Genomic DNA, 115,343 nt, shown 5'->3' with positions numbered 1-115,343 from the left:
GCGCGTGGCCGGCATTGCCGGCGCGCTGCGCGAAGTGGCCGAACTGCCCGATCCGGTCGGCGTGACGACCCGCCGCGAGACGCGGCCGAATGGCCTGTCGATCGAACGCGTGCGCATCCCGCTCGGCGTGATCGCGATGATCTACGAGGCGCGCCCCAACGTCACTGCCGACGCCGCGGCGCTGTGCCTGATGGCCGGCAACGCGGTGATCCTGCGCGGCGGTTCCGAGGCGATCCATTCCAACCTCGCCATCGCCGCCGCGCTGCACGCCGCGTTGCGCGCGCATGGCGTGCCCGAGGCCGCCGTCACCGTACTCGACGACCTGAGCCGCGAGGCGATGGTCGAACTGCTGCAGCTCGGCGACCTCATCGATCTGGCCATCCCGCGCGGCGGCGAAGGCTTGATCCGCTTCGTCGCCGAACACGCGCGCGTGCCGGTGATCAAGCACTACAAGGGCGTGTGCCACCTGTACGTGGATCGCGCCGCCGATCTCGAGCTGGCGCTGGGTCTGCTGATCGACGGCAAGACCTCGCGCCCTGGCGTGTGCAACGCGCTGGAGACGCTGCTGGTGCATCGCGACGTCGCTGCCGCCTTCCTTCCGCGCGCCGCACAGTCACTGTGCGAACGCGGCGTCGAACTGCGCGGCGATGAAGCCAGCCGCGCGCTGGTGCCCGACATGCATGCAGTCACCGACGACGACTACGCCACCGAATTCCTCGACCTGATCCTCGCCGTGCGCGTGGTCGACGATCTCGATGAAGCCATCGCCCACATCCGCCGCCACGGCTCCGACCACACCGAAGTCATCGCCACCGCCGACGAAGCCGCCGCGCAACGCTTCGTGCAGGCGATCCGCTCCGCCGTGGTAATGATCAACGCGTCTTCGCGCTTCAGCGACGGCGGCGAACTCGGCCTCGGCGCCGAAATCGGCATCTCCACCACCCGCCTGCACGCCTACGGCCCGATGGGCGCCGAGTCGCTCACCATCGAGCGTTTCGTGGTGCGGGGGGAGGGGCAGTTGAGGCATCCGCGGAGCTGATCAGGGCGTCGCTCGAAGGCGCCGTTGCCGGCCTGTCTTTGGCCTGTGGCGTCATTCACCCGGGCATGACGGTCCATGTCATCCAATGCACGGGGGTTCCGTTCGCAACCGTGCCGCATGCCGTCCGCTTCACGCTCTGTGCCACGCGTCGCCAAAACCCGATGGCGACCGTGTATGGGCTGCTGCGGCATGTTCAGACCGCCATCACCGCTGTCCCTCCCTCCAAGGAGTATCGAATGACTCCGCCTGTCGTGCCGATTGCCTCCCTCATGGATCTCGTATCGGCCCTTTCCGGGCCGGGTCCGCGCACGCTCGAACTGCAGACCTCGGTGGCGTGTCCCTTTTCCATCAGCCTGCCACCGGGGTTCGTGCTGACGGGCAGGGACAGGGACAGCTGCCTGCTGGTCTTCGGCAACGGCGACGGCATCGGGCTCACCGCCGACAACCGCGTGGCGCAGCTCACCGTGGTTGCCACGCCGGCCGCCCGCGCGATCTACACCCAGACGGGCCTCGCCGACATGGGGCGCATCGCTCTGGAAGACCTGACCGTCACCGGACAGGTTTCCATCATCACCCGTGCCGGCACCGACAAGCTGGACCTGGGGGTGGACAAGCTGCACATCGCCGCCTGCGATTGCCGCCGGTACAGCGAGCAGCCGCAGAAGTACGGTGTCAACGTGTACCAGGGTGCCTTGACCGTATACAACTTCAGCGGCGACACGAAATCGACCATCCGTGCCTCGCTCACCGACATCTCCGTGGGCGCCAAGAATGCGCCGGTGCTCGGCTCGGGCATCTTCGTGAGCGGCTTCGGCGACCAGGGCGGCTGGGTGCAAGTCGACAAGCTCACCACCGGCGCGGTGTATTCGTGCGGCATGCTGCCCTATGGCACCGCGGACATCATCACCGCCGGCGTGTTCATCGTGTATGGCGCGAACGCGAAACTCGTGGAGCATTTCGGCGAAGTCGTCACCTACGGCGTGAACGACATGGTGCTGGACACCTGGGGCACGGTCGAGCAGTGGATCGCGCATGCACCGGTGGTCTCCTACGGTCCCAGCGGCATCGGCTTCGTCAACTTCGGCACGGTGGGCCACTTCGTCGCCGAGCGCGAGATCGTCACGCATGGCCTGGGTGCGCGCGGATTCAACCAGTACGACGGCACGGTGAAGCACATCCGCTTCAAGTCGATCGAGACCTTCGGCGACGGCTCCATCGGCATCCAGGTGAGCAAGCCGGTCGGCACCATCGTGGTCGACGAGGGCATCACCACGCATGGCTCGGTCGGCAACACCCTGGTCAAGGGCGTCAACATGCAGCTGCCGGCCGAGGCCTTCAGCGTCAAGCCCGGCGGCAGTGTCGAGAAGCTGGAGGTGCACGGCGACCTCGTCACCCACGGCGCCAACGTCACCACCTACGCTGTCGAAGGCGGCAAGGTCGGCGCGGTCGACATCAAGGGCAGCGTGCTTGCCCACGGCAAGGATTCCGACGCCGTGCTGGTCGCCGGCAAGGGCTCCACGCCGCTGACCAACGTGCGCGCCAGCGCGGCGGCCGGCAAGACGCTGGTGGTGGAAGACGGCGAAGTTACCGACCGGACCGGCTGGTCGGGCTAGCGCCGCCCATGCCCGCGCCGTCTCCGCGAACGCCAGTCGACGTGGCGGTGGTGCGCGGGATGGACGGGCGGATCACGACGGGTTTGCGCCACTCACCCATGATGCTGTGGTCCATCAGGCGGTCGAACAGGACGCGGCGGCGCTCGCGGCCAGCATTCCACGGATGAGCTGAAGAAGCCTTTCGCGCAGTTGCACCATGCCGGCGTGGCGGAGGATCCGCAGCGACATGCGCAGCGACGCCAGCGCCGGAATCGGCGTGCTGGAGAGTCGCCGGCCGCTGGTGGCTGCGCGAGATTTCTTGCGCAGCGTCCATGCCTTCCGCGTTCATGGTCGCGGGCTACAATCCGGCCTTGATACTCCTGAAGGCAGCAGTCATCGATGACAGGCGCAGACCAGGAACCCGCCGTGCGCTGCCGCGGCCTGACCAAGCACTATGGTTCGGGCAACGAGCGCGTGGATGCGTTGCGCGGCGTCGATCTCGATGTGCGCAGCGGGGAATTGCTGATGCTGGTGGGGCCGTCGGGTTGCGGCAAGACCACCCTGATCTCGATCATCACCACGATCCTCGACCAGGATGACGGCAGCTGCGAGGTGCTGGGCCGCGACGTTGGCCGCATGACGGAGGCGGAGCGGACGCGTTTTCGCGGCGAGTCCGTCGGTTTCGTCTTCCAGGCCTTCAACCTGCTGCCTGCGCTCACGGCGCTGGAGAACGTGTCGGTGCCGCTGCTGGTGTCCGGCGTGGCGCGGGAGGTGGCTGAGCAGCGTGCCAGGTCCGTGCTTGAGGAAGTCGGGCTGGGGGCGCGCGCCGATGTGCTGCCGCGCAAGCTCAGCGGCGGACAGCAGCAGCGCGTCGCCATCGGGCGTGCCCTGGTGCACGATCCGAAACTGGTGGTATGCGACGAACCGACCAGCAACCTCGATGCGAAGACGGGACACGAGATGATGGACATCCTGCGCGGCGTGGCCCGTGCGTCCGACCGGGCGCTCATCGTGGTCACGCACGACAACCGGACCTTCGATTACGCCGACCGCATGGCGCGCATGGAGGACGGGCGGATCGTCGAGGTCAGCGAGGGCGGGCGGCAGGGGGCGCAGTCGTGATGGCGCCATTCGAGAAGCGGATCTACCTGCTGTCTGGCCTGGCGCTGGCCGGCGCAATCATCGCAGTGGCAGTGGTCTTCCGCTCCGGCGATTCGGCCGTGGCGACGACCTCGGCCGCGCCGGTCGAACAGGTGCCGTTCGCCGACTATGTGGTCGGCACCGGCATCACCGAAACCGGCCTGGGCAACGTGTCGGTTGGCACCGCCGTGCCCGGGGTGGTCAGCGCGATCGCCGTGCGGCCGGGCGAGGAGGTCGAAGCCGGCGCTCCGCTCTTCAGGATCGACGACCGCGACCTGCAGGCGCGCCTGGGTGTGGCCAAGGCCGATGTCCGGCTGGCCCGGGCGGCCCTGGCGAAGCCCGTGCACCGGCTGGATTACCTCACGCACCTGCAGCGCCTCGACAAGGCTGCCCTCAGCGTCGAGGCGCTGACCAATGCCAAGGACGATATGGAGGCGGCCGCCTCCGCGGTGGAGACGGCTGCGGCGACCGAGCAGCAGATCGAAGTCGATATCGCCCGCGCGGAGGTCCATGCCCCCATCGCCGGACGCATCCTGCAGGTCAACGTGCGGGTGGGCGAGTTCGCGCCGGCAGGCGAGGTGGCCAAGCCGCTGGTGCTGATCGGCGACGACCAGCGCATGTACCTGCGCGTGGACATCGACGAGAACGACGCGTGGCGCGTCCGCCCGCACACGCAGGCGCGCGCGTTCGTGCGCGGCAATCCCCGCCTGTCCATCCCGCTGCGCTTCGAGTACATCGAGCCGTACGTCACCCCCAAGACGTCGCTGACCGGGCTGAGCACGGAGCGCACCGACGTCCGCGTGCTGCAGGTGATCTACAGCTTCGAGCGCGGCACGCTGCCGGTCTACCTCGGGCAGCAGATGGATGCCTTCATCGAGGTGCCGGCCGCGCCGGGCAAGCCGGCGGGCGGAAAGCGCTGATGTTCCGCATCGCGCTGAAGATGCTGGCGGCGGATCGCGCGAAGTTCGTGGGGCTGCTGTTCGGGATCGCGTTCACTTCCTTCCTGGTCACCTTCGCCGCCTCGTATTTCTGCGGCTTCATGACCAACGGCTTCGCGCTGATCTCCGAGAATGGCGCCACCGACGTGTGGGTGATGGACCCGGCGGTCCAGTCCGTGGAGCAGACCATCAACATGTCGGCATCCGCGCTGGACCGGGTGCGCAGCGTCGAGGGCGTCAGCCGCGCGGTGCCGCTGGCGCTGGGCAACGCGGACGTGCGTTTCGCGAACGGACAGTTCCAGACCTTCCAGGTGATCGGCGTGGACGATGCCTCGCTGGCCGGTGCGCCGGTGGTGCCCGGACGGAACCCGGACGAGCTACGCGCGCGCGATGCGGTGATCGTCGACGCGGGCGGCACCAGCGGCAAGCTGGAGACGCCGGCGCTGGCGCGGGACCAGTGGCCGCACGACGGCGCGCACCTGGATGCGCCGACGCGCGAGCTGCGCGGCGGCGACGAGCTGCTGGTCAACGAGCACCTCGTGCGCGTGCTGGGCCAGTCCTCGACCGTGCCGCGCTACCCGCCACGGCCGCTGCTCTACACCACGCTGTCCAACGCACTGCGCATCCTGCCGGTGGAGCCGCATACACTGACCTTCGTGATGGCGCGGACCGTGGCGGGCGCCTCGCCGCGCGAGGTGGCCAGGCGCATCGAGCAGCGCACGGGCCTGCGCGCGCGCAGCACGGCGGATTTCAAGTCCGACACGGTGCGCTGGTTCCTGGTCAACTCCGAGGACGTCGGCGACATCGCGGCGATGCTCACGCTGGCGATGACCATGGGTTTCGGCGTCACCGGCGTCATGCTCTACATGTTCACCTACGAGCACCAGAGCCAGTACGCCGTGCTCAAGGCACTGGGCACGCCGTCGGGAACGCTGACCGCGATGGTGCTGGCGCAGGCCGCGATGTGTGCCTTGCTGGGCACCGGCATGGGACTAGGCTTGTGCGGCATCGCCGGCGAGGTCGTCGTCCGGCTGGGATTCCCGTTCCGCATGATGTGGTTCACCCCGCTGGCGGGGCTGCTGGGCGTCGTCCTGGTGAGCGTGGCGGCCGCCTTGATCAGCGTGCGCCCGGTGGTGAAGCTGCAGCCGGCAGTGGTGTTTGCCGGTCGGTGAGCTGGCGGCGGCAGGCGCCGCGCCGCCGACTTGCGCGGCGTGCCGCTGTCCATCTTCGTGCGCGAGGCGGTACTGCGCGAGGCCGAGAACGTGATGGCTGCCGAGCTCTCGGTCACGCTGTCGGCGGAGGAGTCGCGTCGCTTCCTCGTTGCGCTGGGCAAGTCGTTTGCACCCAACGGGCGGCTGAAGAAGGCGATGGAACGCGGCCTGGCGCGGCGCTGAGCGGTGCTCGTCGTTCAACGGCTGGATGGCCGCATCCACGATCGCGCAGGCTTCGATTGCGGCGAGCTCTCGCTCAACCGCTACCTGCATGAGCTGGCCACCCAGCATCATCGTGCCGGCGCCGCCACCACGCATGTGATGGTCGATGGCACGTCACCATCGAAGATCTTCGGCTACTACTCGCTCGCCGCGGCGCAGCTGTCCCTGGGTGAGCTGGCGCTGGCGGACAGGCGCAACGCCGGACAAAGGACACCATGAACGCCGCCGAGGTCGGCGAAGCCGTCACGGTATCGGCGACCAAATACTCCGACGCGGCAAGCTTGCGGGATGGTTCGATTGAAGTTCGCCGCGCGCGTGGTGGACAGCTTCGACGACGCCATCGCCCACATCCGCCGCTACGGCTAGGCCTCCTCCCGCTTCAGCGACGGCTGGGAATTGGGCTTGAGTGCCGAGATCGACATCTCCACCACCCGCCTGCACGCCTGCGGGCCGATGGGTGCGGAGGCGCTCACGGTGGAGCGCTTCATGGTCTGCGGGGCAGGGTAACTCACAGCCCGAGTACACAAAATTCTACCTTTCAACCTGAGGGATGCGGAGGTTGCAGATCCGAAATCACCGTTTTGGCGATTCTGATCTGTCGGAATACTTTTCATTTTTGGCATGAAATCTGAAATGAAAAAATCCAATAACTAACAAAATCAATCGACTGGAAACATGGCATGCAATATGCCTTCAGTTAGGTCTCAGAGCGAGGCCTAGCGAGCCCTGATTCCATGGACGGCTGATGGATTCAGATTCCAGGGAAAGCCCTCACGGTTTTTTCAAGGGGTTGAACATGCATAAATCCTTGCTCACATCGCTAGCAGTGGGCTGCGGTGCATTGCTGGATCTGGTGTCCTTCGGCGCCAGCGCCTTACCCATCCACGTAGGACTTCAGGATGCTGCCGGCAGCCATAGCTGGACGTCTCCGGTCATCGGTGACCCGCACGGTACCGTGACCCTCACCGCCTGGGAATACGACAATCACGTCTGGAGCAACGCCGTCACGTCGTATAAATCTGGATCTGCCGCCGAAACGGGCATGGGCGTCACCTGCAACCAGCAACCATCCGGTAGCGAGTGCGGCGAGCTCGAGATTGGCGCCACGCCCTGGCAGATGCTGGACCTGAACATCAGCCAGCTCACCGGCTGGAAAAGCCTGACGCTGTATCTCGGCTCGGTCAACGCAGCAAGTTTGGGCGGTGATGAAACCGGCTATCTGCTCGGAGCCACTTGCACGGTGGGCGGTAGCTGCACGCCGATCGTCTTGGATAGCTGCACCGGCTTCGGCAACTGGCCCGGTCACGCGGCGCAGTGCATGCTCAACTTTACCGCCGCGGACCTTCTCGGCCAGAGCATCACCGATATCTGGGTTGCATCCAGCACCACGGACCAGAGCGGTACCGACAACGGCAACATTCTGTTGGGCAGCGATTTCGTCCTGAACACGGTGCCGGAGCCGAAGGCGTTGGGTATCTTCGGACTGGGTCTCCTGCTGATCGGCGTGTTCGTGGGTTTGCGCCGGCGCCGGGCTGGCTGACGGCCACAGCTTGAGGTTCGTTGACTTTGAGCAGCCCCCGTAGCAGGGGCTGCATTTTTGGCGCGTCCGGCATGTACGCCAGCGGTCGCTCAATGTCCGCTGGCGCTGACCGCCGCGGGCAACCGCTGGCTCGGCAATGGCAACCCCGCCTGCTTGCACAAGGCAGCAAAACGCGGATCGTGCTGGTAGGCAAGCGGGAAGGGGTCGAAGAGCAGGCTGAAAAAGGCCGGATCGTGTTGATTCCAGGCACGCTGAAGCCAGTCGAACATTTCGTCGGGTTGCTTGCGCAGTGCGTACAGGTCGGCGACGAAGTAAGGCTGATCCTTGCCGTTTTTGGCGATGTAATCGTGCAAGGCCGCGTCGGCCTGTTTGTGATGCGGACCGATCTGTTCCGCCAGTGAATGCACCAGCGATCCAAGTACCGGGTCGGTTTCCTGCTTCGCGTTGCGCAGCGCGGCGGCGGTATCGCCACGCAGGATGTCGATCTCGGCCAGGGTCGCATACATCCCCGGGAAATCCGGCTGCAAGGCCAGTACCTTGCGCGTCGCCTGTTCGGCAGCATCGAACTGGCCTTGCGCCAACAGTACGGCAGCCAGATTGGCATACCTGTCGGCTTTCAACGGATCCGTGGCGATGGCTTTGCGCATCAGCTCCGCCGCCGGCTGCAGTTGCCCGACGGTCGCCAGTCCGTAGGCCATGAAATTCATCGTTCTGCCATCGTTCGGTTCCAGCGCCAACGCCTTCCTGTATTCATCCAGCGCACCCACCGGATCGTTATCGACGTTCGACAACAAGTAACCGCGAGCACTGTAGGTAGCGGCCGCGTCCGGCATCAGCGCCTGCTGCCTGTCTGCCGCCTTGCGGGCTTGCTCGTACGCCTGTTGGCGCGCATCGCCGGTCATGGATATCTGCCCCTGATTGACCAAGGCAGTGGACAGTGCGCCCCAGGCATAGGCGTAGTTGGGTTCGAGCTTGATTGCCTGTTCGAGCAGCGCGATGCCTTGGCGCATGTCTGATTCGGTGAAGTGCACGGCAAACGCGCGCCCTTGCAGCATCAGCTGGTAAGCCTCGACATTGCCACCGGGCGGTTTGTCGCTTGAGATGATGGCCTTCCCCAGCAACTGGACTTTGAGCGCAGCGGCGACGGCCTGGCCGATCTTCGACTGGATCGCGAACACGTCTTTGAGCTGCTCATCGTAACTGTGCGACCAGACATTGCTGCCGTCCTTGGCGCGGATCATGCCCACCGTGACCCGAATGCGATCGCCTTGCTGGAACACCGACCCCTGGATCAGGTTGGCCACCCCGAGCGCCGCGCCGATCTGCGCCGGACTGTCCTCGGAATCGCGGAACTTGAAGCTGGAGTACTTGCCGATCACTTTCAGCCCGTTGATCTGGGTGAGGTCGGAGATCAGCTCCTCGGATAGGCCGTCGGAGAAGTACTGCCGCTTCGGATCGCCGCTTTCGTTGGCCAGCGGCAGCACGGCGACGGACTTGTCCGAGATCTTCGCCAGTTTGGCGGCAAGTGTCGCGGCATCGATCGTTGCTGTCGTGCGGGTTATGGCGACGGCATCGTGGGCAACCGGCGCCACACGCCACATCAGTGCGCTGCTGAGGATGACCAGACCTGCGACCGCCAGCATTTCGGAGCGCGGCATTTTCTGTGCGCTGCGCTCACCGTGATACCACGCCACTACCAGTACTACGAAGAACCCCATGATCAGCGCGAGTGTTATGCCTCGCCGCAAACCTTCCGGCCAGCCGAACTGCACGGCAATTACATCCAAGACGGGGATCAGTGCTATCGCCACGGCGGCGTAACCGATCGCCCATTGCACCAGCTTGTGCTGTCTCAGGCGGGCAAGGAACTCTTCCACGGCGTCACCTTCTCTGACTGTGGCGAGTATAGAGGCGGTTTGCCGTAATGCTGCAAGGTTGGTCGGCAGACGATGTCTGCCCAAAAGCTGGCTGGCGCGGGCGCAGTCAGCGTCGCCGGAAGCTGAGAGTCACGACTGTCGGCAAGGGGCGGCGGGCACAGGCAATCGACGTGTCGGGTGTGTCAGCCCCGACTCCACGCCCGAACCGCCTCCGCAAACGCCAGACAATCCGCAAACCGGTTGTACAGCGGCGCTGGCGAGATGCGGATCACGTCGGGTTCGCGCCAGTCGCCGATGATGCCGTGGTCCATCAGGTAGTCGAACAGGGCACGGCCGTGCTCGCGGCCGCCGATCACGCGAATGGAGAGCTGGGCGCCGCGGCGTTGCGGTTCGGCGGGGGTCACCACCTGCAGCACGTTGGCGAGTTGCGTCTGCACCAGCCATTCCAGGTAGCCGGTGAGTTGCAGCGACTTCTCGCGCAGTGCGCTCATGCCGGCACGGCGGAAGACCTGCAGCGACACGCGCAACGGCGCCAGGGCGAGGATCGGCGGGTTGGACAGCTGCCAGCCGTCGGCACCTGCCGTTGGCGCGAATTCGGGGCCCATCTGGAAGCGGGTGGCCTTGTCGTGGCCCCACCAGCCGGCGAAGCGCGGCAGCACGGCTTGCGCATGGCGTTCGTGCACGAACGCGCCGCCGATCGCGCCGGGGCCGCTGTTGAGGTACTTGTAGCTGCACCAGATCGCGAAGTCGGCGCCGCTGTCGTGCAGTTGCAGCGGCAGGTTGCCGACGGCATGGGCAAGGTCGAAGCCGACGGTGCAGCCGTGCTTGTGGCCGAGTGCGGTGATCGCCTCGAGGTCGAAGGCCTGGCCGGTGCGGTACTGCACGCCGGGCAGCAGCAGCAGCGCGATGCGCGAGCCATGTTTGGCCAGCGCGCGTTCGATCGCGGCGAGTGAGGTGGTGCCGTTGGGTTCGTCGGGCTGCAGTTCGATCAGCGCGCTGGCTGGATCGAAGCCGTGGAAGCGGATCTGCGATTCCACCGCGTAACGGTCGGTGGGAAATGCGCCGCCTTCGATCAGGATCGCCGGCCGCTCGGCGGTGGGGCGGTAAAAGCTCACCATCATCAGGTGCAGGTTCACGCCCAGGGTGTTCATCGCCACTACTTCGACGGGCTTCGCGCCGACCACGGCGGCGAGGTCGTCGCGCACGAACTCGTGGTAATCCATCCACGGCAGGCGGCCCTTGAAGTGGCCTTCCACGCCCAGCTCGCCCCAGTAGTCCAGTTCCGCGTTGACGGCTTCGCGCACCGCGCGCGGCTGCAGGCCCAGCGAATTGCCGCAGAAGTACGTACTGTCACGGCCTTCGTGCGGCGGGATCAGGAACTCGTCGCGGAACGCGCGCAGCGGGTCGGCGGCGTCCTGGGCATTGGCCCAGTCGGGGGTGGCTTCGAAACTTGCGGGCATCGAACGATCTCTTCGGTGTATTGGCTACTCCCCCCGTGTGCAGGGGGAGGTTGGCGACTGAAAGGAGTCCTTCAGGTGAGGGGTTGTCCGAGCTGGCGGGAAGATCAAGAGCAACCCCACCCCAACCCTCCCCTGCGGGGCAGAGGAGGGAGTCGATGGCAGGTTATTTCAGTTGCGCGGCGATCGCGTCGCAGCCCTTGTCAAAGGCGGCCTTCCAGTCGGCACCGGCCTGGGTCTGGCTGGGGCGCATGCAGCGCAGCTGGATCGCATGGCCGTTCTTGAACCAGTAGTGCTCGGTATAGCTGAAGGTGGCGGCGTTTTCCTGCGCGGTGTAGACGTTGCTGTTCGGACCCGGCGGCACCGCGGCGGCCTTGTAGCCGGGCAACGCCATGGCTTTCGCGGTGGCGTCGCTGCGGTACTGGTTGAAACCGTTGAGGTCGGCCACCTGCTTCACCGTGACGGTGACGCGGGCGAGGCTGTTCCTGCCGGTGGGCGACGGGTCGGGCACCTGGAATACGCGGGCTTCGGGGTCGCCCTGGGTTTCCATGATGCCGAGCCAGTTGTCCGGCGTGCTGAAGTGGACGCTGCCGTCGGCCATGCTGACGTCGGCGGCGCGTGCACCGCCGGCCAGCAGGGCGCTGGCGAAGGCGATCGCGAGGGTGGTGCTGCGCAGGAGGCTCATGCGGGTTCCTTCGGGATGGGATCGGGAGCGAAGCGGCGGCGGGGCAGACCCAGCCATTCCAGCGCGGTGCCGTGGAACAGGCGCGCACGGTCGGCTTCGTCCAGGCCCAGCGCCTCGATGCCGCTGCCGGGTTCCTGTTCCCCCAGCGGAAAAGGATAGTCGGTGCCGAGCATCACCTGGCGGGCGCCCGTCACATCCAGCAGATAGCGCAGCGCCTGGTCGTCGTGCACGCAGGAGTCGAAATAGAAGCGCTTGAGGTACTCGCGCGGATTGCGCGGGTTGTCGGTGGCGACCAGGTCGGGGCGCATCCGGAAGCCGTGCTCGATGCGGCCGATCGTCGAGGGGAAGCTGCCGCCGCCGTGGGCCAGCATCACGCGCAGCTTCGGCAGCCGCTCCAGCACGCCGCCGAAGACCAGGCAGCAGGCGGCACGCGACTGCTCGGCTGGCATGCCGACCAGCCACGGCATCCAGTATTTCGGCATGCTGGCCATGCCCATCATGTCCCAGGGGTGCACCAGCACCGCGGCGCCGAGATCGGCAGCAGCCTCGAAGAACGGGAACAGCTCAGGCGCATCCAGGTTCCAGTCGCCGCAGTGCGAACCGATCTGCACGCCCTGCAGGCCCAGCTCGTCGATGCAGCGTTCCAGCTCGCGCACGGCCAGTTGCGGCGCCTGCAGTGGCACGGTGCCGATGCCGGCGTAGTGGCGCGGGAAGTCGCGGCAGATGCCGGCCATGTGCTCGTTGAGGTGGCGGTGCAGTTCCAGCGCCTGGTGGCCGGGCGCCCAGTACGAGAACAGCACCGGCACGGTGGAGATCACCTGCACGTCGACGCCGAAGCGGGCGTAGTCGTCGATGCGCGTCTGCGGGTCGAACGCCGAATCCCACACTTCGCGGAAGAAGCGGCTGTCCTTGTAGATGCGGTGGCGCCCGTCGGTATGCGTCATCACCGGGAAGCGGTCATCGCCGTACTTGGCTGCGAGGTTCGGCCAGTCGCGGGGCAGGATGTGCGCGTGCGTGTCGATCTTCAGCATCCGCGCAGTGTAAAACCTCCGCGCCATGGCGTCGCGTTGCGCCCGCACATGCGCAAGGCTACGCCGAGGCGGGTACGTCCGGCCGGGTGCGGTTCGTCACGTGGGCCAGCGTGTTGATGTTGTCGACCAAGCGGTCGCTGATCCGCGTCAGCAACTCGGCGGCAGCGGGGTCGCCGCCTGCCTGCATCGTGGCGACCAGGTGGCGCTGCATTGCGCGCAGATCGGGCAGCGGGGCAGCCGGACGCCGTTCGCGCAAGGCGGCGGCAACCGTCCGCACGGCGCCGGCCGCCTGCTCTACGAAGCGGGAGATGCCTGCCGGTTCGGCCAGCGTGGCGAGATCGTCGAGGGTGGCTTCCAGCGTCATCGCGGTACGGGCGAGGCGGTTGCCGTTGGCGAACAGCGCGCGCGCCAGCGCCAGCAGTTCCGGCGGCGTGGCCGGTTCGGTGCGCATGCGGTCGATCGAGGCCTGCGCATTGGTGCGCGCGGTGCGCGCCGCAGTACGCGTGTCGTTGTGAATGGCGGTCTGCCCGGGCTGCGCCAGCGCCTGCAGGTAGCTGGCGTACGCATCCAGCATCACCGCCAGCGCGGCGCGCGCGCGGCCGCGCTCCCAGGTCGGCCACGCCACATAGGCGAGCAGGGCCATGCCGCAGCCGAGCGCGGTGTTGAGCACACGGTCGGATACGGCCAGGCCGGGGTTGACCCCTTCGAACGAGAGCAGGATCACCACGGTGCCGGTCAGTGCCGCCACTGCCATGCCGTAGTGCGCGCCGGCCAGGTAGCGGAACGCCATGCACAGCACCGCCATCAGCGCCAGGTGTGCCCACGGTTCGTCCGGCGTGATGTGCAGCAGCACGGTGGTGAGCACCAGCCCGAGCACGGTGCCAAGCACGCGCAGCAGGCCGAAATTGAAGGTGGCGGCGAAGTCCGGGCGCAGCACGATCGCCGCGGTCATCGGCAGCCAGTAGCCGTGCGGCAGTTGCAGCAGGCGAGAGATCCACAGGGCGGCGCTGAGGCAGACCGCCATGCGCACGGCGTGGCGGAACGCCACCGAACGCGGGGTGAGGCTGGCGCGCAGGGTGGCCCAGGGAGAACTGCTGCGCAGCGACGTGGGCAGCCGGGTTTCCGCGGCACTGGCGCGCAGTTCGCCGCTGCTGCCGGCCCAGTCGGCGTTGCGCACCGCGGCGGCCAGCTGGCCGGCCAGTGCATGGATATGCGCGGCCAGGCCGTCGGCGTCGCCGCCGCTGTCGAGCAGGGCGTGCTCGCTGGCGCGCAGGGTCTGCAGCGCATGGTCGGCCTGTTCGGGCGAGTCGCCGCGTTCCAGCGCTTCGGCGATCGTCGCCAGCACGCGGGCGGCATCGCCGCGGAACAGCGCATGGATGGCGGGGGCGGCGTGCAATGCGCTCATCGCGGTGAGTTCCAGCCGGATCCGCTCGGCCAGTTCCAGCAGCACGCCGAACGCTTCCATCGCGCGGCCATGCGCGCGGTCGCGGCCGAGCAGGGTGTGCTGCAGCGTGGTCATCGCCTCGGTCAATGCGGGCACGTCGGCCTCGTCATGCGACGGCTGCCTGGCCAGTTCCGCCAGCCCCGTGTACACGTTGGCCAGTGCCATGCGCTCCGGCCAGTAACGCTGCAGCGGCCACGCCGCCAGCGAGAACACCATCAGCAGCAAGCCGCCGGCGAAAATCAGTGCCGCGCCACCCAGTGCGTGAGCGAGCGAGGTCGGGGTCGACGCAGTGATCACCAGCAGGATCATGCTGGTCATGCCGACCCGCGCGGTATCCGTGCCGAACACCACCAGCAGGCCGCCGAAGAAGCCGCAGGCGGCGGTGGCGAGCAGGATCGGCAGCAACTGGCCGCCGATCAGGAAACCCACCAGGGCGGCGAGGCCGGCGGCCAGGGACGCCAGCAGCAGTTGCCGCAGGCGCTGGCGGTAGGGCCCGGGCTGGTCGGAGAACATCGTGTCCAGTGCGCCGGCGGCCACGCCCAGTCCGACCTGCGGATGGCCGGTTGCCATGCCTGCGGCCAGCGGCAGCACCACCGCCGCGGTATTGCGCAGCACCACCCGCCACGGCACGTCCGGCCGCTTGATCGCGGTCAGGCTCTCAATCGCATGCGCGCGTAGCGAATAGGCGCTGGAGGACATGGGGCGGGAAGCGGGTGAAGAGGGGCGGGAGTCGAGTATGACAAAACCACCCGTTCCTCACTCCCTTCCACTTGTTCCTGCTCTCAGGCTCTGCCGGCGAACTCGCCGGTCAGCGTATTCACCCACACCTTTTCGTCGTTGGTGATGTACTCGGGCACCTGGATCTCGATGCCGGTGTCGAGCTTGGCCGGCTTGGTGCGCTTGGTGGCACTGGAGCCCTTCATTTCGGGCGCGGTATCGACCACGGTCAGCACCACGCTGGTAGGGACCTGCAGGCCGACCGGCGCGTCGTCGATCAGCTGCACGTAGTAGCCTTCGACGCTCTCGACGATGTAGCCGGCGTTGTCGCCCACCAGTTCCGGCGACAGCAGGTACTGGGTGTAATCCTCGGCGTCCATGAAGACGAACGCGCCGTCGTCCATGTAGGAGAAGTTCGCGGCGCGGCGCACCAGATCCATTTCTTTCAGCTCGTCGTCGGCGCGCAAGCTGAGATCGAACTTGCGGCCGCCCGGGATCGAATACAGGGTGAAGCGGAAGGTGACATTGCCGCCACGCGCACTCGGCGAGCTGCGCTCGATGTCGCGCACCTGGTAGACGGTGCCGTCGTGTTCGACCACGTTGCCTTTCTTGACGTCGGAAGCTTTCATAGGGGCAGGAATGAGTTGAGAGAAGTGAGAAAAGAGAGAGAAGCGGCAGGTTCGGAGGGAGGCGAGCTTTTTACTCGTTCCTCACTCCTCTCCACTCACTTCTCGCTTACTTGGGTTGCAGCCGCACCGCGCCATCCAGGCGGATCGTCTCGCCGTTGATGTAGCGGTTGCCGAGGATGAAGGCGACGGTCTGCGCGAATTCCTCGGGTTTGCCCAGCCGCGAGGGGAACGGGATCGAGGCGGACAGCGACTGCTGCACGGACTCGGGCATGCCGTCCACCATCGGGGTCCAGAAGATGCCCGGCGCGATGGTCGCCACGCGGATGCCGAAGCGCGCCAGCTCGCGAGCCATCGGCAGGGTCATGCCGACCACGCCGCCCTTGGAGGCGGAGTAGGCGGCCTGGCCGATCTGGCCTTCGTAGGCGGCGACGCTGGCGGTGTTGACGATCACGCCGCGCTCGCCGTCCTCGCCCGCCGGGTTGCCCTGCATCAGCGCCGCGCCGGCCTTGGCCACGTTGAAGCTGCCGACCAGGTTCACCATCACGGTAGTGGCGAAGGTGGAAAGCGGCATCGCGCCTTCCTTGCCCAGCACGCGGCCGGCGCCGAGGATGCCGGCGCAGTTCATTACCACGTTGAGGCCGCCCATTGCATGGTGCGCGGCGGCCACGTTGGTGGCGACGCCGTCCTCGGAGGTGACGTCGGTGCGGAAGAAGCGCGCGGCCTTGCCCAGTTCCCGCGCAGCGCCCTGGCCCTTGTCCTCGTTGACATCGAACAGCGCGACCTGGCCGCCGTTCGCCACCAGGTGCTGCGCCACCGCGTGGCCGAGACCGGAGGCGCCGCCGGTGATGATTGCCTTGACCTGATCCAGCTGCATGGGGAATCCTTGGGTAACCGGTGCCGAAAGGCCGCCATGGTAGCCGACCGGCGCAGGTTGCTGCAGGCTGAACGCAAAACCTGCCATGGCAGTGGATTCACGCCGCGTTGGGGCAGCGGCGGCCATCTTGCACTCGAACCACCAGGCTGGTCCGGACTCGTCCGGGCGGTCTTTTTCCATCGAGGATGGGGAGCAACGTATGAAGAAGCTACTGGGTCTGTCTGCTGTTTTGGGGGCAATGCTGATGCTGGGCAGTGGCTCCGTGCTGGCACAAGGTCACGGACACGGCCGGGGGCACGGCGGGGACCGCAACGAACAGGATGACGGCAACCGTGATCGCGGCTACGACGATGATGGTGGCCGCTATGTGAGCAACGACGATGGCGACGACCAGGGACCGGGTCACGGCCATGGCCGCGGCCATGCCTACGGCCACTACAAGAACTGGCACGATCGCGGTCGCCACGAGGGCTGGTACAAGCGTGGCGGCTACCTGCCGGAGGAATACCGCAGCACCCGCTACGTGGTGTACGACTGGCGTGACGCCGACCTGCGCGAACCGCCGCGCGGCTATCGCTGGGTGCGCAGCGACAACGGCGATTACCTGCTGGTGGCGATCGCCACCGGCGTGATCGTCGACCTGCTGCTCGGCCACTGAGCCGGCTTGCAGGCATGACGGCGCGTCCGCATCGCGGGCGCGCCGTTTTTCATGCAACTCCTTGCGCAGGGCGGACACGGGCCACTGGCTCGGCTCCTCGGCGTCGTGGGGGACAGCCGTAGGGCGGGCACGGCCGCCGGCTCTGGCTCTTCGGCGTCGTGAGGAAGAGCGGCGAGCCGTGCCCGCCCTACGTGCGTTGGGAGTTCAGCGCCGGCTTTCCAGCAGCGCTTGCAGCTGCACAGGCGGCAGCCGGGGAAACGGGGTGACGGCCGCGGGTGGATTCGCGGCGACCTGCAGCTCCTTCTGCCAGACGCCCACGTCCCACCACTGCCCCAGCTTGTAACCGCACTGGCGCCACACCCCCGCCGGGGTGAAACCCATCGCCTCGTGCATCTCCACGCTGGCCGTGCCGGGCAGCGTGATCACGCCGACCGCCTGGGTGATGCCCTGCAGTTGCATCACGTCCAGCAGCCCACCGTACAACCGGCGCGCGATGCCGCGACGGTGCGCGTCGGCGCGCACGTAGATCGAGGTCTCGGCGATCCAGTCGTAGGCGGCGCGTTCGCGGAAGCGTCCGGCGTACGCGTACGCCAGCACCTCGCCGGCTTCTTCCCACACCAGCCACGGGTAATGCTGCAGGCGGGCGCGCAGGCGCTCGCGCATGGCCTCCACGCCGGGCAATCCGGTTTCGAAGGTGGCCACGCCATCGAGGACCGAGGGCGCGTAGATCGCGTGGATGGCAGCGGCGTCTTCGTCGCGGGCGGTGCGGATGGCGGCCATGGCAGTCACAGTTCGCGGATGAAGAAGCGGTCGCAGCTGAAGTGTCCGGTGCCGCCCATCGGTGCGCACAACGGCGTGAAACCGCTGCGCTTGTACAACGCCTGGGCTGCGTCCATGCCGGTCAGCGTTTCCAGGTAGCAGCGCTGGAAGCCATGCGTGCGCGCCGCGTCCAGGCAGCGCTGCATCACCGCCGCACCTGCGCCGATGCCGCGCGCGGCAGGCAGGAAATACATCTTGCGCAGTTCGCAGACGTCCGTTTCGGCATTCTGCAGCGGCGCCACGCCGCCGCCGCCGATCACCACCCCGTCGCGCTCGACCACGAAATAGCTGCTGCGTGGCTGCGTGTAGGCCTCGCACATCGTGTCCACCTCGGCGTCGTGGATCGCAAAGCCGGGGCCGTCGGCGCCGAACTCGGGCATCACGGCGCGGATGATCGCGGCCATTGCCGCGTTGTCGGAAGGCTCGATCGGGCGGATCAGATAGTCGTGGGTCATGGAAACAAGGTGCGGGGAAAGGAGGAGGGTGTAGTGTGCCCGAGCTGGTGCCGTCCGGGAGTCGTGCCGTGCTGATCTACGATGCCATAAGCTCCGCGCCGCGTTGCCTGCGCATGTTCGTGCTGGAAAAACGCCTGCAGCTGGCGCGACGGTGGACGTGATGGCCGGCGGGAACCGCGAGCCCGCCTGGCTTGCGATCAACCCGGCCGGGCAGAACCGGCGCTGCGGCTGGACGACGGCCCGACGCTGGCCGAGCGCGGCGGCCAGTCGCCAGCCGCTGGCGTCGGCATGAGCTCCGCACCGGGCCTGCCTGTGCGATGCCGCATGGTGTCCGTGCTGGTGCTGCGCGGTACGGGCAGCGGCACCCGGATGCTGCTGGTGCGCCGCGCCGGCGCATACCTGGACGGCGTGTGGAGCTACGTCGCCGGCCATGTCGAGGCCGGCGAAACCGGCTGGCAGGCCGCGTTGCGCGAGTTGCGCGAGGAGACCCGCCTGCTGCCCGCGACGCTGCATGCGACCAGTTTCTGCGAGCAGTTCTATTCAGTGCGGAGCGACGGCATCGAGCTGGTGCCCGCCTTCGTGGCGCGCGTGGCCGACGACGTCGCGGTGCGTTTGAACGGCGAGCACTCCGCGTTCCGCTGGGCGACGTTCGACGAGGCGTGCGGGCTGCTGCCGTTCGGCAGCCAGCGCGACCTGCTCGCGCATGTGCGGCGCGAGTTCGTGGAGCGCGAGCCGTCCCCGTTCCTGCGCATCGCGCTCGACTGATCGACGCGCGCGCCTGCGGCTAGGGGCGGCGGTAGATGCTGCCGTCCTTCATCACGAACACCGGGTGCTGCAGGGCGTCGATGTGTGTGGCAGGGTCGCCCGCGAAGGCGGCAAGGTCGGCGGCCAGGCCCGGTGCGATGCGGCCGAGGCGCTGCGGCTGGCGCAGGATCTTCGCCGCCACGTCGGTGGCGGCGTGCAGCGCCTGCGCCGGCGTCATGCCGTCGACGACCATCGCGGCCGGCTCGCGCCAGTTCTCGCCGTGTGCGAACACGCCCACGTCGCTGCCATTGCCGATGGTGACGCCCAGCTTCAGCGCGGTGCGGAACGCGCGGGCGGCTTCCTGCATGGCTGGCGTGGGCGCCGACTGCCCAGGCACGTAGTGCTGGAAATACTCGGAAGTGGCTTCCACCGCGGTGAGCGTGGGCTCGTAGGCGATACCCTTCTGCTTCAGCAGGCGGAAGGTGGCCTCGCTGGCACCGTAGCCGTGCTCGATGGTGTCCACGCCCGCTTCCGCCGCGTTGCGCACGCCGGCCTCGCTGGCCGCATGCGCGGCGACCGGACGGCCGATCTGGTGGGCTGCCTCCACAATGGCTCTGATCTCGGCCGGGGACAGCGTGGGCATGGTCTGGCCGTGGTCGCCCACGCGGTAGTCGGCGTACAGCTTGATCCAGTCCGCGCCGCGCGCGGCCTGCTCGCGCACGGCCGCCACGGCGGCATCCACGCCGGTCACCGGCTGCGCGCCCTGCGGCAGGTCCAGGTCGGGACGGAAGCCGCGCGGCCCCGGCCCATAGCTGGCGGTGGCGACGATGGCGCGGGTGGCGACGAACATGCGCGGGCCGGGAATCAGCCCTTCCTCGATCGCGCGCTTGATCGACACGTCGGCGTAGCCGGCGCCCTCGGTGCCGAGGTCGCGCAGGGTGGTGAAGCCGGCGAGCAGGGTGTCGCGCGCGTGTCTGGCGGCTTCCAGCGTGCGGTAGTCCTGCGGCTCGGTGAGCACCTGGTCGTTCCACAGCGTCTCGTTGTACGGGTGCAGGAACAGGTGCGAGTGCAGGTCGATCAGGCCGGGCGTGAGCGTGGCGCCGGGCAGTTCGATGCGCTGGGCGTCGGCAGGGGCCTGGATGCTTTCGCGCGGGCCCACCGCGGCGATCGTGCCGTCGCGCACCAGCACGGCCCAGCCGGTGTGCGCGGCGTCGCCGTCGGCGGTCCACACCCGTTCGGGCAGCAGCAGCCAGTCGCCCTTGGGCGTGGTGCCAGCCGCCGTCGCGGGCGCGAGCACGGTGCACAGCAGGAGCAGCAGGAGTACCGTCGTTCGCCGGATCATCGGGCTTGCGCGCATCGTTTCCATCCCCTCGTCGATCGAGGTTTCGATCATAACGAGTCGCGCGAGTATCGCGGGCGAGTCAGCCGACGGCGGTGCGCGCCCGGGTGACCCGGCTGGCGGTTTCCTTGTGCAGTTGCGCGGCGAGCCAGGCGCCGGTGGCGACGAGCAGGTCGAGGTCGACGCCGGTTTCCATGCCCATCCCGTGCAGCATGTAGACCACGTCCTCGCTGGCCACGTTGCCGGTGGCGCCCTTCGCGTAGGGGCAGCCGCCGGTGCCGGAGACGGCGCTGTCGACCACGCGCACGCCTTCCTCCAGGCAGGCCAGGATGTTCGCCAGCGCCTGGCCGTAGGTGTCGTGGAAATGCACGGCGAGCGCGTCGATCGGCACCTCCTGCGCCACCGCATGCAGCATCGCGCGCGCCCTGGCCGGAGTGCCCACGCCGATGGTGTCGCCCAGCGAGATTTCGTCGCAGCCCAGCTCGTACATGCGTCGCGCCACGCGCACCACGTCGGCCACCGGCACCTCGCCCTGGTACGGGCAGCCGAGCACGGTGGAGACGTAGCCGCGCACCGTCACCTCGTCGGCCTGGGCCTGTTCCATCACCGGGACGAAGCGTTCGATCGATTCGTCGATCGAGGCGTTGATGTTCCTGCGGTTGAACGCTTCCGAGGCGGCGGTGAACACCGCGATGTCCGTGGCACCGGCTTCGCGCGCGCGCTCATAGCCCTGCAGGTTGGGCACCAGCACCGGGTAGCTCACGCCCGGCACCTTGCGGATGCCGCGAAACACCTCGGCCGCGTCGGCCAGCTGCGGTACCCACTTCGGGCTGACGAAGCTGGTCGCCTCGATCGTCTGCAGGCCGGTGGCGGAGAGCCGGTCGATCAGCGCGATCTTCACCTCGGCCGGCAGCAGGGTCTTCTCGTTCTGCAGGCCGTCGCGGGCGCCGACCTCGACAATGCGGACATGGTTGGACGGGTTCATGGGCGACTCCGGTAGAGGCGTGTAGGAGCCCGCTTGCGGGCGATGCTGTTGAATTGATCTTTGCTGCTGCTTCAGGGCAAGAGCATGGCCCGTGAGCGGGCTCCTAAGTGCGCGATTCAGTCGGCGAAGCGGACCAGCACCGCGTCCGCCTCGACAAACTCGCCCTGCGTGGCATTAATGCTTTCGATGGTGCCGGCGCGTGGTGCCTTCAAGGCCAGCTCCATCTTCATTGCTTCCATCACCAGCAATTCCTGGCCCTGTTCGACGGTATCACCGGCCTTGGCTTTCACCAGCACGACGCGACCCGGCATTGGCGTGATGATCTGGTTGCCGCCGGCGGCGTCTCTTGCTTCCCACGCGAAGGCGGCGGCACGGCTGAAGCTATAGCGCTGGCCATCGACGTCGTGCAGCAGCACGTGGGCAGCGTCGGCGCGCAGCGGCACGCGGCGCGATTCGCTGTCGAAGCGGGCGCTGAGGCAGTCGTCCAGCAGGCGTGCGCCGCGCACTTTGCCCGTGGCTTCACCGTGGCGCAGTTGATAGTTGCCGGCGTGGCCGTGGGCTTCGACATCGTAGCGTTGTTCGCGCGCGGTCAGTGCCACGATGCGCTTGCCGGCGTGGCCGATGCGCCAGGCGTCGGCGCGGGCCCAGGGCGAATGCGGGTCGACCGCGTCGCCGCTGATGCTGACCTCGTCGTGGAGCAGGGCGGCGGTGGCGGCGGCGAACAAAACGGTATCGCTTGGCACCACGTCGCCGAGCAGGAACTCTTCGAGGTGGCGATCCAGATAGCCGGTGTCGATGCGGCCTTCGATCACGACTGGATGGCGCACCAGCCGTTCGAGGAAACCGATGTTGGATTTCGGGCCGATGATCTCGCTGACGGCGAGCGCCTTGCGCATTCGCTGCAGCGCCTTCGGGCGATCCTCGTCCCACACGATCAGCTTGGCGATCATCGGGTCGTAGAAAATCGTCACGGTGTCGCCTTCGATCACGCCGCCGTCGAGGCGCACGTGCTCGGAAGGCGTTGGCAGGCGCAGGGTCTGCAGCTTGCCGGAACCGGGCAGGAAGTTCTGGTCGGGGTCCTCGGCATACAGCCGCACTTCGATCGCGTGGCCATGCGAAGCCACGTCTTCCTGGGCCAGCGGCAACGGCTCGCCATCGGCGATGCGCAACTGCCATTCAACCAGGTCCACACCGTGGGTCAGCTCGGTGACCGGATGCTCGACCTGCAGGCGGGTGTTCATTTCCATGAAGTGGAAATCGCCCGCGGGGCCGACGATGAACTCCACCGTGCCGGCGCCCACGTAGTTCACCGCGCGGGCGGCGGCTACGGCGGCAGCGCCCATGTCGGCGCGTTTTTCCGGGGTGAGGAAGGGCGAGGGGGTTTCCTCCAGCACCTTCTGGTAGCGGCGCTGCGCGGAACATTCGCGTTCGCCCAGATGGATGATGTTGCCGTGGCGGTCGCCGAAGATCTGGAATTCGATGTGGCGCGGATGCTCCACGTAACGTTCCAGCAGCATCGAGGCGTCGCCGAAAGCGGCCTGCGCCACGCGTTGCGCGGTGGCCAGCGCCTCGGGGAATTCGGCGTCCGAGCGCACGATCTGCATGCCCTTGCCGCCGCCGCCGGCCGAGGGCTTGATGATCAGCGGATAGCCGACCTTGTGCGCCTGTTCGGCGAGGAAGGCGTTGTCCTGGTTGTCGCCGCTGTAGCCGGGTACCAGCGGCACGTCGTGTCCGGCCATCAGTTGCTTGGCAGCGGCTTTGGAACCCATCGCCTCGATGCTCTCGGGGTCGGGGCCGATGAACACGATGCCGGCGTCCTTGCAGGCGCGCGAAAAGGCGGTGTTCTCGGACAGGAAGCCGTAGCCGGGATGGATCGCCTGCGCGCCGCTCTTTTTCGCGGCGTCGAGGATGGCGTCGATGCGCAGGTAGGAATCGGCCGGCAGCGGTCCGCCGATCGGCCACGCCTCGTCGGCCAGCCGCACGTGCTGCGCGTCCTTGTCCGCCTCCGAATACACCGCGATGCTGCGGATGCCCAGCTGTCGGCAGGTGCGGATCACGCGACAGGCGATCTCGCCGCGATTGGCGATCAGTACGCGTTCGAACATGTGGACTCCTTGGCAGGGGCAAAGCCCCGGAAACTTAGCAGATGCGGGGCGCAGCAAGGGCGCTATTCGCCTTCCCAATAGTCGTGTGCGTCGCCGGGCATGCCGATGTGGCGGAAAGTCCGTGGCTCGCCGTCGACGAAGGCACCGAACTTGCCCGAGTCGGGGTACTCGCATATTTCCACCGGCTCCATCGTGCTCACCGCCAGGTAGCGCAGTTCGGCGGTGCCGGTGTTGATGATCTGGTGCGCGGTTTCCGGTCCGCCCGGCGGGCAGGCCACCACGTCGCCCGCGCGCAGCGGGTAGCGCGCATCGCCGTGGCGCAGCTCGCCGGTGCCCTCGAGGATGAAGAACATCTCCTCTTCGTTGTGGTGGCTGTGGAACGGGCAGGCGCGCTTGCCAGGCGCCACCACGGTGAGGCGGTAGCCCAGTTTCCGGGCGCCGATGCGACTGGCGATCTCGCCCTTGCGCAGGTCATAGCGCGCCGCGGTGTCACCTTGCAGTGCGCCGGTCTGGACGACGACTTCATCGATGTTGAGCACGGGTCCGGTCATGTGGATTACTCGCGTCGCGTCGGGCGGGTCAACCGGTGATCCATGCCGGCGCGCGCTTGTCGAGGAAGGCCCCCAGCCCATGCTGGCCCTCCGGCGACACGCGCAGGCGGGCGATCAGCGCGGCGTTTTCGGTATCGATGCGTTCGGCTTCGGTCATCTCGGCGCCGCCGATGCGCAGCGCCAGCCGCTTCGCCTCGCGCTGGGCCAGCGGCCCGGCCTTGGCCAGCAGGTACAGCTGGCGCTCGATCGCCTCGTCCAGTTCGGTGCCGGCCACCACCGCATGCAGCAGGCCGATGCGCTGCGCCTCGGCGGCGTCGAACACCTCGCCGGTGACGAACAGCCGGCGCGCCTCGCGCAGGCCGATCGCGGCGACTACGTAGGGCGAAATCACCGCCGGCACCAGGCCCAGCTTCACTTCCGACAGCGCGAACTTGGCGCTGTCCACGCCGATCGCGATGTCACAGCAGGCAACCAGGCCCACGCCGCCGCCGTAGGCGGCGCCGTTGACGCGCGCGACGGTGGGCTTGGACAGGAACTGTAGGGTGCGCATCAGCCGCGCCAGGCGCAACGAATCCTCGCGGTTCTCCCGCTCGCTCGCGGCGGCCATGCCGCGCATCCAGTTGAGGTCGGCGCCGGCGGAGAAGCAGCTGCCGTTGCCGGAGAGCACCACCGTGCGCACGGCTGGATCGGCATCGGCGGCGGCCAGCGCCTCGGTGAGCGCGGCAATCAGCGCATCGTCGAACGCGTTGTGGATCTGCGGGCGGTTCAGGGTGAGCCAGGCAGCCGAGCCGCGGCGTTCGCTGAGGATGGAGTCGGTCATCGCGGATCCCGGGTTGCAAATAACGCGATGATAAACGCACCGGGGGTGCGGCAATCGGCGTGGTGCAGCGGGACGGGCCAGGGTCTACAATGCGAATTGTTCTTATTTGAGAATCCGGCCCGTGCGTTTGTCCGATTTGCCCAAGGGTGCCCCGGCCGTGGTCGACCGCGTGGACGACGCGCATGCGGCGGATCCGATCGCGCAACGCCTGCGCGACCTGGGTTTCGTCGACGGCGAGCCGGTGCGCGTGGTGGCGGTGGGGCCGATGGGCGGCGATCCGCTGCTGATCCAGATCGGCTTCACCCGCTTCGCCCTGCGCCGCGCCGAGGCGGCCCGGGTCAGCGTGCGCACCGGTGTGGCGGCATGAGCGCGTCGACCCTGCGCATCGCCCTGGTCGGCAACCCGAACTGCGGCAAGACCGCGCTGTTCAACCTGCTCACCGGTGGCCGCCAGAAGGTGGCGAACTACGCCGGCGTCACGGTGGAGCGCAAGGAGGGCCGCTTCACCGCCCCGTCCGGTCGCGTGCTGCAGATCCTCGACCTGCCTGGCGCCTACAGCTTCGACGCCAACAGCCCGGACGAGCAGATCACCCGCGACGTCTGCGCCGGCAACTACCCGGGCGAGACGCCGCCGGACCTGATCGTGTGCGTGGCCGACGCGACCAACCTGCGCCTGCACCTGCGCTTCGTGCTGGAGGTGAGGCGGCTGGGCCGCCCGGTGGTGCTGGCGTTGAACATGATGGACACCGCGCGCTCGCGCGGCATCGCGATCGACGTGCCGGAACTGCAGCGGCGGCTGGGCCTGCCGGTGGTGGAGACGGTGGCGGTGCGGCGCGGCGGCGCGCAGGCGCTGATCGAACGGGTCGACGGCGAGGTGCCCCCGGCGGCGGTACAGCCGGACGACGCGGCTAGCAGCGCCGACCTGCATGCTCAGGTGCGCAAGCTGCTGGCGGCGACGGTGCGCATGCCGCGGGTCACCGCCGAGCTCGACGACGCACTGGATCGCTGGGCGCTGCACCCGGTGTTCGGCCTGATGATCCTGGCGGTGGTGATGTTCCTGGTGTTCCAGGCGGTCTATGCGGCCGGCAAGCCGATGAGCGACCTGGTCGGCGACGGCTTCGGCTGGATGGGCGAGCACGTCGCCGCGCTGATGCCGGCCGGACCGCTGCGAAGCCTGGTGGTCGACGGGCTGTTCGGCGGCCTCGGCACCGTGCTGGGTTTCCTGCCGGTGATCCTGGTGCTGTTCTTCTTCATCCTCACGCTGGAGGAATCCGGCTACCTGCCGCGCGCGGCGTTCCTGCTCGACCGCCTGATGCTGTCGGTGGGGCTGACCGGGCGCTCGTTCATCCCGCTGTTGTCCAGCTTCGCCTGCGCGATCCCCGGCATCATGGGCACGCGCAGCATCCAGGACCCGCGCGACCGCATCACCACCATCCTGATCGCGCCGCTGATGACCTGCTCGGCGCGGCTGCCGGTGTACGCACTCCTGATCGGCGCGTTCATTCCGGTCCGCTACGTGTTCGGCGTGTTCAACCTGCAGGGCGTGGTGCTGTTCGCGCTGTACCTGGCCGGCATCCTCGGCGCGATGCTGGTGGGCTGGGTGATGAAACATCTGCGCCGCGACAAGAGCGAACACGCGCTGCTGATGGAGCTGCCCTCGTACCGCCTGCCGAAAGCGCGCGACGTGGCGATCGGGCTGTACGAGCGCGGCATGATCTTCCTGAAGCGGCTGACCGGGGTGATCCTCGGCCTGACCGTGCTGATGTGGTTCCTCTCCACCTTCCCGGGCGCGCCGGAGGGGGCAACCCTGCCGGCGATCGACTACAGCTTCGCCGGCTACATCGGTCGCGGCCTGCAGTACGTGTTCGCGCCGATCGGTTTCAACTGGCAGATCAGCCTGGCGTTGATCCCGGCGTTTGCCGCACGCGAGACCGCGGTGGCGGCGCTGGCCACCGTCTACCTGGTGGGCGGCGAGGGCGGGGGGCTGGGGCAGGCGCTGGCGGGGCAGATCCCGCTGGCCAGCGCGCTGTCGCTGCTGGTGTGGTTCGCCTATGCGCCGCAGTGCATGTCCACCCTGGCGATCATCAAGCGCGAGACCGATTCCTGGCGCAACGTGGCGATTTCGTTCGGCTACATGTTCGTGATGGCCTACGCCGCGTCGTTCGTGGTGTACCAGGTGACGAGGGCGCTGACATGAGCACCGGCCTGCTTGTGCAGTACGTGGTGGTCGGGCTGATCGTGCTGGCCAGCGTGTGGATCGTGATGCGCAAGCTGGCGCGGAAAACGACCAACCGCTGGCTGGCCGCCGCGTCCATCCACTTCAGTCGGCCCGGCCGCGGCGCGCTGGCGCGGGCTTTCGGCCGGCGCCTGCAACCGAGTGAAGCCACCGGCGATTGCAGCGACGGCTGCAGCACCTGCGGCGCCTGCGGCCCCAAGCCGCCGGCCACCGCGCGGCCCGGCGAGCCGATGCCGCTAGAGTTCCGCCCGCGCCGTTGATGCCGTGTGGGCGGGTACGCACCGGCCCGTTCCTGCCCGTGACGTAGGGCGGGCGGTGCCCGCCGGCTCTTGCCGCCCCTACGTAAAAGCGGCGGGCGGTGCCCGCCCTACGAAAGCTGCAGGTAGGGGGGCAAAACCAAGGCATGAAAAAGCCGGCTTGCGCCGGCTTTTCCGTTTGACGCGGGTCGCGCTCCGGCTTACGCCAGTTCGCGGATCTTCGCGTTGAGGCGGCTCTTGTGGCGTGCGGCCTTGTTCTTGTGGATCAGGCCGCGGGCGGCGTAACGATCCATCACCGGCTGGGCGGCGGTGAACGCGGCGACGGCGCCGGCCTTGTCCTTGGCCTCGATGGCCTTGACGACCTTCTTCAGGGCGGTGCGGACCATGGAGCGCGCGCTGATGTTGCGCAGACGGCGCTGTTCGGACTGGCGCGCGCGCTTCTTCGCGGACTTGATGTTGGCCAAGGTAGAACTCCGGGATGCAGTGTTGGGTTGGGTGGAAAAAGACGGCAATTATGCGGCCGATTCGCCTGTGCGTCAATCATTTAGACGGGCAGGCATGGGCCACGGACGGGTGTCGACCAGCCGGACGGCCCGCGCTGCCGGTATTTTGCCACAGCACGGGCTGTCATCCTGCCGGTCGCGGCTGTCACACTACGCGCCCCGTGCGCCCGGTCCGTAAAGGTCGAAAACAGCCCCATGAAGTCCCCCAGCATGCTCCGCGGACTGCTCTCGTTCAGCAGCATGACGATGGTCTCGCGGGTGCTCGGCCTGGTGCGCGACATGTCGATCAACGCCGCGTTCGGCGCCAACGGCGCCACCGACGCGTTCTGGGTGGCGTTCCGCATTCCCAACTTCATGCGCCGGCTGTTCGCCGAGGGCTCGTTTTCCACCGCCTTCGTGCCGGTTTTCACGGAAGTGAAGGAAAAGGGCACGCATGCGCAGCTGAAGGAGCTGATGGCGCGGGTATCGGGCACCTTGGGTGGCGTGCTGCTGCTGATCACCGCGCTGGGGATCATCTTCGCGCCGCAGGTGACCGTGCTGTTCTCGCCCGGCGCGATCGACGAGCCGCGCAAGTTCGAGCTGACCGTCGAGCTGCTGCGGCTGACCTTCCCGTTCCTGCTGTTCGTCTCGCTGACCGCATTGTCCGGCGGCGCGCTGAACAGTTTCCATCGCTTCGGGCTGCCGGCGCTGACCCCGGTGATCCTCAACCTGTGCATGATCGCCGGCGCGCTGTGGCTGTCGAAGCGGCTGCACACGCCGATCATGGCGATGGGCTGGGCGATCCTGGCGGCCGGCATCCTGCAGTTGCTGTTCCAGTTGCCGGCGCTGCGCGGCCTGGACCTGCTGACCCTGCCGCGCTGGGGCTGGAGCCACCCGGAGGTGCGCCGGATCATGCGGCTGATGGTGCCGACCCTGTTCGGCTCTTCCGTGGCGCAGATCAACCTGCTGTTCGACACGGTGATCGCCTCGCTGCTGGTGGTCGGCTCGCAGAGCTGGCTGTCGCAGGCGGACCGGTTCCTGGAACTGCCGCTGGGCGTGTTCGGCGTGGCGCTGGGCACGGTGATCCTGCCGTCGCTGTCGCGCCATCATGTCAGCACCGACACGGCCGGCTTCTCGCGCGCGCTGGACTGGGGCCTGCGCGTCACCCTGCTGATCGCGGTGCCGGCGATGTTCGCGCTGATGCTGCTGGCCGGGCCGCTGGTCGCCACGCTGTTCCAGCATGGCCACTGGAGCGCGCACGACACGCACATGGCGACGCTGTCGATCACCGCGCTGAGTTTCGGGTTGCCCGCGTTCGCGCTGGTGAAGGTGCTGCTGCCGGCGTTCTACGCGCGCCAGGACACGCGTACCCCGGTGCGTGCGGCGGTGGCCTCGCTGCTCAGCAACATGCTGTTGAACGTGGTGTTCCTGGCGCTGCTGTTCGAGCTGTGGGCATCGCCCGAGCTGAAGCGGTTGACGTGGCTCGACGGCCTGGCCCGGCTGCCGGGCCTGCACATGGCGCTGGGCCTGGCCAGCGCGGTGGCCGCCTATGTGAACCTGTGGCTGTTGTGGCACTGGCTGAGGAAGGCCGGCGTGTATCAGCGCCAGCCGGGCTGGTCGCGGCACCTGCTGCGGCTGGCGGCGGCCTGCGTGGTGATGGTGGCGGTGCTGTTGCTCGGCCGCTGGGTGTGGCCGGACTGGGTCCACGGCGTGCCGGTGCTGACCCGGCTGTGGCATCTGGCCGTGCTGGTACTGGCTGGCGGGGCCAGTTACGTGGCCATGCTGTTTGCCGGGGGCTTCCGCCTGCGCGACCTGCGCGGTGCGTGAACCCTTCCGCCCCACCGTTATACTCACGCGATGATGAGACTTTCCCGGGATCTCGCAGGCTCCTGCCTGGCGCCGCGCGGCAGCGTGGTCGCGGTCGGCGCGTTCGACGGCCTGCACCGCGGCCACCAGGCGTTGCTGGCGCAGGTGCGCGAGCGCGCGCAGGCGCTCGGCTGCAGCCCGGTGGTGGTGAGTTTCGAGCCACTGCCGCGGGCTTTCTTCTCGCCGGAGCCGGTGCCGCGGCTGTCCAGCGTGCGCGAGAAACTGCGCGGCTTCGCCGCGGCCGGCATGGAGCACACCCTGCTGCTGCGCTTCAACCGCACGCTGACCCTGATGCCGGCCGAGGATTTCGTGCGGCGGGTGCTGGTCCAGCGGCTCGCGGCGCGCGAGGTCTGGGTGGGCGGCGATTTCCGCTTTGGCCACAAGCGCGTGGGCGACGTGGCGCTGCTGGAGCGGATGGGCGCCGAACTCGGCTTCCAGGCCTGCACCATGCCGGCGGTGCAGCTCGACGGCGCCCGCGTCTCGGCGAGCCGGGTGCGCGCCTTGCTGGCGGCCGGCGAGTTCGCCGGGGCCGAGCCGTTGCTGGGCCGGCCGTTCGTGATCGACGGCAGGGTGGAGTACGGCAACCAGCTCGGCCGCACGCTGGGCTATCCCACCGCGAACATCCACCTGCAGCAACGGGTCAGCCCGATCCAGGGCATCTTTGCGGTGCGCGTGGGGCTGGGCGAGGGCGAGTGCAGCTGGCCGGGCGTGGCCAGCCTCGGCGTGCGCCCCACCGTGAACGAGGTCGCCGAGCCGTTGCTGGAGGTGCACTTGTTCGACTTCGACGGCGATCTGTACGGCCAGCGCATGGCGGTGCAGTTCGTCGCCAAGCTGCGCGACGAGCAGAAGTTCGACGGGCTGGAACCGCTGAAGGCGCAGATGGCGCTGGACTCGCGCCAGGCGCGCGAGCTGCTGGGCATGAACCCGCGCCTGGTCGAGGCGTGAAGACGCGGGCATTACGGCACGGGTCGAAATCGATTAACTTTCCCTTCTTTGCCTGCCGGTTGGCGGGCGGCAACACCTCAGTGACGGCATCCAGGCAATGACCCACGATTACAAGAGCACGATCAACCTGCCGCAGACGGATTTCCCGATGCGCGGCGATTTGCCGAAGCGCGAGCCGGGCTGGCTGGCGGAGTGGGAGCAGGCCGGCCGCTATGCGCAGATCCAGCAGAAAACCGCGCACCGCGACAGCGTGTTCGTGCTGCACGACGGCCCGCCGTACGCGAACGGATCGATCCACATCGGCCACGCGGTCAACAAGATCCTCAAGGACATGGTGGTCAAGTCCAAGCTGCTGGCCGGCCAGCGCGCGCCCTACGTGCCGGGCTGGGACTGCCACGGCCTGCCGATCGAGATCGCGGTGGAGAAGAAGTACGGCAAACCGGGCGACAAGCTCGACGCCGCCCAGTTCCGCCAGAAGTGCCGCGAGTACGCCCAGCAGCAGATCGACGACCAGCGCGCCGGCTTCAGGCGGCTCGGCGTGCTCGGCGACTGGGAGCATCCGTACCGTACGATGGATTTCAAATACGAGGCCGACATGCTGCGCGCGCTGGCGCGCATCGTCTCCAACGGCCACGTGGTGCGCGGCGCCAAGCCGGTGTACTGGTGCTTCGACTGCGCCTCGGCGCTGGCCGAGGCGGAGATCGAATACGGCGACAAGGTCTCGCCCGCGGTCGACGTGGCGTATGACGCGGTCGAGCCGAAAGCGCTGGCGGCGAAGTTCGGCGTGGATGCCGGCGACGCCATCGTCGCCATCCCGATCTGGACCACCACGCCGTGGACCTTGCCGGAAAGCCAGGCGGTATCGCTCGGCGCGGATCTGGAATACGCGTTGATCGAAGGCCCGTCGCGCGCTGGTAAGCGCGTGTTGCTCGTCGTCGCCAGCGCGCTGGTCGACAAGGCGGCACAGCGTTACGGGCTGGAGCAGGCGGTGGTACTGGGTCATGCCGAGGGCAAGGCGCTGGAAGGTTTGAAACTGCACCATCCGTTCTACCCGCGCGAAGTGCCGGTGATCCTCGGCGAGCACGTCAGCGCCGAGGACGGTACCGGTGCGGTGCACACCTCGCCCGACCACGGCGTCGAGGATTTCGTGGTGGCGCGCGAATACGGCATCGGCCTGCTCAACTACATCGGATCGCATGGCACCTACCGCGCCGATACGCCAGCGGCCGACGGTCTCGAACTGGCCGGCCTGCATATCTGGAAGGCGAACGACGCCATCGTCGAGCTGCTGCGTCGACGCGGCGTGCTGCTGGCGTTCGCGAAAATCGAGCACAGCTACCCGAACTGCTGGCGGCACAAGACGCCGGTGATCTACCGCACCACGCCGCAGTGGTTCATCTCGATGGAGCAGGCGCAGCTGCGCGAGACGGCACTCACCTCGATCAAGGCCGTGCGCTGGGTGCCGGGCTGGGGTGAGGAGCGCATCGCCGGCATGGTTGCCGGGCGTCCGGACTGGTGCATCTCGCGCCAGCGCACCTGGGGCGTGCCGATCGCGCTGTTCGTGCACAAGGCCACGCAGGAACCGCACCCGGATTCGGTCGCGCTGCTGGAGCAGGTCGCGAAGAAAGTGGAGCAGGGCGGTATCGACGCGTGGTTCGCGCTGGACGCGGCCGAACTGATCGGCGACCAGGTGAGCGACTACGAGAAAGTCACCGACGTGCTGGACGTCTGGTTCGATTCCGGCGTCACCCATTTCGCGGTGATCGGGCAGCGCCCGGAACTGCAGCAGGGCAGGGCGTCGCACTACAAGGTGATGTACCTGGAAGGCTCCGACCAGCATCGCGGCTGGTTCCAGTCGTCGCTGCTGACTTCGGCGGCGATCCACGGCCGCGCGCCCTACAACGAAGTGCTCACCCATGGCTTCGCGGTGGACGCGAACGGCCGCAAGATGTCCAAGTCGCTGGGCAACGTGGTGGCGCCGCAGAAGGTGATGGATACGCTGGGCGCCGACGTGCTGCGCCTGTGGGTGGCCTCGGCCGATTACCGCAACGAGATGACCGTTTCCGACGAGATCCTCAAGCGCGTCTCCGATGCTTACCGCCGCATCCGCAATACCGCACGTTTCCTGCTCGGCAACCTCGACGGCTTCGACCCCGCGAAACACCTGCTGCCGGTGGAAGGCAGCGTGCTGCTCGACCAGTGGGCGGTACAGCAGGCGTATGACGTGCAGCAGGCGGTGACCGCCGCGTACGAGCGTTACGACTATCCAGAAGTAGTGTCGCGCATCCAGAATTTCTGCACCAATGAACTGGGCGCGCTGTACCTCGACATCACCAAGGACCGGCTCTACACCATGCCGACCGACAGCCGCGGCCGGCGCAGCGCGCAGAGCGCGATGTACCGCATCGGCGAGGCGCTGGTGCGCTGGCTGGCGCCGATCCTAAGCTTCACCGCGGAGGAGATCTGGCAGGCGTTGCCGGGCGAGCGCGGCGACAGCGTGCTGTTCGAGACCTGGTACGACGGCCTCACCGCCACCCAGGCCACGCCGGAGCAGCGGCGCTGGTGGGCCGACCTGCTGGCGATCCGTGACACCGCCGCGCGCGTGCTCGAAGGCATGCGCAAGGCCGAACGGATCGGCGCGGCGCTGGAAGCGAAGCTGGTGCTCAACACCGACGCTGCGAGCCGGTCGCGCTATGCCGAGGTCGCCGATGAGCTGCGCTTCTTTTTCATCACCTCCGATTTCACCCTGGCACCATCGACGCCGCGTGCGGACGATGCGGCGAAGGTGGAACTGGATGGCGCCGAAGCCTGGATTTCCGCCGATGTCAGTGGTGCCGCCAAGTGCGTGCGGTGCTGGCACCGCCGCGACGACGTTGGCAGCCACGCTGAACACCCCGAGCTGTGCGGCCGATGCATCGGCAACATCGAGGGGCCGGGCGAAGACCGCCGCTGGTTCTGACCGGTGACGTCGGCGGTGCAGGGAGCGTAGGGCGGGCACTGCCCGCCGACTGCATGGCTCGTCGCATCACGGATCCCGCCGGAGCGGCGGGCAGTGCCCGCCCTACGCGGGGCGCGCACGAAAGCATCTCCAAATTTCCTGACCGAGCCTCCCGCCATGACCCCGAAACCCAACGCACTCCCCTGGCTCTGGCTCTCCGCCACCGTCATCGTGCTCGATCAGCTCAGCAAGTGGTGGGCGTTGTCGGCACTGCAGCCGGCCGGCGCTCCGCATCCGGTGATCCCGGGTTTCCTGAACTGGACGCTGGCCTTCAATACCGGCGCTGCGTTCAGCTTCCTGGCTGACGGCGCCGGCTGGCAGCGCTGGTTCTTCGTGCTGCTGGCGGCGGCGATCAGCATCGTGCTGGTCGGCTGGTTGCGGCGCACGCCGCGCCGCGACTGGCGCACCGCGTTGCCGCTGGCGTTGATTGTCGGCGGCGCGATCGGCAACCTGATCGACCGCCTGCATGCGGCCAAGGTCACCGACTTCATCCACGTTTATTTCCGCCAGTGGAACTACCCGGTGTTCAACATCGCCGACTGCGGCATCACGGTGGGCGCCGTGATGCTGATCGCGTTCGGCCTGTTCGCCGGCAAGCCCGGGAACGGCGTGCGATAATTGCCGCTCTTGCTGTAAGGGCCCGCTGGCGGGCGACGCTTTTCAATTCAGGAGCATCGCCCGCCAGCGGGCTCCTACAGGGCTCCGAATCGAGGTCAGCTTGGACATCCTGCTCGCCAACCCCCGCGGTTTCTGCGCCGGCGTCGACCGCGCCATCGCCATCGTCGAGCGCGCGCTGGAATCCTACGGATCGCCGATCTACGTGCGGCACGAGGTGGTGCACAACCGTTACGTGGTCGACAAGCTGCGTGCCGACGGCGCGGTGTTCGTGGAGGAGTTGCGCGAGGTGCCTGATGGCGCCACCGTGATCTTCAGCGCCCACGGCGTATCGCAGGCGGTGCGCGAGGAAGCCGAGCAGCGGCACCTGAAGGTGTTCGACGCGACCTGCCCGCTGGTCACCAAGGTGCACATGGAAGTGGCGCGGCTGGGCCGGGTGGGCCGCAGCGTGGTGCTGATCGGCCATGCCGGACATCCCGAGGTCGAGGGCACCATGGGCCAGTGGAACCGGGCCAATACCGGCGAGATCCTGCTGGTGGAGTCGGTGGAGAACGTCGCCACCCTGACGCCGAAATTCCCGCGCGAGCTGTCCTACGTCACGCAGACCACGCTGTCTGTGGATGACACCAAGGCGATCATCGCGGCGCTGCGCGCGAAATTTCCCGAGATCGAGGGGCCGCGCAAGGACGACATCTGCTACGCCACTCAGAACCGCCAGGATGCCGTGCGCCGACTGGCCGAGGCGGTCGACCTGATGCTGGTGGTCGGCTCGGTCAACAGTTCCAACTCCAACCGTCTGCGCGAGCTGGCCGAGAAGCAGGGTGTGCGCTCGTTCCTGATCGACAGCGCGGAGCACATCGAGCGCAGCTGGCTCGACGGCGTCGAGCGGATCGGGCTCACCGCCGGCGCTTCGGCCCCGGAGAAGCTGGTGCGCGACGTGATCGTCCGCCTGCAGTCATGGGGCGTCGGCGAGGTGCGCGAGCTGGACGGTGAGCCGGAGGACATCACCTTCGCCCTGCCGAAAGAGCTGCGCCTGGTCGGCGGCAACAGCTCCGCCAGCCTGTAATTCCGCCATCGCGAGCCTCCGGCGGCGCAACCATGGCGCTGCCGGAGTTCGTTGCGCGGCATACTTGCCCATTGCCGTGCCGAGGGAGCATCCTTCGGCCGTAGGGCTGCGAAAGACGTCGGGAACCGGGGGGCGGACGCCTGCAATGCCGCGTGCCATCAGATGCGACCAAGGCCCCGGGAAGCGTGGCTTCCCGGGGCCTTGGTCGTGCCTGGACTGGTGCCGGAAATAGGAATCGAACCTACGACCTACGCATTACGAATGCGCCGCTCTACCAACTGAGCTATTCCGGCAAAGAGCCGAGAATATTACGGGCCGCGCCGCGATGGTGCAAGCGACGATTGCGTCAGCAGCGGCGTCCGGCGGCCATGGATTGGTGGCGCCAACCGGTCGTCCGGCTGCCGTCGGGCAGCGGCCACGACGAACGGATCATGCGCACTCAGGTTTTCCGGAGCGCGGCCGATAACGAGTCGACGGCCCGTGCTGTCCGGACAGGGAGAGTCTGAATCGACTTCCTTGGGGGCGTATTGTCCGGACTATTTCGAACTTTGTCGGGTTTGTTGTTGCTGCTGACGGCGACGTGCTGCGTGCATGCGGGAGCGGCAACGCAGGCACAGGTACGCGATACGGCGGCGTTCGACCAGCTCATGCGGCGATTGGACAACGGTGAGGTAATCCTCAACACCCGGGCCGCGGTCGACCAGACGCTCGGGCGGCTGCGCACCCTGTTGCCGCCCGACGACGCCTACCGGCAGCGCCGGTACGGGTACATCTACTGCTTCCTGGCGTTCGACAACGACGCGAACGGCGGTTACGCCTACGCGGGTCGCGGCATCGAGCAGGCCCACCAGGCGGCCGACCTGGAGGCGGAGGCCAACTTCCAGATATGCCGAGGCCTGTACCAGGGCCGGGTCACCACGGAGCGCGACGCGCTGCCGGCCTACGAGGCCGGCATCCGGATTGCCCGGCGTCTGGAAAACAGCCGCCTGGTCGCCGACGGGCTGACCTGGCGCGGCGGCGCCTTGTCGCTGCTCGGCGAGCAGGCCAGGGCGCTGTTCGATTTCCTGGAGGCGCAGCACCTCTACGAAGCCGTGGGCAATACGACAGCCGCCCAGTCCAACCTCATCAGCATCGCCACCATCTATCGCCGACTGGGCGAGTACGACAAGGCCGCCGACTACCTGCAGCAGTCGATGGCCTTTGCGCGACGCAAGCAGGACCGGCAGGAGGAGTTGGCGGTAGACATGGAACTGGGGTTCCTGGCGACCGAGCGGGGCGATGCCGCGGCCGCCGTGGCGCCGCTGCAGCAGGCACTGGCGATCGCGCGCGAGACCGGCTCGCGGCAAAGCGTGGGATCCGCGCTGCTGGCATTGGCGGAGAGCAGCAATGCACGGCACCAGTACACCGAGGCGCTGCAGCAACTGGCGCTCGCCGGCAACGAGTTCCGGGTCGCTTCGGACAAGTCCAGCAGCGGCATGCTGTCCCTGCAGTCGGCCAAGGCCCATGCGGGCCTTGGCCAGCATGAACTGGCCGAGCGCGAGTTCGACGTCGCCGAGGCTGACGTGAGGCAGGGCGACAACATGCGTTACCTGGCCGAGTTGTACGAGGCGCGATCGCGGAACCAGGAGGCGCTGGGCAATCCCGCCGCCGCGCTGGCCGACCTGAAGCTCAAGATGAAGGCTGATGCCGCGCTGGCGCGCATGGCCAAGACCCAGGTCACCACACTGATGAGCTACCAGTTCGATACCGAGCGGCGTGAACTGGAGAACCGCAAGCTTGCTGCCGACAAGGCGCTCAAGGAGCAGCAGCTGGCCGCACTGGAGCGCATCCGCGGCTGGCAGAGTCTGGCGATCGTGCTCGCCGGCGCGCTGCTGCTGCTGATGTTCTTGCTCGCGGGGCGGCAGTTGCGCCAGAGCCGCAGCCTGCACCGGCTGGCACTCACCGATGAGCTGACCGGCATCTCCAACCGCCGCCACATCGAGCACACGCTGCACATGGCCGTCGACGAGGCCCGCCGCAAGCATCACGAACTGACCGTGATCATGTTCGATATCGACCACTTCAAGCAGGTCAACGACAGCCATGGCCACCAGATCGGCGATCAGGTGCTGGAGCAGATCGTCCATGCCTGCCAGGGCGCACTGCGCCAGTTCGACCGGCTCGGTCGCCTGGGTGGCGAGGAGTTCCTGGTCGTGCTGCCCGATACCGACCTCGAGAGTGGCCTGAATGTGGCCGAACGCCTGCGCGCCGCCGTGGCCGCCGCGAGGCCGACGGTTGCCGGCGTCGGACTGCAGCTCTCGATCAGCCTCGGCGTTGCCCAGCTGCGGTCGGCCGAGTCGGGAGTGACTTCCCTGGTACGGCGCGCCGACGCGGCGCTGTATCACGCCAAGGACAACGGCAGGAACCGGGTCGAGGCAGCGCCGTAGCGACCTGAGGATGGCCCCGGCCCGCCGCTTCGCCGGATCTCCGGCGGGCCGCCTGTGACTCTGATCACCTTCGCGGCACCCCTGCCGGCCGCTTGTCGGGCAATTGCTACCACTCGTCGGCTGCGGGCTGGCCGGAACCGGCGCGTCGATACAGAGTGGGCGCAGGGGTATCAGGGAGAACGCCATGCGGGTCTTGTCGCGTCAGCGGAGCGCTTCGCTGGTCGGAGCGCGGAGGTCGGGTATTGCCGGCGACGGTCCGCCATGGCGTGCCATGGCGCGGCGGGGCGAGCGCGGCTTCACCCTGGTCGAGCTGATGATCACCCTCGCCGTCGCAATCGTGCTGCTGGTGATCGCCGTGCCGAGCTTCAGGTCGCTGACCCTTTCCAACAAGCTCACCACCGCCGCCAACGACATGGTCAACGCAATCAACGTGGCGCGGATGGAAGCCATCAAGCGCAATGCGAATACGCAGTTGTGCAGCAACTCGGCCAGCGTCAACAGCGCCGACGCCCTCGGTACGGCGTGCAGCACCCAGACCGGCGCGGTCTACGCGATGGCCGGCGCCGGCGCCAACCCGGTGCTGGCCGGCACGGTCGGCATCGGCACGAGCGTGCAGCTCTCGGGCGATGTGGTGGCGATCCGTTTCGGCGGGCAGGGGCTGGGGCAGGCCGTCGGCGCCACCAGCCCCTACACCGGCACGGTCGCGGACATCTGCACAGGCCAGATGGGCAGCGACAACCACCGCGTGATCACGATGACGACCGGATCGATTCTCGTGGTAGCCACCAGTTCGGGAGCCTGCCCATGACTAATCGCCCCACTCCGGCCATGCGCCCCGTGCGCCTGCCCGGGCAGCAGGCCGCGCGCCGGCGCGCCGGCCAGTCCGGTGTCGGCCTGATCGAGGTGCTGGTGGCCGTGCTGGTGCTTTCCATCGCCTTCCTCGGCATCGCGGCGTTGCAGGCCATGTCGCTGTCCACCAACAACGGTGCGATGGCGCGCAGCATGGCCACGGTCGCCAGCTACTCGATCCTGGACGCGATGCGCGCGGACATCGGCGGCGCCCGCAACGGCGACTACAACACGACCACGCCGATCGCGGCCAACGCCTGCCCCGCGCCGGGCAGCACCCTGGCCAGCGTCCAGCTCAGCCAGTGGTGCAGCGTGGGGCTCGGCAACCGGAGCCTCGGTGCGACCGCCAGCACCACCGGCGCCATCGCCTGCACCGCGGTCGGCACCGCCAGCGCCGACTGCACCATTACCATCACGTTCGACGACAGCCGGACCGGCGCGGGCAGTTCCAGCGCACAGCAAGTCGCCACCCGGGCCATGCTGTGAGCGGCCATCCGATGCCCTGCCGCCGCGTGCCCGGGCCGACCAGGCCGCCGGCCGGTTTCACCCTGATCGAGCTGATGGTCGCGATGCTGCTCGGCCTCATCGTCATCGCCGGGGTGGCCAGTGTGTTCCTGGCCAACCAGCGCACCTACCGCACCAACCAGGCGCTTGGCGACGTGCAGGACGGCTCGCGCATCGCGTTCGAGCTGCTGGCGCGCGATATCCGCAATGCCGGGCTCAATCCGTGCAACAACGGCGACCGCATGGGCAACGTGCTCAACAACAGCGGCACGGACTGGTGGGCCAACTGGAGCAACGCCGTGCACGGCTACAGCGGCAGCCAGGGCGACCCGGCGACCGGAGGCGTGTTCGGCACCGGCGTGGGCCAGCGGGTCGCCGGCACCGATTCGATGCAGGTTCTCGGCGCGGTCGACGGCGGCATGAGCGTGGCCACCGACAACGAGCCGGCGGCGAATTTCAAGCTGAACGACAAGACCACCAACCTGCAATCCGGCGACATCGTCATCGTCTGCGATCCCGATCACGCGGTGTTGGTGCAGATCAGCAACTACAACAACAGCAACGTCACCTTCGTGCACAACACCGGCAACGCGGTCAATCCGGGCAACTGCTCGAAGGGCCTGGGCTACCCCAGCGATTGCAGCAGCACCAACGGCAACCTTTACCAGTTCGGCGCCAATTCGCAGATCGCGAAACTGGGCGCCGCCGACTGGTATGTCGGCAACAATCCGGTCGGCGGACGATCCCTGTACCGGGTGGCGCTGGCAGCCCCCGACGCCAAGGAGAACGTGTCCCTCGGGACGCCGCAGGAAATGGTGCGCAACGTCAACGGCATGGTCATCAACTATCACGCGAGGGGCGGTACAGCGTTCGTGACCGCCAGCTCGATCGGCAACTGGGCCGTGGTCGACGCCGCGCAGATCACCCTCACGCTACAGAGCGCCGACCAGCGCGCCGGTACCGACACCAGGCCGCTGGTGCGCAGCTTCACCGCCACCACCACCGTGCGCAACCGGGTGAACTGACATGATCCACGCTTGCACGTTCAGGCCCTTGTCCGCCTCCGCGGTGCCATCACGGCGGCGCGGCGGCTCGCTGTCGTCGCACCGGGCCGGCCAGCGCGGCGTGGCGCTGGTGGTGGCGCTGATCCTGCTGGTGGTGATCACCCTGGTCGGGCTGGCCGCCGTGCGCGGCACCATCATGCAGCAGAAGATGGCGAGCAACCTGTACGACCGGCAGATCGCCTTCCAGGGGGCCGAGGCGGCCATGCGGGCCGCGGCGGCGCTGGTCGGCAGCAACCCCGGCATCATCGCCCGCAACTGCCAGGCCAGCAGCGTGGTGTGCCTGACCAATCCGTTCAACGATCCGGGCCTGCCGAGCGGAAGCATCCATACCGTGGCCACGGGAACGGCGGCGGGGCAGTTCACGGTCGCCGGAGTCGCCTCCGGCCAGCCCGAGTACGTGGTGGAAAACATGGGCAACTGGGTCGACACCAGTTCCAGCACCGGCTTCAACCAGAGCGCCAACGCGCAGAACTACGGCGCGCAGGGAACTTCCACCACCGCGGTGTACTACCGGATCACCGCGCGCAGTGGCGATCCGGCAGTGGTCGGCGACCGCGCCGTGGTGATGTTGCAGGCGATGGTCAAGCAGCGCTGACCGGCGGGCACAGACAAGCAGACAGACCGCATGGGGCCTCCCATGCCGCACCAGGAGCGGAACCGTCATGAACCTCATCTCCCGCCTGCGTCGCAAGCCAGGACGCGCCCTCGGCAGAGTGCTGTCGGCCGGCTTGTTCGTGTGGATGCTGGGTGTCGCCTGCTCGCCCGCGCTGGCTACCGTCCCGGTCGACCAGACGCCGTTGATCATCCAGAAATCCCTGCCGCCGAACATCACGCTGATGCTGGACGATTCGGGGTCGATGGCATGGAACTTCATGCCTGACTGGAGTTATCTCAAGAACAACACCAATAACGCCGCGGTGATCAACTCCAGCAACAACGGCGTCTATTACAACCCGGCAGTTACCTACGTGCCGCCGCCCAAGGCGAACGGCACCAGTTCCTATCCTGCCGCGAGCGGCCTGACCAGCGCCTGGGTCAATGGGTTTTCCGGCACTTTGACACCCGTCGACCTGACCCATTACGACGGAAGGTATGAATATTACGATTGCGGCGGCGTCTGTTCCGGCAGCGCCATCAAATTCTCGGCATCGAACACGGTAGCCACGCCCACATCCGTGACCTATCAAAACGTCACGCAAAACCAGTGCGACTATTACTACTACAACCAGGCCGGCGCCACCGGCGAGAGTTTCACCCCGAGCAGCAAGTACTCCACCACGGGTACCTGCGCCATCGCATACAACCAGAGCACGACGTACAACTATTTCCAGTATGCGACGGGGCCGGCGGCAGGCCCTTATACCGTCAGCTACGTGGCGGCGTCGGACTGCGGCGGAAAATCCGGTTGCGTGCTGGCATCCGACACTTCGGGCGTGGCTGCGCCCGCCGGCGTGGCGGCCGGGCAGAACATCGCCAACTGGTTCGCCTACTACCATACGCGCATCCTGATGGCCAAGAGCGGCCTGATGAGTTCGTTCGTCGGCATTGATCCGGGGTTCCGGGTCGGCTTCGGCTCGATCGACGGCGGCGGCAGCGGCAACAGCAATTACCAGAACCTCCCCGCCTCCCGCTACAGCTACAGCGACGCATACAACGGCGGCACCAACTACATCGCGCAGGTCACGCCCTTTGGCGACGGATCGACTACCGGCGACCAGAAAAATGCCCTGTGGAACTGGGTAAGCGCCGCCAAGGCGAGTGGCGGCACGCCGTTGCGCCAGGCGCTGGATGCGGTTGGCCGGTATTACCAGTCGTCGCAGCCCTGGCAGGTGATGTCGTCCGATCCAGTCCCCGCGGGAACCACTACCGAACTTGCCTGCCGCCAGTCGTACACCATCCTCACCACGGACGGATTCTGGAACGACAGTTTCACGGGGCCCGGCAATGCGGACGGCAGCAACGGCGCGACGGTCACCGGAGCCAACGGCCAGAAATACACCTATGCGGCTGCGGCGCCTTATTCGGATTCCTACAGCAACACGCTGGCCGACGTGGCCATGAAGTACTGGGAAACCGACCTGCGTACGGGCACTCCCAACGAAGTGCCGACCAGCAGCGAGGACCCCGCGTTCTGGCAGCACATGACCACCTTCACCCTGGGACTGGGCTTTACACCGAGCGGCATTTCGCCATCGGGCACCACGATTCCCCAGATCTTCAACTGGGCCAACGGCGGCTCGGCGATCAGCAGTTTCAGCTGGCCGCAACCGGCGTCCAATTCCCTCAACAACATCGCCGACCTGGCCCATGCCGCGGTCAACGGCCATGGCGGCTTCTATTCCGCCACCAGTCCCGAAGCATTCGCCAGCGGCATGAAGGATGCGCTGAAGCGCGCTGCCGAGCGGGTCGGCACGGGCGCCAGCCTCGCGGCCAACTCCACCCAGTTGAAGACCGGCACGATGGCGTACCAGGCCAACTACTACACCGCCAAGTGGAAGGGCGACCTGAAGGCGCTCGCGGTGAATCCCAACACCGGCGCGATCGCGGCGACGCCGGGCTGGACCGCCGCAGGCTCGTTGCCGGCAGCGGCCAGCCGGAACATCTGGACCTACAACCCCGCGGCAGGTGGGAAGACCGCCGCTTACGTGGCCTTCCAGGACAGCAGCGCGAGCACGCCGCCAGCGCTGTCTGCCGCTCAACTGAGTGCGTTGGGCACCACCGCCGCTGCCCAGGCGAACATGGTCAACTACCTGCGCGGCGATGCCACACTGGAGCAGAAGAACGGCGGCAGCTTCCGCAATCGCGACACGCCGCTGGGCGACATCGTCGATTCCCAGCCGGTCTATGTCGGGGCACCGGACCCGAACCTGTTCGCCAACGAGACGTTCACCGGGTCGTCGACGTACCTGTCCTACGCCAGCGGCACGACCGACAACCAGGGAAATTTCACGCCCAGCGTCGCGGCTTCGCGCGCCGGGCTGATCTACGTGGCCGCCAACGACGGCATGCTGCACGGCTTCGACGCCACCACCGGCGCGGAGAAGTTCGCCTACATCCCTGCCGCCGTGCTCACCACCGGCAGCGCCGGCGGGTTGGCTGGCCTCAACCAGCTGTCCAGTCCCGACTACGGCACCACGACCAGTGCGCCGCACCAGTATTTCAACGATGGCGAGCTCACGGTGGCGGATGTCTACATGGGCAGCGCGTGGAAGAGCGTGCTGGTGGGTACCAGCGGCCGCGGCCTGGCCAAGGCGGTGTATGCCTTCGACATCACCGACCCGACGGCGATCAAGTTCCTGTGGGAACGCTCCGCCGGCGATGGCAACAGCGACGGCAACAGCAAATACATCGGCCAGATGTCCGGCAAGCCGGTGATCGCGCAGACCGCGGACGGCGTCTGGTCGGTGCTGCTGGGCAACGGCTACAACAGCGCGGCAGGCGTGCCGGCACTGTTGCAGTTCAACCTCGCCACGGGCGCGCTCAGCGTGCACACGACCACCGACACCACCACCGACAACGGCCTAGCCGCTCCGGGTGTGTGGATGGGGCTGGCGAACAACGGCGTGAGCACGGCGGCCTATGCGGGCGACCTCCGCGGCAATGTATGGTCGTTCACGCTCAATACCGGCAGCAGCACGAGCACCAGCACGCCGGGCAGCACCGGCAGTCTGCTGTTCGTGGCCAGGGACGGCAGCAACAACCTGCAGCCCATCACCGGCGGCGTGCTGGTGGGCAAGGATCCGGCCAACGGCAACACCTGGGTGTTCTTCGGCACCGGCCTGTATCTGAGCACGCTCGACCTCACCAACACTGCTACCCAGAGCTGGTACGGCCTGATCGTGCAGACCACCAACGCCACCAACAGCCCGGCGATCGCCTCCAGCATGACCCGCGCCGCCAACCTCGCGCAGCGATCCATCGTGGCGGAGACCGCCGGCAATCCCGGCGCAACGCCGCCGGTATCGCCGGCGCGGGCGGTGACGCCCACGCCGACCTCGTCCGACATGACCGGCATGTCGGGCTGGTATATGGACCTGTTGTCGCCGACCGGGACGGGTGGCGCCAACGTCGCCCAGGGCGAGCGGATGGTGACCTCCAACCAGTTCCAGGGCAACCTGCTGCTCGGTACGACGCGGATTCCCCAGGCTTCGGACGTCTGCAATCCCTCCGGCGGCGGCTGGATCATGGCGATCAACCCGTTCACCGGCACCAATCCGTCCGGCAACTTCTTCGACCTCAACGGTGACGGCCTGGTGAATGCGTCAGACACGGTCACCGTGAACGGCAAGAGCTATGCGGCGGCCGGCATCGGCTTCAACTCGCTGCCCAACAACCCGATCTTCGTGGGCGGCAGCATGCTGGTCAGTTTCGACAACGGCTCGAACAGCAGCATCACCACGGCCGGTTCGACCGGCATGATGCAGCGGGTGTCGTGGCGCGAACTGGTCAATCCATAAAGGAATGGAACGATGAAACGATCCCCGTCGGTCGAACGTGGCGCGGCGCCGGCCATGCGCATGCGCCGCAGCGCCGGCTTCACCCTGATCGAACTGATGATCGTGGTGGCGGTCATCGCGATCCTGGCGGCCATCGCGCTGCCGGCCTACAGCAACTACATCACCCGGACCAAGCGGGTGGCGGCGGAGGGCTGCCTGTCGGAGTATGCCAACTACATGGAGCGCTACTACACCACCAACCTCAGCTACAGCCGGGACAGCGCCGGCACCGCCAACAGCCTGCCGCAGCTGGACTGCGCCAGCGCTCCGCGCACCGGCGCCAACTACCAGTACGACCTGCCGTCGTCGTCGCTGAGCACGGCGACGTACAGCATCACGGCAACGCCGATCGGCACCCAGCTGAATCGCGACACCCAGTGCGGCATGCTCTCGCTCAACCAGGTCGGGGCGCGCAGCCCCACCGTGGCCGGATGCTGGTGATGCGCTTTCAGGTGGCCAGCAACCGCTCGCGCAGGCCCCCCTGGCGGCGGATCGGACGGGCCAGCGCGGCGCGCAGCGAGTCGTCAGTGGTCCAGATTTCGGCGTGGACCCTGGCACGCGAGATGGCGGTATAGACCAGTTCCCGGGTGAGGATGCGGTTGTCGGCGTCCGGCGGCAGCAGCACCGCCACGTCGCGATATTCGGAGCCCTGGCTGCGGTGGATGGTGATGGCCCAGGCGCTGTCGTGGGCGGGCAGGGCGCGCGGCGAGTAGCTGCGCAGGCCGGCGTTGCCGTCGCGGTCGCTGAGCTCGAACCACACGCGCAGCCCTTCCGCGCCTTCCAGCGCGATGCCGACGTCGCCGTTGAACAGGCCGCGGGCGTAGTCGTTGCGGGTGATGATGACCGGGCGGCCGTGATACCAGGCGTGGCCGGCGTCGATGCCGAAGCGGGTGGCGAGCCGGCGCAGCATCAGCTCGTTGAGCCCCTGTGCGCCGAACGGACCGTCGCGCAGCGCGCACAGGACCTGCAGCCGGCGCAGCTGCGGCAATGCCGCGGCGGCGTCGATGGCGGGTGTCAGCAGCGATTGCAGCAGTTCGGCGTGGCGCTCGACCCAGCCGTCGACGCAGGCGCGCAGGGCATGGACGCTGGGGCAGTGGCGCAGGTGCAGGTCGCCGTCGCTGCGCCTGTCCAGCAATGCATCCAGCCAGACCGGATCGGGAGCATCGCGCAGCGCCTCGACGCCGCGCTGCAGGCCGCTGCCGGCGCGCCAGCTGTGGGTCAGCGTGACTACCTGGCCGGCCAGTGGCGTGTCGTCGTCGAGGATGCCTGGTGCCTGCTGCAGCAGCGGTGCGAGCAGGCCGGCCAAGGGCGGCGGCAGCCGGTTGCGGGGTGTACGGGCGACGATGTCGGCCAGCACCGAGCCGGCGTCGACCGAAGCCAGCTGGCCCGGGTCGCCGAGCAGGATCAGCACCGCCTCGGGGCGCAGCGCCTGCAGCAGCTGGCGCATCATCGCCAGGTCCACCATCGACGCCTCGTCCACCACCACGATGTCCTCGGTCAGCGGGTTGTGCGGGCCGTGGCTGAAGCTGTTGTCGCGCGGCTGGTAGCCGAGCAGGCGATGCAGCGTGCGCGCGTCGGCGTGGGGAATGTGGGGCACGAGGTCGCGGAAACGGTTGCCCGGGAGGCTGGCTTGCAGTTCGGCCTTGCCTCTGGCGATGGCCTGCGCCAGCCGCTGGGCGGCCTTGCCGGTGGGCGCGGCGATGGCGATCGACGGCCGCGCCGGCAGGCCGCAGGCCTGAGCGTGGTGCAGCAGCATCAGCAGCATGCGCACCACGGTGGTGGTCTTGCCGGTGCCGGGACCGCCGGTGAGCACGAAGAAACGCGCGCCGGGCACGGCGGCCACGGCGGCGCGCTGCCCGTCGGTGGGGCCGGGCGGCATGCCGGCGAACAGCGCATCCAGGTCGTCGGCGAGGGTATCGGCGGCGATCGGCAGCGCGCGTTGCGCGCAGCGCCGCAGGATCGCCTCGGCGAGCTTCGTCTCGTGCTGCCAGTTGCGCCACAGGTAGAAGCGGTCCTGCGCATCGAGCACGAACGGGGTGAACGAGGCGCCGCCGCCGACCCAATCGTGCAGGCGCAGCGCATCCAGGGCGGCCGCATCGAAACCGGCACCGGCGTCCGGGTCGGTCAGCGTTGCGCAGGAGTGGCCGTGGCCCTCGGCGCGGCTGGCGGCGCGCACCGCGGCGGCGAGTGGCGCGGAGCCGGTGCGTCCGAGCACCCATTGCGCCAGGGTCTGGTCGATCGCGCGATCGTCGGCGTCGACATGTGGTAGCGGGTGGTTCATGCCACGGCCTCCCGCGCACCGGCGAATGCATCGTCGAGCGCCTCGATCAGCGCCGCCGGCCAGCGCCGGCGCCATACGCCCAGCCCGGGCGCCAGCCCCAGCGCGCGCACGAACAGGTACCAGCTTTCGCCGAGCTGGCGTTCGGCCGTATAGCCGTCCATTCGCTGGCGCAGGTAGCGGTGCAACGCCACGGTATAGAGCAACGCCTGCAGCGGGTAGTGATGCGCGGCCATGGCGGCCTCGAGCGCTTCGCCCTGGTAGTCGCGCTGCCGCGCGCCGAGCCAGTTGGTCTTGTAGTCGAGCACGTGGAAGCGGCCGTCCCGGGCGAAGATCAGGTCGGCGAAGCCGGTCAGCATGCCGTTCAGCATGGTGGCGTCGAGGCTGGCCGGCACCGCGTCGGGGTGGCCATGGGCTGCGCAGATCCGGCGCAATCGCGCCAGCGACACCTGCCGCACCGGAAACTGGAACTCGAATTCGGCGATGCGCCGGTCGGGTGCGAGGTCGATCAAGCGAAGGCCGTCGCCCAGGTCGGCCTGGCGCGCACGGTCGATCATCCGGCCCACGCGCTCGAGCGCTTCCTCGTGGGCGAGATGCGGAGCGGCTACCGCCTGCGCGCCGAGCTGGCGGTGCAGCAACTGGCGCTGCCCGGGCCAGACCGGGCCGGGTCGTGCCAGCTCGAGCACCTGGTGCACGGCGTCGCCGAAACGCGGACCGCGCAGCGGGTGCAGCGCGAGCAGGCGACCGTCTTCGGCGTCGTCCTCCAGCTCGATCGCCGGCTCTTCCACGCCGGCCTCGTCGGCACCGCCGCTGTCGTCGACCGGCGTTGCGGGGACGTGGCGGGTCAGGCCGCTGAAGCTGTGCAGCCACTGGAACGGCCGTATCCGCGGCGCTGGCGCCTGCACGGCGCGCGGCGAAGGGATTTCGGCCGGCGGCTGGTAGCGGGTGAAGTCAGCGGCGAACGGCGCGCACAACTGCATGCCGCCGAGTATCCCGGCCATGGCCTCGAGCGAAGCTTCGCCCGCCGGCAGCGCCAGCGCGTGCCGGGCCTGCCCGAGCAACAGGTCGATCGCGGCCCATTCCCACGCCTGTGCGTCACCTTCGGGTAGCGGGCCGCGATCGACCCAGTACACGTGCACCGCATGCACGGCGCGGGTCAGCGCCACGTAGAGCAGGCGCAGGCGTTCCTCCAGCTCCTCGCGGAAGTGGCGGGCGCGGTGCTCGACGAAATGCACCGAGCCCAGGTCCACGCAGCGCTGGCCGGCGTCGTCGTGGTAACGCAGCAGCTTCGGCGCGCGCGGGCCGTTGCGGTCGCCGATACGCCATACCAGCGGCAGGAACACGATGGGGAACTCCAGCCCCTTGCTGGCGTGGATGGTCAGCAGCTGCACGCGGCGGGCATCACTCTCGATGCGCAGCTGGCGCTCGTCGGCCGCCTCGGCATCGCCGTCGTCGCCTTCCCGGCGCATCTCCTGCAGCCACGCGTACAGGCCCTCCAATCCTTGCCGCAAGCCTTCTTCCGCGGCCAGGAGCTCGCCGAGGTGGCGCAGGTCGGTGAGCACCCGCTCGCCCTCCGGCAGCGCCAGCAGCGCAGTGGCGCGAGCGGCCAGCAGTTCCCCGACCAGAGCCAGCACGGCACGGCTGCGCACCAGCGCGCGCCATGCCTCGAAGCGTTCCAGCTCGCGTTCGAACGCGGCGGGCTCCGCCTGCCAGGCGTGGAATTGTTCCAGCGTGGCGCCGAGCAGATTGGTGGCCAGCGCGCCGCGCACGGCCTGGTCGTTGTCGGGATGCAGCACGGCGAACAGGACCAGCTCCAGTTCGCGCGCGACCTCGCCGGCGAAGATGTTGCCGCGGCCGCTGCCCACGCAGGGCACGCCGCGCGCGACCAGCCGCTCGCGCAGCGCCACGACCTGTTTGTTGGTGGACAGCAGCACGGCGACGTCGCCGGGCGTCACCGGCCGGCCCCCGATTGCCCGGCGCGTGTCGTTGAGCAGTTCGGCGATGCGGTTGGCGCAGTCGTCCAGTGCCAGCGCTTCGAGGTCGCCGAGGGCGTTCAGCGGCTTGCCGTTTTTCTCGGCGTCGCCCCGGAACGGGTGGAACAGCAGCGGCTGCGTCACCGGCTGACCGTCGACGGTGTACGGCTGGCCGTCCGCCTTGCCGGCCGGCTCGACCGGCTGGTAGCGGATCTGCGGCTGGCCGAAGCCGCCTTCGGTGCGGGCGTACCAGGCGTTCAGCGCTTCCACCAGGGCGCGGCTGGAGCGATGATTGATGCCCAGCGAAAAGCGCTGGTCGGCCTGTTCGCTGGCGCGCAGGTAGGCGGCGATGTCGCCGCCGCGGAAACTGTAGATGGCCTGCTTGGGGTCGCCGATCATCACCAGCGTGCCGCGCCCGCGGTAGATCCGTTCGAAGATCGCGAACTGGCGCTGGTCGGTGTCCTGGAACTCGTCGATCAGGGCGACCGGGAAGGCTTCGAACAGGCGGTCGGCCAGCAGGCCGTCGGATGCGTCACCGCACAGTCGCTGGTGCACCGCATCGATCAGCATCGAGAAGGTCAGCACGTGGCGCTGGCGTGCGCGGCGCGGCATCTCCTCGCGGCAAGTCTGTGCCGCGTCGGCGAGCACGGCGCCGCGGGTGAGGATGGTGCGCAACCCGAGCAGGGAGCCAAGCTGCTGTAGGGCTGCGATCAGTGGATGGGAAGCAAGCGCGCCGGGATAGTCAGGAGACTCCTGTTTGGCAACCGCCGAGGGCTCGAAGGTACCCTTGAGGAGTTCCCTGAGCTCGGCCTCGATGTCGGTTTGACCATCGAGCGAAAAGAGGTCGGCAATTTTCCTCAGGGCGCCGGACAGCACCCGAACCCTCGGGGCATAAATCTTCTTGTCGTCGGACAGTAGCCGCAATTCGTCGACGATGTCGGGTGTGCGCAGCGCGGCAATCCGTCGTTCCAGCTCGGCCAGGCCGCCGGCCTCGATGCGCGCGTCGGTGTTGTTCGTCAGCCCGCCGAGGTCGCGCAGCAGGCCTTCCGGGCCGCCCTTCAGCAGCAGCTCGGCTTCGCGCGGGTCGACCTCGCCGGCGAGGTAGCGGCGGCGCCAGAAATCCTCCACGCATTCGCGCACCAGCTGCTGCTCGTCGAACAGCTGGTCGTCGGCGAACGCGGCGCCGCTCTCCAGCGGATAGTCGCGCTGGATGCGCTGGCACAGCGCGTGGATGGTCGACACGGGGGCGCGGTCGAGGTCGGTGCGGGCAAGCTGGATCCGGCGCAGTGCGAGGCGGGTGCTGTCCGCATCGGGGCACAGCGCGGCCAGCCAGCTTTCCAGGGGGTCGGCGCTGGCCGCGTCGCGGGCCGCGGCTTCGAGCAGGCACTCGACCTCGACCAGGCGGCGGCGCAGGCGCTCGCGCAGTTCCTGGGCGGCAGCGTCGGTGAAGGTGGTCACCAGGATCTGCTCCACCCGCAGCCCGCGCTCGAGCAGCAGGCGCAGGTAGATCACGCCGATGTTCCAGGTCTTGCCGGTGCCGGCGCTGGCCTCGATCAGGATGCGTCCGTGCAGCGGCATGGCGCGCCAGTCGAGCGGGGGCAGGGCGTCGGCGACCGTCACGGCGTTTCCACATGGCGGGCCGAAAGGCCGGCGGGCGGTGCCCGCCCTACGAAGCGGTCGAGGTAGGGCGGGCATTGCCCGCCAGCTTTTCGGGTGTCAGTGATCATCGGCGGGGTTCTTCAACAGGCTTGCATGGTCTGGATCGAGCACGTCGCAGACCAGTTCGGTGGCGGCGACGAAGGCACGATGCGCCGGACTCTCTGCGTCGAACAATTCCAGGCCGCGGCTGAGCAGGGCTGCGTAGCCGGGCGTGTAGTCGCGCTCGCCGGGATTGAAACCGTCGCCTTCCCACGCTGCGGCCGCCCTGGCGAGACGGTCACTCGGTTCGCCGGTGGCCCAGGCTTGCGCGGTGCGCGGGAAGAACAGCAGTGGCTGCTGTTCGGCGGCGTGGTACGCCTGAATCAGGCGCTGCAGGCCGCGCTGCAGCTGCGCGGTGTCTTGTGCCTGCACGGGACCAAGCAGGCTGGGGCTGCGCGCCGCCTTGCCGTTGGGGGTCGGTTCCAGATAGTCGCCATGCACGCCGTCGGCGTGGCTCAGCCGCAACGCGGCCCAGTCGATATAGAAGGCCAGGATTTCCCGGAGCCCGGCGGCACGCGCGGGTTGCGCGTCGAACAGCAGCAGGCGTCCGCCGGCGCCGCGGAACACGCGGTCGACCACGCCGGTCAGGCGCAGGCCGTCGCCGAGGTCCAGGTCGATCGCCTGCGCCTCTACTTGCGCGCCGCCGCCGGCGAACAGCGGCTGCGCCTGCGCGAGCAGGGGGCGCAGCGAGTCGCGCAGTTGCGTCCAGGTCTGCTCGCCGATCGCGCCGCCGGCCAGCATGCCGGAGTGGGCGAGCCATGCCGGCGGTTCGGCGGGCAGTTCGTCGCGGCCGGCGGCGAGCGCCTCGAACAGCAGGCGGTGATCGACCCGCTCGATTTTCTCCAGCTGCGTTTCCAGCGGCTCGCGATCCGGCCAGCCGCTGTCGTCCAGTGCCTGCAGGCTGATGCCCTGGCCGCGCAGCAAGGCGTCCCGCGCGGGGTCGCGCCAGAAGCGCTTGAGCGCGCCAAGGGTGATTTCGCCGCCGGCCACGGTTTCCGGCGCAGCCAGCGGCGAGTCGAGGAAGGACGGCGTACCGGCGCTGGCCGGCGCGACGAGGAATGCCGGCTCATACGAGAACAGCCGCGGGTCATGTCGCGGCTGGCCCAGTGCATCGCGCTCGTAGTAGCGCGTGTCGAATGGCTGCAGCGGGTGGCGCACGCGCCAGGGCCGCTCGGCCCGGTCGTCGGTGGCGACGCCGTGCCGTTCGTCGAGGAACTGCAGCAGCTCGGCCAGCGGCGCGGCGGGGTTGCGCGGCTTGCCGTCGCGCACGCCTTCGCCGACGTAGCTGATGTGCAGCACGTCGCGCGCCGACATCAGTGCTTCCAGGAACAGGTAGCGGTCCTCGTTGCGCGTGTCGCGGTCGCCGCGGCGCGGCTGGCCGAGGATCCGGTTGAGGCCGGCGTCGTGGCCGGGGCGCGGGAACTCGCCCTCGTTCATGCCGAGCAGGCAGACCACGCGGAACGGAATCGAGCGCTGCGGCACCAGCCCACAGAAGGTCACCCCGCCGAGCAGGAAGGCCTGGCGCTCCGGCACCGCGTCCAGCTCGCCACGCAGCGCTTCGCGCACCACGCTCCATGGCAGCGGTGCGTCGATGCCGGCATCGGCGGCCTGGCTGGCGAGGCCGGCGGCGAGCCGGCGCAGGGCGTCGAGCGCGTTCTGTTCGGCGGCATCGCGCGGGTCGGTGAGGAACAGCGCGTCAAGCCGCTCCAGCAGCCATTCGCTCCATGCGGCCAGCGGGCGGGCGCCGGCGAAGGCGTGGCGCACCTGGCGCAGCTCGCCGAGCAGGCGATCGAACTGGCCCAGCGCTTCCACCGCGCTGCCGGCGACGCCTTCCAGCGGCAGGATCCCGTCGAGCAACCCGTCGCCGGCGTCCTGGCCCGCGACCAGCCCGGCGTACATGCGGTCGAAGCCGAACTGCCACGAGTTCGCGTCGATCGCGGCCGCGCCGGCCTCGGCCTTCATCGCGGCGTCCAGCCCCCAGGCCACGCGGGCCCGGCGCAGCCAGTGTTCCAGCGCATCGCGGCTGCCGGCGTCGATCGCGAAGCGTCGCGCCACGGCCGGCACGTCGAGGAAGTCCAGCACCTCGCTGACCATGAAACGGCTCTCGGCCAGGTCCAGCAGCTGCGCGAACGCGTTCATCAGCGGGTGCACACGCGCCAGCCCGACATCGGCGAGGTGCCAGGGAATGTGCAGCGGGTCGTTGCGGTATTGCGCCGGCTCGCCGAATACCGCCGCCAGGCAGGGTGCGTAGGCGCCGATATCCGGCGCCATCACCACGATGTCGCGATGCTGCAGGGTGGGATCGTCGGCCAGGCAGCGCAGCAGGGCGTTCTTCAGCACCTCCAGCTCGCGCAGGCGGGTGTGGCAGGCGTGCACGCGCAGGCTGGCGTCGTGGCGCAGCGCGGGCAGGATTTCGCCCAGGCTGGCACCGCCGACCTGCTGTTCGCGGATCGGCGCGCCGACCAGCTCCGGCTCCAGGCAGCGGATGCTCGACTGCAGGCGGGCGAGCAGCGAGGTGGCTCCGTCGAGGGGTTCGGCCTCGTCGAGCGGGTCGCGCTCCTCGGTCGCGTCGCATTCGTCCAGGGTGAGACAGAAATCCTGCGCGATGCGGCCGAGCGCCACCAGCAGCGGATGGCCGACCTCGTAGTACAGCGCCTCCGGGTCGTCCGCATGGGCAAGCAGGAAACGCTGCTTGCGCAGATAGACCCAGTGCTCGCGGCACGGGTCGGGGAAGTACAGATGCACCGGCGTGTGCAACGCGGTGGCCTGCAGCGCCGCCAGCACGTCGGGCGGCAGGTGGCTGACGCCGAACACGTGCAGCGGCGGGTCGTTGGCCAGACCCTCGTCGGCACGCAGCGCCTCCAGCAGGGCGGCACTGCGCTGCGCGCGGTGCGGCTGCGGGATGGCGGTCCGCAAACGGCGCCACAGCGTGGCCTGCCAGTCGCCGCCGTGCCGCGCAGGCTGCTGTTCCCAGTCGAGGATCCAGTCCGGTCGGTAGATCAGGTACTGGGTGTACAGGCCGGCCAGGTGCCCGGCCAGCTGGAAGCCGCGCCGCGCGGCGTCGTCGCCGGCCAGGTAGGTCGCGACTTCCGGTGCCTTCAGCGAGGGCAGGGCCATCAGCAGCCGCCAGCGCAGCAGTTCGTGCCGGTACGCCCCGCCGACCAGCGCCTCGTCGCCGAGCGCGCGGCGCGCCGCGCGCTCGAACCATTGCCACGGCAGGATCATCTCGATGTTGGCGGCGATGCCGTGGCCGCCGTGCGGCCCGCTGCGCTGCGCCAGGTGGCCGAGCAGCCAGCGCCGCAGCCCCGGATGCGCCACCACCACGGTCTGTGCCGCCAGCGGATTGGCCGGTCGCTGCGCCTCCAACTGCAGCGCCAGCGTATCGGCCAGCCGCTCGGTGCGGCTGCCGCGGTGGACGATCAGCCCGCCTGGGTTGTCCCTCATCCGTTCCTGCCCTGGGTGATGCAATGCGCACAGCATACCGAGCCGCGACTCATCGTTTGCGATGGCGGGAGGAATGCTGGGCCATGTGTCGATTTGTCGGGCCGCCATTCGTCATCCGGGCGAGAATCTGGTTTGCACCACGACCCGAAGGAGACACGACGATGCGATGCATGGTGATAGTGAAGGCGACTACCGATTCGGAGGCCGGCGTGATGCCCGGTGAGCAGTTGCTGACCGCGATGGGCCGCTACAACGAGGAACTGGTGAAGGCCGGCATCATGCTGGCGGGCGAGGGTCTGCAGCCCAGTTCGAAGGGCGTGCGGGTGAAGTTCTCGGGTCGCGCACGCACGGTGACCGACGGACCGTTCGCGGAGACCAAGGAGCTGATTGCCGGCTTCTGGCTGTGGCAGGTGAGGTCGATGCAGGAAGCGGTCGAATGGCTCAAGCGCGCGCCGTTCGACGACGATGCCGAGATCGAGATCCGCCAGGTGTTCGAGGCCGAGGATTTCGGCGCCGAGTTCACCCCTGAACTGCGCGAGCAGGAGGAACGGCTGCGCGCGCAGATCGCGGCGAAATCATGAGCCGGGCCATGGGCCGGTTTTCACGCGAATGCGGATAGGAGTCGCGGCCATGCGCGTCATGAGGCTGGCCGCGAAATGGAAGAGGGCGTTACTTCCGGCCTTGCGCCGGCACGGTGGGGGTGGTGTGATCGCTCGCCATGAGCGGCGTGACCGATACCCATCGCACCATCGACGCCGTCTGGCGGATCGAGTCGGCCCGGCTGATCGCCGGCCTTTCCCGCATGCTGCGCGATGTCGGCCTGGCCGAGGAGCTGGCGCAGGATGCGCTGGTGGTGGCGCTGGAGCAGTGGCCGCAGACCGGCGTGCCGGACAATCCCGGCGCGTGGCTGATGACCACCGCGAAGCATCGCGCGATCGACCGGCTGCGTCGCAGCAAGCTGCTCGAACGCAAGCACGAGCAACTGATGCACGAGCTGGAACACGAGCAGGAATGTGCGAGGTCCGCGGAGGAGGCGGCGCTGGACGATCCGTTCGGTGACGACCTGCTGCGGCTGATCTTCACCGCCTGCCATCCGCTGCTTTCCGTGGAGGCGCGCGTGGCGCTGACCCTGCGCCTGCTCGGCGGCCTGACCACGGAGGAAATCGCGCGCGCCTTCCTGGTGCCCGAGCCGACCATCGCGCAGCGCATCGTTCGTGCCAAGCGCAGTCTTGCCAAGGCTGCGGTGGCGTACGAGGTACCCCGCGGCGATGAGCTTGCCGAACGCCTTTCGTCGGTGCTCGGGGTGATCTACCTGATCTTCAACGAGGGTTACTCGGCCACCGGCGGCGACGACTGGATGCGGCCGGCCTTGTGCGAGGACGCCCTGCGCCTGGGCCGCGTGCTGGCCGGCCTGATGCCGCGCGAGCCCGAGGTGCATGGCCTGGTGGCGCTGATGGAGCTCCAGGCCTCGCGTTCGCGGGCGCGCGTGGACGCGCATGGCGAACCGATCCTGCTGCTGGACCAGGACCGGGCGTTGTGGGACCGGTTGCTGATCCGCCGCGGCCTGGCCGCTCTGGAGCAGGCCCGGAAGCTGGGCGGCGCGCTGGGCCCGTATGCGCTGCAGGCGGCGATCGCCGCCTGCCACGCGCGCGCGCTGACCGGCGGTGAAACCGATTGGCCGGGCATCGTCGCACTGTACGCGGCCCTGCTCCGGGTGGCGCCGTCGCCGGTCGTCGAGCTCAACCGCGCGGTGGCCGTGGGCATGGCGGACGGCGCGGCGGCGGGCCTCGAACTGGCCGACGCCCTGGTCGGGGAGCCGAGCCTGAAGCGATATCACCTGCTGCCCGCGGTGCGGGGCGATTTGCTGGCCCGGCTGGGCCGCGTCGGGGAGGCGCGCCGGGAATTCGAGCGTGCGGCTGCGCTGGCGATGAACCGGCGCGAGCGCGAGCTGATGCGCAATCGCGCCCGGACGTGCGGGGAGAGTGCGGCGCCCGGGTGAGCGGCCCCGGCCCGGGGTCATGCGGGTGCCGTCGGCGCAGTGGATTAATGCGTGCTGCCGTGATGAAGTACGCAGACAATCGGTGCATCGTTTGTTCGTTCGGGGGAAATCGGCAGGCGAATGGACAGCCAGGAACAGGCACGCGGTGAACTTCGTGAACGCTTCTACCGGAGCGTGGCGGAGACCCTCGCGCTGTTGCATGCAATGCCGGATCGCGACCGTCGGCTGATCATGGTCACGATCGCCGGGATTCTGGCCTCGACCATGGATCTCCCGCTGGTCTGGATCGGGCGGCGCGAGCCGGGGCGCAGCACTGTCGAGGTCCTGGCGGCGGCCGGACCCGCCGCGGGCTACGCGACCGCGCTGCGCCTAAGCGCGGATGAATCCGACCCCGGCGGCCGAGGACCGGTGGCGATAGTTCTGCGCCAGGAGCAGGCCCGGGTGACTTCGGTCGACGCGCCGGAGTTCGCGCCGTGGCGTGACGCCGCGCAGCGGCACGGTTTCGGCTCCTGCATCGTGGCGGCATCGAGGACGCGTGACGACGGCCAGCTGGTCCTGGCCGCCTATTCCCGCGACGACGGCCCCAGCCTGAGCGCGGAATTGCTCGATTGGGCGCAGCGGCTGGTCGACGAGCTTGGCCGGTTCTGGGATCACCAGCTGCTGCTGGAGCGCAGCGCGCGGATGGGCCGCTACCGCGATGCGCAGCGCACGATCCAGCGCGCCTTGCTCGAGCAGCCCGACCCGGAGTCGGTCTATCGCACGCTGGCGCAGGCGCTGGCCGACATCGCCGGTGCTGCCGCGGTCGACGTGTTTGCCGCCGACGGCGCCGACCCCATGCTGCGGCGGGTAGCCCTGGTCGGTCCGATCGCCGACATCCTGCGCAGCCTGCCCTTGCCGCCGCGGCACGACAACAGTCCCACCGTGCTTACACCGACACAGGCCTTCATGCAGGGCGCTCCGGTCGTCCGGCGCCACCCGCGCCGCGCGCCGCGGTCCGCCATGCCATTCCGCAAGGAATTGCTCGAGCACGCCGGCGCGGTGGGATGCTGGCCGCTGTTTGCGTCCCCGGACGAGGCGATCGGCGCGGCGCGGGCGCCGACCGGGGTGTTCGTGGTGGTAACCGCCGAGTCGGATGCCTTCGACGGCGAGATGTGCCGCTTGCTGGATGAGATCGCCGACGCGACCGGGCTGGCCCTGCGCCAGCACGCACAGCGGCGCGCGCTGCTGCAGGAGCAGGAGCGGCAGACCTACCTGGCCCTGCACGACGATCTCACCGGCCTGCCCAACCGCCGCGCACTGGATCGGCACCTCGAGATCGTGCTGGATCGTGCCAGACGCCATGGGCGCATGGTCGCGGTGGGGTTGCTCGACCTGGACGACCTGAAGCCGATCAACGACCGTCACGGCCATGCCGTGGGCGACCGTCTGCTGGCCGAGATGGCGGAACGGTTCCGGCAGATGCTTCGCGGCGGAGACTATGTGGCCCGGCTGGGCGGCGACGAGTTCGTGCTGGTCTTCGAGGACCTCGAACGCGAGGAGGATCTCGACGGCCTGCTGGAGCGGGTCAGCGAGGTTCTGCGGCGTCCGCTGACGATCGACGGCCAGGCCATCTCGGTGGGTGCCAGCCTGGGCGTCGCGATGTACTCCGGCGAGGTCCAGACCACCGGCGAGCAACTGCTGCGCCGCGCCGATCAGGCGATGTACCAGGTGAAGTCGCGCAAACGACACCGCTCGCGCTGGTGGTCGCTGGTTTCGCCCGATGGCGTGACGGACCAGGCCGACGAACTGGAGGCCGCCGCCTCGCCTTATGGTGAGCATGCCGCCATGTTGCTGGGCGCCTGCAGCAAGGCATGGGAGCCGCGGTTGCCAGGCATCGTGGAAATTTTCCACGCCGGGTTGCGTTCGCACGAGGGCATTGCCAGGCTGCTCGACCTGCTCCCGGCCGCGGAGGTGCAGGTGTTCGAGCAGCATCTGCTGCGGCATCTGCAGGCCCTGCTGCGGGCCGACCTCGATATGGCCGGACACCGCGCCCGGGCGACCCGAGCCGGCCTGTTCCATGCGGCCTGCGGACTCGAGGAAGTCTGGCTGCTGGAGGCGATCGAGCAGTTGCGCGACATCCTGGCGACTGCGTTGGCCGGCGTCGGCCAGACCGAACGCCGCGCGCTGGCGGTCCTGCTGCAGCGGCTGGGCATGGGGCGGCAGTGGCAGCTGGAAAGCATGCGCGCGCTGCAGCGCAGCCGGGTGGCCCTGCTGGCCAGGATCAATGCGCTGGCGTGGTCGGCTGAAGGCTACCTGGAACTGATCCAGGGCGTGGCCGACATCTTGGTGTCGCACCAGGAAGTCATCGCCTGTTCGGCGGGGCGTCCGGACGCATCGGGCCAGCTGACCTACGAGGCGGTGGCGGGAACGGCCTTTGCCGAATACCTGCACGCGCTGGTCTGCGGCAAGGCGCCGCCGATCCTGGTCGATGCAGGGCAGCCTGAGGGGCAGGGCCCCAGCGGGCGCGCCTGGCGCACGGCGACGATCCAGCGTTGCGCCCATTACGCCAGCGACCCGTCGATGGGAGGCTGGCGCGACATCGCATTGAGCCTCGGGGTGGTCTCCAACGTGGCCATTCCGCTGTGCCCGTCGCCGCTCAAGCCGGCGGTGGTGTTGACCTTGTACAGCCCCTACGTCGGCGGCTTCCACAGCGAAGACCAGCGGGCCTTCCTCGAGCAGATCAAGACCGTGCTGGACCTCGCCCTGGCGCGCCTGGCGCCCCCGCGCCAAGGCACCGAACTGCTGCCGTTCTTCGTGCGTGAGCGCTGGCGCGCGATGGTTGCGACCGACGCGCTGGAGATGCACTACCAGCCATTGGTCAGGCTTGCCGACGGCCGGATCACCGAGATCGAGGCGCTGGCACGGCTGCGCGACGAGGGCGGCGAACTGCTGGCGCCGGCCAGGTTTCTTCCGGCGCTGGGCGCGGACGACCTGCTCGTGCTGTTCCGCCAGGGGCTCGGGCAGGCTGCCGCCTGCCGCGAATCGCTGCTGCGGGCGGGCCTCGCGCTGGACGTCTCGGTGAATGCGCCCGCGGCCGCACTGGAGGATTCGCGCTATGCCGAGGTGGCGGCGGCGGTCATCGCCCACAGTGGCTTTGCGCCGCAGGCGCTGCTGTTCGAGATCCTCGAGTCGCCGATCGGCACCGAGCATGCGGCCGTGCTGCAAGGTTCGGGCATGCAGTCGCTCAAGGCCCTGGGCGTACGCCTGGTCGAGGACGACCTCGGCGCGGGCTACAGCTCGCTCATACGTCTGCGTCAATGGCCGTTCGACCGGATCAAGATCGACCAGGCCATCGTCACCCAGGTTCGGCAGGATCCGCTGGGCACCTTGCGCTTCATCCGGCAACTGATCCGGATCGGCCACGACCTGCGGCTCGAAGTGGTCGTCGAGGGGCTGGAGTCGCCCGACCTGATCGAGGCCGCGACGATCCTGGGCGCGGATTTCGGCCAGGGCTATGCGCTGGCGCGACCGATGCCTGTCGACGCGTTGCCCGCGTGGCTGGCGCAGTACCGCTGCGTGCAGGGCTCCGCATGGCCACGAACCGGGCTGGGCGCGCTCGCCGGCGAGCTGCGCTGGGAGGAACAGTTCATCGCCCTGCCGGCCGAGCCGGCGTTCTGGGCGCGGCATGCGCAGGTCAGCTGCGATCCGGGCGAATACCTGCATGGCCCGGCACTTGATGCGCTGCTGAATGCCAGCCATCAGACGATGCATGTCGCGGCCATGGCCGGCCCGTTCGATCCCGACTACCGGCGCGAACGCGAAGCCTTCCTCTCGCTGCTGGTCGAGCACGTGCTCGGCAACCTGCATTCCTGAGGATGCGACTGTCCGACCAAGACGAACAAGGGCCCGGGCCCTTGTTCGTCGGATTCGGTGGTGGGCGAGCAAGGATCGAACTTGCGACACCTGCCGTGTGAAGTGCCCGTTGCTACACGCACGCTGTGCTTTGGTAGGTGCCGGAACGAAGAAACCGGCCGCAGGGGCCGGTTTCCGGATCGGTGGTGGGCGATGCAAGGATCGAACTTGCGACACCTGCCGTGTGAAGCGCCCGTTGCTACACGCACGCTGTGCTTTGGTAGGTGCCGGAACGAAGAAACCGGCCGCAGGGGCCGGTTTCCGGATCGGTGGTGGGCGATGCAAGGATCGAACTTGCGACACCTGCCGTGTGAAGGCAGTGCTCTACCGCTGAGCTAATCGCCCGCCGAGAACGCGCAATTTTAGGGGGAGTCGCGGGACGGGTCAATGCCTCGGATGGATCGGGATGCGCGGAGACAGGGGCGGGGATTGCTAGACTTGCCTCCCCCTCAAGTCAAAAGCGCGCCACCATGGAATTCCTCAGCGTTCATCTGGCCGGCATTCTCCGCGCCCTGCAGCAGTTCGAGCTGACCCCTTGGAAGGTCGTCGGCCTGCTCGGCTCGGTGATGTTCACCAGCCGCTGGTTCGTGCAGCTGTACTACACGCGCAAGCTGAAGCGGGTGGTGATGCCGCTGTCGTTCTGGTGGCTGTCGGTGTGCGGCAGCGCGCTGCTGCTGGCGTATTTCGTGATCGGCAAGAACGACTCGGTGGGCATCATCTCGAACTTCTTCCCCGCGTTCGTCTCGGTCTACAACCTGGTGGTGCACCTGCGCCACCGCAAGAACAGCCTCACCGGCGACGCCACCGTGTGATGACGTCTTTGTAGGGCGGACATTGTCCGCCGCCACTGCTTGTCGCATGGCGCAAAAGCCGGCGGGCGGTGCCCGCCCTACCACGCGGCGTGCGGCTATTCCGGCTCGTAGTCGAGGTTGGAGGCGAGCCAGCGCTCCGCTTCGGCGAGCGTCCAGCCCTTGCGTTTGGCGTAATCCTCGACCTGGTCCCTGCCGAGCCGGCCGACCACGAAGTACTGGCTGCCGGGGTGCGAGTAGTACCAGCCGGAGACGGCCGCAGCTGGGTACATCGAGAAGCCTTCGGTGAGCTCGATGCCGGCGTTGTTCGTGGCGTCCAGCAGCTTGAACAAGGTGGCCTTCTCGGTGTGGTCGGGGCAGGCCGGATAGCCGGGCGCGGGGCGGATGCCGCGATACTTCTCGGCGATCAGCGCCTCGTTGTCGAGCGCCTCGTTCGGCACGAAGCCCCAGAACTCCTGGCGCACGCGCTCGTGCATGTGTTCGGCGAACGCTTCGGCGAGGCGGTCGGCCAGCGCCTTGAGGATGATCGAGGAGTAGTCGTCGTAGTCGGCCAGGAAGCGGTTGAGATGTGTCTCGATGCCGAGACCTGCGGTGACCGCGAAGCCGCCGATCCAGTCGGGCTTGCCGAATTCCTTCGGCGCGATGAAGTCGGCGAGGCAGAGGTCTGGCCGTTCGGGCGGCTTGTCGGCCTGCTGGCGCAGGCTGTGCAAGGTGGCGAGGCGCTCGCTGCGGCTTGCGTCGGTGTACACCTCGACATCGTCCATCACGTTGGCGGCCGGCCACAGGCCGATCACGGCGCGGGCGGTCAGCCATTTCTCGGCGATGATCCGGTCCAGCATCGCCTGGGCATCGCGGAACAGCTCGCTGGCCTGTGCTCCGACCACTTCGTCGGTGAGGATGGCAGGGTAATGGCCGGCCAGTTCCCATGCCTGGAAGAACGGCGTCCAGTCGATGTAGCGGCGGATGGTGGCGAGGTCGTAGTCGTCGAACACGGTGATGCCGGGCTGCTTCGGCTGCGGCGGCTCGTACGCGGCCCAGTCGCAACTGAAACGCTGCGCACGGGCCTTGTCCAGCGGCACCAGCTGCTTGCCGGGGCCGCGGTTGCGGTGGCGTTCGCGCACGTCGGCGTAATCGGCCCGCACCTTGGCCAGGAAATCGTCGACCAGCTCCTTGCTGACCAGTGACTGCGCCACGCCGACCGCACGCGAGGCATCCTTCACCCATACCGTGCCGGCCTTGTAGTGCGGCTCGATCTTCAGCGCGGTGTGCGCGCGCGAGGTGGTGGCGCCGCCGATCAGCAGCGGGATGTGGAAATCCTGCCGCTGCATTTCCTTCGCGACCTGGCCCATTTCCTCCAGCGACGGCGTGATCAGGCCGGACAGTCCGATCATGTCGGCCTTCTCGGCGATCGCGGTTTCCAGGATCTTCTGCGCCGGCACCATCACGCCGAGGTCGATCACCTCGAAGTTGTTGCAGCGGAGCACCACGCCGACGATGTTCTTGCCGATGTCGTGCACGTCGCCCTTGACCGTTGCCATCACGATCTTGCCGTTGTTCTTGCCGGTATCGCCGGTGCGCAGCTTTTCCGCCTCGATGTACGGCAGCAGGTAGGCCACCGCCTTCTTCATCACGCGGGCGGATTTCACCACCTGCGGCAGGAACATCTTGCCGGCGCCAAACAGGTCGCCGACCACGTTCATGCCGTCCATCAGCGGGCCTTCGATCACGTCGAGCGGGCGCGTCGACAGCTGGCGCGCCTCTTCGGTGTCCTCGACCACATACTGGTCGATGCCGTGCACCAGCGCGTGGCTGAGCCGCTCGCGCACGTCCTTCTCGCGCCAGGCCAGCGTCTCGACCACCGCTTCGCCACGCTTGCCCTTGTAGTTGTCGGCGATCTCCAGCAAGCGCTCGGTGGCGTCCTCGCGGCGGTTCAGCACCACGTCCTCGACGCGCTCGCGCAGCGGCGGGTCGATATCGTCCATGATCGTCAGCGCACCGGCGTTGACGATGCCCATGTCCATGCCGGCGTGGATCGCGTGGTACAGGAACACCGAGTGGATCGCCTCGCGCACGACGTTGTTGCCGCGGAACGAGAACGACACGTTGGAGACGCCGCCGGAGATGTGGCAGTTGGGAAAGCGTTTTTTCAGCTCGCGGGTGGCTTCGATGAAATCCACCGCGTAGTTGTTGTGTTCCTCGATGCCGGTGGCGATGGCGAAGATGTTGGGATCGAAGATGATGTCTTCGGGCGGGAAGTCGAGCTCCTTGGTGAGCAACTCATGCGCGCGCGAGCAGATCTCCACCTTGCGTTCGCAGGTATCCGCCTGGCCTTGCTCGTCGAACGCCATGACCACGGCGGCGGCGCCGTATTGCCGCACCTTGCGCGCCTGTTCGAGGAACGCGGCTTCGCCTTCCTTCATCGAGATCGAGTTGACGATGCCCTTGCCCTGCAGGCAGCGCAGGCCGGCCTCGATCACCGTCCACTTCGACGAGTCGATCATGAACGGCACGCGGGCGATATCGGGTTCGGACGAGATCAGGTTGATGAAGCGGGTCATTGCCGCCTCGGAATCGATCAAGCCCTCGTCCATGTTGATGTCGATCACCTGGGCGCCATTGGCGACCTGCTGGCGGGCGACTTCAACGGCTTCGTCGTAGCGGTCTTCCTTGATCAGTTTCTTGAACTGCGCCGAGCCGGTGACGTTGGTGCGTTCACCGACGTTGATGAACAGCAGATCGGGCGTGATGACCAGCGGTTCGAGGCCGGACAGGCGGGTGCGGTGCGCCATGTTATGCGGCCTCCGCCTGATCGGCCGAAGGCAGCGCGCGCGGTGGGAGGCCGCGCACTGCCTCGGCGATCGCGAGTATGTGCGCCGGCGTGGTGCCGCAGCAGCCGCCGACCAGGTTCAGCAGGCCGTCGCGGGCGAAGCCGGCGATCACGCCGGCCATGTGTTCGGGCGTCTCGTCGTATTCACCGAACGCGTTCGGCAGGCCGGCGTTCGGGTGCGTGCTGACGTAGCCTTCGGCGAGGTCGGCCAGGGTCTGCACGTGCGGGCGCAGATCCTCGGCGCCGAGCGCGCAGTTGAAGCCGACCGACAGCGGGCGGGCATGCCGCACCGAATAGTAGAACGCCTCGGCGGTCTGGCCGGAGAGGGTGCGGCCAGAGCGGTCGGTGATGGTGCCGGAGATCATCACCGGCACGCGCGTGCCGCGCTGGTGGAACAGCTCGCTCAGCGCGAACAGCGCGGCCTTCGCGTTCAGCGTGTCGAAGATCGTCTCGACCATGATCACGTCGGCGCCGCCGTCGATCAGGCCGCTGGCGGACTCGGTGTAGTTCGCCGCCAGTTCCTCGAAGGTGACGTTGCGGAAGCCGGGGTCGTTGACGTCGGGCGACAGCGAGGCGGTGCGGCTGGTCGGGCCGAGTACGCCGATCACGAAGCGCGGTTTCTCCGGCGTCCTTGCCGTCATCGCGTTGCAGGCGACGCGGGCGAGTTTCGCGCCTTCGAGGTTCAGCTCGTGCGCCAGATGTTGCAGCTTGTAGTCGGCCTGGCTGATGCGGGTGGAGTTGAAGGTGTTGGTCTCGATCAGGTCGGCGCCGGCTTCGAGGTAGGCGTCGTGTACGCCGCGGATGATCTCCGGCTTGGTCAGGGTGAGCAGGTCATTGTTGCCCTTGAGGTCGCAGCCGCCGGGATGTGCATGGGCATGGTCGTCGTGCGCATGCGCGTGACCGTCGTGGCCGTGCTGGAAACGCTCGCCGCGGAAGCCGTGCTCGTCCAGTTCGTGCGCCTGCAGCATGGTGCCCATGCCGCCGTCGAGGATCAGGATGCGTTGGCGCAGCGCCTGCTCCAGCAGGGCGACGCGATCGGGATGGAGCCAGGGCAGGGTACTCATTGCAAATCCTTCTACGAAAACATGGCTTGCGGGCGAGGGCCGGTTCAGGCCGGTTTGCGCGCCAGCAGGCTGATCACCTCGAAGTACGGCGCCTTGCGCTCGCGGCTGAGCCGGTTGCAGCTCAGCACGCCCAGGCCGGCGGCGCGGGCGTAGCCGTCGAGCTGCTCGCCGCTGAATCCGAGGTTGCGATGGTCGAACGGCTCGACCGCGGTGCGGTGGTCGTGCTGGCCCAGGGTCACGGCGAGCAGGCGGCCGCCGGGGCGCAGCAGGCGGGCGGCCTCGGCCACGGCCCTTTCGGGACGCTCGGCGTAGGTCAGCGCGTGCAGCATCAGCACCAGGTCGAAGCGCTGCTCGCCCAGGTCCAGCGCATGCATGTCGCCGCGGACCACGCGCACGTTGGCGAATGCCTTCAGCCGCTTCGCCGCGGCTTCGACCACGCGCTCGCTGGAATCCACACAGACGATCGAATGCGCGTGCGGCGCCAGCAGTTCGGCGGTGATGCCATCGCCGGAGGCGATGTCGAGCACGTCGCCGGTCTCCAGCAGTTGCAGCAGCGAGCGCGCCAGGGTTTCCCAGGTGCGGCCGGGCGAGTAATGGCGCTCCATGTCGCCGGCGACGGTGTCGGCCCAGCCTTCCTCGCGGGCGCGGTTCGCCAGCACGCCGGGCAGCCGCGCCGAATCCTCGCGCAGCAGCGCGTCGTCGATGCTGGCACGCAGCGAGGCGAGCAGGTCATGCTGGGCCGCGTCGCCCTCGTTGTTGGCGCGGTAATAGGCGGAGACGCCGGCGCGGCGGTCGCGCACCACGCCCGCTTCCTTCAGCTTGGCCAGATGGGTGGACACGCGCGGCTGCGCCAGGTGCAGCACCGCGGCCAGTTCGGCCACGGTGAGCTCCTCGTGTTCGAGCAGGGCCAGCAGGCGCACGCGGGTGGGGTCGGCCAGCAGGCGCAGCACGCTGGAAGCGGTGGCCAGATCCATTGGTTATCCCTGTATCGCGATACAAAGATGTATAGGCTAGGCCGGGCTTTGCCATGCGTCAAGCGCGCGTCGTCGGGGCGGCAGGCCATTTCCCGCTAAAATCGGCGGCTCGATTGCCTTCAGGAGCCGCCCGTGGATTTCCGTTTTACCGAAGACCAGTTGTCGATCCAGTCGATTGCCCGCGATTTTGCGCAAAAGCGCATCGTGCCGGTGGCGGCCGAGCTGGACGCGAAGGGCGAGTTTCCGCTGGAGAACATCCGCGAGATGGGCCAGCTCGGCCTGATGGGCATCGAGGTGCCGGAAGCGTACGGCGGTGCGGGCATGGACCCGATCGCCTACGTGCTGGCGATGATCGAGATCGCCGCCGCCGACGCCGCCACCGCGACCGTGATGTCGGTGAACAATTCGCTGTTCTGCAACGGCATCCTCAAGCACGGCAATGAGGAGCAGAAGCAGAAGTTCGTGCGCGCGATCGCCACCGGCGAGGCGATCGGCGCCTATGCGCTCACCGAGCCGCAATCCGGTTCCGACGCCTCGGCGATGCATACCCGCGCCAGCAAGAACGCCGACGGCGACTGGGTGATCAACGGCAAGAAGAGCTGGATCACTTCCGGCCCGGTGGCGCGCTACATCGTGCTGTTCGCCATCAGCACCCCGGGCATCGGCGCCAAGGGCGTGTCGGCCTTCATCATCGACACCCGGCTGCCTGGCTTCCATGCCGGCAAGACCGAACCGAAGCTGGGCATCCGCGCCTCGGCCACCTGCGAGATCGAGTTCACCGACTACGTCTGCCCCAAGGAAAACCTGCTCGGCGACGAGGGCAAGGGCTTCTCGATCGCGATGGGCGTGCTCGACGCCGGCCGCATCGGCATCGCCTCGCAGGCGGTGGGCATCGCCCGCGCCGCGTACGAGGCCACGCTGCAGTGGTCGCGCGACCGCAAGGCATTCGGCCAGCCGATCGGTACGTTCCAGATGACGCAGTCGAAGATTGCCGACATGAAGTGCAAGCTCGACGCAGCGACTCTGCTGACCCTGCGCGCGGCCTGGACCAAGGGCGAGGCCGAGAAGCACGGCGGCCGCTTCGGCACCGAGGCGGCGGTGGCCAAGCTCACTGCGTCCGAAGCGGCGATGTGGATCAGCCACCAGGCGGTGCAGATCCACGGCGGCATGGGCTACTCGAAGGAAATGCCGCTGGAACGCTACTTCCGGGACGCCAAGATCACCGAGATCTACGAGGGCACCAGCGAGATCCAGCGGATGGTGATCGCGCGCGCCGAAACCGGCCTGCGCTGAAGGGCGAGGAGTGAGAGGAAGGCCCGGCACTCCCGTGCCTCCTGCGTACCACTTGCTCCAAGCAAAAAGGCCCCGGTTCGAACTGGGGCCTTTTTGCTGGCTGCTTCAGATGGGTAAGGTGGTGGGGAAGCGGGCTGTCTCTCACTCCTCACTTCTCTTCACTCGTTTCTGCCCTCAATGCCCGCGTCGCGGGTCGGAATCGAACGCCTGCATGCCGTTGCCAGTCGCTGCGGCCGGCGCCGGCGTGTTGCCGTCCAGCTTGTCGCCGAGCAGGCGGCGGACCACCACGTAGAACACCGGGATCAGCAGCACGCCGAGGAAGGTGGCGAACAGCATGCCGCCGATCACGCCGGTGCCGATCGCGTGGCGCGCGTTGGCGCCGGCGCCGGTGGAGATGAACAGCGGGAACACACCGAGGATGAATGCCAGCGAGGTCATCAGGATCGGCCGCAGCCGCAGCCGCGCCGCCTCGATCACGCCGGCGCGCAGCGTCTGCCCATGGGCCTGCTGTTCCACCGCGAACTCCACGATCAGGATCGCGTTCTTCGCGGCCAGGCCGATCACCGTGATCAGGCCGATCTTGAAGTAGATATCGTCGGGCAGACCACGCAGCAGGGTGAACACCACCGCGCCAAGCAGGCCCAGCGGTACCACCAGCAGCACCGAGACCGGGATCGACCAGCTTTCGTACAGCGCGGCCAGCGCCAGGAACACGATCACGATCGACAGCACCATCAGCAGCGTGGCGGCGTTGCCGGAGAGGATCTCCTGGTACGACTGGCCGGTCCAGTCGAAGCCGAAGCCTTTCGGCAGGTCGTTGCTGACCATCCTCTCCATCTCGTTCATCGCCTCGCCCGAGGCGTGCCCGAGCGCCGGCGAGCCGACGATCTCCACTGCCGCGTAGCCGTTGTAGCGGGTCAGCGAGGGTGAGCCCACTTCCCACTTCGCGTGCACCACGTTGGACAGGGGGATCATCGCCGGCGTGCCGGCGGCGGTGGCCTGCGTGCTGGGCGTGAAGAAGTGCTGCAGCGCGTCCGGGCTCATCCGGTAGGGCGCATCGGCCTGCATGATCACGCGCTTCACGCGGCCGCCGTAGGTGAAGTCGTTCACGTAGACCGGGGCCAGCATCAGGCTGACCGCGTTGTAGATGTCGCCCACCGACAGGCCCATCGACTGCGCCTGTACGCGGTCCACGTCCAGCCGCAGCTGCGGGGAATCCTCCAGCGCGTTGGGGCGCACGCCGGTCAGCCGGGCGTTCTGGGCGGCCTTGCCCAGCAGCGTGTTGCGCGCCTGGGTGAGCGCCTCGCGGCCGGCGCCGCTGCGATCCTGCAGGTACATGTCGAAGCCGCCGAACTGGCCCAGGCCCTGCACCGTGGGGATGTTCGCCACGAAGATGCGTGCGTCGCGGATGCCGTGCAGTTCCATGTTCGCGCGCTGGATGAACTCGGCGGCGGTGACGTCGCGCTTGGCCCAGTCCTTGAGCTTGATGAAGGCCATGCCGGCGTTCTCGCCGGCACCGATGAAGCTGAAGCCGGTGACCTGGATGATGCCTTCCACGGCGCTGTCCTTGCCGAGGATGTCGCGCATCTGCGCCATCACCGCGCTGGTGCGCTCCTTGGTCGCGCCGGGCGGCAACTGGATCACCGACAGGGCGTAGCCCTGGTCCTCTTCCGGCAGGAAGCTGCCGGGCAGGCGGGTATACAGGAAGCCGCCGAGCACCGCGATCAGCACGAACACCAGCATCCAGCGCGGCGCATGGCGCACCGCCGTGCCGATGTGGCCGGTGTAGGTGTGGGTGGTCCAGGCGAAAAACTCGTTGAACTTGCGGAACACGAAGTTCTTCTTCTTGTGGTGCTCGGGCTGCAGGAAGCTGGCGCACAGCGCCGGCGTGAACGACAGCGCGAGGAAGGCGGAGAACGCCATCGATACCGCGATGGTCAGCGCGAACTGCTTGTAGATGATGCCCGAGGCGCCCGGCTGCAGCGCCGAGGGGATGAATACCGCCGCCAGCACCACGCTGATCGCCACGATCGCACCGGTGATCTGGCCCATCGCCTTGCGGGTGGCCTCCTTCGGCGACAGGCCTTCCTCGGTCATGATGCGCTCGACGTTCTCGATCACCACGATCGCGTCGTCCACCACGATGCCGATGGCCAGCACCATGCCGAACATGGTCAGCTGGTTGATGGTGAAGCCCAACACCAGCATGCCGAGGAAGGTGCCCAGCAGGGCCACCGGGATCACCAGGGTGGGGATGATGGTGGCGCGGATGTTCTGCAGGAACAGCAGCATCACCAGGAACACCAGGATGATCGCCTCGATCAGGGTGTGCACCACCTCGTTGATCGAGATGTTCACGAACGTGGTGCTGTCGTACGGGCTGAACCAGGTCACGCCCTGCGGGAAACTCGGCGCGATCTCGTCCATCTTGCCGCGCACCGCGGTGGCCACGTTCAATGCATTGGCGCCAGGCAGCAGCTGGATCGCGAAGGCGCCGATCGGCTTGCCGTTCCAGGTGGTGTCGAAGCCGTAGTTGCCGGGGCCGAAGCTGATCCTGGCCACGTCGCCGAGGCTGACCGTGGTGCCGTCCGGGTTCGCGCGCAGGATGATGGCGCCGAACTGCTCGGGCGTGGTGAAGCGGCCCTCGGTGGTGACGGTGGCAGTGAAGCCCTGGCTGGGCAGCGCCGGATCGGCGCCGATCGAGCCGGCGGCGAACTGCACGTTCTGCGCCTTGATCGCGGCCAGCACCTGCGTGGCCGACAGGCCGTAGCCCTGCAGCTTGTCGGGGTCCAGCCAGATGCGCATGGCGTATTCGGAGCCGAACTGCTGGGTGCTGCCCACGCCGGGCACGCGGGCGATCTGGTCGAGCACGCGCGAACCGACGATGTCGTTGAGGCGGTCGCGGTCGATGTTCGGGTTGTCCGACTGCAGCGCCACCACCATCAGGAAGCCGGCGTTGGCCTTGGCCACCACGACGCCCTGCTGGGTCACCTCGGACGGCAGGCGCGGCGTGGCCAGCGCCACCTTGTTCTGCACCTGCACCTGGGCGATGTCCGGGTCGGTGCCGCTCTCGAAGGTCAGCGTGATGCTGGCGCGGCCGGTGGAGCTGGACGACGAGCTGAAGTACAGCAGGTGGTCGATGCCGGTCAGCTGCTGCTCGATCACCTGGGTGACCGTTTTTTCGGTGGTGTCGGCGCTGGCGCCAGGGTAGGTCGCACTCACCGTCACCGAGGGCGGTGCGATGTTCGGGTACGACTCCACGCCCAGGTTGAGGATCGCCAGGACGCCACCCAGCGAAATCAGGATGGCTACCACCCAGGCGAAGATCGGGCGATCGATGAAGAAACTCGGCATGTCCGGACTCCCTTACTTGCCGCGCGCAGGCGTGCCGGCGGCTGCGGCCGGGCCGTGGTTGCCAGCGGCCTGGGGTTTCCAGGGCGAAGCCTTGGCCGGTGCACCTTCCTTCACGTTCTGCACGCCGGACACGACCACCTGGTCGCCCCCGGCGATGCCGTCGGTGACCACCCAGTTGCTGCCGCTTGCGGCGCCGAGGGTGACATCGCGACGCGCGACCTTGCCGTCGGCGCCGACGGTGAACACGTAGGCGCCCACGGTGTCGCGCTGCACGGCAGGTTGTGGCACCAGGAACACCTTGTGCTGCTCGCCGAGCTGCGCCTTCAGCGTCACGTACATGCCCGGCAGCAGGTTGTGCTTCGGGTTGGGGATCTGCGCGCGCAGGTTCACCGCGCCAGTGGCCGGGTCGACCGTGGTGGAGGAGAAGTCGAGCGTGCCCGCTTCGCCGTAGGCGCTGCCGTCGGGCAGGGCGATCTGCACGCTGGCCTTGTTCGGTTCGGCCAGGGTGACGTTGCCGCTGTTCTGCGCGCGGCGCATCTGCTCCACGTCGGCCACGCTCATGGTGAAGTTCACGTAGAGCGGGTCGATCTGGTCGACCGTGGTGAGCAGGGTGGCCTCGCCGTTGCCGACCAGGGCGCCCTCAGTGACCTGCTGCTGGCCGGCACGGCCGTTGATCGGCGAGGTCACGCTGGCGTAGCCGAGGCTGATGCGTGCGCTCTGCACGTTGGCACGTGCCGCCTGTACCGCGGCGGCCGCGGTGCGCTCGGCGGCTTGCGAGTTGTCCAGGTCGGACTTGGAGATGTAGCCCTTCGGCGCCAGGTCGCGGGCGCGCTGTGCGTTGATCCTGGCGTTGGTGTAGGTGGCCTGGGCCTGCGCCAGCGAAGCCTCGGCCGCGCTCAGCGCCGCCTTCAGCGGGGCCGGGTCGATCTGGAACAGCAACTGCCCCTGCTTGACATCCGTGCCTTCGGTATAGGTGCGCTTGAGCAGTACGCCGGCCACGCGGGCGCGCACGTCGGCGCTGCGGTAGGACGACAGGCGGCCGACCAGGTCCTTGGTCAGCGGCGAGCTTTGCGGTTGCACCTGGATCACGCCGACTTCCGGTGGCGGCATCTGCGGCGGGCCCTGCTCCTTGCCTTTGCCGCAGGCAGTCAGCGCCAGCAGGCTCAGGCACAACATGGGTGTGCTCAGTGACGAGAACTTCATGGGAGCTCCGGAAACGTGTTTGAACGGGGATGGGGGATGCCGGGGTGCGCTGCGGCGTTACCGTGGACGGAATACTGCATCGCGTTCCGTGTGTCTTGTGTCATAGGTTGGGCGGGCCGCGGACGGTCGTGCTTCGAACCGCGCCGCCGTTCCGCAAAGTGCCATGCCATGCCGTTCGCACGGCAAGACTATACCGATCAGTTTACATTTTATCGGTGCCATGAATCCAGTCATTGACAGATGGCACGACGATCTGAGCACGTCCGCTGCAGACCATGGACGCGGAGTGCGCGGGGCACGTGGTGGAACATTGCCGGCGTCCGCTGTTCCCTCGTGACGCTCGCGTGTGTCGACAGGCGTTAGGCACCTTCCTGAATCATCCATCGCGGCCCGCATGACCATGCCCATGCGCATGGTCATGCGGGCCGGCGCGGCTGGATTCACCTGGTCGCCCAGCGTATCCTTCCAAGGCTTTGTTACCTGCCTTCCCCCATCGTCTCCACCAACCAGAAGATGCCATGAATGCAATCCCTGCAGCGAACGACCCTTCCCTTCCGTCAGTAGTGCTCGCAGAGCTGAAAAAGGGCGGTTTTTCGCCCGAGCGCCTGAGCCAGGCGCAGGTTTTCTGCGAAGCTTTCTTTGCACGTATCGGGGGCGGCGACGCGCATCTGCACACACCGGTGCAATGGGCGGCGCTGGTCGGCAGCCTGCTGGAATTCATGCAGCAGCGCCGGGGCGGTCATGCCAGCGTGCGCGTGCTCAGTCCGGAGGACGTGCATGCCGGCCGCAGCCTGCTGCAGATCGTCACCGACGACATGCCGTTCCTGGTCGACACGGTCAGCATGATCGTCGCGGCGAAGCTGCAGATCCACGCGGTGATCCATCCGGTGCTGAAGGCGACGCGCGACGCTTCGGGCCGGCTGCTGGGCCTCGGCGGCGAATCCGGTGCGGCCGAATCGGTCATGCATTTCGAGATCGACCGGGTCGCCGATGCTGCCGAGCAGGCGCAGCTGGCCACGCAGGTCGAGACCGCGCTGGACGACGTGCGCGCCGCGGTGGGCGACTGGGCGGCGATGCGCGACAAGGCGCTGGCGATCGCCAGCGACCTGCCGCAGCGCAGGCTGCCGCTGGACGCCGCCTCGGTGCAGGAGGCCGGCGAGTTCATGCGCTGGGTCGCCGCCGACAACTTCACTTTCCTCGGCTACCGCGAGTACGAAGTCACCGACGCCGACGGCGACCGCGTGCTGCGTGCCATCGACGGGTCCGGCCTGGGCATCCTGCGCAACAACGAGCGCTCGATGGCGCCGCGCTCGCTGCGCACGCTGGCGGCCAGCGAGCTGCCGCAGTCCGGCTCGACCGACGCGATCATCCTGACCAAGACCAATGCGCGCTCGCACGTGCACCGTCCGGGCTACATGGATTACATCGGCGTGCTGCAGTTCGACGTCAACGGCCGCGCCAAGGCCGAACAGCGTTTCCTCGGCCTGTTCTCCTCCAACGCCTACATGTCGCGTCCGCAGGACGTGCCGCTGGTGCGGCACAAGGTGGAGGCGGTGCTGGCGCGTTCGGGCCTGAAGCGTGATTCGTACTCCGGCAAGTCGCTGCGCCACGTGCTGGAGACCCTGCCGCGCCAGGAGCTGCTGCAGAGCACCGAGGACGAGCTGTTCGCCACCGCGATGGGCATTCTCGAGCTGCGCCAGCGCGCGCATACGCAGCTGTTCATGCGCCGCGACCGCTACGGCCGTTTCTTCACCTGCATGGTGTTCGTGCCGCGTGACCGCTTCAATACGTCGGTGCGCGAGCGCATCGAGGCGATGCTGGGCGCTGCCTTGCACGCCGAGCAGATCGACTCGTCGGTGCAGATGGGCGAGGCCGCGCTGGCGCGGCTGCACATCGTGCTGCGGCCGAAGATCGGCGACCAGCCCAGCTACGACCTCGCCGAACTGGAGCAGGGTGTCGCCAGCATCGTGCGCAACTGGCACGACGAGGTGCGCGACGCGCTGGTGCAACTGCGCGGCGAGCATGAAGGCGTGGTGCTGGCCAACCGCTACGCGCGTGCGCTGCCGGCCGGCTACGTCGAGGAGGTGAGCCCGCAGGTGGCCGCCGAGGACGTGCATCAGTTGTCGCAACTGGTCGGCGACAACGCGCTGCGGATGTCGTTCTACCATCCGCCTAAGGCGCCCGAGACGCTGCGTTTCAAGGTCTACCGCTCGGGCGGCGACATTGCGCTGTCCGAAGTGCTGCCGCAGCTGGAGAACCTGGGCCTGCGCGTGCTCACCGAGCATGTCTACGACGTCGCCGGCGAGGCGTCGCTGTCGATCCAGGATTTCGAGGTGCAGCCGGTCGGCAAGCTGACTTTCAGCGTGGAGCAGGTGGGCGCGCTGTTCGAGGATGCGTTCGAGCAGATCTGGCGCGGCAACGCGGAGAACGACGGCTTCAACCGGCTGGTGCTGGGCGCGAAGCTGAGCTGGCGCCAGGTGGCGATGCTGCGCGGCTACTGCAAGTACCTGCTGCAGACCGGCGCCACCTTCTCGCAGTCGTACATGGAGGAAACCCTCAACCGCTACCCGGCGGTCGCCGGCCTGCTGGTGGAGCTGTTCCTGGCCAAGTTCGATCCGCGCCGCGAGGCGCTTTCCGCCGACGAGCTGAAGGCCGCCGGTGCGACCCTGGCCGCCGAGATGCTGGCGCTGATCCCGGCCAGCGTGCAGGTCGCGCAGCCGGGCCTGATCGGCGAGCTGAGCGCGTCGTTGTCGAAACCGCGCGACCAGCAGGTCCAGGCCGTCGAGAATGCGATCGGCATCCTGCTGGAGAACGTGGCCAGCCTCGACGAGGACCGTATCCTGCGCAGCTTCGTGAAGCTGATCCGCGCCACCCTGCGCACCAGCTTCTTCCAGCAGTGGGACGGCGCGTACCGCGACTACATCAGCTACAAGCTCGATTCGCACAAGTTGCCCGACCTGCCCAAGCCGGTGCCGTACCGCGAGATCTGGGTGTGCGCACCGCGCGTCGAAGGCATCCACCTGCGCTTCGGCGCGGTGGCGCGCGGCGGCCTGCGCTGGTCCGATCGCCGCGAGGATTTCCGCACCGAAGTACTGGGCCTGGTCAAGGCGCAGATGGTCAAGAACACGGTGATCGTGCCGGTGGGTTCCAAGGGCGGCTTCTTCGTCAAGAAGGCGCCGGCGATCACCGGACAACCGAGCGACCGCGACGCGCAACTGGCCGAGGGCATCGCCTGCTACCGGCTGTTCATCAACGGCCTGCTCGACATCACCGACAACCTGGTCGAGGGCAAGGTGGTGAATCCGCACGACGTGGTGCGCCACGACGCGGACGACCCGTACCTGGTGGTGGCCGCGGACAAGGGCACCGCCACGTTCTCCGACATCGCCAATGCGATCTCGATCGAGCACAACTACTGGCTCGGCGACGCCTTCGCCTCCGGCGGCTCGCACGGCTACGACCACAAGGGCATGGGCATCACCGCGCGCGGCGCGTGGGAGTCGGTGAAGCGGCACTTCCGCGCTCTCGGCCGCGACAGCCAGAGCCAGGACTTCACCTGCGTCGGCATCGGCGACATGTCCGGCGATGTGTTCGGCAACGGCATGCTGCTGTCCGGGCACACCCGCTTGCTGGCGGCGTTCGATCATCGCCATGTATTCCTCGACCCGAACCCGGATGCGGCGCGCACGTTCGTCGAGCGCCAGCGCATGTTCAAGCTGCCGCGCTCGAGCTGGGACGACTACGACAAGTCGCTGATCTCCGCCGGCGGCGGCGTGTACCCGCGCAGCGCCAAGTCGATCCCGATCTCGCCGGAAGTGCGCGCGGTGCTGGGCCTGAAGCCCGACGTCGAGCAGATGGCGCCGACCGACCTGCTCAGCGCGATCCTTAAGGCGCCGGTGGACCTCTTGTGGAACGGCGGCATCGGCACCTATGTGAAGTCCTCCGCCGAAACGCACGCCGACGTCGGCGACCGTGCCAACAACGCGCTGCGCGTCAACGGCGCCGAGTTGCGCTGCAAGGTCGTGGGCGAGGGCGGCAACCTGGGCTTCACCCAGAAGGGCCGCATCGAGGCGGCGCAGAAGGGCGTGCTGCTCAACACCGACTTCATCGACAATTCCGCCGGCGTGGACACCTCCGACCACGAGGTGAACATCAAGATCCTGCTGAACGACGCGGTGCAGCGCGGCGAGCTGAGCTTCGACGCGCGCAACACGCAGCTCGCCGCGATGACCGACGAAGTGGCCCAGCTGGTGCTGTGGGACAACTACCGGCAGAACGAGGCGATCACCCTGATGGAGCACCAGTCGGTGCACCGCCTCGGCTCGATGGCCCACTTCATCCGCACGCTGGAGGCCGAAGGCACGCTCGACCGCCAGGTCGAGAACCTGCCCAGCGAGGCCGAACTGGCCGAGCGCAAGAGCCGCGGGCTGGGCCTGACCCGGCCGGAACTGGCGGTGCTGCTGTCCTACGACAAGATCCGCCTGTTCCAGCAGCTGCTGGACTCGGACGTGCCGGAGGATCCGTACCTGTCGAAGGAGCTGGTGCGCTACTTCCCCGTGCCGCTGCACGAGAAGTACGCCGCGCATATGCAGCGGCATCGCCTGAAGCGCGAGATCATCGCCACCGCGGTGACCAACTCGACGATCAACCGCATGGGCGCCACCTTCATGATGCGCATGCAGGAAGATACCGGCCAGGGTCCGGCGGCTATCGCCAAGGCATACACCGCGGCGCGCGAGATCCTCGAGGCGCGCGAGCTGTGGGCTCAGATCGAGGCGCTGGACGCCAAGGTCGCCGAGGATACCCAGGTCGATGCGATCAAGCAGATCTGGTCGCTGCTGCGGCACATGACCCGCTGGCTGCTGAACCGTCCGGGCGGCTCGCTGGACATCGCGGCCAATGTCGCGCGCTACCAGTCCGGCGTATCGGCGCTGCGCAAGGCCCTGCCGGGCGTGCTGACGCCCACCGGCCAGGGTGACTTCTCCAGCAGCCAGGAAAAATGGGAGGGCCTCGGCCTCCCCGCCGAGCTGGCGTTGCGGCTGGCCCGCATGCCGGAGCTGCGTGCCGCGCTGGACATGGCCGACGTGAGCCAGCTGAGCGGCCAGCCGATCGAGAAGGTCGCCGGCGTGTTCTACGAGCTGGGCGAGGCGCTGGACCTGGAGTGGCTGCGCGACCAGATCGAGGCGTTGCCGGTGGAAGGCCACTGGCACGCGCAGGCTCGCGGCTCGCTGCTGGACGAGCTCAACCACCAGCACCGGGCGCTGGCGCAGCAGGTGCTGAACCTCGGCGGCGACAGCAAGGGCGTGTCGCCGGTGCAGGCCTGGCTGCAGCGCGACGATGCCACGCTGCAGTACACCCGCAGCATGCTGGCCGAGATCCTCACCCAGAACGCCGACTACCCGATCGCCTCGGTCGCGGTACGCCGGCTGGCCCAGCTGGCGCAGGTGCCGGTCTGAGCTTGCGGCGCGTCGTTTCCGCGGCCTGACCCTGCATCCGCCCTCCTGCATGCAGGGGAGGGCGGGTGCATGCTTGAAGATCGGAGTAGGGCGCAGCCATCGCTCTGTCGTACTCTTGGGGCGTCTTCCGCCAACCGGGGTTTCCGATGCGCTTTGCCTTCGTCGCCAGTGAGGTCAGCGTCGCGCAACAGGCCTGGCGCAGGTTGGTGGAACGCTACGGCGACGTGCCGCCGGAGCAGGCCGAACTGATCGTGGCGCTGGGTGGCGACGGCTTCATGCTGCGCACCCTGCATGCCTATCGCGCGCTGGAACTGCCGGTGTACGGCATGAAGCTGGGCCGGGTCGGTTTCCTGATGAACAAGCACCGGCTCGACGGGCTACCGGAGCGCATCGCGCGCGCACATGCGGCGACACTGTTCCCGCTGCAGATGGAAGTCACCGACGTGGCCGGCAACCAGCACAGCGCGCTGGCCTTCAACGAGGTCTCGCTGTTGCGCCAGAGCAACCAGGCCGCCCACCTGGAGGTGCAGCTGAACGACACCGTGAAGCTGCCGAACCTGGTCTGCGACGGCATCATGGTGGCCACGCCTGCCGGCTCCACCGCCTACAACCTGTCCGCGCATGGGCCGATCCTGCCGCTGGACGCGAACGTGCTGGCGCTCACCCCGATCAGCCCGTTCCGTCCGCGTCGCTGGCGCGGCGCGATCCTGCCGCATCGCACCGAGGTGATCCTGCGCGTGCTCGATCCGGGCAAGCGCCCGGTCAGCGCCACCGCCGATTTCCACGAGGTGCGCGATGTGCGTACGGTGGCGATCCGCCAGTCGGGCGGGCAGGGCGTGCGGCTGCTGTTCGATCCCGAGCACAACCTGGAGCAGCGCATCCTCGACGAGCAGTTCGCGGCGGAATGAATGAGCAGAAGCGAGTGAAGAGGGGTAAGAAGCGAGAGACGGCAGGCTCCGGCTTTTCTCTCACTCCTCGCCCAATGAGCTAGATTCACGCCATGTCCCAGCCAGCCATCCACGATCCTTCCTCCACCACCGACAACCGCCTCGTGGTGGCGATTTCCTCGCGCGCGCTGTTCGACCTGGGCGACAGCCACGCACTGTTCGAGCGCGAGGGCCTCGACGCCTACCGCTCGTTCCAGATCGACCATGAGAACGAGATCCTCAAGCCCGGCGTGGCGTTTCCGCTGGTGCAGAAGCTGCTGGGGCTGAACAGGCTGGCCGGTGACGTGCCGCCGGTCGAGGTGATCCTGCTGTCGCGCAATTCCGGCGATACCGGGCTGCGCATCTTCAACGCGATCCAGCACTACGGCCTGGAGATCAGCCGCGCCGCGTTCACCAGCGGCGCGCCCACGTCCGATTACATCGCGCCGTTCAGGGCCGACCTGTTCCTCTCCGCCAACGCCGAGGACGTCGGGCGCGCGCTGGCCGCCGGCGTGGCCGCGGCGACCATCCTGCCCAGCACCGCGCCGCCGCGCGCCACCGAGCAGCTGCGCATCGCGTTCGACGGCGACGCGGTGATCTTCGGCGACGAGGGTGAACGTGTGTCGCGCGAGGAGGGGCTGGCGGCGTTCCACCGCAACGAGACCGAGCATGCCGCCGAGCCGCTGTCGGTGGGCCCGTTCCGTGGTTTCCTCACCGCGCTGCACCGCCTGCAGACCGCGTTCCCGGCGGAGGACTCGCCGATCCGCACCGCGCTGGTCACCGCCCGTTCCGCCCCCGCGCACAAGCGGGTGATCCTCACCCTGCGCAAGTGGGGCGTGCGCATCGACGAGGCGCTGTTCCTCGGCGGCCGCGACAAGGGCCCGTTCCTCGATGCGTTCGGCGCCGACATCTTCTTCGACGATTCGCCGGCCAACGTGGAGTCCGCGCGCAAGCACGTGGCGACCGGGCACGTGCCGCATGGCGTGAGCAACCGCTGACAGGTTCCGGAACCGCCAGCGGGCGGCCGTGGCCGTCAGGGTACGGCGTGCCCCTTGCTCGCCGTCCAGATCGCGTACCAGTCCTCGGTATCGAGCTTGACGTCGAGTGCGGCGACTGCCTCGCGCAATCCGTCGATCCGGCCGCTGCCGGTGATCGGATGCGGGCGCGAGGGGTGGCGCAGGATCCAGGCATAAGCCAGGGTGGCGAGGCTGATGCCGAGGCGCGCGGCGATGGCGTCCATTTCGGTGCGCAGGCGCACGGCCTGTTCGTCCCGGCTGGTGAACAGCCGGCCGCCGCCCAGCGGCGACCAGATCATCGGGCGCAGTCCCAGTTGCTGGGCCTGGTCGAGCGTGCCGTCGTCGAGCGCGTCCATCGTCAGGGGCGACAACTCGACCTGGTTGGTCGCCAGCGGGTGATGCCGGTGGAGCAGGGCGAACTGGCTGGCGGTGTGGTTGGACACTCCCCAATGCGCCACCTTGCCTTCGCGGGTCAGCGTGGCGAACGTGTCGGCGAGTGCCGCGGCTTCCATCAGGTAATCCGGCCGGTGGATCAGCACCAGGTCCAGCCGCTCGGTGTGCAGGTTGAGCAGCGACCGCTCCACCTGCGCCCGCACATAGGCCGGCGAGGTGTCGTAGTGGTTGATCCGGTACGGCCGCTGCGCCGAGCGCAGGCGGATGCCGCATTTGGTCACCAGCTGCATGCGACCGCGCAGCGCCGGTTCGACCTTCAGCGCCTCGCCGAACAGCGCCTCGGCGCGGTAGTCGCCGTAGATGTCCGCGTGGTCGAAGCTGGTGATGCCCAGTTCCAGCGTCTGCTCGATCCAGCGCAGGCGCTGCTTGACGTCCAGCTTCCATTCGGCGAGGCGCCACAGCCCCGCCACGACGGGCGAGAGCCGGACCGGCGGGGGCGAGGGACGATCGCTGGCAGCTTGTTCCGGCATGGAGGGGGATCAACCGATGGGTGCAGCAGTGTGCCAAGCCATTGTCCCGGCAACAAGGCATGGGGCACGGGCGGATGGCCGTCCGGGGACAACTAGACGATGCGGGCCCGTTTCCACCACCGCGTCACCTGTTCCTCGCGCACGAAGGTGAACAGGCCGGCACCGAGGATGATCGCGATGCCGATCGCCATCGGCCAGTCCAGTGGGTCGTGGAACAGCACATAGCCGAACAGCACGGCCCACAGCATCTGGCTGTACTGGGTCGGCGCGACGTGATTGGCGGGCGCCTTCTGCGTGGCCAGCATCAGCAGCACGGAGCCGAGCGCGGCGAGCAGGCCGTAGCCGAGCAGGAGCAGCCACTGGTCGAAATCCGGCCAGCGGAAGCTGGCCAGCATCATCAGCCCGGCGACCAACATCGAGCCGATCATGCCGGCACCGTACAGCGTCACCCGCTTCTCATGCGCGCCGGACAGGCGCAGCGCGATCATCGAGACGGCGCCGGAGAGTCCGCACACCGTGGCTGCCAGGTGGCCGATGCCGAGTGCGCGAAAACCGGGCCGCAGCACCACCAGCACGCCGATGAAGCCCGCCACCACGGCCGACCAGCGGCGCCAGCCGACGTGCTCCTTCAGCACCAGCACCGACAGTATGGTGACGAAGATAGGCAGCAGGAAGATCAGCACGAACGCCTCCGCCATCGGCAGCGCGGTGAAGGCGACCACCGCCGCGATGCTGCCGACCGCGCTGGCGGCGGCACGCACCAGCCACAGGCCCTGGCGCTGCGCCAGCACCACGTCCCGCCAGCGGGCGTCGGCGCCCTTGATGAACGGCAGCGCGGTCAGGCCCAGCGCGGCACCGAAGAACACCGCCTCGTAGGCCGGCAGCGAGCCGCGCAGCGACTTCACGAACGCGTCGCTGATGGCGAACGCGGCGAAGGCCATGAAGCCGAGCAGGACACCTTTGAACATGGGGTTTCCGTGGGAAAACGTGAAGCGCGGGATGAGAGCGGAAGATGGGGCCGGGCAAGGCGAGGCCCAACGCGGGCCGTACGCGTCCGTCGGGTACGCGGCGGCCTGTGCGGCAACATGGCACGCGCTACAATACCGGCTTTTACGCCCCCTCTCCGGAGCTTCCATGGCTGTCAGTCTGAATCCGCTCGATCTGTACGACGTCCGCTCGCTGCTCACCGACGAGGAGCGCATGGTGCAGGACACCGTCGGACGCTTCGTCGACGAGCGCGTGCTGCCGATCATCGGCGACTGCTTCGACCAGGGCCGTTTCCCCAAGGAGCTGGTGCCCGAGATCGCCAGCCTCGGCCTGCTCGGCGCCACCATTCCCGAGAAGTACGGCTGCGCCGGCATGAACGGCGTGAGCTACGGCCTGATCTGCCAGGAGCTGGAGCGGGGCGACTCGGGCCTGCGCAGCTTCGCCTCGGTGCAGAGCTCGCTGTGCATGTACCCGATCTACGCCTACGGCAGCGAGGAGCAGAAGCTGCACTACCTGCCGAAGATGGCGGCCGGCGAGGTGATCGGCTGCTTCGGCCTGACCGAGCCGCACGGCGGCTCCGATCCGGCCAACATGAAGACCCATGCGAAGCAGGACGGCGGCGACTGGGTCATCAACGGCGCCAAGATGTGGATCACCAACGGCAACCTGGCGCACATCGCGATCGTGTGGGCGCAGACCGGGGACGGCATCCAGGGCTTCATCGTGCCGACCGACACCAAGGGCTTCACCGCGCAGGAAGTGCACAAGAAGATGAGCCTGCGCGCCTCGGTCACCAGCGCGCTGTTCTTCGACAACGTGCGCGTGCCGGACAGTGCGCGACTGCCGAACGTGAAGGGGCTGAAGGGTCCGCTGGGCTGCCTGACCCAGGCCCGCTACGGCATTACCTGGGGCCCGATCGGCGCGGCGCAGGCGTGCCTCAAGGAAGTGCTCGACTACACCGCCGAGCGCATCCTGTTCGGCCGCCCGCTGGCCTCGAACCAGGCGATCCAGCTGAAGCTCGCCGACATGGCCCGCCGCATCACCACCGCCCAGCTTCTATCGCTGCAGCTGGGCCGGCTGAAGGACGCCGGCAAGATGCAGCCGACCCAGGTCTCGCTGGCCAAGTGGAACAACTGCCGCATGGCGATCGACATCGCGCGCCAGTGCCGCGACATCCTCGGCGGCGCCGGCATCACCACCGAGCACGGCGCGATCCGCCATGCGCTGAACCTGGAATCGGTGATCACCTACGAGGGCACCGAAACCGTGCACGAGCTGGTGGTGGGCCGCGAGCTGACCGGCATCAACGCGTTCTGATTTCCTGGCGCTTCTTCCATTGACGGGAGAAGACTGCGTGAGGGTGGCGAAGGCATGACACATTTCGGCCCGATGCTGGAAACCGACCGTTTGATCCTGCGCCCGCCACGGGTCGAGGATTTCGACGGTTTCGCGGAACTGCAGGGCAATGCGGATGCGGCCCGTTTCATCGGGGGGCAGGTGACGCGGCCGGAGGCGTGGCGGCGTTTCCTGTGGCAACCGGGCGCGTGGCTCGTGCAGGGCTTCGGCATGTTCGGCGTGATCGAGAAAGGCAGCGGCCTGTGGATGGGCCAGATCGGGCCGTGGAAGCCGGAAGGCTGGCCGGGCAACGAGATCGGTTACGCCTTCCATCCACGTGCCTGGGGCAAGGGCTATGCCACCGAAGCCGGCACCGCCGCGATCGACTGGGCCTTCGACAACCTCGGTTGGGACGACCTCATCCATTGCATCGATCCCGGCAACGTCGCCTCGCAGAACGTGGCGAAGCGCCTGGGCTCAACGATGAAAGGTCCGGGCAAGCTGCCACCTCCGTTCCAGGAGGTGGCGATCGATGTCTGGGGGCAGACCCGCGAGCAGTGGCGCCAGCGCCGCGCACGGTCATGAATGTGGCTGCTCGGGTCGATCCGGTGACGGCATGGCAGCAGGCACTCGCCGCGGCGATCCCGGACCTGCACCGTCATTGCCGTGATCCGTGGATGCTGATCGGCAGCGCCGCGGCGCGACTGGCCGGTGCCGAAGTGGCGGTGGCCGACCTCGACGTGCTGACCAGCGTCCGCGACGCGGACACTCTGATCGGGCACTGGCAGGCAAGACGCGATGAGACCTGGGTGCCGCCCTCCGCGGAGCGCTTCCGCTCGCGTTTCGCCCGGTTCCTTTTCCCCGGCCTGCCGGTGGAAGTGATGGGCGGCCTCGAACTGTGCGGCGAACGCGGCTGGAAGCCGGTGCGGATCGGCGAGGTCGTCACGGTGGACGTGGCCGGCCTCGCGGTGCCGATTCCCGCAGTGGTGGAACAGATCCGCGTGCTGGAAAGTTTCGGACGTCCCAAGGATCTGCAGCGCGTGGCGCTGCTGAAACAACTGAGTAGGGAAAGGCCATGATCACCATCTACGGCATGCGCGCCTCCGGCAACTGCTACAAGCTGCAGTTGCTGCTGGACCAGCTGGGCCGCGACTACCGCTGGGTGGACGTGGACAGCGCGCACGGCGAGACACGCACGCCGGACTACCTGGCGAAGAACCCGAACGGCAAGGTGCCGCTGCTGGAGCTGGAGGACGGCCGCCGGCTGGCGGAGTCCGACGCGATCCTGTGCTACCTCGCCGAAGGCACCGCCTACTGGCCGAATGGATCCGGGCCCGAGGATGCCTGGCTGCGCGCGCAGACGCTGCAGTGGCTGTTCTTCGAGCAGTACAGCCACGAGCCGTGCATCGCGGTGGCGCGCTTCATCCGCGGCTGGCTGCCGTCCGACCATCCGCGCCAGGCCGAACTCCCCGCGCTGCTGCAGAAGGGCGCGCAGGTGCTGGCGGTGATGGAACGGCATCTGGCCGGGCGCGACTGGTTCGTCGGCGAGCGCTACGGCGTCGCCGACATTGCGCTGTATGCGTACACCCATTGCGCCGGCGACGGCGGTTTCGACCTGTCCGCCTTTCCCAACATCCGTGCGTGGCTCGATCGCGTGCGGGCACAGCCGGGCCATACTCCGCTGCAGCATCTACCGCTGTAGGAACATTCCTCCACCTCACCGACAACACGCCATGTCCATTCCGTTCACCCTCAGCGCCCGCCACAAGGGCTTCAACCGGGCCGAGATCGTCGACCAGAACTTCATCGAGTTCGTGCAGCTGTGGCAGGGCGACGTGCGCGCCGCGCCGCGCGACGGCGACGCGGTGCTGCCGGGCAGCGCGCTGGACGCGCGCGGTTTCCGTGAGTTGTTCGAATCGCAGCTGATCTCGCGCCACCTCGACCTGATGGCGCGCGTGCTGCGAGTGCAGAACAAGGTGTTCTACACGATCGGTTCCAGCGGGCACGAAGGCAACGCGATGGTGGCGCGGCTGAGCCGGCATACCGATCCGGCGTTCCTGCATTACCGCTCCGGCGGCTTCATGGCCGAGCGCTTCCGCAAGATCCCGGGTATGGACCCGGTGATGGACTCAGCGCTCTCCTTCGCCGCCAGCAAGCAGGACCCGGCTTCCGGTGGCCGCCACAAGGTGTGGGGTAGCAAGCCGTTGTGGGTCTTGCCGCAGACCTCGACGATCGCCTCGCACCTGCCCAAGGCGCTGGGCACCGCGGTGGCGATCGAGCAGGCGCGGCGCATCGGCCACACGCTGCCGATCCCCGAGGACAGCATCGCGATCTGCTCGTTTGGCGACGCCTCCAGCAACCACGCCACCGCGCAGACCGCGTTCAACGCCGCGGCGTGGACGGCGTATCAGAAGCTGCCGGCGCCGGTGCTGTTCGTGTGCGAGGACAACGGCATCGGCATCTCGGTCAAAACACCCGCCGGTTGGGTCGCGAACAACTACCAGCATCGCGCCAACCTCGACTACTTCTTCGCCGACGGCCTCGACCTGGCCGAAGGCTACGCCCAGGTGCAGCGCGCGGTGGAGCATTGCCGCACGACGCGCCGGCCGACCTTCCTGCATCTCAAGACCACCCGCGTGATGGGCCACGCCGGCACCGATTTCGAGATCGAGTGGCGCAGCATCGAGGAGCTCTTCGCCGTCGAGTGTTCCGACCCGCTGCTGCGCTCGGCCGGCATCGCGCTGGAGTCGGGCCTGTACTCGAAGGATGCGCTGCTGGGCCTGTACGAGGCCACCCGCAAGCGCTGCTTCGCCGCCGCCGAGGAGGCGGATTCGCTGCCGCGGCTGACCTCGCTTGCCGAGGTCATGAAGCCGCTGGCGCCGTACACGCCCGCTGCGGTGAAGGCCGAGGCCGAGCGGGCCGACTACGCCGACAAACGCCTGGCGGTGTTCGGCGGCGAGGCGAAGCTGCCGGAGAGACTGCCGCCGCGGCACCTGGCGATCCAGATCGGCCAGGCCCTGCACGACCTGCTGGCGAAGTATCCCGAGGCGCTGCTGTTCGGCGAGGACGTGGCGCAGAAGGGCGGCGTGTACACCGTCACCAAGGGCCTCAACAAGGCGTTCAAGGGCAGCCGCGTGTTCAACACGCTGCTCGACGAGACGATGATCCTGGGCCTGGCCCAGGGCTACGCGAACATGGGCATGCTGCCGATCCCGGAGATCCAGTACCTGGCGTACTTCCACAACGCCTGCGACCAGATCCGCGGCGAGGCGGCGTCGCTGCAGTTCTTCTCCAACGGCCAGTACCGCAACCCGCTGGTGATGCGGGTTGCGTCGCTGGGCTACCAGAAGGGCTTCGGCGGCCACTTCCACAACGACAACTCGATCACCGCGCTGCGCGACATACCCGGCCTGGTGGTCGGCTGCCCCAGCCGCGGCGACGACGCGGCGATGATGCTGCGCGCGCTGATGGCGCTGGCCAAGGTGGACGGCCGCGTCTGCGCCTTCCTCGAACCGATCGCGCTGTACATGACCAAAGACCTGTACGAGGCAGGCGATGGCCAGTGGCAGTTCGACTATCCGGCGCCGGACCAGGCGATGACGCTGGGCGAGGGCCGCATCTACCACGAGGCGGCAAACGACCTGGTGGTGTTCACCTTCGGCAACGGCGTGCCGATGGCGTTGCGAGCCGCGCGCACGATCGAGCAGGAACTGGGCTGGCAGGTACGCGTGGTCGACCTGCGCTGGCTGGCGCCGCTCAACGACGCCTTCATCGCAGCGCAGGCGAAGACGGCCAAACGCATCCTGGTGCTGGACGAGGGCCGCAAGAGCGCCGGCGTGGGCGAGGGCGTGATCACCGCGATCGTCGAGGGCGGCCATGGCGCCACGCCGATCAGGCGCGTGGTGGGCGCCGACACCTTCACCCCGCTGGCCGGTGCGGCGCTGCTGGTGCTGCCGGGCGAAGCCGAGGTAGTGGCGGCGGCGCGGGAGCTGGCGCAACGCTGATCGCGGGCCTGTTCAGCGCTCGCGCTTTTCCACCACATGGAGGTGCGGGCCATCCGGCGGCAGCTTGCTGCCGGCATGCAGCGACACCCGGTTGCGGCCGCCGAGCTTGGCGTCGTACATGGCCTGGTCGGCGCGGTCGACCAGCGATTCCACGTCGTCGCCCTCGCGCCGCAGGGCGACGCCGATGCTGATGGTGAGCAGCAGTGGATCGTCGCCGACGGCTATCTCCAGGCGGTGCACGCGCCGGCACAGGCGGGTTGCCACGTGCATGGCCTGCACTGCCGGCGTACCGTCGAGCAGGGCGACGAACTCCTCGCCGCCGTAGCGGCCGAGCAGGTCGGCAGGTCGCAGTTCGGCGTTCAGCGCCTTGGCCACGGCAACCAGTGCGCGGTCGCCGGCGTTGTGGCCCTGGCGGTCGTTCAGCAGCTTGAAATGATCCAGGTCGAGGAACAGCAGCGCGATCGGCCGCGGCGGGCCGCCGGACAGCAGGGCACTGGCCCGCTCGGTCCAGGCGCGGCGGTTGAACACGTTGGTGAGCGCATCGTGGTCGGCCAGCACGCGCACGATGTCGCGGTCGTGGCGCAACCGGAGCGCGCGGTCGGCCAGGCCGATCGACAGCACGACCGCCTCGAACGCGCCGCCAGCCAGGCTGGCGTCGTTGAGCCAGTCCAGTTGCGGCAGCGCACCGCCCACCTGGGCGCTGGTCAGCGCAGTGAGGAGCAGCAGCGGCGTCCAGCCGGCGAGGAAAAACCACGCCTGGCGCGAGCGGCGCGCGGCGGCGACGCAGGCGACCACCAGCAACAACACGGCGCCGATCATCAGCAGCGGGTTGAGCAGCACCTGCGCCACCTCCACCAGCAGCGAAAGCCGGCTGCAGCGCATCAGCACCAGCAGGATCATGCCCACCGCCAGCGCCACGATCGGTACCCGCAGCAGCGGCGCGTAACGCGGCAGCTCGCAGAAACGCATCATGAACAGCGACGCGAACGCGACCGACAATGCCACCGCGGCCGAGCCGGCCAGCAGGGTTGCGCCGGCCAGCCATTGCCATTCCATCGGATGGAACAGGAAGCCGGTCTGGATGCCCTGGATCAGCGCGTAGCAGAGGATGTAGCCGGCGTACCAGGCATAGGTGACGTCGCGTAGCATCAGCGCGAAGCACACCGCCATCAGCACCATCGCCAGCATCACCGCGAAACAGGCGCTGGCGAACGCCAGCCACTGTGCATCCTGCCTTGCGTATTCGAACGGCGACTGCAACTGGAACCGCACCGGCGCGCTCAGCAGCGACGATGGCTCGAACCTGAGCAGGATGGCTGCCGATGCCGCGGTGCCGGCCGGCACCTGCCAGGCCAGCCGGCCGTGGCCGTGGATTGTCGCGCCGAAGTCGTCGAGCGCCAGCATCCGCGGGATGCCTTGCTCGTATACCGTGACCGCACCCAGCGTGGGCGGATAGATCGTCAGCATGCGCCCGGCGTCGTCCCACGGCGGTTGCGGCGCGAGCACCACCCAGCTGCCGCGGTCGCTGCCGGGAAAGCGTTGCAGCAGGGACGGATCGAAACTCCGCAACAGGCCGGCGTGGTACTCGTCGAGCACGACTTGCGGCGTGTCGCCGGGACGTGCCTCGCGCCAGGCGCCGTTCAGCGCGGTGGCGGCGTGGGCCACGCCGCCCAGCAGCCACAGCAGGCCGAGCACGAAGCCGCACCATGACCGCCTGCAGCGGCCCGGTACCGGCATTGCGATCAGCCTTTCCATTTGCCTTTCTCCCCCGACGCGATCCTTGTACATGGGTACATGTGGATATTGCGTTCCGCTGGACCGGCGAGTCATTACCCTCGCTCAGGGGCGTCACGCTGCCGCATCTTTCGCTTCCAGGTCAAGCACGGGCCGTGCCAGTGCATGACCGGGCTGGCGTGCGGCGCGGGTCGGCCGACCACGGATCCAGCCGGCCCGGTCCGGCCGGAACGCGTGGGGTCACTTGTGGCGGATTCAGGCGGGCCGGCGCGCGCCCAGCGTCACCAGCAGTTCCTGCGCGGTGCGGACGCGCTCGCTGGCGCCGGGCAGGTCGAGGATCACCTTCAGCTTGTCCTGGCCGTCCAGCCTGTATACGCGCGGCTGGCGCTGGATCAGCTTGATGATGGTCATCGGGTCGATCTCGGGCTTCTCGCGGAACACGATGCGGCCGCCGCTGGCGCCGAAGTCGAGCTTGCGGATGCCGAGCGGGGTGGCCATCAGCTTCAGGCCGGCCACTGCAAAGAGTTGCCTGGTCGGATCGGGCAGCAGGCCGAAGCGGTCGATCATCTCCACCTGCAGGTCGCGCAGATCGTCCTCGCTGCGCGCGCTGGCGATGCGCTTGTACAGCGTGAGGCGGTGGTGCACGTCGGGCAGGTAGTCGTCGGGGATCAGTGCGGGCAGGTGCAGCTCGACCTCGGTTTCGTGCTCGGAGCTCAGGTCGAAATCCGGCACCTTGCCCGACTTCAGTGCGCGCACAGCGCGGTCCAGCAACTCGGTGTACAGGCCGAAGCCGATCTCCTGGATCTGGCCCGACTGCTCGTCGCCGAGCAGCTCGCCGGCACCGCGGATTTCCAGGTCGTGCGTGGCCAGGGTGAAGCCGGCGCCGAGCTCTTCCAGCGAAGCCAGCGCCTCCAGCCGCTTCTGCGCGTCCGCGGTGATCGACTTGCGGTCGGGCACCACGAGGTAGGCATACGCGCGGTGATGCGAGCGGCCCACGCGGCCGCGCAACTGGTGCAGCTGGGCCAGGCCGAAGTGGTCGGCGCGGTCGATGATGATGGTGTTGGCGGTGGGGATGTCGATGCCGGTTTCGATGATGGTGGTGCACACCAGCACGTTGAAACGCTGCCGATGGAAATCCGCCATCACCTGTTCCAGCTCGCGCTCGGGCATCTGGCCGTGGGCGATGCGGATGCGCGCGTCCGGCACGAGATCCTCCAGTTCGCGCACGGTGCGTTCGATGCTCTGCACCTCGTTGTGCAGGAAATACACCTGGCCGCCGCGCGACAGCTCGCGCTGCAGCGCCTCGCGGATCGTCGCCGGATCCCACGCCGTGATGAAGGTGCGCACGGCCGAGCGGTGCGCCGGCGGGGTGGCGATCAGCGAGAGGTCGCGCAGGCCGGCCATCGCCATGTTCAGCGTGCGCGGGATCGGCGTGGCGGTCATCGTCAGCAGGTCCACTTCGGCACGCAGCTTCTTCAGCTGCTCCTTCTGGCGCACGCCGAAGCGCTGCTCCTCGTCGACGATGACCAGGCCGAGGTTCCTGAACTTGACGTCCGGCTGCAGCAGCTTGTGGGTGCCCACGATCACGTCGATCTGGCCGTCGGCGAGGCGCTTCAGCGCCTCGTTCACTTCCTTGGTCGACTTGAAGCGCGACAGCACGTCCACCCGCACCGGCCAGTCGGCGAACCGGTCCGCAAAGTTGCGGTAATGCTGCTGGGCGAGCAGGGTGGTCGGCACCAGCACGGCGACCTGCTTGCCGGCGGTGGCGGTGGCGAACGCGGCGCGCAGCGCGACTTCGGTCTTGCCGAAGCCGACGTCGCCGCAGATCACCCGGTCCATCGCGCGCGGCGCGGCCAGGTCGACCAGCACGGCCTCGATCGCGGTTTCCTGGTCGGGGGTTTCCTCGAACGGGAAGGTGCTGCCGAACTCCTCCACCAGTTGGCGGTCGATCGGCAGCGATTCGCCGCCGCGCGCCTGGCGCTGCGCGTAGATCGCCAGCAGCTCGGCGGCGACGTCGCGCACTTTCTCCGCAGCCTTCCTGCGCGCGCGTTCCCACGCGTCGCCGCCCAGCGAATGCAGCGGCGCCAGCTCGGGCGCGGTGCCGGAGTAGCGGCTGACCAGGCCGAGTTGCGCCACCGGCACGTACAGCTTGTCGCCCCTGGCGTATTCGATGGTGAGGAACTCGCCATCCATGCCGCCGACATCCATTGACACCAGGCCCTGGTAACGGCCCACGCCGTGATCCACGTGCACGATCGGCGCACCGATGGTGAGCTCGGTGAGATCGCGGATGATGCTTTCCGGATCGCGCGCGGTGCCACGGCGGCGCTTGCGGTCGCGCTCGCTGCGCACCCGCTCGCCGTACAATTCGCGCTCGGTGAGCACCGCAAGCGCGGGCTTGGTCAGCGCAAAGCCCTGTTCGAGCGGTGCGACGGTGATGGCGAACTTGACTCCCTCCCCTGCCGGCAGGGGGAGGAGAAAGTCAGCCCAGCCTTCGACGCTCTGCGGCTTCAACCCTGCCGCCGCCAGCGTCTCGATCAACGCCTCGCGCCGCCCCGCCGAATCGGCCGCGATCAGCACGCGCCCCGGGTAGCTGGACAGGAAATGCCGGAGCGATGTGCCGGGTTCCTCGCCCTTGCGGTTGAGCGGCAATTCCGGCGCCGGCTGGGTGCCGCTGTCGACGGCGTGCTCGTGGCCGGCCTCGACCACTTCCACGCGCAGCCGCCTGTTGAGCTGTTCGCGCAGTTTTTCCGGTGGCAGATAGAGCTCGGCCGGCGGCAGCACGGGGCGTTCGATGTCGTGGGCGCGCTGGTCGTAGCGTTCGGCGGTCTGCGTCCAGAACTGGTCGGCCGCTTCGCCGGCGCCTTCGCCGAGCACGAACAGCGCGTCGTCGGCGAGGTAGTCGAACAGCGTGGCCGTACCTGTATGCGGATCCTCCGCAACACCCCGCACATCCATGTGCGGATTCTTCACAGGGAAGAACAACGGCAGGTAGTACTCGATCCCGCCGGGCGTCACGCCTTCCTTCATGTCCTGGTACAGCGGGCAGCGGCGCACGTCGATCGGAAAGCGCTCGCGCAGGTTGCTGCGGAATTCCTTCGCCGCTTCCTCGGTGAGCGGGAACTCGCGCGCGGGCAGCAGCTCGACCTTGTCCACCTGCTGTTGCGAGCGCTGGGTCTCGGGGTCGAAACTGCGGATCGACTCCACCTCGTCGTCGAACAGCTCGATGCGGTACGGCTCGGTCGTGCCCATCGGGAATATGTCGAGCAGCGCGCCGCGCACCGCGAAGTCGCCCGGCTCGGCCACCTGCGGCACGTTGCGGTAGCCGGACGCTTCCAGCCGGCGCTGCTCGGTCGCCAGGTCGAGCTTCTGGCCCTTCGCCAGCACCAGCCCGGAGCCGGTGATGTGCGAGCGCGGCGCGATCCGCTGCATCAGCGTGGCTACCGGCACCACCAGCACGCCGCGCTTCACGCCCGGCAGGCGATACAGCGTGGCGATGCGCTGCGAGACGATCTCCGGGTGCGGGCTGAACGCGTCGTAGGGCAGGGTTTCCCAGTCCGGGAAGTGCAGCACCGGCAGGCCACCGGCGAAGATCTTCAGTTCCGCCTCCAGCGCCTGCGCGCGCTGGGTATCGCGCGCCACCACCACCAGCAGGCCGTCGTGCGTGCGCGCTGCCTCGGCCAGCAGCAGCGCCCGGGCGGAGCCGTGCGGTGGTGTCCAGTAGCGGCGTTGCTTCGGGGTGGTGGGCAGCGGCGGGTGCTTGATCGGGCTGGGCATGGGGGATGCGTGTTCGAGGCGCTGCCATCGAGCCGCGCCGGGGAAAGCGGGCAAGTGTAACGCGATGCGCCCCTGCACCCTTCCTGCGGCATGCACCTCCGATCGAGGAGGAGGGAATGCCGTTCGCTCAGAGCCTGAGCGTGATCAACGCGGTGCCCGGTTCGTCCGGCAGCATGCGCTGGGTGAAGCCCAGCTCCCTGCACAGCTGCAGCATCGGCCGGTTCTCCAGCAGCACGTAGCCCCACAGCTCGGCGAGGCCGCGGCGACGGCAGTCCTCGACCAGGTGCTGCATCAGCAGCGCGCCCAGGCCGCGGCGGCTCCAGTCGTGTTCCACCAGCACCGAGAACTCGGCGCTGTCGGTGGCTTCGTCGACGAAGATCCGGCCCACGCCGCGCATCTCGGCCGGCTTGATCGACTCGTCCATCAGCACGAAAGCGGTCTCGAACGCGGGATCGATGCGGCACAACCGCTGCGCCATCGGCGTCGGCAGCTCGGACATCGCATGCAGGAAGCGCCGCCGGATGTCCTCCGGCGACAGCCGGGTGAAACAGCGTTGCATCGCCGCCACGTCGCCCGGCTCGATCGCGCGCAGCACCAGCTCGCGGCCGTCCTCGGTGCGTACCTGCTCGCCCCGTGGCGTGGACTGCACGTGCGGGCGCGCAAAGCGCTCGTGGGCGCGCGGGGGCAGGAGGGCGTGGCGGGTCGGGGCGGCGAAGTCGATGGCGGGAATCATGGCAGTTCCGTACTTTTGCGTATTGTGTGCGGTGCAACATGAATTTGCAATGACGGCCTCCGCGGTGCGCTGTCGCATGCGTACGATACGCCGGTCGTGATCGGGCCGCGCCATGTTGCGGCACGGAATGTCGCGGCGTGGCAGACAGGCGGCGCGCGGCCCCTCACAATGGCCGGACTGGCTTCCATCCATGGAGCATGGCGTGACCGGCAAACCGTCCCGCGGCCTCGGCGCCGCCCGACTCGCAGCGCTGTGCGGCCACTGGCCCGGCGTCTCCCGCGATACGAAATGGGGCATCGACATGGTGTTCAGCGTGGACGGCAAGATGTTCGCGGTGATGCCGTCGGACGGCAGCGAGGGCGGGCGGCTGTCGTTCAAGGTGGCCGACGACCGTTTCCTCGAGCTCACCGACCAGCCCGGCATCATCCCTGCGCCGTACCTGGCACGGGCGCGCTGGATCTCGGTGATCGAACCGCAGCGCTTCGCCACCGCGGAGCTGGAAGCGTTCATCCTCGACGCCTATACGCTGGTGCGCGCGAAGCTGGCGAAAAAACGGCAGGCCGAACTGGGCCCGCTTCCCATACTCCAGGCAAGGCGAAAATGAAGCAGCATCTGGGCGCGCTTGCGCTGCTGGTCGCCGACTACGACGAGGCGATTGCCTGGTACACCCGCGCGCTCGGTTTCGCGCTGGTCGAGGATGCCGACCTGGGCGACGGCAAGCGCTGGGTGCTGCTGGCGCCGCCCGGCTCCAGCGAAACCCGCCTGCTGCTGGCGAAGGCGAAGGGCGACGAGCAGGTTTCGCACATCGGCAACCAGACCGGCGGCCGGGTGTTCCTGCTGCTCCATACCGACGACTTCCAGCGCGACTGGCAGCGCATGCGCGCCGCCGGCGTGCACTTCCGCGAACAACCGAGGCACGAGGCCTACGGCACGGTGGCGGTGTTCGAGGACCTGTACGGCAATGGCTGGGATTTGCTGGAGCCAAAACGCTGAGCGCTTCAAAAGATCGCGCGCCAATGCGTAGGGCGGGCACTGCCCGCCGCTCTGACCATCAAGAGCTGGCGGGCGGTGCCCGCCCTACAAAGCTACGGCATGGTTTCCCCGCGCGCTACCAGACCAGGTCGTCCGGCACCTGGAACCGCCGGTAGTACTCATCGTCCGCGTCGCTGCCGCTGCCGGCTTCGGCGCGACCGTGGTCGAGCACGATCATCGCCGGGTCGCGCTCGCGGATCTTGTCGGCGGCAACTCGCGGCAACAGTTCGTAGCCCTCGCCATCGCGCACGACCACCAGCGCACCGGCGGCCAGCTGCGCACGCAGCCCCTCGTTGACCAGCACGTCCCTGATCCGGTCGCCGTCGGTGAAGCGGTAGGCGATCTCGCCCTCGCGCTTCACCTTGTGCGCTTCGACGATCTGCCGCACCTGCGCGCGTGCTTCGCTCGCCCGCGCCTGCGCATTGCGCTCGGCGGCCAGCGCGCGATCGCGTTCCGCCTTCTCGACCAGCAGCCGTTGCGCTTCCGCCTGCTCGACGCCCGGCGTCAGCGGGGCCTTGCCCAGGTGCTTCTTCGCCTGCTCGCGCACGACCTTGGCCACCTGGCCCTTCTTGACCAGGCCGGCCTTGAGCAGTTGTTCCTGCAGGGGATTGCGCATGACGGTATCGGGGGTGCGGGAAGTGGGCGGAAACTCAATGCGCGCTGACGTCGATCAGTTCCACGTCGAACACCAGCGAGGCGTTTGGCGGAATGTCGGCGCCGGCGCCGCGGGCACCGTAGCCGAGTTCGGCGGGGATCAGCAGGGTGCGCTTGCCGCCCACGCGCATGCCGGCGACGCCCTGGTCCCAGCCGTCGATCACCCGGCCGGCGCCGAGGGTGAAGTTGAACGGCGCGCCATGGTCGTACGAGCTGTCGAACTTGGCGCCGTGCTTGTCCCTGGCGTTCTCGTCGTAGAGCCAACCGGTGTAGTGGACCAGCACGTCCATGCCGGCCTTCGCCTCCGCGCCGGTACCGACCTTCCGGTCGATCACGGTGAGCTTGTCGACCTTGCCGCTGGCATGGGCCTGCGGTGGCGCGCTGCAGGCCACGAGGGCGAAGACGGCGAGCAGGGGCAGCAACCAGCGCATGGGAAGACTCCGGAAGACGGAAGGGATCAGGCGGGGATTATGCGGGAAACCGCGCCGAGGCGGCCGGCAGCGGGCCGTCAGCTGACCAGTTCGGCCGCGACCATCCGCTTGAGCGGATCGACGGCGACCGCGTCGCTCTCGTTCATCAGCTGCAACTGGCCGTCCTGCACCAGCGCCTGCAGGCGCATGCCCCGTTGCAGCAGTTCGACCAGCGCGGTCACCGTCGCGGCGGGGATGTAGAGCACGCTGAGGTTCTTGTGGCGGCCGAGCGCGTGGCCGACCTTGTTCCACCAGAGTTCCGCCGCGTTGCCGCCGTAGTTGAGCACCACCACCTGGCGCGAGCGGCCGCAGGCCTTGCGGATGCGCGCCTCGTCGGGCTGGCCGACTTCGAGCCACAACTCGATCTCGCCGGTGTACGCCTTGCGCCACAGCGCCGGTTCGTCCTCGTCGCTGATGCCCTTGCCGAACTCCAGCCGCTCGTCGGCATACAGCGCGAACGCCAGCAGGCGCACCATCAGCCGCTCCTCGGTCTCGGAGGGATGCCGCGCCAGGGTCAGCGCGTGGGTGGCGTAGTAATGCCGGTCCATGTCGCTGACCTGCAGTTCGACCTTGTAGATGGTGGCGTTGAGTGCCATGCGGGTGCCTTCGGACAACAAGCCGTCCATTCTACGCGCTGGCATGGACCGGCGGTCGGCGGATTAGACTGGCGGCCCACATGGATACTCCCGCCGTGCCTTTCACCCGCGACAGCGATGCCAGCACCGTGCACCTGCCGGCCGGCAGCTGGGCGACCGTGCTCGACGCGCTGTGCGCCCGCTTCGCCGCGATCGGTCGCGCGCAGTGGCTGGAGCGGATCGCGCGCGGGCGGGTGCTGGACGGGTGCGGCGTGGCGATCACGCCGCAGACGCCGTACCGGGCCGGGCTGCGCATCCACTACTACCGCGAGGTGGCGGCCGAGCCGGTGATTCCGTTCGCCGAAGCCGTGCTGCATGTCGACGAACACCTGGTGGTGGCCGACAAGCCGCACTTCCTGCCGGTGACGCCATCCGGCGGGTTTGTCGAGCAGACCCTGTTGCGGCGCCTGGTCCGGCGGCTGGACAACCCGCAACTGGTGCCGCTGCACCGGATCGACCGCGCGACTGCCGGACTGGTGCTGTTTTCGGCGAACCCGGCGAGCCGGGCGGCGTACCAGGCGCTGTTCCGCGAGCGCCGGATCGACAAGCGCTACGAGGCGCTGGCGCCGGCCTTGCCCGCGGCGTCGTTTCCGCTGTTGCGGCGCTCGCGCATCGTGGCCGGCGAGCCGTTCTTCCGCATGCGCGAGGTGGCGGGCGAACCGAACAGCGAGACGCGGATCGAAGTCATCGGCAGGAGCGATTCCTGCTGGCATTACGCGCTGTTCCCCCGCAGCGGGCGCAAGCACCAGTTGCGTGTGCACATGGCGGCGCTCGGCGCGCCGATCGCCGGCGACACCCTGTACCCCGCGCTGGCCGAAGCGGCCGCCGACGATCACGCCAACCCGCTGCGGCTGCTGGCGCGGGAACTGGCCTTCGACGATCCGCTGTCCGGCGCGCCGCGGCGTTTCGAGAGCCGGCTGGCGTTGTGGTGAAGGGGCGGCGGCACGGACGCGGGTTGCCGCTCTCACGTGCCAACAGGTAACCCCCGGCGGCCATTCCACGCTATCTTCCACCGCAGCATCCGCTTTGGGGAGAAGCGTCCAGTGAGTTCACAACCCATGTCCGGCGCGTCGCCGCGCGTCGAATTCAGCATCCGCGGCCTGGTCATCGGCATCGTGATCACGGTGGTATTCACCGCCGCCAACGTGTTCTTCGGCCTCAAGGCCGGCCTGACCTTCGCCACCTCGATCCCCGCCGCGGTGATCTCGATGGCGATCCTGCGGGCGATGAAGAACTCCACCATGCAGGAGAACAACATCGTGCAGACGGTGGCTTCGGCCGCCGGCACGCTGTCCTCGATCATCTTCGTGCTGCCGGGCCTGATCATCATCGGCTGGTGGAACGGCTTCCCGTTCTGGATGTCGTTCGGCATCTGCGCCACCGGCGGCGTGCTGGGCGTGATGTACACGATCCCGCTGCGCCGCGCGCTGGTTACCGATTCGGACCTGCCGTACCCGGAGGGCGTGGCCTGCGCCGAGGTGCTGAAGGTGGGTTCCGGCGGCGACGAGGAGGCGGCCGGGTCGGTGGAGTCCGGCGGCGCCGGCCTCAAGGCGGTGATCGCCGGCGCGATCGTCTCGGCGGTGTTCTACGTGGTGGTGCAGACCCGGCTGTTCGCCGATGCGGTGTCCAGCTATTTCCGCGTGGGCGACAAGGGGGCCGCCACCGGTTTCGATTTCAGCCTGTCGTTCGCGCTGTTCGCGGTGGGCCACCTGGTCGGGCTGTGGGTGGGCGTGGCGATGCTGGTCGGCGCGCTGATCGGCTGGGGCTGGGCGGTGCCGCACTTCCTGCTGCTGCATCCGGCCGCCGGCCCGGTCGCCGATGCGGCGCAGGGCGCATGGAGCCATTACGTGCGCTTCGTCGGCGCCGGCACCATCGGCGTGGCGGCGATCTGGACGCTGGCCAAGCTGGTCAAGCCGGTGATCGGCGGCCTGGCCGGCGCGATGGCCGCCTCGCGCGTGCGCAAGGCGGGCCAGCTGGCCACGCTGCCGCGCACCGAGCACGACATGCCGATCGGCATGGTGGGATTGATCACGCTGCTGTGCCTGATCCCGGTGGCATGGTTGCTCGGCCATTTCAGCAACATCAGCGGGCTGGGCGAGCACACCACGCTGCTGGTGGCCGGCGGTGTGGTGTTCGTGGTGATCCTGAGTTTCCTGGTCTCCGCCGTCTGCGGCTACATGGCCGGGCTGATCGGCTCCTCCAACAGCCCGCTGTCCGGCGTGGGCATCCTGGTGGTGATCATCGCCGCGCTGCTGCTGGTGCTGGGCGTGAAGTCGCTGGTGCCGGCCGAGCAGGGCAAGGCGCTGGTGGCGTTCGCGCTGTTCATCACCTCGATCGTGTTCGCGGTGGCCTCGATCGCCAACAACAACCTGCAGGACCTCAAGACCGGCCAGCTGGTGGACGCCACGCCTTCGCTGCAGCAGTGGGCGCTGGTGATCGGCGTGCTCGCCGGCGCGGTGGTGATCCCGCCGGTGCTGGACCTGCTGAACCAGGCCTACGGTTTCCTCGGCGCGCCGGGCGTGGACCCTGCGCGCGCGCTGCCCGCGCCGCAGGCCGGACTGATCTCGGCGCTGGCGCAGGGCGTGATCACCGGCAACATCGACTGGAGCCTGATCACCATCGGCGCAGCGATCGGCGTGGGCATCATCGTGCTGGACGAGGCGCTGGCGCGCACCGGCAAGTCGATGCGGCTGCCGCCGCTGGCGGTGGGCCTGGGCATCTACCTGCCCACCTCGACCACGCTGATGGTGGTGGTGGGCGCGCTGGTCGGCGCATGGTTCGACCAGCGCGCCGAGCGCGGCCCGAGGGCGGAGGCGACCAAGCAGCTGGGTGTGCTGCTGGCTTCCGGCCTGATCGTGGGCGAGAGCCTGCTCGGCGTGGTCGTGGCGGCGCTGGTGGCGTTTTCCGACAAGCTGGGCTTCGCCAACCGCAACGCGCCGCTGGCGCTGGTGGGGGAGGGTTTCCACGGTGCGGCGATCTGGATCGGCGGCGCGGTGTTCGTGGGGGTGACCTGGGCGATGTATCGCTGGATCGGTCGCATGGGACGCGCGATGTAGCCGCCGGCGGCCGGATGCCCGGATTTCACCTCTGCGGGCACAGTATCCCGAATCGGCCGGACGTATCGCCCGGCGACAAGGCCACGAGGGAACCTCCATGCTCGACTGGCTGCAATACCGCAAGGAACTGCTGGGCCGCATCGGCGAAGTCGGCAAGCTCAGCCCGGATACGTTGAAGGGCTACCAGGTCCTGACCGGCGCCGGCGCGAAAACCGGTCATCTCGATGCCAAGACCCGCGAATTGATCGGGCTGGCGGTGGCGGTGACCACCCGCTGCGACGGCTGCATCACGGTGCACGTGGGTGAGGCGCTGAAGCATGGCGCGACCCGCGAGGAGATCGCCGAGGCGCTGGGCGTGGCGGTGGCGCTCAACGCCGGCGCGGCGCTGGTGTTTTCCGCGCGCGTGATGGATGCGGTGCACGAGCACAGCGGAAGTTGAACCCGCCGGCCGGATCCGGCCGGCCGCCACGTACAATGCCGCCACTGTTCGAGGTGGAAGGGTGACGTGACTGCTGGCGGATTTTTCGCGGCCGCGCCGGATGCGGCGCTGACGGCCCTGTTCGTGCCGTTCGAGTCGGGTGAACTACGCCTGCCGGCGGACGGCCGCGTGCTGTTCCTGCGCGCCCGCGCCGGCGTGCGGCTGCGCGAAATGGCGCAGCCCGGCTGGCTGTGCGAGCAGGGCTTCCTGCCGTTTGCCGACGAACTGGGCCGCAACGGCCTGCGCGTGGGCGAGCCGGCGGCCGACGAAAAATTTCCGCTGGTGCTGCTGTTGCCGCCGCGCCAGCGCGACGAGGCGCGCGCCCTGTTCGCCCGCGCGCTGCGGCAGCTGGCGCCGGGCGGCACCGTGCTGGCGGCGATGCCGAATGCCGAAGGCGCCAAATCGGGCGAGGCGGACCTGGCGAGACTGGCCGGCGCCGTGCAGCACCTGTCCAAGCACAGGTGCCGGGTGTTCTGGAGTACGCCGCAGCCGGCCGACGTCGACCACGACCTGCTGGCCGAATGGCTGGCGCTGGACGCGCCGCGCGAGATCGCCGACGGCTACGTCAGTCGTCCCGGCCTGTTCGCCTGGGACCGCATCGACCGTGCCTCGGCGCTGCTGGCGGAAGATCTGCCGGCCGACCTGCACGGCCGCGTGGCTGATCTCGGCGCCGGTTACGGCTATCTTTCCGCGCAGGTCGTCGCACGCTGCCCGCGGGTCGCGGCGATCGACCTGTACGAAGCCGAGGCGCGCGCGCTGGAGCCGGCGCGGCTCAACCTGGCGCGGGCGCAACGCGAATGCGGTCGCGACGTGGCGGTGGCGGTGCGCTGGCACGACGTGACCCGCGGCCTGGCGCAGCGTTACGACGCGATCGTCAGCAACCCGCCGTTCCACCAGGGGCGTGCCGACCTGCCCGAACTGGGTCGCGCCTTCATCGTCAGCGCGGCCGAGGCGCTGCTGCCGGCCGGCCGGTTGTTGATCGTGGCAAACCGGCATCTGCCATACGAGGCCGTGCTGGCCTCGCGTTTCCATGAAGTGCGCGCGCTGGCCGTGCAGGAAGGATTCAAGGTGATCGAAGCGACGGGAGTACGCGGATGAAACTGGTCAAGCTGATTGCGAACCTGGGCTATGGCAGCCGCAAGGACGTGACCCAGTTGTTCCGCTCGGGCCGCATCACCGATGCCGAGGGCGAGGTGCTGTACGCCGACGACGTGGTGCCGTACGAAACCATCCGGGTCGACGACGAGCCGCTCGATCCGCCGCCCGGGCTCACCCTGATGATGAACAAGCCGCTCGGTGTCACCTGCTCGCGCAAGGACCCCGGTCGGGTGGTCTACGACCTGCTGCCGCCGCGCTACCGCGTGCGTACGCCGGCGCTTTCCACGGTGGGCCGGCTCGATCGTGACACCTCGGGCCTGCTGCTGTTCACCGACGACGGCGCATTGCTGCACCGGATCATTTCGCCGAAGGCGAGCGTGACCAAGGTCTACGAGGCGACCCTGGCACAGGAGCTGCGCGGCGACGAGGGCGAACTGTTCGCCAGCGGCACGCTGCTGCTGGAATCGGAGACCGAGCCGCTGGCGCCCGCTCGCCTCGATGTGCTGGGCCCGCGGCACGCCCGGCTCGGCGTCACCGAGGGCCGCTATCACCAGGTGCGCCGGATGTTCGCCGCCGCCGGCAACCACGTCGAGACGCTGCAGCGGGTTTCCGTCGGCGGCCTTCCGCTCGGCGCCCTCCCTGCCGGCGAATGGCGCGTGCTGGATGCCGCCGACGTGGCGATGATTTTTCGGAACGGCTGACTCGCAACTTCCTGCTGCACGGCATCTGCAACAGAACGGTTAAATCGATTCCCTAGAGTGGACCGGATTGCCCATCCGCCGCTTTCCAGGACGATTCGTTCATGTTGCCACGCCTGCATTCACGTCTTCCCGTGCGCCATGAGTCTCCCCGGAACTTCCCTCTGGTCGGGACGGACCCGGTGACCCAGCGGGCCGACCTGTTTCGCCTCCGTGTCGCTGGCGTTCTGATATGCACAGGAGAGTTTGCATGAGCATGAATCTTCGGCGGTTGTGTGTCGCCGTGTTTGGCCTGGCGCTGCTGAATGTCGGCAACGCGCGCACGGCCGAGAGCTACCTCAGCGACGCCCAGTTGCATGAAGCCGTCACGATGCTGCCGGCGCCGTCGCCACTGGGCACGGCCGAAGACATCGCCGATCGCACGGTCACGTTTCAGGCCTATACCACGCGTACGGCGGAGCAGGCCGCGCTGGCGAGGCAGGAAGAGGATTTCGACGCGTTTTCGTTCGCGACGGTGCTCGGCCCCGGCTTTTCCGCCCAGCGTCTGCCGCATACCGCGGCCCTGCTCGCCGAGGTGAGGAAGGAGACGAACCGGGCCAAGAACGAGGCCAAGCAGACCTGGCGGCGCGAGCGGCCGTGCCCGGTCAATTCATGCCAGTGGGACCCTGAGGGTGACGCCGGCGACTGGAAGAATCGCGATTACGGTTACCCGAGTGGACACAGTACCCGGGCAACCGTGTTCGCGATCCTGCTCGGCCATCTGCTGCCGCAACGTGCGGCAGCGCTCGATCGCTACGCGCGGGACGTCGGCTGGCGTCGTGTGCTGCGGGGCGTGCATACGCCACAGGATATCTTTGCGGGACGCGTGCTTGGGCAGGTGCTGGCGCACGACTTCCTGTCCAGTGCGGCCATGCGGCACGACCTCGACGCCGCTGCCCGCGAACTCGATGCCGCCGGGATTGCCGTGAAAACGCCGACGGACGGGAAGGCGGCGGCGGGCAACTAGATCAGGCTGACTAGATCAGGTTGACCGCCGTGGGGATCGCCGCACCGAACCACTTGTGCCGTTCGTCGCGGCAACTCGGACTGCCCATCGCGTACTTGCGGCAGATGGCCGGGCGGTCTTCGTAGATCGTGCAGCGCCACGTGTTCGGGTCGACCGCGGCGCACCAGCCGTCCTCGCCCTTGGCCAGGACTTCCATGCCATGTGCATCGCGATCGACCAGCCACGCAGGCACGTGGTCGTCGGGCATCAGCACCACGGTGAGGCGACAGCACACCGCCTCGCAGCTCGTGCATTGCACGGCCGGGTCGATGCTTTCTGCGTGGGGATCGGGGAGATTGTTCACGCGTCAGCATGGCAGTAGCGGCATGAACACTTTGTTGTGGCGGCTGTTCAGCCTGGCTTGTCACGCCACAACGCCTGCCAGCCATCGGCTCCCAGCCGTTGCAGTGTCTCGATATTGCGGCGGTAGATGCTGTCGGTATCGCTCATCGCCTCCATCGCGCGCTCGACGCTGGATTCGCGCAGCAGGTGCAGCGTTGGATACGGCGAGCGGTTGCTGAGGTTGCCGACGTCGTCCGGCGCGCTGTCGGCGAACTGGTAATCGGGGTGGAAGCTCGCCACCTGCCATTCGCCTTCCAGCCCCAGCGCCTGCACGGCGGCGTCGGCCACGTCGAGGAAGTCGTTGTAGTCGAGGAAGTCGCCGAGCACGAACGGGTGGATCAGCAGGCCGGTCTCGCATTCGTCCGGCGTCAACGCATTGAGCGACTGCAGCTCGCCGCAGAGGTCGTCGAGCAGCGCATCGGTGTCGCGTGCCTGGCTCACCCGCAGGCGCAGCTTGCCCTGCACGTGCGGCGCGCGGGCGAACGGGCACAGGTTCAGCCCGATCACCGCGCGCTCCAGCCAGCGCGTGGTGGCGGCGAGGTAGGGCGCGTCCCCGGGCAGCGCGTCGGCGTTGAGGTCGTTGGCGGGCGTCGGGTTCATGCGGTTTTCGCGGGGAGAGGCAGCCGACTATAGCGGCTGGCCGGTGCGCGGGCTTATGCGTGTGCTGGGGTTTCGCGCAGATGCGCCAAGATGCCGGATGCGGGAACCGGTTTCGCAAACCTGATTTAATGGCGGACCCAAGCACGGGGAGCCCGCCGCGGCCGTGCCCCTGAACAGGATTCACTCGTGGATGGTTCGACCCCAACGACCGCAGGCCCCTCGCACGGCGCGAGCTGCGGGTATGCCAGGGTCGATGCCTGCGTGGCCACGTCCGCTGGCGTGCCGCCACGGGGAAAGGCCTGCGCCGAGGCGGGCGGCGGCAGGTATCCGGCCAAGGGCTCCGCCACCGCGCGGGGCATCCCCCGGAAGCCGGGCCAGGTTCATCTGATGGCGCCGGCGTGCTGGAGGTCCGGCGGTTCGTCGGCACGCCACCGCGCCGCCACCCCGCTCGTCGTGATGCCGGCACCCGCCCAGTGGGTTCGTTCGCGGGCCGTGCCTGCCCGGGTGTCACCGCGTACGCCGCGGCCTGCAACGGAACGCTGGCTGTTGCCGCCCACCTGGCCGCTGGATGGTTGGCAGGTGACGGCAGCCGCCGGCTTGCGGCGGCTCGTCACCGCCCGGATCGTGCCGTGGGCATGGGCGCGCATCCCGGCGTGGCCGGAATGGGCGGGTGCGCGCGGGCTCGTCGCTGCGGGCGCGATCGCTGCTGGCATAGCCCTGGTGTTGCTGCGCGTCGGCACGCATCCGGCGACGGGGTCGAGATCGGCCAGGGCCGAGGCGGGCGCACCGGCAACGCCGGCACCTGACATGCGCGCAGCGTCCTTGCCGGTCAGGGCGTGGCCAGTGCCGGCCGTGGCCGCGACAGTCCCGGCAAGCGCGGCAACGGTTCCGTCGGCAGTACGCTCCGCGCCGGCCGAAACCGGGCGCAAGCTGCTGTCCGAGGTCAGCACGATGGACCTGATGATGCCGATCGAGGAGCCCGACCTGGACATCGCCTCGCGGGACAGCCTGTGGTCGCAGGTCGGCAAGGCCGCCGGCGTCGATCCGCTGCTGCTGTACAGCGTCGCCCTGGTGGAGTCGAAGGCGTTGTACCCGGACGGCAAGGTCGCGCCCACGCCTTGGCTGTTCCGCGTCAACGATCACCTGGTGCGCGGCAAGCGCCATGACGTGCAGCTGGCGATGGCGGCGGCGAGCCAGTTCGGTTCGGCGGTGCAGGATGTCGGCATCATGCAGGTGTACTACCCGATGCATCGCGACGCGGTGCGCGATCCGCTGACCCTGCTGAACCCGCGAACCAACATCACCGTGGCCGCGAAGATCCTGCGCGAGGGCATGCGCCGGACCCATGACCGCGTGCTCGGCGTCGGCTACTACCACAGCCACACGCCGAGCCTGGCCCGCGATTACGGCAGCGCCGTGCTGACCGTCTACCAGCGGCTGCAGGCGATCCACCGCACGGCGCGCCACGGGCGGGCCGTGGCGCGCTAGCCGCGGCGCGGCCTTGCATCGAACCGCTGGCGCCCGGATATAGGCTGCAACCCCGAGGTGGCCCGATGTTCGATCTTCATTTCGACAATGCGTTCGTGCGCGAACTGCCTGGCGATCCGGAGCAGGGCGCGCGGCTGCGCCAGGTCGAGGGCGCGCTGTACTCGCGGGTCGACCCCACGCCGGTCGCAGCGCCGCGGCTGCTGGCCCATTCGGATGAGATGGCGGCGACGCTGGGCTTGAGTGCGGCGGACGTCGCCACGCCGGAGTTCGCGCAGGTGTTCGGCGGCAATGCCCTGCTCGACGGCATGCTGCCGTACGCGGCGAACTACGGCGGTCACCAGTTCGGCCACTGGGCCGGGCAGCTCGGCGACGGCCGCGCGATCTCGCTGGGCGAAGTCGTCAACGCCGCCGGCGAGCGCTGGGAACTGCAGCTGAAGGGCGCCGGGCTGACGCCGTATTCGCGCGGCGCGGACGGCCGCGCGGTGCTGCGCTCGTCGGTGCGCGAATTCCTGTGCAGCGAGGCGATGCACCACCTGGGCGTGCCGACCACGCGCGCGCTGAGCCTCGTCGGCACCGGCGAAACGGTGGTGCGCGACATGTTCTACGACGGCCACGCGGCGCCGGAACCGGGCGCGATCGTGTGCCGCGCGGCGCCGTCGTTCATCCGCTTCGGCAATTTCGAGCTGCCCACCTCGCGCGGCGATATCGTGCTGCTGCGGCAGCTGGTCGAGTTCACCATCCGCCGCGATTTCCCGGAGCTCGAGGGCGAAGGCGAGGCGCTGTACGCGGCGTGGTTCCGGCAGGTATGCGAGCGCACCGCCGCGCTGATGGCGCACTGGATGCGCGTGGGATTCGTGCATGGGGTGATGAACACCGACAACATGTCGATCCTCGGCCTCACCATCGACTACGGCCCCTACGGCTGGGTCGACGACTACGATCCGGACTGGACGCCGAACACCACCGACGCGCAACGCCGCCGCTACCGCTACGGCCAGCAGCCGAACGTGGCGTGGTGGAACCTGAGCTGCCTGGCTGGTGCGCTGGCGCCGCTGTTCGACGGCGTCGAACTGCTGGAAGCCGGGCTGCAGCATTACGCCGCCACGTACGCAGCCGCCGACCGTGTCAGCATCGCCGCCAAGCTGGGCCTGGCCGAGTGCCGCGACGGCGACGTGGCGCTGATGCAGTCGCTGCAGGGATTGATGCAGCAGGCCGAGATCGACATGACGCTGTGGTTCCGCGCGCTGGCCGATGTCGATGCGCAGGCGCCCACGCTGGCGCCGTTCACCGAAGCGTTCTATGACGAGGCCAAACGCCTCGAGGCCGAGCCGGCGCTCACCGACTGGCTGGCCCGCTACGCGGCGCGGCTGGCCGACGATTCGCTGTCGCCCGCCCAGCGCCGCGAACGGATGCGCCTGGCGAACCCGCGCTACGTGCTGCGCAACTACCTGGCGCAACAGGCGATCGACCGCGCGGAGCAGGGCGACCTCGGCGGCGTGCATGAGCTGCTCGACGTGCTGCGCCATCCGTACGACGACCAGCCCGGCCGCGAGGCGTTCGCGCAAAAGCGCCCCGACTGGGCGCGGCACAAGGCCGGCTGCTCGATGCTGTCGTGCAGTTCCTGAGCCTCGGAGAACCCTCGGAGACTCGTCATCCCAGCGAACGCTGGGATCCGGCGCCTTGGCTGTTCAAGGGCCTGGAGGCACTGGATTCCAGCCTTCGCTGGAATGACGCGCTTTGAAGCAGGCTCGACTCGTGGTCGAAAATTGGTGCCCTCGAGACGATTCGAACGTCCGACCTGCCCCTTAGGAGGGGGCCGCTCTATCCAACTGAGCTACGAGGGCAGCGGCGGGATTTTCGCATGGATCGTGCAACTGCGCGATCCGGCCGCCATCGCCGGGGGCGGGGCTGCCGGACCGGCCTGCTAGAATGGTCCATTGCCGATTTCACCCACGGCGCCCGCGGGCGCCGCACGTCCAGGAGACATCCATGTCGCATGCAATTCTCAGCGCGCTCGGCCTCGGTGGCGAGCAGTCCGGTACCTACCTTGGCCAGGGCGAGTGGTCGAAGACCACCGACGCCGGCGCGCTGCAGCCGGTGAATCCCGCCACCGGCGAGGTACTCGGCACCGTGCATGCCTCCAGCGCCGCCGACTACGAGGTGATCGTCAAGCGCGCGCAGGAAGCGTTCAAGGTGTGGCGAACCATGCCGGCACCGCGTCGTGGTGAAGCGGTGCGGCTGTGCGGCGAAGCACTGCGCAGGCACAAGGACGCGCTCGGTTCGCTGGTCGCGCTGGAGATGGGCAAGATCAAGCCCGAGGGCGACGGCGAAGTGCAGGAGATGATCGACATCGCCGACTTTGCAGTGGGCCAGAGCCGCATGATGTACGGCTCGACCATGCACTCGGAGCGCCCGGGCCATCGCATGTACGACCAGTACCATCCGCTGGGCCTGGTCGGCATCATCAGCGCATTCAATTTCCCGGTCGCGGTGTGGGCATGGAACGCCATGCTGGCGACCATCGCCGGCGACATCTGCATCTGGAAGCCGTCGCCGAAGACCCCGCTGTCGGCGATCGCCACCATCCGCATCTGCAACGAGGCGCTGAAGGCCGGCGGCTTCCCCGACCTGTTCTTCCTGTTCAACGACGCCGGCACCGACCTGTCGCAAGGCTTCGTCGACGACAAGCGCATCCCGCTGATCAGCTTCACCGGTTCCACCAGGGTCGGCCGCATGGTCGGCGAGCGCGTGGCGCAGCGCATGGGCCGCTCGCTGCTGGAGCTTGGCGGCAACAACGCGATCATCCTGGACCAGACGGCCGACCTGAAGCTGGCGATCCCCGGCATCGTGTTCGGCGCGGTCGGCACCGCCGGCCAGCGCTGCACCACCACGCGCCGCCTGTTCGTGCACGAGTCGATCTTCGACGGCGTGCTCGACACCCTGGTCAAGGCGTACGGGCAGGTCGAGGGCAAGATCGGTGATCCCACGCTCGCCACCACGCTGATGGGCCCGCTGAACAGCCAGGAGGCGGTGAGCGCCTACCTCGCTGCGATCGGGAAGGCGAAGGCCGCGGGCGGTACCGTGCGCACCGGCGGCAAGGCGCTGACCGAGCGCAAGGGCAACTTCGTGCTGCCGACCATCATCACCGGGCTGAAGAACTCGGACGAGGTGGTACAGGCCGAGACGTTCGCGCCGATCCTCTACGTGATGCCGTTCAAGACCATCGACGAGGCGATCGAGATGCAGAACGACGTGCCACAGGGCCTGTCCTCGTCGATCTTCACCAACAATCTGAGGGCGGCCGAGCAGTTCCTGTCGGCGGCCGGTTCCGATTGCGGCATCGCCAACGTCAACATCGGCACCTCCGGCGCGGAGATCGGTGGCGCGTTCGGCGGCGAGAAGGAGACCGGTGGCGGCCGCGAGTCCGGTTCGGACGCGTGGAAGGTGTACATGCGCCGGCAGACCAATACCATCAACTACTCGGACGCGCTGCCGCTGGCGCAGGGCATCAAGTTCGACCTGTGACGCCGTGAACCCGTCGTGTGCGGTGTGCCGCCCGCGACGGGGGTGCAGGGCGTCGTCGTCCCACCTCATTCCGCGAGCAGACCGATGAGCTACCAACCGTCCTACCGTGCGGGTTCCGGCACCAGTCCGCTGGCCGTGGTGAGCCTGGTGTTCGGCATCCTGGCCTGGTGTGTGCTGCCGTTCCTCGGCGCCATCGTGGCGATCGTCTGCGGCCACCTGGCGCGCAGCGAGATCCGCCGCAGTCCGGTCGAGAGCCGCGTCGAGGGTGACGGCATGGCGCTGGCCGGGCTGGTGCTCGGCTACGCGCAACTGGTGCTGTGCGTGCTGGGCGCGTTCGTGCTGGTCGCCATGATGGTGTTCGGCTTCACGCTGTGGGGCTGGCACTGATCGCTGCATGAATACCGACGCCCGTTCCGCCGCCTTCGATTTCCACGGATATCGCGTTGTCGTCGCCGGCGGCAGCCGCGGCATCGGCCGCAGCATCGCGCTGGGCTTCGCCGCAGCGGGCGCGGCCGTGTCGGTCTGCGCACGCGGCGCCGCAGCGCTGGAGGAAACCCGCCAGGCGCTGACGGCGCATGGCGTGCCTGCGCACGCGCAGAGCTGCGACCTGGCCGACGCCGGCGCGATCGACGCCTACGTGGCGAATGCCGCCGCCGCGCTCGGCGGCATCGACGTGCTGGTCAACAACGCCAGCGGCTACGGCTTCGACGACAGCGACGAAGGCTGGCTGGCCGGCTTCAACGTCGACCTGATGGCGGCGGTGCGCGCCTCGCGTGCCGCCTTGCCCCACCTCACGGCTTCGGCGCATGGCTGCATCCTGCATACCGGTTCGATCGCCGCGTTTCGCCCGCGCGCGAGCGGCGCGGCGTACGCGGCGGTGAAGGCGGCGCTGAGCCAGTACACCACGTCGCAGGCGCTGGCACTGGCGGAGCAGCGTATCCGCGTCAATGCGATCGCGCCGGGCTCGATAGCCTTCCCCGACGGCCTGTGGGAGCGTCGCCGGCTGGAGCGGCCGGAACTCTACCGCGCCACCCTGGCAAAAATCCCGTTCGGCCGCTTCGGCAAGCCGGAGGAAATCGCCCACGCCGCGCTGTTCTTGGCCTCGCCATGGGCCGGCTGGATCACCGGCCAGACCCTGGTGGTCGACGGTGGGCAGATGCTCAATGGCTGATCGGCACGCCACCACGTGCGCCAAAGACCGCGCATCCGGACACCGCGCCCGCAGCGCGCGGATGCGCCCGTCGCCCGGCGGCACCGGCGGGAACGGCGCGGCAAGCTCCCCTCACCCTACCCGCGTGTTCGCGGGCCAACTGGTCTGACCCATGTACGACATGCTGCGCCCGCTGCTGTTCAGGCTCGACGCCGAGACCGCGCACCGCCTCACCCTGTATGCGCTTGGCGTGGCCCAGCGCAGCGGCTTCGCCCACAAGCTGGTCAGGCCGCCGGGCGAGCTGCCGACCCGCGCCTTTGGCATCACCTTTCCGAATCCGGTGGGACTGGCCGCGGGGCTGGACAAGAATGCCGAGCACCTCGACGCACTCGATGCGCTCGGCTTCGGCTTCATCGAGGTCGGCACGGTGACGCCGCGGCCGCAGGCGGGCAACGACCGGCCGCGCCTGTTCCGCCTGCCGCGGCACGAGGCGATCATCAACCGCATGGGCTTCAACAACGCCGGCGTCGATGCGCTGGTGCGCAACGTGCGGCAGTCCGGCTATCACGGCGTGCTCGGCATCAACATCGGCAAAAACAAGGACACGCCGAACGAGAAGGCGGTCAGCGACTATTTGCTGTGCCTCACCCGCGTGTACGAACTGGCCAGCTACGTCACGGTGAACATTTCGTCGCCGAACACCCAGGGCCTGCGTGACCTGCAGCAGGAGGCCACGCTGCGCCGCTTTATCTCGGTGCTGCGCGAGGCGCAGGAGCGGCTGGGTTCGCAGCACGGCCAGCGCAAGCCGATGCTGCTGAAGATCGCACCGGACCTTTCCGAGGCGGAACTCGACTCGATCGCCGAGGTGCTGCTGCACACCGGCATCGACGGGGTGATCTGCAGCAACACCACGATCGACCATGCAACGGTGGCCGGCGATCCACGCGGCAGCGAGGTAGGCGGGTTGTCCGGCAAACCGTTGTTCGAGCGCTCCACCGCGGTGCTGGCCGGCATGCACAAGCGGCTGCAGGGCCGCATCCCGCTGGTCGGCGTGGGCGGCATCCTCGACGGCAGCGACGCCGCCGAGAAGATGGCTGCGGGTGCCTCGCTGGTGCAGCTCTACACGGGCCTGATCTACCGCGGGCCGCTATTGGTCGCCGAATGCGTCGACGAGATCCGTCGCCAGCGCGAGAACGCCGATGCCGCCTGAACGAGTGGACATGGGCGGCTACACGCTCATCGAGAATGCTCCGCTGGCGAACCGCAACACCTTGCGCGTCGATGCGCGGGCAACGCTGCTGGCGGAAATCCGCGACGCTGCGAAGCTGCCCGAACTGCTGGACTTCCCCGCCGTGCGTCACAGCCGCCTGCTGGTGCTCGGCGAGGGCAGCAACATGCTGTTCACCGGCGATTTCGACGGCACCGTGCTGGCGATGGAGACCCGCGGCGTGCAGGTGGAAAGCGATGGCGACAGCGCGCGCATCGCGGTGGCCGCCGGCGAGCGCTGGGACGACTTCGTGCGCTGGACGCTGGGCCAGGGCTACGCCGGCCTGGAGAATCTGATCCTGATCCCCGGCACGGTCGGCGCCGCGCCGATCCAGAACATCGGTGCCTACGGCTGCGAAGTGGCCGAGTTCGTCGAAAGCGTGGAAGCGTGGGATACTCGCGAGCGCCGCGTGGTGACGCTGGACCACGCCACCTGCGCGTTCGCCTATCGCGACTCGTTGTTCAAGCACGAGCCCGGCCGCTACGTGGTCACTGCCGTGCGCTTCGTGCTGCCGCGCAGCCGCCCGCTGCGCACCGACTACGCCGGCATCGACGAGGAGCTGGCGCGGATGGGCGTGGACAAGCCCGCACCGTTCCACGTCGCCGAGGCGGTGGTGCGCCTGCGCACGCGCAAGCTGCCCGATCCGGCGGTGATCGGAAACGCCGGCAGTTTCTTCAAGAACCCGATCGTCGACACCGCGCTGGCCGATGCCCTCAAGCGCGAGCATCCGGGACTGGCTGCGTGGTCGCAGCCTGACGGACGCTGCAAGGTGTCGGCCGCCTGGATGATCGAGGCCGCCGGTTTCAAGGGTTTTCGCGAAGGCGATGCGGGCATCTCCAACCGGCATGCGCTGGTGCTGGTCAACCACGGCCACGCCACCGGCCCCCAGTTGTGGGCGCTGGCGCAACAGGTAATGCACGGCGTGCACGGGAAGTTCGGCGTGCAGCTGGAGCCGGAGCCAGTGGTGATCGGCGAGCGCTGAGTTTTTGCGGGGGCGCAACGTGCGCGATGCTCTTGCTCTTGTCGTGTTCAAAGCGAAGAGCTTTCGTCTGCCTTTGGCAGCCGAGTTACTTTCTCTTTGCGTGGCCAAAGAGAAAGTAACCAAAGAGAAAGGCCACCCCGCTTACGCGCCTTGCGGGCCTCCTGCCCGCAAGGTTCGCGGCCGGGCTACGGGGTTTTTCGACAGCACATCCTGTGCTGGCGAAAAACTGGCCGGCATCCCTGCCGGCCACCCTTCGGGCTTTCCTTCGCCCGCCCGCCGCTGCAGAGGGGACCCCGGGTAGAGCGGCGCGCATCCTGCGCGCACTCTTCAGAAGAGCCAGAGCAAAGCCATAGCAAAGCGACGCTTTGCTGTGGCTTCTGCTTTCAGCTTTATCACTGAGTGCGGGCCAGGATGGCCCGCTGCTCTACCCGGGGCCCCTGTGCGGCGGTGAGTCGGGGACGACAGGCCGCGCAGCTGGCATCGACATGGATGTCGATGCCTTTTCGCACGGGCAGGATGCCCGTTCGAAAAGCCCGGCCCCGGCTCACGGACTTGCCGGGCAGGAGCCCGGCAAGCGCCAAGCGGGGTGTCGTTTTCTCTTGGTTACTTCTCTTTTGGACAAGCAAAAGAGAAGTAACTCGCCCTCCGCAAGGAGGACGAAAGCTCTTGCTTTGAAGCGGCAAAAAAACTGAAGCGAAGCTACGCGTGAGCCCGCTTCTCGATATCAGGCAAAAACACCGTGATCAATCCCATCAACGGCAGGTAGGCGCACAGCCGGTAGACGAATTCGATGCCGTGCGTGTCCGCCAGTCCGCCGAGCACGGCGGCGCCGATGCCGCCCATGCCGAAGGCGAAGCCGAAGAACAGTCCCGAGATCATGCCGACGCGGCCGGGGATCAGTTCCTGCGCGTAGACCAGGATCGCCGAGAACGCCGAGGCCAGCACCAGGCCGATGATCACGGTCAGCACGCCGGTCCACAGCAGGTTCGCGTGCGGCAGCAGCAGGGTGAACGGCGCCACGCCGAGGATGGATACCCAGATCACCCACTTGCGTCCGATCCGGTCGCCGACCGGACCGCCGATCAGCGAGCCGGCGGCCACCGCGAACAGGAACACGAACAGGTGCACCTGCGCGCTCTGCACCGACACGCCGAATTTGTGGATCAGGTAGAAGGTGTAATAGCTGCTGAGGCTGGCCAGGTAGAAATACTTGGAGAAGATCAGCAGGCCGAGGATCGCCAGCGCGCCGATGATCTGGTTGCGCGACAGCGTCACCACCGCGAGATGCCGCGCCGCCGACTTGCCGCGGGTGATGTGGTGATGGCTGTACCAGCGGCCCACCTGCAGCAGCACCACGATCGCCAGCAGCGCAGCGAGCGAAAACCACGCCACGCTGCCGCGCCCGTGCGGCACGATGATCCACGCAGCCAGCAGCGGCCCCAGCGACGAGCCGGTGTTGCCGCCTACCTGGAACAACGATTGCGCCAGCCCGTGCTGGCCGCCCGAGGCCATCCGCGCTACCCGCGAGGATTCGGGGTGGAACACCGACGAGCCGGTGCCGACCAGCGCCGCGGCAACCAGCAGCACCGGGAAATTCGGCGCCGTCGCCAGCAACAGCAGGCCGCACAGGGTGAAGCCCATGCCCACCGGCAGCGAGTACGGCATCGGCCGGCGATCGGTGACCATGCCGACCAGTGGCTGCAGCAGCGAGGCGGTGAGCTGGTAGGTCAGCGTGATCAGGCCGATCTGGGCAAAGTTGAGCTGGAAGTCGTGCTTGAGGATCGGATAGATCGCCAGGATCAGCGACTGGATCATGTCGTTGAGCATGTGCGCAAAGCTGATCCCGCCGAGTACCGCATACTCGGTGGATTCGCCGGGCGGCGAGGGATCGCTGGAGAAGGGGATCGCGGAAGGGGACAGCGGGGCGCTTTCGACGCGGGTCTGCATGGGGTGTTCGGCTGGACGGGGCGGCGCGGGGGGCGTCAACCATAAGGCAAGCGGCCGCCGTTCCGCATGTGCCGGGCGTTGACGGCGGATTGCGTGGCCGCCGCCGTGCGCGTGCCGGGGCGCGCCGCCGAAACCCGGGCGAAGGGCGTCCGGGTGTCACCGCGTCGTCAGCGAAATGCCGCAGACTGAGCGGTACCTGACCCGCCCGGCCGCATCGGGAGCGGGCCCCGCAGACGGCGCGCTACCATGCGGGATGCTACCTACCTGCTGCAGCCTGGAGCACCGATGAACAGCCGCCTGATTCGCGGAACCTTGCCGCCCGACGCCGGTGCGCCGGCCGCCAACGACGCCGCGCCGGCGTCACCGGGGCCGGATCTTGGCGACAGCCGGCTGTACATCAACCGCGAGCTGTCGCAGCTGCAGTTCAACATCCGCGTGCTGGACCAGGCGCTGGACGAGCGCACGCCGCTGCTGGAACGGCTGAAGTTCCTGCTGATCTTCTCCGCGAACATGGACGAGTTCTTCGAGATCCGCGTGGCCGGGCTGAAAGGGCAGATCGCGCTGGACCACGAGATGATCGGCCCGGACGGCATTCCGCCGAAGCGGGCATTGGCCGAGATCAGCGAGATCGCGCACCGGCAGATCGCGCGGCAGTACGCGATCCTCAACGAGCGCATCCTGCCGGAACTGGCCACGCACGGCATCCGCATCGTGCGGCGCACGCAGTGGACGCACAAGCAGAAGATGTGGGTGCGCCGCTATTTCCGCGAGGAGGTGGCGCCGCTGGTCACCCCGATCGGGCTCGATCCCACCCATCCGTTCCCGCTGCTGGTCAACAAGAGCCTCAACTTCATCGTGCGGCTGGATGGCGTGGACGCGTTCGGCCGCGATTCCGGCCTGGCCATCGTGCCGGCGCCACGCGTGCTGCCGCGGTTGATCCGCATGCCGCTGGAAATCTGCGAGGGTGGCGACAACTACGTGCTGCTGTCCTCGATCATCCATGCCCATGCGGAGGAACTTTTCCCCGGCATGGCCGTGCTCGGCTGCTACCAGTTCCGGCTGACCCGCAACGCCGACCTCACGCTCGACCCGGAAGACGTCGAGGATCTGGCGCTGGCGCTGCGCGGCGAGCTGTATTCTCGCCGCTTCGGCGACGCGGTGCGGCTGGAGGTGGCCGACAACTGTCCGAAGGAGCTGACCGACTACCTGCTCAAGCAGTTCGGCCTCAACGAATCGGAAATGTACGAGGTGAACGGCCCGGTGAACCTGGCGCGGCTGTTCCGCATCGCCAACAACGTCAGCTACCCGAAGCTGCAATACCCGCCGTTCACGCCGGCGCTGCCGAAGGCACTGCAGCATGCCGAGGACCTGTTCGAGGTGATCGGCAAGCAGGATGTGCTGCTGCTGCATCCGTACGAATCGTTCGCTCCGGTGGTCGACCTGCTGCGCCAGGCGGCGAAGGACCCGCAGGTGCTGGCGATCAAGCAGACGCTGTACCGCACCAACGCGAACTCCGAGATCGTCGACGCGCTGGTCGACGCGGCCCGTGCCGGCAAGGAAGTGACCGCGGTGGTCGAGCTGCGCGCGCGCTTCGACGAGGAATCCAACCTCACGCTCGCCTCGCGCCTGCAGCAGGCCGGCGCGATGGTGATCTACGGCGTGGTCGGCATCAAGACGCACGCCAAGCTGATGCTGATCCAGCGCCGCGAGGGCAGCGAGCTGGTGCGCTACGCCCACCTGGGCACCGGCAACTACCACACCGGCAACGCCCGGCTGTACACCGACTACAGCCTGCTCACCTCCGACGAGGCGTTGTGCGAGGACGTGCACAAGCTGTTCAGTCAGCTCACCGGCATGGGCAAGGTGCTGCACATGAAGAAGCTGCTGCACGCGCCCTTCACCCTGAAGAAGGCGCTGCTCGAACTGATCGCGCGCGAGACCGCGCATGCGGGGGCGGGCAAGCCGGCGCAGATCATCCTCAAGGTCAACGCGCTGACCGAGCCGAAGGTGATCCGCGCGCTGTACAAGGCCAGCATCGCCGGCGTGCAGGTGGACCTGATCGTGCGCGGCATCTGCAGCCTGCGCCCCGGCGTGCCGGGCGTCTCGGAGAACATCCGGGTGCGCTCGGTCATCGGCCGCTTCCTGGAGCACAGCCGCGCCTACTGGTTCGCCAACGACGGCGAGCCGCAGCTGTACCTGGCCAGCGCCGACCTGATGGAACGCAACCTCGACCGCCGCGTCGAGACCGCCTTCCCGATCGAAGGCAAGAAGTTGCAGCATCGCGTGCGCCAGGCGCTGGAGCTGTACCTCACCGACAACGCCAGCGCCGCGCTGCTGCAGCCCGACGGCGAGTACCTGCGCCCCGCGCCGGCCGCCGGCGAGCCCATCCGCAACGTGCAGGCCGAATTGATGGAAAAACTGTGCGGGGCAGGGGCCGGCGGCGCGCACTGAGGCGCCCAGGCTTTTGGCGGACACGAAAAAGCCGGCGCGGGGCCGGCTTTTC

88 protein-coding genes, 3 tRNA genes and 2 pseudogenes (1 of these 93 cut by a window edge) are annotated in these 115,343 nt (G+C 68.3%); 55 read left to right on the top strand and 38 right to left on the bottom strand.

Annotation, left to right across the window (positions count from 1 at the left end):
• The 9 genes and pseudogenes from DEO45_RS04620 to DEO45_RS04580 all read left to right on the top strand — a co-directional run.
• Positions 1-1,039, top strand: the 3' portion of a protein-coding gene (locus DEO45_RS04620; RefSeq protein WP_114341110.1) for a glutamate-5-semialdehyde dehydrogenase. It extends 218 nt beyond the left edge of the window; only the last 1,039 of its 1,257 coding nucleotides appear in the window; its start codon lies off the left edge, out of view; the stop codon is at positions 1,037-1,039.
• Between the two features lie 236 nt (positions 1,040-1,275).
• On the top strand, positions 1,276-2,652 hold the full coding sequence (locus tag DEO45_RS04615) for a hypothetical protein (RefSeq protein WP_189339676.1): 1,377 nt from the start codon (positions 1,276-1,278) through the stop codon (positions 2,650-2,652).
• Between the two features lie 378 nt (positions 2,653-3,030).
• Positions 3,031-3,753 (top strand): ABC transporter ATP-binding protein, encoded by a 723-nt coding sequence (locus tag DEO45_RS04610; protein WP_114341109.1) that lies wholly within the window; start codon positions 3,031-3,033, stop codon positions 3,751-3,753.
• Positions 3,753-4,691, top strand: a complete 939-nt coding sequence (locus DEO45_RS04605; RefSeq protein ID WP_114341108.1) for an efflux RND transporter periplasmic adaptor subunit — start codon at positions 3,753-3,755, stop codon at positions 4,689-4,691. Before DEO45_RS04610 ends, DEO45_RS04605 begins: the two co-directional genes overlap by 1 nt.
• Positions 4,691-5,881 (top strand): ABC transporter permease, encoded by a 1,191-nt coding sequence (locus DEO45_RS04600; RefSeq protein WP_114341107.1) that lies wholly within the window; start codon positions 4,691-4,693, stop codon positions 5,879-5,881. The genes DEO45_RS04605 and DEO45_RS04600 overlap by 1 nt, the downstream gene beginning before the upstream one ends.
• A 27-nt stretch (positions 5,882-5,908) precedes the next feature.
• A pseudogene (locus DEO45_RS04595) lies at positions 5,909-6,103 on the top strand (DUF1778 domain-containing protein); the annotation flags it as partial.
• 3 nt (positions 6,104-6,106) lie between these two features.
• Positions 6,107-6,361, top strand: a complete 255-nt coding sequence (locus DEO45_RS04590) for a hypothetical protein (RefSeq protein ID WP_114341105.1) — start codon at positions 6,107-6,109, stop codon at positions 6,359-6,361.
• A 147-nt stretch (positions 6,362-6,508) separates the two neighbouring features.
• Positions 6,509-6,649 (top strand): annotated as a pseudogene (locus tag DEO45_RS04585) (glutamate-5-semialdehyde dehydrogenase); the annotation flags it as partial.
• A gap of 289 nt (positions 6,650-6,938) precedes the next feature.
• Positions 6,939-7,682 carry a PEP-CTERM sorting domain-containing protein gene (locus DEO45_RS04580; RefSeq protein ID WP_189339675.1) on the top strand — a complete coding sequence of 248 codons (744 nt, stop codon included), beginning with the start codon at positions 6,939-6,941 and terminating at the stop codon, positions 7,680-7,682.
• Positions 7,683-7,771: 89 nt separating this feature from the next.
• On the opposite strand, the gene DEO45_RS04575 is transcribed toward DEO45_RS04580, so the two are convergent.
• From DEO45_RS04575 to DEO45_RS04545, 7 genes are all read right to left on the bottom strand, one after another.
• Positions 7,772-9,559: a tetratricopeptide repeat protein gene (locus DEO45_RS04575; RefSeq protein WP_147269681.1), complete on the bottom strand. Its 1,788-nt coding sequence runs from the start codon at positions 9,557-9,559 to the stop codon at positions 7,772-7,774.
• Positions 9,560-9,741: 182 nt separating this feature from the next.
• The gene (kynU, locus tag DEO45_RS04570) at positions 9,742-11,019 is read right to left on the bottom strand and encodes a kynureninase (protein ID WP_114341102.1); all 1,278 of its coding nucleotides are present in this window, start codon (positions 11,017-11,019) and stop codon (positions 9,742-9,744) included.
• A 163-nt stretch (positions 11,020-11,182) separates the two neighbouring features.
• Entirely contained in the window at positions 11,183-11,701 is a 519-nt protein-coding gene (locus DEO45_RS04565; protein WP_114341101.1) for a hypothetical protein, read from the bottom strand.
• Entirely contained in the window at positions 11,698-12,732 is a 1,035-nt protein-coding gene (locus DEO45_RS04560) for an amidohydrolase family protein (protein WP_114341100.1), read from the bottom strand. The genes DEO45_RS04565 and DEO45_RS04560 overlap by 4 nt, the downstream gene beginning before the upstream one ends.
• Before the next feature lie 58 nt (positions 12,733-12,790).
• Complete coding sequence (locus DEO45_RS04555) at positions 12,791-14,875, bottom strand: FUSC family protein (RefSeq protein ID WP_114341098.1); 2,085 nt, start codon at positions 14,873-14,875, stop codon at positions 12,791-12,793.
• Between the two features lie 83 nt (positions 14,876-14,958).
• Positions 14,959-15,522 carry an elongation factor P-like protein EfpL gene (gene efpL / locus DEO45_RS04550; RefSeq protein WP_114341096.1) on the bottom strand — a complete coding sequence of 188 codons (564 nt, stop codon included), beginning with the start codon at positions 15,520-15,522 and terminating at the stop codon, positions 14,959-14,961.
• 106 nt (positions 15,523-15,628) lie between these two features.
• Positions 15,629-16,396, bottom strand: coding sequence for an SDR family NAD(P)-dependent oxidoreductase (locus tag DEO45_RS04545; protein ID WP_114341095.1), 768 nt, complete (start codon positions 16,394-16,396; stop codon positions 15,629-15,631).
• 199 nt (positions 16,397-16,595) lie between these two features.
• Here DEO45_RS04545 and DEO45_RS04540 point away from each other — a divergent pair, with 199 nt between their 5' ends.
• The gene (locus DEO45_RS04540; RefSeq protein ID WP_114341093.1) at positions 16,596-17,054 is read left to right on the top strand and encodes an RcnB family protein; all 459 of its coding nucleotides are present in this window, start codon (positions 16,596-16,598) and stop codon (positions 17,052-17,054) included.
• 204 nt (positions 17,055-17,258) lie between these two features.
• On the opposite strand, the gene DEO45_RS04535 is transcribed toward DEO45_RS04540, so the two are convergent.
• Both DEO45_RS04535 and DEO45_RS04530 read right to left on the bottom strand, forming a co-directional pair.
• Entirely contained in the window at positions 17,259-17,834 is a 576-nt protein-coding gene (locus DEO45_RS04535; RefSeq protein WP_114341091.1) for a GNAT family N-acetyltransferase, read from the bottom strand.
• Positions 17,835-17,839: 5 nt separating this feature from the next.
• Positions 17,840-18,328, bottom strand: a complete 489-nt coding sequence (locus DEO45_RS04530; protein ID WP_114341090.1) for a GNAT family N-acetyltransferase — start codon at positions 18,326-18,328, stop codon at positions 17,840-17,842.
• Positions 18,329-18,616: 288 nt separating this feature from the next.
• Here DEO45_RS04530 and DEO45_RS04520 point away from each other — a divergent pair, with 288 nt between their 5' ends.
• Positions 18,617-19,093, top strand: coding sequence for an NUDIX hydrolase (locus DEO45_RS04520; protein WP_114341323.1), 477 nt, complete (start codon positions 18,617-18,619; stop codon positions 19,091-19,093).
• Positions 19,094-19,112: 19 nt separating this feature from the next.
• Here DEO45_RS04520 and DEO45_RS04515 read toward each other — a convergent pair whose 3' ends face one another.
• The 5 genes from DEO45_RS04515 to DEO45_RS04495 form a co-directional block, all read right to left on the bottom strand.
• A complete protein-coding gene (locus tag DEO45_RS04515; protein ID WP_114341322.1) occupies positions 19,113-20,429 on the bottom strand; it encodes a metal-dependent hydrolase family protein in 1,317 nt (438 codons plus the stop codon).
• A gap of 64 nt (positions 20,430-20,493) precedes the next feature.
• Positions 20,494-21,396 carry a hydroxymethylglutaryl-CoA lyase gene (locus DEO45_RS04510; RefSeq protein WP_114341089.1) on the bottom strand — a complete coding sequence of 301 codons (903 nt, stop codon included), beginning with the start codon at positions 21,394-21,396 and terminating at the stop codon, positions 20,494-20,496.
• Between the two features lie 116 nt (positions 21,397-21,512).
• Positions 21,513-23,501, bottom strand: a complete 1,989-nt coding sequence (locus tag DEO45_RS04505) for an acetyl/propionyl/methylcrotonyl-CoA carboxylase subunit alpha (RefSeq protein ID WP_114341088.1) — start codon at positions 23,499-23,501, stop codon at positions 21,513-21,515.
• Positions 23,502-23,563: 62 nt separating this feature from the next.
• Positions 23,564-24,052 (bottom strand): cupin domain-containing protein, encoded by a 489-nt coding sequence (locus tag DEO45_RS04500; protein ID WP_114341087.1) that lies wholly within the window; start codon positions 24,050-24,052, stop codon positions 23,564-23,566.
• A gap of 28 nt (positions 24,053-24,080) precedes the next feature.
• Positions 24,081-24,872, bottom strand: coding sequence for an enoyl-CoA hydratase-related protein (locus tag DEO45_RS04495; protein ID WP_114341086.1), 792 nt, complete (start codon positions 24,870-24,872; stop codon positions 24,081-24,083).
• 121 nt (positions 24,873-24,993) lie between these two features.
• Here DEO45_RS04495 and DEO45_RS04490 point away from each other — a divergent pair, with 121 nt between their 5' ends.
• Genes DEO45_RS04490 through DEO45_RS04480 form a run of 3 tightly spaced genes read left to right on the top strand, consistent with a single transcriptional unit; the run spans position 24,994 to position 27,367 of the window.
• Positions 24,994-25,239 carry a FeoA family protein gene (locus DEO45_RS04490; RefSeq protein WP_114341085.1) on the top strand — a complete coding sequence of 82 codons (246 nt, stop codon included), beginning with the start codon at positions 24,994-24,996 and terminating at the stop codon, positions 25,237-25,239.
• The gene (gene feoB / locus DEO45_RS04485) at positions 25,236-27,068 is read left to right on the top strand and encodes a ferrous iron transporter B (protein WP_114341083.1); all 1,833 of its coding nucleotides are present in this window, start codon (positions 25,236-25,238) and stop codon (positions 27,066-27,068) included. Before DEO45_RS04490 ends, feoB begins: the two co-directional genes overlap by 4 nt.
• Positions 27,065-27,367: a DUF6587 family protein gene (locus tag DEO45_RS04480; protein ID WP_114341082.1), complete on the top strand. Its 303-nt coding sequence runs from the start codon at positions 27,065-27,067 to the stop codon at positions 27,365-27,367. The genes feoB and DEO45_RS04480 overlap by 4 nt, the downstream gene beginning before the upstream one ends.
• 197 nt (positions 27,368-27,564) lie before the next feature.
• Here DEO45_RS04480 and rpsT read toward each other — a convergent pair whose 3' ends face one another.
• Positions 27,565-27,828: a 30S ribosomal protein S20 gene (gene rpsT / locus DEO45_RS04475; protein ID WP_068097791.1), complete on the bottom strand. Its 264-nt coding sequence runs from the start codon at positions 27,826-27,828 to the stop codon at positions 27,565-27,567.
• Between the two features lie 234 nt (positions 27,829-28,062).
• On the opposite strand from rpsT, the gene murJ reads away from it, so the two are divergent.
• The 5 genes from murJ to ispH all read left to right on the top strand — a co-directional run bounded on the left by murJ (position 28,063) and on the right by ispH (position 35,336).
• Entirely contained in the window at positions 28,063-29,673 is a 1,611-nt protein-coding gene (murJ, locus tag DEO45_RS04470) for a murein biosynthesis integral membrane protein MurJ (RefSeq protein WP_114341081.1), read from the top strand.
• Between the two features lie 30 nt (positions 29,674-29,703).
• The gene (locus tag DEO45_RS04465; protein ID WP_114341080.1) at positions 29,704-30,657 is read left to right on the top strand and encodes a bifunctional riboflavin kinase/FAD synthetase; all 954 of its coding nucleotides are present in this window, start codon (positions 29,704-29,706) and stop codon (positions 30,655-30,657) included.
• Between the two features lie 97 nt (positions 30,658-30,754).
• Positions 30,755-33,616 carry an isoleucine--tRNA ligase gene (gene ileS / locus DEO45_RS04460; protein WP_114341079.1) on the top strand — a complete coding sequence of 954 codons (2,862 nt, stop codon included), beginning with the start codon at positions 30,755-30,757 and terminating at the stop codon, positions 33,614-33,616.
• 156 nt (positions 33,617-33,772) lie between these two features.
• A complete protein-coding gene (lspA, locus tag DEO45_RS04455; RefSeq protein WP_114341078.1) occupies positions 33,773-34,273 on the top strand; it encodes a signal peptidase II in 501 nt (166 codons plus the stop codon).
• 100 nt (positions 34,274-34,373) lie between these two features.
• Positions 34,374-35,336, top strand: a complete 963-nt coding sequence (gene ispH / locus DEO45_RS04450) for a 4-hydroxy-3-methylbut-2-enyl diphosphate reductase (RefSeq protein WP_114341077.1) — start codon at positions 34,374-34,376, stop codon at positions 35,334-35,336.
• A 217-nt stretch (positions 35,337-35,553) separates the two neighbouring features.
• Here ispH and DEO45_RS04445 read toward each other — a convergent pair.
• A tRNA-Thr gene (locus DEO45_RS04445) sits at positions 35,554-35,629 on the bottom strand.
• 255 nt (positions 35,630-35,884) lie between these two features.
• On the opposite strand from DEO45_RS04445, the gene DEO45_RS04440 reads away from it, so the two are divergent.
• The 7 genes from DEO45_RS04440 to DEO45_RS04410 all read left to right on the top strand — a co-directional run bounded on the left by DEO45_RS04440 (position 35,885) and on the right by DEO45_RS04410 (position 45,116).
• Positions 35,885-37,762, top strand: a complete 1,878-nt coding sequence (locus DEO45_RS04440; protein WP_223250785.1) for a GGDEF domain-containing protein — start codon at positions 35,885-35,887, stop codon at positions 37,760-37,762.
• A 271-nt stretch (positions 37,763-38,033) separates the two neighbouring features.
• On the top strand, positions 38,034-38,570 hold the full coding sequence (locus DEO45_RS04435; RefSeq protein ID WP_223250784.1) for a GspH/FimT family pseudopilin: 537 nt from the start codon (positions 38,034-38,036) through the stop codon (positions 38,568-38,570).
• On the top strand, positions 38,567-39,097 hold the full coding sequence (gene pilV / locus DEO45_RS04430) for a type IV pilus modification protein PilV (RefSeq protein WP_317616003.1): 531 nt from the start codon (positions 38,567-38,569) through the stop codon (positions 39,095-39,097). The genes DEO45_RS04435 and pilV overlap by 4 nt, the downstream gene beginning before the upstream one ends.
• An 11-nt stretch (positions 39,098-39,108) precedes the next feature.
• On the top strand, positions 39,109-40,140 hold the full coding sequence (locus tag DEO45_RS04425) for a prepilin-type N-terminal cleavage/methylation domain-containing protein (protein ID WP_114341320.1): 1,032 nt from the start codon (positions 39,109-39,111) through the stop codon (positions 40,138-40,140).
• 28 nt (positions 40,141-40,168) lie between these two features.
• Complete coding sequence (locus DEO45_RS04420) at positions 40,169-40,774, top strand: pilus assembly PilX family protein (RefSeq protein WP_262982183.1); 606 nt, start codon at positions 40,169-40,171, stop codon at positions 40,772-40,774.
• 67 nt (positions 40,775-40,841) lie between these two features.
• Positions 40,842-44,636: a pilus assembly protein gene (locus DEO45_RS04415; protein ID WP_114341074.1), complete on the top strand. Its 3,795-nt coding sequence runs from the start codon at positions 40,842-40,844 to the stop codon at positions 44,634-44,636.
• A gap of 12 nt (positions 44,637-44,648) precedes the next feature.
• Positions 44,649-45,116: a type IV pilin protein gene (locus DEO45_RS04410; RefSeq protein WP_114341073.1), complete on the top strand. Its 468-nt coding sequence runs from the start codon at positions 44,649-44,651 to the stop codon at positions 45,114-45,116.
• Positions 45,117-45,123: 7 nt separating this feature from the next.
• Here the strand turns inward: DEO45_RS04410 and recD are convergent, their stop codons facing one another.
• The 3 genes from recD to recC all read right to left on the bottom strand — a co-directional run bounded on the left by recD (position 45,124) and on the right by recC (position 54,068).
• Positions 45,124-46,956 (bottom strand): exodeoxyribonuclease V subunit alpha, encoded by a 1,833-nt coding sequence (recD, locus tag DEO45_RS04405; protein WP_114341072.1) that lies wholly within the window; start codon positions 46,954-46,956, stop codon positions 45,124-45,126.
• Complete coding sequence (locus tag DEO45_RS04400) at positions 46,953-50,546, bottom strand: UvrD-helicase domain-containing protein (RefSeq protein WP_223250783.1); 3,594 nt, start codon at positions 50,544-50,546, stop codon at positions 46,953-46,955. Before DEO45_RS04400 ends, recD begins: the two co-directional genes overlap by 4 nt.
• Positions 50,547-50,642: 96 nt before the next feature.
• Positions 50,643-54,068 carry an exodeoxyribonuclease V subunit gamma gene (recC, locus tag DEO45_RS04395; protein WP_114341070.1) on the bottom strand — a complete coding sequence of 1,142 codons (3,426 nt, stop codon included), beginning with the start codon at positions 54,066-54,068 and terminating at the stop codon, positions 50,643-50,645.
• A 161-nt stretch (positions 54,069-54,229) separates the two neighbouring features.
• Here recC and DEO45_RS04390 point away from each other — a divergent pair, with 161 nt between their 5' ends.
• From DEO45_RS04390 to DEO45_RS04380, 3 genes are all read left to right on the top strand, one after another.
• Positions 54,230-54,649: a YciI family protein gene (locus DEO45_RS04390; protein WP_114341069.1), complete on the top strand. Its 420-nt coding sequence runs from the start codon at positions 54,230-54,232 to the stop codon at positions 54,647-54,649.
• A gap of 137 nt (positions 54,650-54,786) precedes the next feature.
• Positions 54,787-56,067, top strand: coding sequence for an RNA polymerase sigma factor (locus DEO45_RS04385; protein WP_114341068.1), 1,281 nt, complete (start codon positions 54,787-54,789; stop codon positions 56,065-56,067).
• A gap of 120 nt (positions 56,068-56,187) precedes the next feature.
• Positions 56,188-59,919, top strand: a complete 3,732-nt coding sequence (locus DEO45_RS04380) for a diguanylate cyclase domain-containing protein (RefSeq protein WP_114341067.1) — start codon at positions 56,188-56,190, stop codon at positions 59,917-59,919.
• A 309-nt stretch (positions 59,920-60,228) separates the two neighbouring features.
• Here DEO45_RS04380 and DEO45_RS04375 read toward each other — a convergent pair.
• Positions 60,229-60,303, bottom strand: a tRNA-Val gene (locus DEO45_RS04375).
• Between the two features lie 125 nt (positions 60,304-60,428).
• On the opposite strand from DEO45_RS04375, the gene DEO45_RS04370 reads away from it, so the two are divergent.
• Positions 60,429-60,770: a lipid-A-disaccharide synthase N-terminal domain-containing protein gene (locus tag DEO45_RS04370; RefSeq protein ID WP_114341066.1), complete on the top strand. Its 342-nt coding sequence runs from the start codon at positions 60,429-60,431 to the stop codon at positions 60,768-60,770.
• A gap of 95 nt (positions 60,771-60,865) precedes the next feature.
• Here DEO45_RS04370 and metH read toward each other — a convergent pair whose 3' ends face one another.
• Genes metH through DEO45_RS04355 form a run of 3 tightly spaced genes read right to left on the bottom strand, consistent with a single transcriptional unit; the run spans position 60,866 to position 65,632 of the window.
• Positions 60,866-63,556: a methionine synthase gene (gene metH / locus DEO45_RS04365; protein ID WP_114341065.1), complete on the bottom strand. Its 2,691-nt coding sequence runs from the start codon at positions 63,554-63,556 to the stop codon at positions 60,866-60,868.
• 1 nt (position 63,557) lies between these two features.
• Entirely contained in the window at positions 63,558-64,658 is a 1,101-nt protein-coding gene (locus DEO45_RS04360; RefSeq protein WP_114341064.1) for a homocysteine S-methyltransferase family protein, read from the bottom strand.
• 44 nt (positions 64,659-64,702) lie between these two features.
• A complete protein-coding gene (locus DEO45_RS04355) occupies positions 64,703-65,632 on the bottom strand; it encodes an ArsR/SmtB family transcription factor (RefSeq protein WP_114341063.1) in 930 nt (309 codons plus the stop codon).
• A gap of 132 nt (positions 65,633-65,764) precedes the next feature.
• On the opposite strand from DEO45_RS04355, the gene DEO45_RS04350 reads away from it, so the two are divergent.
• Positions 65,765-66,925, top strand: coding sequence for an acyl-CoA dehydrogenase family protein (locus tag DEO45_RS04350; RefSeq protein WP_114341062.1), 1,161 nt, complete (start codon positions 65,765-65,767; stop codon positions 66,923-66,925).
• A gap of 174 nt (positions 66,926-67,099) precedes the next feature.
• Here DEO45_RS04350 and DEO45_RS04345 read toward each other — a convergent pair whose 3' ends face one another.
• Together DEO45_RS04345 and DEO45_RS04340 are read right to left on the bottom strand one after the other, a co-directional pair.
• Positions 67,100-70,279, bottom strand: coding sequence for a multidrug efflux RND transporter permease subunit (locus DEO45_RS04345; protein ID WP_114341061.1), 3,180 nt, complete (start codon positions 70,277-70,279; stop codon positions 67,100-67,102).
• Between the two features lie 12 nt (positions 70,280-70,291).
• Positions 70,292-71,482 carry an efflux RND transporter periplasmic adaptor subunit gene (locus DEO45_RS04340; protein WP_114341060.1) on the bottom strand — a complete coding sequence of 397 codons (1,191 nt, stop codon included), beginning with the start codon at positions 71,480-71,482 and terminating at the stop codon, positions 70,292-70,294.
• A gap of 518 nt (positions 71,483-72,000) precedes the next feature.
• On the opposite strand from DEO45_RS04340, the gene DEO45_RS04335 reads away from it, so the two are divergent.
• The 3 genes from DEO45_RS04335 (at position 72,001) to DEO45_RS04325 (ending at position 78,862) form a co-directional block, all read left to right on the top strand.
• The gene (locus DEO45_RS04335; protein WP_114341059.1) at positions 72,001-76,938 is read left to right on the top strand and encodes an NAD-glutamate dehydrogenase; all 4,938 of its coding nucleotides are present in this window, start codon (positions 72,001-72,003) and stop codon (positions 76,936-76,938) included.
• 146 nt (positions 76,939-77,084) lie between these two features.
• Positions 77,085-77,846 carry an NAD kinase gene (locus DEO45_RS04330; RefSeq protein WP_114341058.1) on the top strand — a complete coding sequence of 254 codons (762 nt, stop codon included), beginning with the start codon at positions 77,085-77,087 and terminating at the stop codon, positions 77,844-77,846.
• 92 nt (positions 77,847-77,938) lie between these two features.
• The gene (locus tag DEO45_RS04325; RefSeq protein ID WP_114341057.1) at positions 77,939-78,862 is read left to right on the top strand and encodes a 5'-nucleotidase; all 924 of its coding nucleotides are present in this window, start codon (positions 77,939-77,941) and stop codon (positions 78,860-78,862) included.
• Between the two features lie 35 nt (positions 78,863-78,897).
• On the opposite strand, the gene DEO45_RS04320 is transcribed toward DEO45_RS04325, so the two are convergent.
• Positions 78,898-79,803 carry an aldo/keto reductase gene (locus DEO45_RS04320; RefSeq protein ID WP_114341056.1) on the bottom strand — a complete coding sequence of 302 codons (906 nt, stop codon included), beginning with the start codon at positions 79,801-79,803 and terminating at the stop codon, positions 78,898-78,900.
• A 92-nt stretch (positions 79,804-79,895) separates the two neighbouring features.
• On the bottom strand, positions 79,896-80,771 hold the full coding sequence (locus tag DEO45_RS04315) for a DMT family transporter (protein WP_114341055.1): 876 nt from the start codon (positions 80,769-80,771) through the stop codon (positions 79,896-79,898).
• A gap of 166 nt (positions 80,772-80,937) precedes the next feature.
• Here DEO45_RS04315 and DEO45_RS04310 point away from each other — a divergent pair, with 166 nt between their 5' ends.
• From DEO45_RS04310 to DEO45_RS04290, 5 genes are read left to right on the top strand one after another with little or no spacing between them, the layout of a single operon-like run.
• The gene (locus DEO45_RS04310; RefSeq protein ID WP_114341054.1) at positions 80,938-82,107 is read left to right on the top strand and encodes an acyl-CoA dehydrogenase family protein; all 1,170 of its coding nucleotides are present in this window, start codon (positions 80,938-80,940) and stop codon (positions 82,105-82,107) included.
• A 54-nt stretch (positions 82,108-82,161) separates the two neighbouring features.
• Positions 82,162-82,710 (top strand): GNAT family N-acetyltransferase, encoded by a 549-nt coding sequence (locus tag DEO45_RS04305; RefSeq protein ID WP_114341053.1) that lies wholly within the window; start codon positions 82,162-82,164, stop codon positions 82,708-82,710.
• Positions 82,707-83,204 (top strand): hypothetical protein, encoded by a 498-nt coding sequence (locus DEO45_RS04300; RefSeq protein ID WP_114341318.1) that lies wholly within the window; start codon positions 82,707-82,709, stop codon positions 83,202-83,204. The genes DEO45_RS04305 and DEO45_RS04300 overlap by 4 nt, the downstream gene beginning before the upstream one ends.
• Complete coding sequence (locus tag DEO45_RS04295; RefSeq protein ID WP_114341052.1) at positions 83,201-83,827, top strand: glutathione S-transferase family protein; 627 nt, start codon at positions 83,201-83,203, stop codon at positions 83,825-83,827. The genes DEO45_RS04300 and DEO45_RS04295 overlap by 4 nt, the downstream gene beginning before the upstream one ends.
• A 31-nt stretch (positions 83,828-83,858) precedes the next feature.
• The gene (locus DEO45_RS04290; RefSeq protein ID WP_114341051.1) at positions 83,859-86,129 is read left to right on the top strand and encodes a thiamine pyrophosphate-dependent enzyme; all 2,271 of its coding nucleotides are present in this window, start codon (positions 83,859-83,861) and stop codon (positions 86,127-86,129) included.
• 12 nt (positions 86,130-86,141) lie between these two features.
• On the opposite strand, the gene DEO45_RS04285 is transcribed toward DEO45_RS04290, so the two are convergent.
• From DEO45_RS04285 to DEO45_RS04275, 3 genes are all read right to left on the bottom strand, one after another.
• Entirely contained in the window at positions 86,142-87,884 is a 1,743-nt protein-coding gene (locus DEO45_RS04285; protein ID WP_114341050.1) for a sensor domain-containing diguanylate cyclase, read from the bottom strand.
• A gap of 234 nt (positions 87,885-88,118) precedes the next feature.
• Entirely contained in the window at positions 88,119-91,640 is a 3,522-nt protein-coding gene (mfd, locus tag DEO45_RS04280) for a transcription-repair coupling factor (protein ID WP_114341049.1), read from the bottom strand.
• 127 nt (positions 91,641-91,767) lie between these two features.
• Positions 91,768-92,373 carry a GNAT family N-acetyltransferase gene (locus tag DEO45_RS04275; protein ID WP_114341048.1) on the bottom strand — a complete coding sequence of 202 codons (606 nt, stop codon included), beginning with the start codon at positions 92,371-92,373 and terminating at the stop codon, positions 91,768-91,770.
• Positions 92,374-92,575: 202 nt separating this feature from the next.
• Here DEO45_RS04275 and DEO45_RS04270 point away from each other — a divergent pair, with 202 nt between their 5' ends.
• Together DEO45_RS04270 and DEO45_RS04265 are read left to right on the top strand one after the other, a co-directional pair.
• Complete coding sequence (locus DEO45_RS04270) at positions 92,576-92,977, top strand: MmcQ/YjbR family DNA-binding protein (protein WP_223250781.1); 402 nt, start codon at positions 92,576-92,578, stop codon at positions 92,975-92,977.
• Positions 92,974-93,366 (top strand): VOC family protein, encoded by a 393-nt coding sequence (locus DEO45_RS04265; RefSeq protein ID WP_114341046.1) that lies wholly within the window; start codon positions 92,974-92,976, stop codon positions 93,364-93,366. The genes DEO45_RS04270 and DEO45_RS04265 overlap by 4 nt, the downstream gene beginning before the upstream one ends.
• 115 nt (positions 93,367-93,481) lie before the next feature.
• Here DEO45_RS04265 and DEO45_RS04260 read toward each other — a convergent pair whose 3' ends face one another.
• The 3 genes from DEO45_RS04260 to DEO45_RS04250 form a co-directional block, all read right to left on the bottom strand.
• Positions 93,482-94,021 (bottom strand): DUF2058 domain-containing protein, encoded by a 540-nt coding sequence (locus DEO45_RS04260; RefSeq protein WP_114341045.1) that lies wholly within the window; start codon positions 94,019-94,021, stop codon positions 93,482-93,484.
• 34 nt (positions 94,022-94,055) lie between these two features.
• A complete protein-coding gene (locus DEO45_RS04255; RefSeq protein ID WP_114341044.1) occupies positions 94,056-94,490 on the bottom strand; it encodes an FKBP-type peptidyl-prolyl cis-trans isomerase in 435 nt (144 codons plus the stop codon).
• A 77-nt stretch (positions 94,491-94,567) separates the two neighbouring features.
• Entirely contained in the window at positions 94,568-95,125 is a 558-nt protein-coding gene (locus DEO45_RS04250) for a YaeQ family protein (RefSeq protein WP_114341317.1), read from the bottom strand.
• 80 nt (positions 95,126-95,205) lie between these two features.
• Between DEO45_RS04250 and DEO45_RS04245 the strand changes: the two genes are divergently transcribed.
• The 6 genes from DEO45_RS04245 to DEO45_RS04220 all read left to right on the top strand — a co-directional run bounded on the left by DEO45_RS04245 (position 95,206) and on the right by DEO45_RS04220 (position 101,500).
• Positions 95,206-96,096, top strand: a complete 891-nt coding sequence (locus DEO45_RS04245) for a pseudouridine synthase (protein ID WP_114341043.1) — start codon at positions 95,206-95,208, stop codon at positions 96,094-96,096.
• A 126-nt stretch (positions 96,097-96,222) separates the two neighbouring features.
• Positions 96,223-98,220: an OPT family oligopeptide transporter gene (locus DEO45_RS04240; RefSeq protein WP_114341042.1), complete on the top strand. Its 1,998-nt coding sequence runs from the start codon at positions 96,223-96,225 to the stop codon at positions 98,218-98,220.
• Positions 98,221-98,317: 97 nt separating this feature from the next.
• The gene (locus DEO45_RS04235) at positions 98,318-98,659 is read left to right on the top strand and encodes a carboxymuconolactone decarboxylase family protein (protein ID WP_114341041.1); all 342 of its coding nucleotides are present in this window, start codon (positions 98,318-98,320) and stop codon (positions 98,657-98,659) included.
• A gap of 66 nt (positions 98,660-98,725) precedes the next feature.
• Positions 98,726-99,796, top strand: a complete 1,071-nt coding sequence (locus DEO45_RS04230) for a class I SAM-dependent methyltransferase (RefSeq protein WP_114341040.1) — start codon at positions 98,726-98,728, stop codon at positions 99,794-99,796.
• Positions 99,793-100,497: a pseudouridine synthase gene (locus tag DEO45_RS04225; protein ID WP_114341039.1), complete on the top strand. Its 705-nt coding sequence runs from the start codon at positions 99,793-99,795 to the stop codon at positions 100,495-100,497. Before DEO45_RS04230 ends, DEO45_RS04225 begins: the two co-directional genes overlap by 4 nt.
• Before the next feature lie 247 nt (positions 100,498-100,744).
• Positions 100,745-101,500 carry a phosphatase PAP2 family protein gene (locus DEO45_RS04220; protein WP_189339673.1) on the top strand — a complete coding sequence of 252 codons (756 nt, stop codon included), beginning with the start codon at positions 100,745-100,747 and terminating at the stop codon, positions 101,498-101,500.
• 10 nt (positions 101,501-101,510) lie between these two features.
• On the opposite strand, the gene DEO45_RS04215 is transcribed toward DEO45_RS04220, so the two are convergent.
• The 3 genes from DEO45_RS04215 to DEO45_RS16470 all read right to left on the bottom strand — a co-directional run bounded on the left by DEO45_RS04215 (position 101,511) and on the right by DEO45_RS16470 (position 103,431).
• On the bottom strand, positions 101,511-101,843 hold the full coding sequence (locus DEO45_RS04215; protein ID WP_114341037.1) for a YkgJ family cysteine cluster protein: 333 nt from the start codon (positions 101,841-101,843) through the stop codon (positions 101,511-101,513).
• 47 nt (positions 101,844-101,890) lie between these two features.
• Positions 101,891-102,481: a DUF1415 domain-containing protein gene (locus DEO45_RS04210; protein ID WP_114341036.1), complete on the bottom strand. Its 591-nt coding sequence runs from the start codon at positions 102,479-102,481 to the stop codon at positions 101,891-101,893.
• A 380-nt stretch (positions 102,482-102,861) separates the two neighbouring features.
• Positions 102,862-103,431 (bottom strand): hypothetical protein, encoded by a 570-nt coding sequence (locus tag DEO45_RS16470; protein WP_223250780.1) that lies wholly within the window; start codon positions 103,429-103,431, stop codon positions 102,862-102,864.
• A 1-nt stretch (position 103,432) separates the two neighbouring features.
• Between DEO45_RS16470 and DEO45_RS04200 the strand changes: the two genes are divergently transcribed.
• Positions 103,433-103,969 (top strand): transglycosylase SLT domain-containing protein, encoded by a 537-nt coding sequence (locus DEO45_RS04200; protein ID WP_223250779.1) that lies wholly within the window; start codon positions 103,433-103,435, stop codon positions 103,967-103,969.
• 65 nt (positions 103,970-104,034) lie between these two features.
• Positions 104,035-105,594, top strand: a complete 1,560-nt coding sequence (locus tag DEO45_RS04195; protein ID WP_114341033.1) for a protein adenylyltransferase SelO — start codon at positions 104,035-104,037, stop codon at positions 105,592-105,594.
• A 142-nt stretch (positions 105,595-105,736) separates the two neighbouring features.
• Here DEO45_RS04195 and DEO45_RS04190 read toward each other — a convergent pair.
• Positions 105,737-105,813 (bottom strand) — tRNA-Arg (locus DEO45_RS04190).
• Between the two features lie 145 nt (positions 105,814-105,958).
• Here DEO45_RS04190 and amaB point away from each other — a divergent pair.
• From amaB to murB, 5 genes are all read left to right on the top strand, one after another.
• Positions 105,959-107,494 carry an L-piperidine-6-carboxylate dehydrogenase gene (gene amaB, locus DEO45_RS04185; protein WP_114341032.1) on the top strand — a complete coding sequence of 512 codons (1,536 nt, stop codon included), beginning with the start codon at positions 105,959-105,961 and terminating at the stop codon, positions 107,492-107,494.
• A gap of 84 nt (positions 107,495-107,578) precedes the next feature.
• Positions 107,579-107,881: a DUF4190 domain-containing protein gene (locus DEO45_RS04180; RefSeq protein ID WP_114341031.1), complete on the top strand. Its 303-nt coding sequence runs from the start codon at positions 107,579-107,581 to the stop codon at positions 107,879-107,881.
• Between the two features lie 7 nt (positions 107,882-107,888).
• Positions 107,889-108,665 (top strand): SDR family NAD(P)-dependent oxidoreductase, encoded by a 777-nt coding sequence (locus DEO45_RS04175; RefSeq protein WP_114341030.1) that lies wholly within the window; start codon positions 107,889-107,891, stop codon positions 108,663-108,665.
• Between the two features lie 151 nt (positions 108,666-108,816).
• Positions 108,817-109,854: a quinone-dependent dihydroorotate dehydrogenase gene (locus DEO45_RS04170; RefSeq protein ID WP_114341029.1), complete on the top strand. Its 1,038-nt coding sequence runs from the start codon at positions 108,817-108,819 to the stop codon at positions 109,852-109,854.
• A gap of 10 nt (positions 109,855-109,864) precedes the next feature.
• Positions 109,865-110,893, top strand: coding sequence for a UDP-N-acetylmuramate dehydrogenase (gene murB, locus DEO45_RS04165; protein WP_114341028.1), 1,029 nt, complete (start codon positions 109,865-109,867; stop codon positions 110,891-110,893).
• Positions 110,894-111,592: 699 nt separating this feature from the next.
• On the opposite strand, the gene DEO45_RS04160 is transcribed toward murB, so the two are convergent.
• Entirely contained in the window at positions 111,593-112,840 is a 1,248-nt protein-coding gene (locus DEO45_RS04160) for an MFS transporter (protein WP_114341027.1), read from the bottom strand.
• Between the two features lie 285 nt (positions 112,841-113,125).
• Here DEO45_RS04160 and ppk1 point away from each other — a divergent pair, with 285 nt between their 5' ends.
• Positions 113,126-115,291 (top strand): polyphosphate kinase 1, encoded by a 2,166-nt coding sequence (gene ppk1, locus DEO45_RS04155; protein ID WP_114341026.1) that lies wholly within the window; start codon positions 113,126-113,128, stop codon positions 115,289-115,291.
• Positions 115,292-115,343: the final 52 nt, after the last annotated feature.

Source organism: Rhodanobacter denitrificans, from assembly GCF_003335105.1.
Classification (GTDB): domain Bacteria; phylum Pseudomonadota; class Gammaproteobacteria; order Xanthomonadales; family Rhodanobacteraceae; genus Rhodanobacter; species Rhodanobacter denitrificans_A.
Note: the sequence above shows the minus strand (reverse complement) of the source record. Positions and strands in the feature narration are given on the sequence as shown.

Bases quoted from the DNA above. Each gene is read 5' to 3' on its own strand.
- DEO45_RS04530 (WP_114341090.1), bottom strand. From the start codon at position 18,328: ATGACCCACGACTATCTGATCCGCCCGATCGAGCCTTCCGACAACGCG.
- DEO45_RS04500 (WP_114341087.1), bottom strand. From the start codon at position 24,052: ATGACCGGACCCGTGCTCAACATCGATGAAGTCGTCGTCCAGACCGGC.
- DEO45_RS04315 (WP_114341055.1), bottom strand. From the start codon at position 80,771: ATGTTCAAAGGTGTCCTGCTCGGCTTCATGGCCTTCGCCGCGTTCGCC.
- DEO45_RS04425 (WP_114341320.1), top strand. From the start codon at position 39,109: ATGCCCTGCCGCCGCGTGCCCGGGCCGACCAGGCCGCCGGCCGGTTTC.
- murJ (WP_114341081.1), top strand. From the start codon at position 28,063: ATGAAGTCCCCCAGCATGCTCCGCGGACTGCTCTCGTTCAGCAGCATG.
- DEO45_RS04435 (WP_223250784.1), top strand. From the start codon at position 38,034: ATGGCGCGGCGGGGCGAGCGCGGCTTCACCCTGGTCGAGCTGATGATC.
- DEO45_RS04540 (WP_114341093.1), top strand. From the start codon at position 16,596: ATGAAGAAGCTACTGGGTCTGTCTGCTGTTTTGGGGGCAATGCTGATG.
- DEO45_RS04195 (WP_114341033.1), top strand. From the start codon at position 104,035: ATGTTCGATCTTCATTTCGACAATGCGTTCGTGCGCGAACTGCCTGGC.
- DEO45_RS04305 (WP_114341053.1), top strand. From the start codon at position 82,162: ATGACACATTTCGGCCCGATGCTGGAAACCGACCGTTTGATCCTGCGC.
- DEO45_RS04160 (WP_114341027.1), bottom strand. From the start codon at position 112,840: ATGCAGACCCGCGTCGAAAGCGCCCCGCTGTCCCCTTCCGCGATCCCC.
- DEO45_RS04505 (WP_114341088.1), bottom strand. From the start codon at position 23,501: ATGTTCGAACGCGTACTGATCGCCAATCGCGGCGAGATCGCCTGTCGC.
- lspA (WP_114341078.1), top strand. From the start codon at position 33,773: ATGACCCCGAAACCCAACGCACTCCCCTGGCTCTGGCTCTCCGCCACC.
- DEO45_RS04320 (WP_114341056.1), bottom strand. From the start codon at position 79,803: ATGCCGGAACAAGCTGCCAGCGATCGTCCCTCGCCCCCGCCGGTCCGG.
- DEO45_RS04380 (WP_114341067.1), top strand. From the start codon at position 56,188: ATGGACAGCCAGGAACAGGCACGCGGTGAACTTCGTGAACGCTTCTAC.
- mfd (WP_114341049.1), bottom strand. From the start codon at position 91,640: ATGCCCAGCCCGATCAAGCACCCGCCGCTGCCCACCACCCCGAAGCAA.
- DEO45_RS04565 (WP_114341101.1), bottom strand. From the start codon at position 11,701: ATGAGCCTCCTGCGCAGCACCACCCTCGCGATCGCCTTCGCCAGCGCC.
- DEO45_RS04340 (WP_114341060.1), bottom strand. From the start codon at position 71,482: ATGAAGTTCTCGTCACTGAGCACACCCATGTTGTGCCTGAGCCTGCTG.
- DEO45_RS04290 (WP_114341051.1), top strand. From the start codon at position 83,859: ATGTCCATTCCGTTCACCCTCAGCGCCCGCCACAAGGGCTTCAACCGG.
- DEO45_RS04555 (WP_114341098.1), bottom strand. From the start codon at position 14,875: ATGTCCTCCAGCGCCTATTCGCTACGCGCGCATGCGATTGAGAGCCTG.
- DEO45_RS04225 (WP_114341039.1), top strand. From the start codon at position 99,793: ATGAAACTGGTCAAGCTGATTGCGAACCTGGGCTATGGCAGCCGCAAG.
- murB (WP_114341028.1), top strand. From the start codon at position 109,865: ATGGGCGGCTACACGCTCATCGAGAATGCTCCGCTGGCGAACCGCAAC.
- DEO45_RS04520 (WP_114341323.1), top strand. From the start codon at position 18,617: ATGAGCTCCGCACCGGGCCTGCCTGTGCGATGCCGCATGGTGTCCGTG.
- pilV (WP_317616003.1), top strand. From the start codon at position 38,567: ATGACTAATCGCCCCACTCCGGCCATGCGCCCCGTGCGCCTGCCCGGG.
- DEO45_RS04410 (WP_114341073.1), top strand. From the start codon at position 44,649: ATGAAACGATCCCCGTCGGTCGAACGTGGCGCGGCGCCGGCCATGCGC.
- DEO45_RS04370 (WP_114341066.1), top strand. From the start codon at position 60,429: ATGGAATTCCTCAGCGTTCATCTGGCCGGCATTCTCCGCGCCCTGCAG.
- DEO45_RS04295 (WP_114341052.1), top strand. From the start codon at position 83,201: ATGATCACCATCTACGGCATGCGCGCCTCCGGCAACTGCTACAAGCTG.
- DEO45_RS04510 (WP_114341089.1), bottom strand. From the start codon at position 21,396: ATGAACCCGTCCAACCATGTCCGCATTGTCGAGGTCGGCGCCCGCGAC.
- DEO45_RS04615 (WP_189339676.1), top strand. From the start codon at position 1,276: ATGACTCCGCCTGTCGTGCCGATTGCCTCCCTCATGGATCTCGTATCG.
- kynU (WP_114341102.1), bottom strand. From the start codon at position 11,019: ATGCCCGCAAGTTTCGAAGCCACCCCCGACTGGGCCAATGCCCAGGAC.
- ppk1 (WP_114341026.1), top strand. From the start codon at position 113,126: ATGAACAGCCGCCTGATTCGCGGAACCTTGCCGCCCGACGCCGGTGCG.
- DEO45_RS04300 (WP_114341318.1), top strand. From the start codon at position 82,707: ATGAATGTGGCTGCTCGGGTCGATCCGGTGACGGCATGGCAGCAGGCA.
- DEO45_RS04175 (WP_114341030.1), top strand. From the start codon at position 107,889: ATGAATACCGACGCCCGTTCCGCCGCCTTCGATTTCCACGGATATCGC.
- DEO45_RS04325 (WP_114341057.1), top strand. From the start codon at position 77,939: ATGTCCCAGCCAGCCATCCACGATCCTTCCTCCACCACCGACAACCGC.
- DEO45_RS04385 (WP_114341068.1), top strand. From the start codon at position 54,787: ATGAGCGGCGTGACCGATACCCATCGCACCATCGACGCCGTCTGGCGG.
- DEO45_RS04210 (WP_114341036.1), bottom strand. From the start codon at position 102,481: ATGAACCCGACGCCCGCCAACGACCTCAACGCCGACGCGCTGCCCGGG.
- DEO45_RS04610 (WP_114341109.1), top strand. From the start codon at position 3,031: ATGACAGGCGCAGACCAGGAACCCGCCGTGCGCTGCCGCGGCCTGACC.
- DEO45_RS04245 (WP_114341043.1), top strand. From the start codon at position 95,206: ATGGATACTCCCGCCGTGCCTTTCACCCGCGACAGCGATGCCAGCACC.
- DEO45_RS04335 (WP_114341059.1), top strand. From the start codon at position 72,001: ATGAATGCAATCCCTGCAGCGAACGACCCTTCCCTTCCGTCAGTAGTG.
- DEO45_RS04310 (WP_114341054.1), top strand. From the start codon at position 80,938: ATGGCTGTCAGTCTGAATCCGCTCGATCTGTACGACGTCCGCTCGCTG.
- recD (WP_114341072.1), bottom strand. From the start codon at position 46,956: ATGAACCACCCGCTACCACATGTCGACGCCGACGATCGCGCGATCGAC.
- DEO45_RS04605 (WP_114341108.1), top strand. From the start codon at position 3,753: ATGGCGCCATTCGAGAAGCGGATCTACCTGCTGTCTGGCCTGGCGCTG.
- DEO45_RS04220 (WP_189339673.1), top strand. From the start codon at position 100,745: ATGAGCATGAATCTTCGGCGGTTGTGTGTCGCCGTGTTTGGCCTGGCG.
- DEO45_RS04240 (WP_114341042.1), top strand. From the start codon at position 96,223: ATGTCCGGCGCGTCGCCGCGCGTCGAATTCAGCATCCGCGGCCTGGTC.
- DEO45_RS04170 (WP_114341029.1), top strand. From the start codon at position 108,817: ATGTACGACATGCTGCGCCCGCTGCTGTTCAGGCTCGACGCCGAGACC.
- DEO45_RS04285 (WP_114341050.1), bottom strand. From the start codon at position 87,884: ATGGAAAGGCTGATCGCAATGCCGGTACCGGGCCGCTGCAGGCGGTCA.
- ileS (WP_114341079.1), top strand. From the start codon at position 30,755: ATGACCCACGATTACAAGAGCACGATCAACCTGCCGCAGACGGATTTC.
- DEO45_RS04275 (WP_114341048.1), bottom strand. From the start codon at position 92,373: ATGATTCCCGCCATCGACTTCGCCGCCCCGACCCGCCACGCCCTCCTG.
- feoB (WP_114341083.1), top strand. From the start codon at position 25,236: ATGAGCGCGTCGACCCTGCGCATCGCCCTGGTCGGCAACCCGAACTGC.
- amaB (WP_114341032.1), top strand. From the start codon at position 105,959: ATGTCGCATGCAATTCTCAGCGCGCTCGGCCTCGGTGGCGAGCAGTCC.
- DEO45_RS04255 (WP_114341044.1), bottom strand. From the start codon at position 94,490: ATGCGCTGGTTGCTGCCCCTGCTCGCCGTCTTCGCCCTCGTGGCCTGC.
- DEO45_RS04465 (WP_114341080.1), top strand. From the start codon at position 29,704: ATGATGAGACTTTCCCGGGATCTCGCAGGCTCCTGCCTGGCGCCGCGC.
- DEO45_RS04330 (WP_114341058.1), top strand. From the start codon at position 77,085: ATGCGCTTTGCCTTCGTCGCCAGTGAGGTCAGCGTCGCGCAACAGGCC.
- DEO45_RS04495 (WP_114341086.1), bottom strand. From the start codon at position 24,872: ATGACCGACTCCATCCTCAGCGAACGCCGCGGCTCGGCTGCCTGGCTC.
- DEO45_RS04535 (WP_114341091.1), bottom strand. From the start codon at position 17,834: ATGGCCGCCATCCGCACCGCCCGCGACGAAGACGCCGCTGCCATCCAC.
- DEO45_RS04560 (WP_114341100.1), bottom strand. From the start codon at position 12,732: ATGCTGAAGATCGACACGCACGCGCACATCCTGCCCCGCGACTGGCCG.
- DEO45_RS04600 (WP_114341107.1), top strand. From the start codon at position 4,691: ATGTTCCGCATCGCGCTGAAGATGCTGGCGGCGGATCGCGCGAAGTTC.
- DEO45_RS04265 (WP_114341046.1), top strand. From the start codon at position 92,974: ATGAAGCAGCATCTGGGCGCGCTTGCGCTGCTGGTCGCCGACTACGAC.
- DEO45_RS04345 (WP_114341061.1), bottom strand. From the start codon at position 70,279: ATGCCGAGTTTCTTCATCGATCGCCCGATCTTCGCCTGGGTGGTAGCC.
- DEO45_RS04250 (WP_114341317.1), bottom strand. From the start codon at position 95,125: ATGGCACTCAACGCCACCATCTACAAGGTCGAACTGCAGGTCAGCGAC.
- DEO45_RS04355 (WP_114341063.1), bottom strand. From the start codon at position 65,632: ATGGATCTGGCCACCGCTTCCAGCGTGCTGCGCCTGCTGGCCGACCCC.
- DEO45_RS04415 (WP_114341074.1), top strand. From the start codon at position 40,842: ATGAACCTCATCTCCCGCCTGCGTCGCAAGCCAGGACGCGCCCTCGGC.
- DEO45_RS04180 (WP_114341031.1), top strand. From the start codon at position 107,579: ATGAGCTACCAACCGTCCTACCGTGCGGGTTCCGGCACCAGTCCGCTG.
- DEO45_RS04545 (WP_114341095.1), bottom strand. From the start codon at position 16,396: ATGCAGCTGGATCAGGTCAAGGCAATCATCACCGGCGGCGCCTCCGGT.
- DEO45_RS04580 (WP_189339675.1), top strand. From the start codon at position 6,939: ATGCATAAATCCTTGCTCACATCGCTAGCAGTGGGCTGCGGTGCATTG.
- DEO45_RS04390 (WP_114341069.1), top strand. From the start codon at position 54,230: ATGCGATGCATGGTGATAGTGAAGGCGACTACCGATTCGGAGGCCGGC.
- DEO45_RS04360 (WP_114341064.1), bottom strand. From the start codon at position 64,658: ATGAGTACCCTGCCCTGGCTCCATCCCGATCGCGTCGCCCTGCTGGAG.
- DEO45_RS04260 (WP_114341045.1), bottom strand. From the start codon at position 94,021: ATGCGCAATCCCCTGCAGGAACAACTGCTCAAGGCCGGCCTGGTCAAG.
- DEO45_RS04200 (WP_223250779.1), top strand. From the start codon at position 103,433: ATGGACCTGATGATGCCGATCGAGGAGCCCGACCTGGACATCGCCTCG.
- efpL (WP_114341096.1), bottom strand. From the start codon at position 15,522: ATGAAAGCTTCCGACGTCAAGAAAGGCAACGTGGTCGAACACGACGGC.
- metH (WP_114341065.1), bottom strand. From the start codon at position 63,556: ATGGCGCACCGCACCCGCCTGTCCGGCCTCGAACCGCTGGTCATCACG.
- DEO45_RS04515 (WP_114341322.1), bottom strand. From the start codon at position 20,429: ATGCGCGCAAGCCCGATGATCCGGCGAACGACGGTACTCCTGCTGCTC.
- DEO45_RS04235 (WP_114341041.1), top strand. From the start codon at position 98,318: ATGCTCGACTGGCTGCAATACCGCAAGGAACTGCTGGGCCGCATCGGC.
- recC (WP_114341070.1), bottom strand. From the start codon at position 54,068: ATGAGGGACAACCCAGGCGGGCTGATCGTCCACCGCGGCAGCCGCACC.
- DEO45_RS04480 (WP_114341082.1), top strand. From the start codon at position 27,065: ATGAGCACCGGCCTGCTTGTGCAGTACGTGGTGGTCGGGCTGATCGTG.